The 85,853-nt window shown below is 60.9% G+C and carries 77 protein-coding genes and 1 tRNA gene; 38 read left to right on the top strand and 40 right to left on the bottom strand.

Annotated features, from left to right (window positions below; all coding sequences use genetic code 11):
- Nucleotides 1-157: 157 nt before the first annotated feature.
- From H0Z09_RS23405 to H0Z09_RS23395, 3 genes are all read right to left on the bottom strand, one after another.
- Nucleotides 158-2,056 carry a PhoX family phosphatase gene (locus H0Z09_RS23405; RefSeq protein WP_186693848.1) on the bottom strand — a complete coding sequence of 633 codons (1,899 nt, stop codon included), beginning with the start codon at nt 2,054-2,056 and terminating at the stop codon, nt 158-160.
- Between the two features lie 80 nt (nt 2,057-2,136).
- A complete protein-coding gene (locus H0Z09_RS23400) occupies nt 2,137-2,901 on the bottom strand; it encodes a TOBE domain-containing protein (RefSeq protein WP_186693847.1) in 765 nt (254 codons plus the stop codon).
- Nucleotides 2,902-2,959: 58 nt separating this feature from the next.
- Nucleotides 2,960-3,697 (bottom strand): ComF family protein, encoded by a 738-nt coding sequence (locus H0Z09_RS23395; protein WP_186693846.1) that lies wholly within the window; start codon nt 3,695-3,697, stop codon nt 2,960-2,962.
- Between the two features lie 92 nt (nt 3,698-3,789).
- Between H0Z09_RS23395 and bioB the strand changes: the two genes are divergently transcribed.
- From bioB to H0Z09_RS23345, 10 genes are all read left to right on the top strand, one after another.
- Entirely contained in the window at nt 3,790-4,845 is a 1,056-nt protein-coding gene (bioB, locus tag H0Z09_RS23390; RefSeq protein ID WP_186693844.1) for a biotin synthase BioB, read from the top strand.
- Nucleotides 4,846-4,976: 131 nt separating this feature from the next.
- Nucleotides 4,977-6,146, top strand: coding sequence for an 8-amino-7-oxononanoate synthase (bioF, locus tag H0Z09_RS23385; RefSeq protein WP_186693842.1), 1,170 nt, complete (start codon nt 4,977-4,979; stop codon nt 6,144-6,146).
- Nucleotides 6,139-6,870 (top strand): alpha/beta fold hydrolase, encoded by a 732-nt coding sequence (locus tag H0Z09_RS23380; protein ID WP_186693840.1) that lies wholly within the window; start codon nt 6,139-6,141, stop codon nt 6,868-6,870. Before bioF ends, H0Z09_RS23380 begins: the two co-directional genes overlap by 8 nt.
- The gene (gene bioC / locus H0Z09_RS23375) at nt 6,863-7,675 is read left to right on the top strand and encodes a malonyl-ACP O-methyltransferase BioC (protein ID WP_186693838.1); all 813 of its coding nucleotides are present in this window, start codon (nt 6,863-6,865) and stop codon (nt 7,673-7,675) included. Before H0Z09_RS23380 ends, bioC begins: the two co-directional genes overlap by 8 nt.
- Nucleotides 7,672-8,352 carry a dethiobiotin synthase gene (gene bioD, locus H0Z09_RS23370; protein WP_186693836.1) on the top strand — a complete coding sequence of 227 codons (681 nt, stop codon included), beginning with the start codon at nt 7,672-7,674 and terminating at the stop codon, nt 8,350-8,352. The genes bioC and bioD overlap by 4 nt, the downstream gene beginning before the upstream one ends.
- Before the next feature lie 105 nt (nt 8,353-8,457).
- The gene (locus H0Z09_RS23365; RefSeq protein WP_186693834.1) at nt 8,458-8,739 is read left to right on the top strand and encodes a pyrroloquinoline quinone biosynthesis protein PqqE; all 282 of its coding nucleotides are present in this window, start codon (nt 8,458-8,460) and stop codon (nt 8,737-8,739) included.
- A gap of 341 nt (nt 8,740-9,080) precedes the next feature.
- Nucleotides 9,081-10,886 carry a phenylacyl-CoA dehydrogenase gene (locus H0Z09_RS23360; RefSeq protein WP_186693832.1) on the top strand — a complete coding sequence of 602 codons (1,806 nt, stop codon included), beginning with the start codon at nt 9,081-9,083 and terminating at the stop codon, nt 10,884-10,886.
- A 204-nt stretch (nt 10,887-11,090) separates the two neighbouring features.
- Nucleotides 11,091-12,380 (top strand): GGDEF domain-containing protein, encoded by a 1,290-nt coding sequence (locus H0Z09_RS23355; protein ID WP_186693830.1) that lies wholly within the window; start codon nt 11,091-11,093, stop codon nt 12,378-12,380.
- Nucleotides 12,381-12,470: 90 nt separating this feature from the next.
- The gene (locus tag H0Z09_RS23350; RefSeq protein ID WP_186693828.1) at nt 12,471-14,240 is read left to right on the top strand and encodes an acyl-CoA dehydrogenase C-terminal domain-containing protein; all 1,770 of its coding nucleotides are present in this window, start codon (nt 12,471-12,473) and stop codon (nt 14,238-14,240) included.
- Nucleotides 14,241-14,395: 155 nt separating this feature from the next.
- Entirely contained in the window at nt 14,396-16,174 is a 1,779-nt protein-coding gene (locus tag H0Z09_RS23345) for an acyl-CoA dehydrogenase C-terminal domain-containing protein (protein ID WP_186693827.1), read from the top strand.
- A 226-nt stretch (nt 16,175-16,400) separates the two neighbouring features.
- Here the strand turns inward: H0Z09_RS23345 and H0Z09_RS23340 are convergent, their stop codons facing one another.
- Entirely contained in the window at nt 16,401-17,300 is a 900-nt protein-coding gene (locus H0Z09_RS23340) for a LysR family transcriptional regulator (RefSeq protein ID WP_186693826.1), read from the bottom strand.
- Nucleotides 17,301-17,509: 209 nt separating this feature from the next.
- On the opposite strand from H0Z09_RS23340, the gene H0Z09_RS23335 reads away from it, so the two are divergent.
- From H0Z09_RS23335 to H0Z09_RS23325, 3 genes are all read left to right on the top strand, one after another.
- Nucleotides 17,510-18,778 (top strand): aminotransferase class III-fold pyridoxal phosphate-dependent enzyme, encoded by a 1,269-nt coding sequence (locus H0Z09_RS23335; RefSeq protein ID WP_186693825.1) that lies wholly within the window; start codon nt 17,510-17,512, stop codon nt 18,776-18,778.
- Nucleotides 18,779-19,139: 361 nt separating this feature from the next.
- Complete coding sequence (locus tag H0Z09_RS23330) at nt 19,140-19,460, top strand: DNA-binding transcriptional regulator (protein WP_186693824.1); 321 nt, start codon at nt 19,140-19,142, stop codon at nt 19,458-19,460.
- A gap of 95 nt (nt 19,461-19,555) precedes the next feature.
- Nucleotides 19,556-19,714 carry a YqaE/Pmp3 family membrane protein gene (locus H0Z09_RS23325; RefSeq protein ID WP_003228885.1) on the top strand — a complete coding sequence of 53 codons (159 nt, stop codon included), beginning with the start codon at nt 19,556-19,558 and terminating at the stop codon, nt 19,712-19,714.
- A gap of 5 nt (nt 19,715-19,719) precedes the next feature.
- Here the strand turns inward: H0Z09_RS23325 and pqqE are convergent, their stop codons facing one another.
- From pqqE to H0Z09_RS23280, 9 genes are all read right to left on the bottom strand, one after another.
- Nucleotides 19,720-20,871 (bottom strand): pyrroloquinoline quinone biosynthesis protein PqqE, encoded by a 1,152-nt coding sequence (pqqE, locus tag H0Z09_RS23320; protein ID WP_186693823.1) that lies wholly within the window; start codon nt 20,869-20,871, stop codon nt 19,720-19,722.
- Nucleotides 20,843-21,118 carry a pyrroloquinoline quinone biosynthesis peptide chaperone PqqD gene (pqqD, locus tag H0Z09_RS23315; protein ID WP_003194772.1) on the bottom strand — a complete coding sequence of 92 codons (276 nt, stop codon included), beginning with the start codon at nt 21,116-21,118 and terminating at the stop codon, nt 20,843-20,845. The genes pqqE and pqqD overlap by 29 nt, the downstream gene beginning before the upstream one ends.
- On the bottom strand, nt 21,115-21,867 hold the full coding sequence (gene pqqC, locus H0Z09_RS23310; RefSeq protein ID WP_186693821.1) for a pyrroloquinoline-quinone synthase PqqC: 753 nt from the start codon (nt 21,865-21,867) through the stop codon (nt 21,115-21,117). The genes pqqD and pqqC overlap by 4 nt, the downstream gene beginning before the upstream one ends.
- A gap of 11 nt (nt 21,868-21,878) precedes the next feature.
- Complete coding sequence (pqqB, locus tag H0Z09_RS23305; RefSeq protein WP_186693819.1) at nt 21,879-22,790, bottom strand: pyrroloquinoline quinone biosynthesis protein PqqB; 912 nt, start codon at nt 22,788-22,790, stop codon at nt 21,879-21,881.
- Nucleotides 22,791-22,856: 66 nt separating this feature from the next.
- The gene (gene pqqA, locus H0Z09_RS23300) at nt 22,857-22,931 is read right to left on the bottom strand and encodes a pyrroloquinoline quinone precursor peptide PqqA (protein WP_003194766.1); all 75 of its coding nucleotides are present in this window, start codon (nt 22,929-22,931) and stop codon (nt 22,857-22,859) included.
- Nucleotides 22,932-23,090: 159 nt separating this feature from the next.
- Nucleotides 23,091-25,439: a pyrroloquinoline quinone biosynthesis protein PqqF gene (gene pqqF / locus H0Z09_RS23295; protein ID WP_186693817.1), complete on the bottom strand. Its 2,349-nt coding sequence runs from the start codon at nt 25,437-25,439 to the stop codon at nt 23,091-23,093.
- A 48-nt stretch (nt 25,440-25,487) separates the two neighbouring features.
- Complete coding sequence (locus H0Z09_RS23290) at nt 25,488-26,282, bottom strand: carbon-nitrogen hydrolase family protein (protein WP_186693814.1); 795 nt, start codon at nt 26,280-26,282, stop codon at nt 25,488-25,490.
- Nucleotides 26,283-26,293: 11 nt separating this feature from the next.
- Nucleotides 26,294-28,012: an NAD(P)/FAD-dependent oxidoreductase gene (locus H0Z09_RS23285; protein WP_186693812.1), complete on the bottom strand. Its 1,719-nt coding sequence runs from the start codon at nt 28,010-28,012 to the stop codon at nt 26,294-26,296.
- A gap of 145 nt (nt 28,013-28,157) precedes the next feature.
- Nucleotides 28,158-28,604 (bottom strand): Lrp/AsnC family transcriptional regulator, encoded by a 447-nt coding sequence (locus H0Z09_RS23280; RefSeq protein WP_186693809.1) that lies wholly within the window; start codon nt 28,602-28,604, stop codon nt 28,158-28,160.
- A gap of 270 nt (nt 28,605-28,874) precedes the next feature.
- Here H0Z09_RS23280 and H0Z09_RS23275 point away from each other — a divergent pair, with 270 nt between their 5' ends.
- A complete protein-coding gene (locus H0Z09_RS23275; RefSeq protein ID WP_186693807.1) occupies nt 28,875-29,453 on the top strand; it encodes a hypothetical protein in 579 nt (192 codons plus the stop codon).
- A 159-nt stretch (nt 29,454-29,612) separates the two neighbouring features.
- On the opposite strand, the gene H0Z09_RS23270 is transcribed toward H0Z09_RS23275, so the two are convergent.
- The 5 genes from H0Z09_RS23270 to rpsU form a co-directional block, all read right to left on the bottom strand.
- Nucleotides 29,613-29,689: transfer RNA gene (locus H0Z09_RS23270), tRNA-Ile, on the bottom strand.
- Between the two features lie 15 nt (nt 29,690-29,704).
- On the bottom strand, nt 29,705-33,448 hold the full coding sequence (locus tag H0Z09_RS23265) for an EAL domain-containing protein (RefSeq protein ID WP_186693805.1): 3,744 nt from the start codon (nt 33,446-33,448) through the stop codon (nt 29,705-29,707).
- Between the two features lie 120 nt (nt 33,449-33,568).
- Nucleotides 33,569-35,419 (bottom strand): RNA polymerase sigma factor RpoD, encoded by a 1,851-nt coding sequence (gene rpoD, locus H0Z09_RS23260; protein WP_186693803.1) that lies wholly within the window; start codon nt 35,417-35,419, stop codon nt 33,569-33,571.
- Between the two features lie 67 nt (nt 35,420-35,486).
- Nucleotides 35,487-37,457, bottom strand: a complete 1,971-nt coding sequence (gene dnaG / locus H0Z09_RS23255) for a DNA primase (protein WP_186693801.1) — start codon at nt 37,455-37,457, stop codon at nt 35,487-35,489.
- A 446-nt stretch (nt 37,458-37,903) separates the two neighbouring features.
- The gene (gene rpsU, locus H0Z09_RS23250) at nt 37,904-38,119 is read right to left on the bottom strand and encodes a 30S ribosomal protein S21 (RefSeq protein ID WP_002551877.1); all 216 of its coding nucleotides are present in this window, start codon (nt 38,117-38,119) and stop codon (nt 37,904-37,906) included.
- A 202-nt stretch (nt 38,120-38,321) separates the two neighbouring features.
- Between rpsU and tsaD the strand changes: the two genes are divergently transcribed.
- The gene (tsaD, locus tag H0Z09_RS23245) at nt 38,322-39,347 is read left to right on the top strand and encodes a tRNA (adenosine(37)-N6)-threonylcarbamoyltransferase complex transferase subunit TsaD (RefSeq protein ID WP_017739515.1); all 1,026 of its coding nucleotides are present in this window, start codon (nt 38,322-38,324) and stop codon (nt 39,345-39,347) included.
- A gap of 33 nt (nt 39,348-39,380) precedes the next feature.
- Here tsaD and plsY read toward each other — a convergent pair whose 3' ends face one another.
- Nucleotides 39,381-39,950, bottom strand: a complete 570-nt coding sequence (plsY, locus tag H0Z09_RS23240; RefSeq protein ID WP_076953295.1) for a glycerol-3-phosphate 1-O-acyltransferase PlsY — start codon at nt 39,948-39,950, stop codon at nt 39,381-39,383.
- A gap of 74 nt (nt 39,951-40,024) precedes the next feature.
- Here plsY and folB point away from each other — a divergent pair, with 74 nt between their 5' ends.
- Complete coding sequence (folB, locus tag H0Z09_RS23235; protein WP_076953296.1) at nt 40,025-40,378, top strand: dihydroneopterin aldolase; 354 nt, start codon at nt 40,025-40,027, stop codon at nt 40,376-40,378.
- Entirely contained in the window at nt 40,369-40,887 is a 519-nt protein-coding gene (gene folK / locus H0Z09_RS23230) for a 2-amino-4-hydroxy-6-hydroxymethyldihydropteridine diphosphokinase (protein ID WP_186693799.1), read from the top strand. The genes folB and folK overlap by 10 nt, the downstream gene beginning before the upstream one ends.
- Here folK and H0Z09_RS23225 read toward each other — a convergent pair.
- The 11 genes from H0Z09_RS23225 to H0Z09_RS23175 form a co-directional block, all read right to left on the bottom strand.
- A complete protein-coding gene (locus tag H0Z09_RS23225; RefSeq protein ID WP_186693797.1) occupies nt 40,882-42,111 on the bottom strand; it encodes a multifunctional CCA addition/repair protein in 1,230 nt (409 codons plus the stop codon). The two genes, folK and H0Z09_RS23225, sit on opposite strands and share 6 nt — an antisense overlap.
- A 63-nt stretch (nt 42,112-42,174) precedes the next feature.
- Nucleotides 42,175-43,737, bottom strand: coding sequence for a SpoVR family protein (locus tag H0Z09_RS23220; protein ID WP_076953299.1), 1,563 nt, complete (start codon nt 43,735-43,737; stop codon nt 42,175-42,177).
- Nucleotides 43,734-45,005, bottom strand: a complete 1,272-nt coding sequence (locus H0Z09_RS23215) for a YeaH/YhbH family protein (protein ID WP_186693795.1) — start codon at nt 45,003-45,005, stop codon at nt 43,734-43,736. Before H0Z09_RS23215 ends, H0Z09_RS23220 begins: the two co-directional genes overlap by 4 nt.
- A 113-nt stretch (nt 45,006-45,118) precedes the next feature.
- Nucleotides 45,119-47,041 (bottom strand): PrkA family serine protein kinase, encoded by a 1,923-nt coding sequence (locus tag H0Z09_RS23210; RefSeq protein WP_024077722.1) that lies wholly within the window; start codon nt 47,039-47,041, stop codon nt 45,119-45,121.
- A 284-nt stretch (nt 47,042-47,325) separates the two neighbouring features.
- A complete protein-coding gene (glpE, locus tag H0Z09_RS23205) occupies nt 47,326-47,655 on the bottom strand; it encodes a thiosulfate sulfurtransferase GlpE (protein ID WP_186693793.1) in 330 nt (109 codons plus the stop codon).
- Between the two features lie 9 nt (nt 47,656-47,664).
- Nucleotides 47,665-48,513, bottom strand: a complete 849-nt coding sequence (locus H0Z09_RS23200; protein WP_186693791.1) for a symmetrical bis(5'-nucleosyl)-tetraphosphatase — start codon at nt 48,511-48,513, stop codon at nt 47,665-47,667.
- Entirely contained in the window at nt 48,513-48,893 is a 381-nt protein-coding gene (gene apaG, locus H0Z09_RS23195; RefSeq protein ID WP_186693789.1) for a Co2+/Mg2+ efflux protein ApaG, read from the bottom strand. The genes H0Z09_RS23200 and apaG overlap by 1 nt, the downstream gene beginning before the upstream one ends.
- 507 nt (nt 48,894-49,400) lie before the next feature.
- Nucleotides 49,401-50,213, bottom strand: a complete 813-nt coding sequence (rsmA, locus tag H0Z09_RS23190) for a 16S rRNA (adenine(1518)-N(6)/adenine(1519)-N(6))-dimethyltransferase RsmA (RefSeq protein WP_186693787.1) — start codon at nt 50,211-50,213, stop codon at nt 49,401-49,403.
- On the bottom strand, nt 50,210-51,199 hold the full coding sequence (gene pdxA / locus H0Z09_RS23185; RefSeq protein ID WP_186693785.1) for a 4-hydroxythreonine-4-phosphate dehydrogenase PdxA: 990 nt from the start codon (nt 51,197-51,199) through the stop codon (nt 50,210-50,212). Before pdxA ends, rsmA begins: the two co-directional genes overlap by 4 nt.
- On the bottom strand, nt 51,196-52,536 hold the full coding sequence (locus H0Z09_RS23180; protein WP_186693783.1) for a peptidylprolyl isomerase: 1,341 nt from the start codon (nt 52,534-52,536) through the stop codon (nt 51,196-51,198). Before H0Z09_RS23180 ends, pdxA begins: the two co-directional genes overlap by 4 nt.
- Nucleotides 52,511-55,324 carry an LPS-assembly protein LptD gene (locus tag H0Z09_RS23175; protein ID WP_186693780.1) on the bottom strand — a complete coding sequence of 938 codons (2,814 nt, stop codon included), beginning with the start codon at nt 55,322-55,324 and terminating at the stop codon, nt 52,511-52,513. Before H0Z09_RS23175 ends, H0Z09_RS23180 begins: the two co-directional genes overlap by 26 nt.
- Nucleotides 55,325-55,454: 130 nt before the next feature.
- Between H0Z09_RS23175 and H0Z09_RS23170 the strand changes: the two genes are divergently transcribed.
- Genes H0Z09_RS23170 through H0Z09_RS23160 form a run of 3 tightly spaced genes read left to right on the top strand, consistent with a single transcriptional unit; the run spans nt 55,455 to nt 57,920 of the window.
- A complete protein-coding gene (locus H0Z09_RS23170) occupies nt 55,455-56,480 on the top strand; it encodes a phosphotransferase (RefSeq protein WP_186693778.1) in 1,026 nt (341 codons plus the stop codon).
- A complete protein-coding gene (gene murU, locus H0Z09_RS23165; RefSeq protein WP_186693776.1) occupies nt 56,477-57,151 on the top strand; it encodes an N-acetylmuramate alpha-1-phosphate uridylyltransferase MurU in 675 nt (224 codons plus the stop codon). Before H0Z09_RS23170 ends, murU begins: the two co-directional genes overlap by 4 nt.
- A gap of 1 nt (nt 57,152) precedes the next feature.
- Entirely contained in the window at nt 57,153-57,920 is a 768-nt protein-coding gene (locus H0Z09_RS23160; RefSeq protein ID WP_076953315.1) for a TerB family tellurite resistance protein, read from the top strand.
- Nucleotides 57,921-58,061: 141 nt separating this feature from the next.
- Here H0Z09_RS23160 and H0Z09_RS23155 read toward each other — a convergent pair whose 3' ends face one another.
- Entirely contained in the window at nt 58,062-59,036 is a 975-nt protein-coding gene (locus H0Z09_RS23155; protein WP_186693774.1) for an alpha/beta hydrolase family protein, read from the bottom strand.
- Nucleotides 59,037-59,113: 77 nt separating this feature from the next.
- Here H0Z09_RS23155 and H0Z09_RS23150 point away from each other — a divergent pair, with 77 nt between their 5' ends.
- The 14 genes from H0Z09_RS23150 to H0Z09_RS23085 all read left to right on the top strand — a co-directional run bounded on the left by H0Z09_RS23150 (nt 59,114) and on the right by H0Z09_RS23085 (nt 74,194).
- Entirely contained in the window at nt 59,114-61,108 is a 1,995-nt protein-coding gene (locus H0Z09_RS23150; RefSeq protein WP_186693771.1) for a transporter substrate-binding domain-containing protein, read from the top strand.
- Nucleotides 61,109-61,126: 18 nt separating this feature from the next.
- On the top strand, nt 61,127-61,756 hold the full coding sequence (locus tag H0Z09_RS23145; RefSeq protein WP_076953320.1) for a response regulator transcription factor: 630 nt from the start codon (nt 61,127-61,129) through the stop codon (nt 61,754-61,756).
- A 225-nt stretch (nt 61,757-61,981) separates the two neighbouring features.
- Nucleotides 61,982-63,094, top strand: a complete 1,113-nt coding sequence (locus H0Z09_RS23140) for an ABC transporter ATP-binding protein (protein ID WP_076953322.1) — start codon at nt 61,982-61,984, stop codon at nt 63,092-63,094.
- A 44-nt stretch (nt 63,095-63,138) separates the two neighbouring features.
- Nucleotides 63,139-64,179 carry an ABC transporter substrate-binding protein gene (locus H0Z09_RS23135; protein ID WP_186693769.1) on the top strand — a complete coding sequence of 347 codons (1,041 nt, stop codon included), beginning with the start codon at nt 63,139-63,141 and terminating at the stop codon, nt 64,177-64,179.
- A 196-nt stretch (nt 64,180-64,375) separates the two neighbouring features.
- Nucleotides 64,376-65,602, top strand: a complete 1,227-nt coding sequence (locus H0Z09_RS23130) for an ABC transporter permease (protein WP_186693767.1) — start codon at nt 64,376-64,378, stop codon at nt 65,600-65,602.
- A gap of 12 nt (nt 65,603-65,614) precedes the next feature.
- Nucleotides 65,615-66,439, top strand: coding sequence for an ABC transporter permease (locus H0Z09_RS23125; protein ID WP_076953328.1), 825 nt, complete (start codon nt 65,615-65,617; stop codon nt 66,437-66,439).
- A gap of 130 nt (nt 66,440-66,569) precedes the next feature.
- Entirely contained in the window at nt 66,570-67,718 is a 1,149-nt protein-coding gene (locus H0Z09_RS23120; protein WP_186693765.1) for an iron-containing alcohol dehydrogenase, read from the top strand.
- An 84-nt stretch (nt 67,719-67,802) separates the two neighbouring features.
- Complete coding sequence (gene rpe, locus H0Z09_RS23115) at nt 67,803-68,477, top strand: ribulose-phosphate 3-epimerase (RefSeq protein ID WP_186693763.1); 675 nt, start codon at nt 67,803-67,805, stop codon at nt 68,475-68,477.
- The gene (locus H0Z09_RS23110) at nt 68,474-69,292 is read left to right on the top strand and encodes a phosphoglycolate phosphatase (protein WP_186693761.1); all 819 of its coding nucleotides are present in this window, start codon (nt 68,474-68,476) and stop codon (nt 69,290-69,292) included. Before rpe ends, H0Z09_RS23110 begins: the two co-directional genes overlap by 4 nt.
- A 70-nt stretch (nt 69,293-69,362) precedes the next feature.
- Nucleotides 69,363-70,844 carry an anthranilate synthase component I gene (gene trpE / locus H0Z09_RS23105; RefSeq protein ID WP_186693759.1) on the top strand — a complete coding sequence of 494 codons (1,482 nt, stop codon included), beginning with the start codon at nt 69,363-69,365 and terminating at the stop codon, nt 70,842-70,844.
- Between the two features lie 10 nt (nt 70,845-70,854).
- Nucleotides 70,855-71,448, top strand: a complete 594-nt coding sequence (locus H0Z09_RS23100) for an aminodeoxychorismate/anthranilate synthase component II (RefSeq protein WP_076953335.1) — start codon at nt 70,855-70,857, stop codon at nt 71,446-71,448.
- A gap of 9 nt (nt 71,449-71,457) precedes the next feature.
- A complete protein-coding gene (gene trpD, locus H0Z09_RS23095; protein ID WP_186693756.1) occupies nt 71,458-72,507 on the top strand; it encodes an anthranilate phosphoribosyltransferase in 1,050 nt (349 codons plus the stop codon).
- Entirely contained in the window at nt 72,504-73,340 is an 837-nt protein-coding gene (gene trpC / locus H0Z09_RS23090; RefSeq protein ID WP_186693754.1) for an indole-3-glycerol phosphate synthase TrpC, read from the top strand. The genes trpD and trpC overlap by 4 nt, the downstream gene beginning before the upstream one ends.
- Before the next feature lie 158 nt (nt 73,341-73,498).
- A complete protein-coding gene (locus H0Z09_RS23085) occupies nt 73,499-74,194 on the top strand; it encodes a lipoate--protein ligase family protein (protein WP_186693752.1) in 696 nt (231 codons plus the stop codon).
- Here the strand turns inward: H0Z09_RS23085 and crp are convergent.
- Entirely contained in the window at nt 74,191-74,835 is a 645-nt protein-coding gene (gene crp, locus H0Z09_RS23080; protein ID WP_076953342.1) for a cAMP-activated global transcriptional regulator CRP, read from the bottom strand. The genes H0Z09_RS23085 and crp overlap by 4 nt on opposite strands.
- A 246-nt stretch (nt 74,836-75,081) precedes the next feature.
- On the opposite strand from crp, the gene H0Z09_RS23075 reads away from it, so the two are divergent.
- Nucleotides 75,082-75,504: an OsmC family protein gene (locus tag H0Z09_RS23075; protein ID WP_003210947.1), complete on the top strand. Its 423-nt coding sequence runs from the start codon at nt 75,082-75,084 to the stop codon at nt 75,502-75,504.
- A gap of 85 nt (nt 75,505-75,589) precedes the next feature.
- Here H0Z09_RS23075 and coq7 read toward each other — a convergent pair whose 3' ends face one another.
- From coq7 to hemJ, 6 genes are all read right to left on the bottom strand, one after another.
- Nucleotides 75,590-76,237, bottom strand: a complete 648-nt coding sequence (gene coq7 / locus H0Z09_RS23070; RefSeq protein WP_076953344.1) for a 2-polyprenyl-3-methyl-6-methoxy-1,4-benzoquinone monooxygenase — start codon at nt 76,235-76,237, stop codon at nt 75,590-75,592.
- A 116-nt stretch (nt 76,238-76,353) separates the two neighbouring features.
- The gene (locus tag H0Z09_RS23065; protein ID WP_003194682.1) at nt 76,354-76,692 is read right to left on the bottom strand and encodes a histidine triad nucleotide-binding protein; all 339 of its coding nucleotides are present in this window, start codon (nt 76,690-76,692) and stop codon (nt 76,354-76,356) included.
- A gap of 46 nt (nt 76,693-76,738) precedes the next feature.
- Nucleotides 76,739-77,527 carry an SDR family oxidoreductase gene (locus H0Z09_RS23060; RefSeq protein ID WP_186693750.1) on the bottom strand — a complete coding sequence of 263 codons (789 nt, stop codon included), beginning with the start codon at nt 77,525-77,527 and terminating at the stop codon, nt 76,739-76,741.
- A 63-nt stretch (nt 77,528-77,590) separates the two neighbouring features.
- The gene (locus tag H0Z09_RS23055; protein WP_076953349.1) at nt 77,591-78,553 is read right to left on the bottom strand and encodes a DUF805 domain-containing protein; all 963 of its coding nucleotides are present in this window, start codon (nt 78,551-78,553) and stop codon (nt 77,591-77,593) included.
- Nucleotides 78,554-78,621: 68 nt separating this feature from the next.
- Entirely contained in the window at nt 78,622-79,584 is a 963-nt protein-coding gene (locus H0Z09_RS23050) for a nitronate monooxygenase family protein (protein WP_186693748.1), read from the bottom strand.
- Nucleotides 79,585-79,608: 24 nt separating this feature from the next.
- Nucleotides 79,609-80,037, bottom strand: a complete 429-nt coding sequence (gene hemJ / locus H0Z09_RS23045; protein ID WP_076953353.1) for a protoporphyrinogen oxidase HemJ — start codon at nt 80,035-80,037, stop codon at nt 79,609-79,611.
- Nucleotides 80,038-80,172: 135 nt separating this feature from the next.
- Between hemJ and argC the strand changes: the two genes are divergently transcribed.
- Nucleotides 80,173-81,207: an N-acetyl-gamma-glutamyl-phosphate reductase gene (gene argC, locus H0Z09_RS23040; RefSeq protein WP_003210935.1), complete on the top strand. Its 1,035-nt coding sequence runs from the start codon at nt 80,173-80,175 to the stop codon at nt 81,205-81,207.
- A 165-nt stretch (nt 81,208-81,372) separates the two neighbouring features.
- Nucleotides 81,373-81,723 carry an iron-sulfur cluster insertion protein ErpA gene (gene erpA, locus H0Z09_RS23035; RefSeq protein ID WP_003176443.1) on the top strand — a complete coding sequence of 117 codons (351 nt, stop codon included), beginning with the start codon at nt 81,373-81,375 and terminating at the stop codon, nt 81,721-81,723.
- Nucleotides 81,724-81,804: 81 nt separating this feature from the next.
- Here the strand turns inward: erpA and H0Z09_RS23030 are convergent, their stop codons facing one another.
- Together H0Z09_RS23030 and H0Z09_RS23025 are read right to left on the bottom strand one after the other, a co-directional pair.
- Entirely contained in the window at nt 81,805-82,896 is a 1,092-nt protein-coding gene (locus H0Z09_RS23030) for an anhydro-N-acetylmuramic acid kinase (protein ID WP_186693746.1), read from the bottom strand.
- A 3-nt stretch (nt 82,897-82,899) separates the two neighbouring features.
- Complete coding sequence (locus H0Z09_RS23025) at nt 82,900-84,318, bottom strand: peptidoglycan DD-metalloendopeptidase family protein (RefSeq protein ID WP_076953358.1); 1,419 nt, start codon at nt 84,316-84,318, stop codon at nt 82,900-82,902.
- A 210-nt stretch (nt 84,319-84,528) separates the two neighbouring features.
- On the opposite strand from H0Z09_RS23025, the gene tyrS reads away from it, so the two are divergent.
- The gene (gene tyrS / locus H0Z09_RS23020) at nt 84,529-85,728 is read left to right on the top strand and encodes a tyrosine--tRNA ligase (protein WP_186693743.1); all 1,200 of its coding nucleotides are present in this window, start codon (nt 84,529-84,531) and stop codon (nt 85,726-85,728) included.
- Nucleotides 85,729-85,853: the final 125 nt, after the last annotated feature.

Here is an 85,853-nt window from a genome sequence, read left to right as displayed (position 1 = left end):
CAGTGATCGTTTACGGTACGCGGCCGTAGGATGCTTGCTGCCTTTCAATAACATTCAAATTAAAAGCCTTCAAGACAGTTGCTCCCACATTCGATCGCATTCCTACAGGATATGCGCGGTCAACTGTGGGAGCGGGCTTGCTCGCGAAAGCGGTTTATCAGGCGCCGACGATACCGCCATCATCCCGCCGAATCGCCATCACCGACGAGCGCGGCTTGCCATTGGGCAAATGCTCCGGCCAGGTCGAACCGCCGGTTTCGCCCGGATGCTGAATGCCCACGAACAACGTCTTCTGGTCCGGCGAAAAGCTGATGCCCGTCACTTCACAGGCCACCGGCCCGACCATGAAGCGGCGGATTTCCCCGGTGCTCGGGTCGGCGCAGAGCATCTGGTTATTGCCCATCCCTGCGAAATCGCCCGCGTTGCTGTAGTCGCCGTCGGTAAGGATCCACAACCGCCCGGCCTTGTCGAAACCCAGGCCGTCGGGGCTGTTGAACATGTTCTGCGGGTTGATGTTCGACGAACCGCCCTTGGGCGTTCCGGCGTGCACGCCAGGGTTGCCGGCCACCACGAACAGGTCCCAGGTGAACGACATGGCGCCGTGGTTATCGGCGTCGGCCTTCCAGCGCAGGATCTGGCCGTAGACGTTTTTCTCACGGGGGTTGGGGCCACCGACGGGCTGGCCGTCTTCACCGCGCTTGGCATTGTTGGTGAGGGTGCAATAGACCTGGCCATCGGTGGGGCTGACCACGATCCATTCCGGGCGGTCCATGCGTGTGGCTTTCACCACGCTGGCGGCCAGGCGCGCGTGGATCAGCACTTCGGCCTGGCTGTTGAACCCGGTGCTGGCGTCGATGCCGTTTTTGCCAAAGGTCAACTCGACCCATTGGCCCTTGCCCTTGGGATGGTCGGCATTGCCGTCGCCCGCGTCGAAGATCGCCACGTATAAGGTGCCGTGGTCGAGCAGGTCTTTGTTGGCCTTGGGGTTCTTGTGGTTGATCTTGTCGCGGCTGACGAACTTGTAGATGAACTCGCCGCGCTCATCATCGCCCATGTACACCACGGCGCGCCCATCGCGGGTCTCGGCCAGGGCGGCGTTTTCGTGCTTGAAGCGGCCCAGGGCGGTGCGCTTGGCCGGGGTGGACTGCGGGTCGAACGGATCGATCTCCACCACCCAGCCGTGGCGATTGAGTTCGTTGGGGTTCTTGGCCAGGTCGAAACGCGGGTCGTGCTGATGCCAGTTGATGTCTTTGCTGGCGGCGACCGCGCCGTAGCGTTTCTGCCCGGCATCGAAGGTCTGTTGTGGGTTGCTGCTGCCGAAGCAGTCGGTGAAGTTCTCTTCGCACGTCAGATAAGTGCCCCACGGCGTTTTACCGTTGGCGCAGTTCTGGAAGGTGCCCAGGACTTTCTTGCCGGATTTGTCGGCGCTGGTTTTCAGCCATTCATGGCCGGCAGCGGGGCCGCTGAGGCGAATCGGCGAATTGCCGTGAATGCGCCGGTTGTAGCGCGAGTCCTGGACGAATTGCCAAGTGTCACCCTGGCGCCGCACTTCGATCACGGACACGCCTTCGCTGGCCAGGGCCTTGCGCACGTCTTCGGCCGATTGCGGCGCGCCGCCGTGGGCGTAGAGATAGCGGTAGTTGGTGTATTCGTTGTTGATCGCCATCAGCGCGCGGTTATCGTCGCCGGGGAAGGGGAACAGGCTCATGCCGTCGTTGTTGTCGCCGAACTGCTGTTCCTGGGCCTGCGCCGTGCCGTTGCCGGACGGGTCGAAGGCTGGCGCGCTCTTGCTCAGCGGTTGGCCCCAACTGATCAGCACCGACGCGCTGTAGCCCGGAGGCAGGCTGATGGTGTCGCTGGTGGCGGCGGCGATGCTGGTAAAGCCCAGCAGCGGGCTGGCAGTGGCGGCATTGACGGCCAGGGCGCTGCGGGTCAACAGGTTGCCGCCCAGGAACATCGCGGCACCGCACAAGGCACCGGCACCGATGAAGCGGCGGCGGGTGAGGCCGACCATCTGTTCGAGGTCGGTGGCTTGGTTTTCTTCTAATAGGCTCATCTCAGGCTCCTTGACGGTTTTTGCAGATACCTTAAGGAGCGGGCGTGACGAAATTGTTGCAGTTAAAAGAAGCTGGCTGCTTACACCGGTGTTCCCAGCAGCACATTGCTCGGCGCGAATTGCACCTGGATCGCCTGGCCTTCAGCGGCGCTGATAGCCTTGAGCGCGTCGGGCTGCGCCAGGGCGCATAAAACCTGGCCGTTGGGCAGGGCGATGCGGACTTCGCTGGGGCCGTCGTCGGCGTCGAGAATGGCGTCGACGGTGCCGCTCATGCAATTGTGTCCAGTTGTTACGGAGTCCCCGGCGGCCAGCAGTTCCAGCCAGCCGGCCTTAATCAGCGCGACCACTTCCACGCCGGTTTCCAGCTCCAGCCGCTGTGTGCTGTCGTGGGTAATCTGCGCATCCAGGGTCAGCCCGCCCGCCAGTTGCAGGCGGACCAGATCGTTGCGGCCTTGCTGCTCGATGGCGATGACCTGGCCGTGCAACTGATTGCGCGCGCTGGTACGCAGCATCAAGCGGCCCAGCAGGTTGAAATCGCTGGCCGCTTCGTCGGAACCCAGCACCTGCGCCTGCAGCACTTGCAGGCGCTGGTAAAGACGCAACACCCGCTCACCCTCGGCCGTCAGCTTGGCGCCGCCGCCGCCCTTGCCACCGACGCTGCGTTGCACCAGGGGCTTTTGCGCCAGATTGTTCAGCTCGTCGATGGCGTCCCAGGCCGCCTTGTAGCTCAAGCCTGCGCTTTTCGCGGCGCGTGTGATGGAGCCCTGCTCGGCGATGTGCCCCAGCAAGGCAATGCGCTGGGGGCGGCGGATGATGTGTTGGCTGAGCGGGGTGGGCAGAGACATGTGGATACGCTTGGATGGGATGAGCCGAACGTTGCGGGCAAGCGGGGCTGGCGTCAAGTCAGTGGCCCGGTTTGGGCGTGCGGGCCAGGCAGTACACATCGACCCGTCGCGCGCCGCCATCGGTCAACAATCGCGCCAGGCTGTGGGCGGTGGCGCCCGTGGTGAGTACGTCGTCGACCAGGGCGAAGTGACGCCCCCGCACCTGGGCGTCTGGCGCCAGGGCGAAGGCGCCGAGCAGGTTGCGCTTGCGGGTCTTGGCATCGAGGGCTTGCTGGGCGACGGTTTCCTGGGGGCGTAACAACAGGTGCTCATCGCAGGCGATGTTCAGGTCGCTGCTGAGCCAGCGCGCCAGCATCGCGGCTTGGTTATAGCCGCGTTCGCGCAGGCGTTTGCGGGCCATAGGCACCGGCAGCAGACAATCGGGCCGCGGGAGCTCGGTGTTGTCGAAGCGGTGTTGCAGGTGGTGCGCCAACAGCCGCGCAAGCATCTGCCCGAGGGGCCAGCGGGCCTGGTGTTTGAAGCGACTGATCAGGCTGTCGACAGGGAAGCTGTAGGTCCAAGGCGCGACCGCCTGTTTAAAGGCAGGCGGTTGTTTCTGACATTGGCCGCAGATCAAACCCTCCATGGGCAAGGGCAGGGCGCACATGTCGCAGTGCTCCAGCAACCACGGCAGCTCCGTTTCGCAGACGTTGCACACACAATGAGCGGACTCTGTCGTTTCATCGCAGATTAAACAGGTCTGTATGTTTTTTAACCATATGTAAACCTGGTGTTTGTAGTTGGGTTGACAGTGCATGAATCTTCCTTAAATATGCCGAGCATCCGTGTCGTGCCTGTGGGTATTGCCCTGCCCACAGCGCTTGCCCAAGCATAATCAAGGAATCGCCCATGAGCGCCAGCACCACCGCCACGTTGCGTCACGATTGGTCTCTTGCAGAAGTCAAAGCGCTGTTCGTGCAGCCGTTCAACGACCTGTTGTTCCAGGCGCAGACCGTGCACCGCGCGCATTTCGACGCTAATCGTGTGCAAGTGTCGACGCTGCTCTCGATCAAAACCGGCGCCTGCCCGGAAGATTGCAAATATTGTCCGCAGTCGGGCCACTACAACACCGGCCTGGAAAAAGAAAAGCTGATGGAGGTGCAGAAGGTCCTCGAAGAGGCCGCCCGCGCCAAGGCCATCGGCTCGACCCGCTTCTGCATGGGCGCCGCCTGGAAACACCCGTCGGCCAAAGACATGCCCTACGTGCTGGAAATGGTCAAAGGCGTGAAGGCCATGGGCCTGGAAACCTGCATGACCCTCGGCCGTCTCGATCAGGACCAGACCGAAGCCCTGGCCCAGGCCGGCCTCGACTACTACAACCACAACCTTGATACCTCGCCGGAGTTCTACGGCTCGATCATCACTACCCGCACCTACGGCGAACGCCTGCAAACCCTGGCCTATGTGCGTGATTCCGGGATGAAGATCTGTTCCGGCGGCATCCTCGGCATGGGCGAGTCCCTCGATGATCGCGCCAATTTGTTGATCCAGCTGGCCAACCTGCCCGAGCATCCGGAATCGGTGCCGATCAACATGCTGGTGAAGGTCGCCGGTACGCCGCTGGAAAACGCCGAGGACATCGACCCGTTCGACTTCATTCGCATGCTCGCCGTGGCGCGCATCCTGATGCCGCAGTCCCACGTGCGCCTGTCGGCCGGCCGTGAGGCGATGAACGAGCAGATGCAGGCCCTGGCGTTTTTTGCTGGTGCCAACTCGATCTTCTACGGCGACAAGTTGCTGACCACCGCCAATCCGCAGGCCGACAAGGACATGCAATTGTTCGCGCGCCTGGGGATCCTGCCGGAAGCGCGGGAAGAGCACGCCGATGAAGTGCATCAGGCGGCGATCGAGCAGGCGTTGGTTGAGCAGAAAAGCAGCGAACAGTTCTACAACGCCGCCGTTTGATTGAAATGCAATCCAAATGTGGGAGCTGGCTTGCCTGCGATAGCGGTCTGTCAGGCACATTGCTGTTGAATGTGCCGTCGTCATGGCAGGCAAGGCAGCTCCCACATTTTTGACCGTAAACCGAGGCCAGCATGTCTTTCGATCTCGCCGTGCGCCTCGCTGCCCGCCGTGCCGAACACCTTTATCGCCAACGCCCACTGCTGCAAAGCCCCCAAGGCCCGCAAGTGGTGGTCGACGGCCAGCCGTTGCTGGCGTTCTGCAACAACGATTACCTGGGCCTGGCCAATCACCCGCAGGTGATCGAAGCCTGGCGCGCCGGTGCGTCCCGTTGGGGCGTCGGCGGTGGTGCTTCGCACCTGGTGGTCGGGCATGCCACGCCGCATCATGAACTGGAAGAAGCCCTGGCTGACTTGACCGGTCGCCCGCGCGCGCTGCTGTTTACCACTGGCTACATGGCCAACCTTGGCGCGGTCACGGCGCTGGTGGGGCAGGGCGACACCGTGCTGCAAGACCGTCTTAACCATGCCTCGCTGCTGGATGCGGGCTTGCTGTCCGGCGCGCGCTTCAATCGCTACCTGCATAACGACGCCGAAAGCCTCGCCAAGCGCCTTGAAAAGGCCACCGGCAATACGCTGGTGGTCACCGACGGCGTGTTCAGCATGGACGGAGATTTGGCCGACTTGCCCGCGCTGGCCCGTGAGACCAAGACCAAAGGCGCCTGGTTGATGGTGGATGACGCCCACGGTTTCGGGCCCCTGGGCGCCAATGGTGGCGGCATCGTCGAGCATTTTGGCCTGAGCCAGGCGGACGTGCCGGTACTGGTCGGCACCCTCGGCAAAGCGTTTGGTACGGCCGGGGCCTTTGTGGCGGGCAGTGAAGAGCTGATCGAAAGCCTGATCCAGTTCGCGCGGCCGTATATCTACACCACCAGCCAACCGCCGGCACTGGCCTGCGCCACCCTGAAAAGCCTGGAACTGTTGCGCAGCGAGCATTGGCGGCGCGAACACTTGAACACGCTGATCCGTCAATTTCGCCAAGGCGCCGAGCAGTTGGGCCTGGAGTTGATGGACAGCTTCACGCCGATCCAGCCGATCCTGATCGGCGACAGTGCCAGGGCCATACGCCTGTCCCGGAGGCTGCGCGAGCGCGGCCTGATGGTGACTGCGATCCGCCCGCCCACGGTCCCGGCCGGCAGCGCGCGTCTACGCGTGACATTGACGGCGGCCCACAGCGCGGCGCAGGTACAGCTATTGTTAAGCGCATTGGAAGACTGTTTCCGCCTGGAGCCTGCCCATGCGTGATCGACTGGTATTGCTGCCCGGCTGGGGCCTGGGTGTTTCGCCATTGGAGCCGTTGGCCGCCGCACTGCAGGGGTTGGACGAGCACCTGCAGGTGCAGATCGAACCGTTGCCCGCGCTGGACTCCAGCGACCTTGATGAATGGCTCGACGAGCTCGACGCCACGCTGCCGGACAACGCCTGGCTGGGCGGCTGGTCCCTGGGCGGCATGCTGGCCTCGGAGCTGGCGGCACGGCGTGGCGAACGTTGCTGCGGCCTGCTGACCCTGGCGAGCAACCCGTGTTTTGTCGCCCATGATGGCTGGTCGAATGCGATGCCCGCCGACACCTTCGATGCGTTTCTCGCCGGATGCCATGCCGACTCCCAGGTCACCCTCAAGCGCTTCGGCCTGTTGTGTGCCAAGGGCGCCAAAGACCCGCGCGGGTTGTCGCGCCTGCTGGTCAGCGGCGCCCCGAATACGCCTTCAAGTGTACTGATGCCCGGCCTTGAACTGCTCGCCCAGCTCGACACGCGCGACGCCCTGCTGGCGTATCGCGGTCCGCAATTGCATCTGTTTGCAGGCCTGGACGAACTGGTGCCCGCCGAAGCCGCCGGTGCATTGCTGGCGCTGCTCCCCGATGTTGAAATCGGCCTGATTGAACAGGCCGGCCACGCTTTTCTTCTGGAAGACCCCCACGGTGTCGCGGGGGCCATCCAGGCTTTTTTGCATGAGTGCGTCGATGACTGATTTATCCCAGGCCCCGCTGCCGGGTGCCTTGCCGGACAAGCGCCAGGTGGCGGCGTCCTTTTCCCGTGCCGCCGCCAGTTACGACAGCGTCGCCGAGTTGCAGCGGGCGGTGGGCAACCAGTTACTGGCGCGCTTGCCGGCGGGTCTCGCGCCGCAACGCTGGCTGGATATGGGCTGCGGCACCGGGTATTTCAGCCGCGTGCTGGCCGAACGCTTTTCCGACAGCCAAGGCATCGCACTGGATATCGCCGAAGGCATGCTCAGTCACGCACGACCGTTGGGTGGCGCCGAGCACTTCATCGCAGGTGACGCAGAGCGCTTGCCGCTTAAGGCTGAAAGCTTGCAGCTGCTGTTCTCCAGCCTTGCGGTGCAATGGTGCGCGAACTTCGAGGCGGTGCTCAGCGAGGCCCATCGCGTGTTGCAGCCGGGCGGTGTGCTGGCCTTCGCCAGCCTGTGCGTGGGTACCTTGCACGAGCTGCGTGAAAGCTGGCGCGCCGCGGATGGCCTGGTCCACGTCAATCGCTTTCGCACCTTCGAGGCGTACCAACAACTGTGCGCGGCCAGCGGCCTGCGGGTGGTGAGCCTGGAACGCCGCGCGCATGTATTGCATTACCCCGATGTGCGCAGCCTGACCCATGAATTGAAGGCATTGGGCGCGCATAACCTCAACCCCGGCCGGCCGGGCGGCTTGACGGGGCGTGCGCGGATCGCGGCGCTGGTGCAAGCGTATGAGCAGTTCCGCCAGGCCCAGGGCCTGCCGGCGACTTACCAAGTGGTGTATGCCGTACTGGAGAAACCTCTATGAGCGCCGCTTATTTCATCACCGGTACCGACACCGATGTCGGCAAGACCACCATCGCCGCCGGCTTGCTGCACGCGGCGCGGCACGCCGGCCGCAGCACCGCCGCCGGCAAGCCCGTCGCTTCCGGTTGCGAGGTCACGCCCAAAGGCTTGCGCAACGCCGATGCGCTGGCGTTATTGGCCGAATGTACGTTGCCCCTGAGCTACGCTGATGTGAACCCGGTGGCGTTCGAACCGGCCATCGCACCGCATCTGGCGGCGCGGGAGGCGGGTGTTTCGCTCACCGTGCAATCCCTGTTGAAACCCATGCAGCAGATCCTGGCCTTGAACGCGGATTTCACCTTGATCGAAGGCGCAGGCGGTTGGCGTGTGCCACTGGCCGATCAAGCGAATTTGTCAGACTTGGCCATGGCGCTGAAACTGCCGGTGATCCTGGTGGTAGGTGTGCGCCTGGGTTGCATCAGCCATGCCTTGCTCACCGCCGAAGCCATCGCGCGGGATGGTTTACAGCTGGCGGGGTGGGTGGCCAATATCATCGACCCCAAGACCTCCCGTCTGGAAGAAAACCTCGCCACCCTGGCCGAACGGTTGCCTGCGCCCTGTCTGGGGCGGGTACCAAGACTCAAGCACGCCGGGGCTGAGGCCGTGGCGCACTACCTGCAGTTGGATTTGCTTGACTGATTTTGGCTATTGCCAGGCATTGTGCCATTAGTGTTTTTGTCGGGCGTTTTGCCACTATCTCTGTTTCAATCATCGTTCACGATTCTCTGAAAGCAGGTTCAAGCCATGGATATCTCTGGCAGCAGCGCGTTTTACTCAGGCCTGAATACCATTGCGTCCGGGCAGAGCCGTGTCGACCAGGCCGCCGGCAAGATCGCCAGTGCCGCCACCAGCCAACCCTCGGACGCCCAGAACGATCGCTTGCAGGCGGTCAATCGCGGCCAGCCGACCAATTCCGCGAGCAATATGGTGGAGCTGGCCGAAGGAAAGTTTGAGGTGGCGCTGGGCGTCAAAGTGGCCAAGGCTGCGGATGAAATGCTCGGCACTTTCATCGATACCTACGCTTAGTCCCTCTTCCCCACGCATGCCGGCTCTGCTTTCTGTGGGAACTGGCTTGCCTGCGATCGAATCACCTCGCTATGCCTGATAAACCGCAGCGCTCGCATCGCAGGCAAGCCAGCCCCCACATTTGACTCGCTTCGCCTCCCCGCACCTCTACACTTGCCAAATGACGTGGCGTCTTGCCGCAGGCCTTGCCGTGTCTGATGTTGACCCACATCAGGACAAACGGCACCCGAACGACGCTTGACATCCCCAGGACGTAAACGTATGTTTCAAACACCTGTTTGACCGCCTCCACACATCCACGCGGTTGTCCATCCCAGATACATCAGCAGAGGTTTATCGCTATGCCTGACTACAAGGCCCCCTTGCGTGATATTCGCTTCGTTCGTGACGAACTGCTTGGCTATGAAGCGCACTATCAGAGCCTGCCGGCTTGCCAGGACGCTACGCCGGACATGGTTGACGCCATCCTTGAAGAGGGCGCCAAGTTCTGTGAGCAGGTACTGGCACCGCTGAACCGCGTGGGCGACATCGAAGGGTGCACCTGGAGCGAGTCAGGCGTTAAGACCCCTACAGGTTTCAAGGAAGCCTACAAACAGTTCGTCGAAGGCGGCTGGCCAAGCCTGGCCCACGACGTGGAGCACGGTGGCCAAGGCCTGCCGGAGTCCCTGGGTCTGGCGGTGAGCGAAATGGTCGGCGAAGCCAACTGGTCGTGGGGCATGTACCCAGGCCTGTCGCACGGTGCGATGAATACCATCTCCGAGCACGGCACGCCCGAGCAGCAAGACGCCTACCTGACCAAACTGGTGTCGGGCGAGTGGACCGGCACCATGTGCCTGACCGAGCCGCACTGCGGCACCGACCTGGGCATGCTGCGCACCAAGGCCGAGCCTCAGGCTGATGGTTCCTACACAGTCTCCGGCACCAAGATCTTCATCTCGGCCGGTGAGCACGACATGGCCGATAACATCGTCCACATCGTCCTGGCCCGCCTGCCGGATGCACCGGCAGGCACCAAAGGCATTTCGCTGTTTATCGTGCCCAAGTTCCTGCCGAACGCCGATGGCTCGATCGGCGCGCGCAACGCGGTGACCTGCGGCTCGTTGGAACACAAGATGGGCATCCACGGCAACGCTACGTGCGTGATGAACTTCGACGCGGCCACCGGTTTCCTGATCGGCCCGGCGAACAAAGGCCTGAACTGCATGTTCACCTTTATGAACACCGCTCGCCTGGGCACCGCGCTGCAAGGCCTGGCCCACGCCGAGATCGGCTTCCAGGGCGGCCTGAAGTATGCGCGCGACCGCCTGCAGATGCGCTCCCTGACTGGCCCGAAAGCGCCGGAGAAGGCCGCCGACCCGATCATCGTGCACCCTGACGTGCGCCGCATGCTGCTGACCATGAAAGCCTTCGCCGAAGGCAACCGTGCGATGGTGTACTTCACCGCCAAGCAAGTGGACATCGTCAAGTACGGCACCGACGACGAAGCCAAGAAACAGGCCGACGGCCTGCTGGCCTTCATGACCCCGATCGCCAAGGCGTTCATGACCGAAGTCGGTTTTGAATCGGCCAACCACGGTGTGCAGATCTACGGCGGCCACGGTTTCATCGCCGAGTGGGGCATGGAGCAGAACGTTCGCGACAGCCGCATTTCGATGCTGTACGAAGGCACCACCGGCATCCAGGCCCTGGACCTGCTGGGCCGTAAAGTGCTGATGACCCAAGGCGAAGCGCTCAAGGGCTTTACCAAGATCGTGCACAAGTTCTGCCAGGCCAACGAAGGCGTCGAGGCGGTCCAGGAATTCGTCACACCGCTGGCTGCACTGAACAAAGAGTGGGGTGAGTTGACCATGAAGGTCGGCATGGCCGCGATGAAAGACCGTGAAGAAGTCGGTGCCGCTTCGGTGGATTATCTGATGTACTCCGGTTACGCGTGCCTGGCTTACTTCTGGGCCGACATGGCGCGCCTGGCGGCCGAGAAACTGGCGGCCGGCACCAGCGAAGAGGCGTTCTACACCGCCAAGCTGCAAACCGCGCGCTTCTACTTCCAGCGCATCCTGCCGCGTACCCGCACGCACGTCGCGACCATGCTCTCGGGCGCAGGTAACCTGATGGACATGAAAGAAGAAGACTTCGGCCTGGCTTACTAAGCCTTACGCGTCACGTGAAAACCGCCGCGTCCCTTGGGGCGCGGCGGTTTTTTATGCGCGGTAAAAAACCGCACTACGGCGCTCAGGGATTGCAGGCGGCTGCCGTTACAGTGATGGCAATGTGATACATGCTCGTCAGGTTGTGCTTAACTGTCAGGGTAAAGTCATAGTGCCATCATTTGTTTGCGGGTCGGAGTTTTACCCTTGTCGCGCGTGTCCGCTGTACGGTTCAGTCATTTTCTCCCTTCGTTGCTGCTCTTGCTGGCCGGGCTTTCGGCTGCCTACGTCAAGGACCTCAACGTCTTCTTCACCTCTCTGTTCAATGTGCTGCCGACCCTGGTGCTGTTGCTCGGCGGTTCGTACTGCGCGGTGTACCGTCGTCAGCGTGAGCTGTTCCTGATGATCACGGTGTATATCGCCTACTACCTGCTCGATACCCAGACCGATTTCTACCGCGACCACGGCCGCGTGCGCGAAGACGCGGCGGTGGTGTTCCATCTGTGCTGTCTGCTGCTGCCGTTGCTGTTCAGCATTTACGCGCTGTGGCAGGAGAAAACCCACCTGTTTCGTGACTTCGTCGCCCGTGGCGCGGTGTTGCTGGCAATCGGCAGCGTCGCGCTGGCGCTGGAACAAAGTTATCCCCAGGGCGTGCTGAATTGGCTGGCGGAGATTCGCTGGCCGATGCTGCATGGCGCCTGGATGAGCCTGATCCAGTTGTCGTACCCGATGTTCCTGATTGGTTTCCTGACCCTGGCCGCGCAGTACTGGTACCAGCCGCGCCCGCTGCACGCGGCGCAACTGGTGGGTTTGCTGGGTATGTTCTGGATGTTGCCGCAGACATTCATCCTGCCGTTCACCCTGAACATCATGTGCAGCCAGGTCATGCTGATGATTGCCGCCGGTGTGGCCCACGAGGCTTATCAGATGGCGTTCCGCGATGAACTGACCGGCTTGCCGGGACGTCGCGCATTGAATGAGCGCATGCAGCGGCTGGGGCGCAACTATGTGCTGGCGATGAGCGACGTCGACCACTTCAAGCGCTTCAACGACACCCACGGCCACGATGTAGGCGACCAGGTGTTGCGCCTGGTGGCGAGCAAGTTGTCCAAGGTCAACGGCGGTGGGCGAGCATATCGCTACGGCGGTGAAGAGTTCGCCGTGGTGTTCGCCGGCAAGACGGTGGAAGAATGCATGCCGCACCTGGAGGAGATCCGCGAGATCATCGCCGATTACGACATCAAATTGCGCAACATGGACCGGCCCCAAGACGATCATCAGGGCCGTCAGCGTCGCTCGGGCAGCGGCGCTTCCAGTGTCTCGGTGACCATCAGTATCGGCGTGGCCGAGCGCCAGGCCGAGCAGCGCACGCCCGAGGAAGTGCTCAAATCCGCCGACCAGGCGCTGTACGCCGCCAAGGGCGCCGGGCGTAACTGTGTGGTTGCAGCCGGTCAGACCCGCCGTGGCGCGGTGCGCATGCAAAGCGCTGCCGGTTGAGTAATGGCGCTGTATTCAGCAGCGCTACAGTGATTGTTCGGGCTCGTTGCCAGCAGTAGGTTTACCCCATCTGCTGACGGAGACATTGCCATGCCTGAGTACAAAGCTCCCCTTCGCGACATGCGCTTTCTGATCGACAACGTGTTTGATTTCCACGGCCACTACGCTGCATTGGGCGCAACCGACGCCAGCCCGGACATGGTCAGCGCGATCCTCGAAGAAGGCGCGAAATTCTGCGAGAACGTGCTCGCGCCGCTCAACCGCAGCGGTGATGAAGAAGGCTGCCATTTCGACAATGGCGTGGTGACCACGCCCAAGGGGTTCAAGCAGGCGTTCGCCCAATACGTCGAAGGCGGTTGGCATGGCGTAGCGGCGGACCCCGCCTACGGTGGCCAGGGTCTGCCGCAGTCACTGGGCCTGGTGCTCAGCGAAATGATCGGCTCCAGCAACACCTCCTGGGGCATGTACCCAGGGCTGACCCACGGCGCGATGTCGGCGATCCACGCCCATGGCACCGCCGAGCAGAAAGACACCTACCTGGGCAAACTCACCGCCGGCGAATGGACCGGCACCATGTGCCTCACCGAAGCCCATTGCGGCACCGACCTGGGCCTGATCAAGACCCGCGCCGTGCCTCAGGCGGACGGCAGCTATGCCGTCACCGGCAGCAAGATCTTCATCTCGGCCGGCGAGCACGACATGAGTGCCAATATCATCCACCTGGTGCTGGCCAAACTGCCGGATGCACCGGCGGGCACCAAGGGCATCTCATTATTCATCGTGCCCAAGTTCCATGCGGACTCCGGCGCGCGCAACGCGGTGCACTGTGGTTCCATCGAACACAAGATGGGCATCAAGGGCTCGGCCACCTGCGTGCTGAATTTCGACGGCGCCAGGGGCTTTCTGATTGGCGAGGCGAACAAAGGCCTCAACTGCATGTTCACCATGATGAACCACGCGCGCCTGGGCACTGGCATGCAGGGCCTGTGTAACGGCGAGGCAAGTTTCCAGGGGGCGATCAAATACGCCAACGACCGTCTGCAAATGCGCTCTTTGACCGGCGCCAAGGCCCCGGAGAAAGCCGCCGACCCGATCATCGTGCACGCCGACGTACGGCGCATGCTGCTGACCATGAAAGCCTTCAACGAAGGCAACCGCGCGCTCGCCTACTTCACCGCGCAATTGCTCGACACGGCGCACCTGAGCAGCGACGCCGGCCAACGCCAGGACGCCGAAGACTTGCTGGCGTTCCTGACGCCGATCTGCAAAGCCTTCATGACCGACACCGGGCTGGAGGTGACCAACCATGGCATGCAGGTGTTTGGCGGCCACGGTTACATCCGCGAATGGGGCATGGAACAACTGGCCCGCGATGCGCGGATTGCGCCGATCTATGAGGGCACCAACGGCATCCAGGCCCTCGACCTGCTGGGGCGCAAGGTGCTGGGCAGCCAGGGCAAGCTGCTGCGTGGTTTTACGAAAATCGTACACAAATTCTGTGCCGCGAATGCCGAGCACCCGCAATTCAAGGCTCATGTGGCGCAGCTCGATCAACTGAACCGCGAATGGGGCGAGCTGACCACCCGCGTGGGCATGGCGGCGATGAAAAACCCCGATGAAGTCGGCGCCGCCGCTGTGGATTACTTGATGTACAGCGGCTACGTGGTGCTCGCTTATTTGTGGCTGCGCATGGCGCTGGCGGCCCTTGAGCAACCCGACGCCGACTTCGCCAAGGCCAAGCTGGCGACCTGCGATTTCTACTTCAAGCGCCTGCTGCCGCGTACCGCCACCCACCGCGCGGCGGTGGAAGCGGGCAGCGAATGCCTGATGAGTCTGCCTGCAGAGTTGTTTGGCCTGTAGAGACCGGTTTCTACAAATCCCCAAGTGTATGTGTGACTTATAAATACTTGCTGGTCACGAACGGACCCTATGTGTCTGAAAAGTTGTTCGGGTACACTCTGAGCCTGTAAAACCGATCCTACCGAATCATTTTTCACGTTCTCACGAGGTTTGCCATGGCTGATTACAAAGCGCCGCTGCGTGATATGCGCTTCGTCCTCAACGAAGTCTTTGAGGTCGCCAACACCTGGGCCCAATTGCCGGCATTGGCAGACACCGTTGACGCCGAAACCGTAGAGGCGATCCTCGAAGAAGCCGGCAAAGTCACCGCCAAGTCCATCGCCCCGCTCAGCCGCGGCGGCGATGAACAAGGATGCCGCTGGGACAACACCGCGGTGTTTACCCCGGACGGTTTTCCACAGGCCTACAAGACCTACGCCGAAGGCGGCTGGGTTGGGGTGGGCGGCGATCCTGCCTTTGGTGGCATGGGCATGCCCAAGGCGGTGTCGGCCCAGGTCGAAGAGATGATCAACTCGTCGAGCCTGGCGTTCGGCCTGTACCCGATGTTGACCTCCGGCGCCTGTGTGTCGATCGCGACCCACGCCAGCGATGAACTCAAGGCCGCCTACCTGCCGAAGATGTACTCCGGCGAGTGGGCCGGCTCCATGTGCCTGACCGAGGCCCACGCCGGCACGGACCTGGGGATGATCCGCACCAAGGCCGAGCCACAGGCGGACGGTTCCTACAAAGTCAGCGGCACCAAAATCTTTATCACCGGTGGCGAGCACGACCTTACCGACAACATCATCCACCTGGTGCTGGCCAAGCTGCCGGACGCACCGGCGGGCCCCAAGGGCATCTCGCTGTTCCTGGTGCCCAAGTTCATGGTGAGCGCCGACGGCAGCCTGGGCGCGCGTAACGCGGTGAGCTGCGGGTCCATCGAACACAAGATGGGGATCCAGGCATCGGCGACCTGTGTGATGAACTTCGACGCAGCCGTGGGTTACCTGGTAGGCGAGGCGAACCGTGGTCTGGCGGCAATGTTCACTATGATGAATTACGAGCGCCTGGGTGTCGGCATCCAGGGCCTCGCTTCCGGTGAGCGTTCTTACCAGAACGCGATCGAATACGCGCGCGACCGCTTGCAAAGCCGTTCGCCGACCGGCGCCCAGGCCAAGGACAAAGTAGCCGACCCGATCATCGTGCACCCGGACGTGCGTCGCATGCTGCTGACCATGAAGGCGGCGAATGAAGGGGGGCGTGCGTTCTCCACCTACGTGGCGACGCAACTGGACATCGCCAAGTTCAGCGACGATGCCGTTGCGCGCGAGCGCGCGGACAACCTGGTGGCGCTGTTGACCCCGGTGGCCAAGGCGTTCCTCAGCGACCTGGGCCTGGAAACCACGGTGTTGGGCCAGCAAGTCTTCGGCGGCCATGGCTACATTCGTGAATGGGGCCAGGAGCAACTGGTGCGCGACGTGCGCATTACCCAGATCTACGAAGGCACCAATGGCATCCAGGCGCTGGACCTCATGGGGCGCAAGATCGTTGGCAGCGGCGGTGCGTTCTACACCTTGTTCGCCGACGAAATCCGCGCGTTCATCGCTTCGGCGGGTGTCGAGCTGGCTGAATTCACCCAACCGCTGGGTGCGGCAGTGGACAACCTGGACGAATTGACCGCCTGGGTACTGGATCGCGCCAAGACCAACCCGAATGAAATCGGCGCGGCGTCGGTTGAGTACTTGCACGCCTTTGGCTACATGGCCTATGCCTACATGTGGGCGCGCATGGCCAAGGCGGCGTTGGGCAAGGAAGCAGAAGAAGGCTTCTACGCCAGCAAACTGGGCACCGCACGCTTCTACTTCGCGCGCCTGTTGCCGCGCATCCAATCGCTGAGTGCGTCGGTAAAAGCCGGTAGCGAATCTTTGTTTTTGCTGGATGAAGCCCTGTTCTAAGGCGTTGGAGGGCGTGTAAGCATTCTCTTACATGACGTGCTGCTATTCGTCCTCTATCGCCAGATTGGATCCACGGATAATCTACTTCACATGGACGTCGCGCAGGAAGCGCAAAGCAACAACACGGACACGTAGGATTCTGCCAGGAAGGCGGAGTGAAATGGATGTCAGGGAAACAGTCTGCAAAGCCCCGCTTCGGCGGGGTTTTCTTTTGCCCGCGAAAAAGTCAGGCGGGCCCGTGCGGGGCGTTCATCACGTCTTCCAGCAAGGTGCGCAGCAACGCCACCGTCGCCTGCTGGCGTTGCACATCGCGGCACACCAAGCCCACTTTCAGCGGCACTCTTGGTTCACTCAAGGGTTTCCACAGCAGCGACTGGCTGTTGTGTTCGTCCTGGGAGCGCCCCGGCAACACCGTCGCCAGCTTCGTGTGAGGCAGGCTGTCGAGAATCCCCACCATGGTGTTGAGCTCCGCCTGCACTTGCGGACGACGGCCAAGGTTGGCCAACTGGCCCTGCCAGATCTGCCGCACCTGGAATTCTTCGCCCAACAGCAGCATCGGCAGCTCTGCCGCCTGTTTCAGCGAGACTTTCTTGAATTCGCGCAGAGGATGGTCCTCGGGGATGACGACCTTCAGTTCATCTTCGTACAACAACACGCCGTGCAGCCCTGGCTGGCGTGGTGGCAGGTAGCTGATACCGATGTCCAGCGAACCGTTGAGCAAGCGCCGCTCGATCTCAATCCCGGTCAATTCGTAGATCTGCACCACCAGGTGCGGCTGGGCTTTGCGCACGCGCTCGAGCATCTGCGGCACCAGGCTGGTGTGCACGGTTTGCAGCACGCCGATGGCCAGGGTGCGCATCGCTTGGCCTTTGAAGTTACGCAACGCTTCGACGGCCTGTTGCATCCCGTCGATCAATGGCAGCGCGTGGTTATACAAGGTGTGAGCCGCCAGCGTCGGCAACAGGCGCTTGCTGCTGCGCTCGAACAGGCTCACATCCAGGTTCTGTTCGAGTTGGCGGATCTGTTGGGACAGGGCCGGCTGGGAGATCGACAGACGCTCCGCGGCACGGCCGACGTGGCCTTCCTCGTACACCGCGACGAAATAACGCAGTTGCTTGAAATCCATAAGGCTTACTTATCGAAAAAGCTGGAAAATCGAAATGGCCGCTGGCCCTTGGGACGCCTAGTCTAGCGCCTATTCGCAGGGCTTACAGGGCCGGATCGGGCAATGAACAGCGTGCATGTTGAAAGCGTTTACATAGGCAAGGCAAACAATCTTCACCCCACTTACAGGGCGCATACCGACCAAGGTCCGGTTGCCAACGGCGGTGACTTGTGAACCTGTTCACTAGGCGTCGCCCGGCACCGAGCCTGGACGATCTGATCCTGGATGCCCCAAGCGACAGTCTTTGCAGCGAATCCTTGATGCCCACGGTGGCCCGTCCGCCTCAAGTCTTCGTTCGTGGGCAGGGCTCTTGGCTGTGGGACGGTGACGAGCGCGCCTACCTGGACTTCAGTCAGTGCAGCGCCGCCAACAGCCTTGGCCACAGCCCGCAGGTGCTGATCGAAGCGTTGGCCGACCAGGCCCAGGCGCTGATCAACCCAGGCAACGGTCTGCATAACCGCAGCCAGCTCAACCTCGTCGACCGCCTGTGCCATCGCACCGGCAGCGACCAGGCGTACCTGCTCAACAGTGGCGCGCAGGCCTGCGAAGCGGCGATCAAGCTGGCGCGCAAATGGGGCCAACTGCACCGTGGCGGCGCCTACCGCATCATCAGCGCGAGCGGCGGTTGCCACGGGCGCAGCTTTGCGGCATTGGCCGCCTCGGCGGGCGCTGTGGCCAACCGGTTTGAACCGCAGTTGGCGGGTTTCAGCCATGTACCGTTCAACGACCTGGCAGCCCTGCATGCCGCCGTCGACGCGCAGACCGTCGCCATCATGCTCGAGCCGATCCAGAGCGAAGCCGGGGTGGTTCCTGCGACGGAGCATTATCTGAAAGGCGTCGAGCGGCTGTGCCGGGAATTGGGGATCTTGCTGATCCTCGACGAGGTACAAACGGGGATCGGCCGCTGCGGCAGCCTGCTTGCCGAACAACAGTACGGCGTACGTGCCGACATCATCACCCTCGGCAAAGGCCTGGGCGGCGGCGTCCCCCTCGCGGCGTTGCTGGCACGCGGCAAAGCCTGTTGCTTTGAAGTGGGCGAGTTGGAAGGCACCCATCATGGCAATGCGCTGATGGCGTCGGCCGGGGTGGCCGTGCTTGATACGGTGTTGGAGCACGGCTTTCTGGAGCAGGTGCGTGACGCCGGTTTCTACCTTGGCGAGGGCCTCGCCCGTCTGGCTTATCGCTACGACCACGGCCAATTGCGCGGCCATGGCCTGATGTGGGGGCTGACGCTGTCGGATTATTCTGCGGATGCTGTCGTAAAAGCGGCCTTGCATGAAGGCCTGATCATTAACGCCCCGCAACCGAACTGCCTGCGCTTCACGCCGGCCCTGACGGTAAGCAAAAGCAACATCGATGAAATGCTCCTGCGCCTGGCCCGCGCCTTCGCGCGCGTGCGCACCGCGCAGCTGCAATGCCGCAAGGGCATCGCCGTTTAAACACCGATTTACCGAACCGTCTCGCGACCTACGCGGCGCCTCCAGCCTGATTTTTTCGGCTGGGGGCGTTTTTTTGTCTGTGTCATTTTTGGATTGAAAAGGTTGATTGAGCCTTTGCGAAAACAATGTTTTTTTAACGAGCCTCGGCAAGGACTGCCGACGGGGCGCTGCGCGCGTTACTTCTAATCTATACCACTGGGTGGTATGTTTGTGGGAAGGGATATCCATGAGACTCAGGTTGTTCAAAACGCGGAAGTTTGCCGAAGCGGCCAGCAAGGCCTGGATCTGTGACTCGGAGTTAAGGGAGGCGTTTGGCCAATTCAGCGGATGCTGGAAATCAGAGAGTTTGTGGAGATACATCATGACCAAGAAATATAAAAGTGCGGCGTTTGAGTCCATTCACCACTCCGCCAAAGCGCTTTATGCCATCGGCGCCATCAGCAAAACCACGCTTCGTGAATATGACGAGGCATGCTTATCTGCCGTCCCGGAACAAATTCCGGCCGAACAAATCAAGCAGCTTCGTGAAAACAACCATGTGAGCCAACCGGTGTTCGCCCGTTACCTGAACACCAGCGCTTCCACGGTAAAAAAATGGGAATCTGGCGAGAAACAACCTAGCGGCATGGCGCTCAAGTTATTGAGCATCGTACAAAAACACGGGTTGGAAATTCTGGCCTGAAGATGGCCCAACGCCAGATCCCACTGAACCCTCACGAACGCTCAAGGTCGATTAGCTACACGGCTCGCACGAGCCGATTTTTCTGGAGCTGACCCATGGATTTCATTCGTATCATCATCGCCATTCTGCTGCCGCCACTGGGTGTGTTCCTGCAAGTGGGCTTCGGCGGCGCGTTCTGGCTGAACATCCTGCTGACCCTGTGCGGCTACATTCCAGGCATCGTGCACGCGGTGTACATCATCGCCAAGCGCTGAGGCCGTCAGCCTTTTGCGATGAGTCGTGAGTTGCGCTCGTTGCGAAAGGCCAACTGCTCGATGGTCTGGGTGGCGTGTTCGGCCTCTTCGCGCGCTTGCAGGATGATGCCGTGCTGCTCGGACTTGCTGCACACCGGGTCGGCATTGCTCGCATCGCCCGTGAGCATGAAGGCCTGGCACCGGCAGCCGCCGAAGTCCTTTTCCTTTTCGTCACATGACCGGCACGGCTCGGGCATCCAGTCGTAGCCGCGAAAGCGGTTGAAGCCGAACGAGTCATACCAGATGTGCTGCATGCTGTGGTCGCGCACGTTGGGAAATTGCACTGGCATTTGTCGAGCGCCGTGGCAGGGTAGGGCGGTGCCATCGGGCGTCACGGTCAGGAAAATGCTGCCCCAGCCGTTCATGCAGGCTTTCGGGCGCTCTTCGTAGTAATCTGGCGTGACAAAGATCAGCTTGCACGGGTGGCCTTCGGCTTCCAGCTTGGCGCGGTATTCATTGGTGATGCGTTCTGCGCGCACCAGCTGCTCCCGGGTCGGCAACAGACCTACGCGATTGAGCTGCGCCCAGCCGTAAAACTGGCAGGTGGCGAGTTCGACAAAGTCCGCCTCAAGCGCGATACACAGCTCGATGATGCGGTCGATCTTGTCGATGTTGTGCCGATGGGTGACGAAGTTAAGCACCATCGGGTAGCCGTGCGCCTTCACCGCGCGGGCCATTTCGAGCTTTTGAGCGAAGGCTTTTTTCGAGCCGGCCAGCAGGTTGTTCACCTGTTCGTCGCTGGCCTGGAAGCTGATCTGGATATGGTCCAGGCCGGCCTTCTTGAAGTCGCTGATCTTCTGCTCGGTCAGGCCGATGCCGGAGGTGATCAGGTTGGTGTAGAAGCCCAGCTTGCGCGCTTGCGCGATCAGCTCGGCAAGGTCCTGGCGCACCAACGGTTCACCGCCGGAAAAACCCAATTGCGCCGCACCCATTTCCCGCGCTTCACGAAATACCTTGATCCATTGCTCGGTACTCAACTCCTTGCCCTGCTCGGCAAAATCCAGCGGGTTGGAGCAATACGGGCACTGCAACGGGCAGCGATAAGTCAGCTCGGCCAGCAGCCACAACGGCAGGCCAATCGCTGGTTTGTCAGGCAAGGGTGATCCAGTGCTCAGCACGGGCGACCTCCATGAATTGCTCGATGTCATCACCAAGCTCAGGCACGCCGGGGAATTGTTTATCCAGCTCGGCGATGATCGCCGCCACGTCGCGCTCGCCATCGATCAAGCCACCGATCAGCGCGGCGCTGTCGTTGAGCTTGATCATGCCTTCGGGATAGAGCAACACATGGCCCTTTTGCGCGGGCTCGTACTGGTAGCGATAGCCCTGGCGCCAGGTTGGTTTTTTGCTGCGATCAAAGCTCATAGGGTGATCCCTTTGTGCCATACCCGCTGCTCGGTCACGCTGTGATACGGCGGGCGTTTGAGTTCGTAGGCCATGCTCATGGCATCGAGCATGCTCCACAGGATGTCCAGTTTGAACTGGAGAATCTCCAGCATGCGTTCCTGGCCTTCGCGAGTGGTGTAGTGCTGCAGAGTGATTGCCAAACCATGCTCCACGTCGCGACGGGCCTGGCCCAGGCGGGTGCGGAAGTATTCATAACCGGCCGGGTCGATCCAAGGGTAATGCTGCGGCCAGCTGTCGAGGCGCGACTGGTGGATCTGCGGCGCGAACAGTTCGGTCAGCGAACTGCTGGCCGCTTCCTGCCAACTGGCGCGACGGGCAAAGTTGACGTAGGCATCCACCGCAAATCGCACACCGGGCAACACCAGTTCCTGGGAGCGCAGTTGGTCCGGGTCGAGGCCGACAGCCTGGCCCAGGCGCAGCCAGGCTTCAATGCCGCCGTCTTCACCGGGAGCACCGTCGTGGTCGAGCAGGCGCTGGATCCACTCGCGACGGATCTCACGGTCCGGGCAGTTGGCCAGGATCGCGGCGTCTTTCAGGGGAATATTCACCTGATAGTAAAAGCGGTTGGCGACCCAGCCCTGGATCTGCTCGCGGGTCGCACGGCCTTCATACATCGCCACATGGTACGGGTGACGAATATGGTAGAAGGCGCCCTTGGCCCGCAGGGCGGCTTCGAATTCAGCGGTGGTCAACGGCGTGTCAGTCATTTCGGTCGCTCCTACAATTCAATGCTCATGCCGTCGTAAGCCACTTCGACATTGCGCCGCGCCAGCTCCGCTCGCTCGGGGGAATCTTCATCGAGGATCGGGTTGGTGTTGTTGATGTGGATAAGTACCTTGCGCTGGCGGGGCAATTGCTCAAGCACTTCGAGCATGCCGCCGGGGCCGTTCTGTGCCAGGTGCCCCATTTCGCGGCCGGTACGGGTGCCGACGCCGCGGCGTTGCATTTCATCGTCATCCCACATCGTGCCGTCCACCAGCAGGCAGTCGCTGCCGGCCATGATGTCCAGCAACGGCGCGTCGACCTTGCCCAGGCCTGGGGCATAGAACAATTTGCCGCCGGTGCGCAGGTCTTCGACGATCAGGCCGATGTTATCGCCCGGGTGCGGGTCGAAGCGATGCGGCGAGTAGGGGGGCGCAGCGCTGCGCAATGGCAGTGGGGTAAAACGCAGGTTGGGGCACGCCGGAATGGTGAAGCTGGCGTCCAACTCGATACGGTTCCACGTCAGGCCGCCATTCCAGTGGGTAAGCATGCTGAACAACGGGAAGCCGGTGCTCAGGTCTTCATGGACCATGTCGGTGCACCACACTTGGTGCGGGCAACCTTCGCGCAGGCTCAACAGGCCGGTGGTGTGGTCGATCTGGCTGTCCATCAGAATGATCGCGCTGATGCCGGTGTCACGCAGAGCACGGCCAGGTTGCATCGGGGCGAAACCCTGAAGCTGCGCGCGGATATCCGGCGAGGCATTGCACAGCACCCAGTTCACGCCATCGTCGGAGATCGCGATGGACGATTGGGTACGCGCCTGGGCCCGCAGGCTGCCATCTCGGAAACCCGCGCAGTTCACGCAGTTGCAGTTCCACTGCGGGAAACCACCGCCGGCGGCGGAACCTAGAATCTGGACAAACATGGTCGCTCCATCAAGCTCAAAACAAAAACGCCCCGGGCGAACCGAGGCGTTGTATTACCCAGCGGATTAACGGCTGGCGAAGTACATGGTGACTTCGAAACCGATGCGCAGATCAGTGTAAGCAGGTTTGGACCAGGTCATATTCTTACTCCTACGAAGGGATGGGACGTTTACTACCAAGTAATACATATAGTCCACCTCCAATCGGAGATGTTCAGATGTGTGCGTGGGAATGTTACGCAATTCTTTTCAAGTTAGCGCTGTCTCGGTGGAAAAAGCCTATTGCAGGAGCGGCAATGATCAATCAGCCGCCTGCCAGGCAACCGAGACGCGTGGGCCGTTGGCCACGCAGCGCCAGCCGCCTGCGGCGTCGTTCAATTGCCCGGCGGCAGCCTGCAGCGCTGCCCGTGAACAGGTCTGGATCAGGAAGTGAAGATCAGCCAGATAACCCGACGGATGGCCTGCCAGATGGGCGTGCCACAGCAATTCAGCGGCTTGGGCGTTGGGCAGGGTCTGTGCTGAAAACTGCTGCGCCAGGGCCAGGTTGCCCAGGTCGTCGCTGTCCTCGATCAGCGTCGGCAGTTGTCTCAGGAAATTTTGCAGGTGATCAGCAATTCCTTCCAGGGGCACGCTCGGGGATTGCACGCCGAAGAGCAGGCCGGTCTGGCCGTTTATCTGTCGGATGCCGCTGAATACTGCGTAGCCGATTTGCAGTTCTACCCGCAGGCGCTGGTAGAACGGTGCCTGAAGCAGATGGCCGAGCAATCGCCATGCCGCTTCATCCGCCAGGGACGGGCTTGGCGTTGGGCAAAACAGCAGCAATGCGGCTTCGTCAGAGTCGGTTTTCACCTCATGCCATACGCGTTGGCCGCTGAGGGGGGGCAATGTGTGATCCAGCTTCGCGGGCTGTCCAGGCAAACGGGTCGCGGCTATTTTGATCGCTGCTTCATAGGCGGGCGAAAAACCCACCCCCAAACCTTGCCAGTGGGCGGTGGCCCACGAAGCAGGTTGAGGGTCGATGGCGCTGCAGCAAGTGGGCAGTGCCTTGAGCAATGCTCGGATGGCGATCGTGGTGGGCTCGGCGGATTGAGCCTCTTGTGGTTGGTTCAGGCGTTGCGCCAGCGCGTCCAGCACGGCGGGCATGGGTTCCTGCAGCCCGATCATCTTCACCAGCGAGTCGTTACCCAGGCTTTCGAACGACAATTCGACGCCCGCCTGGCGGGCATTTTCGCGCAGCGACTGCACTGTGGTTTCCAGGCCGGAAGGCGCCGAATGCCATTGCAGGTACAGCGCGGCTTCATCACTGTCGTGGGCCGTTGCCTGGCTGAAAGTCAGCGCTGATACCTCCCTGCGCCCACGGGAGCGATCCTGGGCAAACGTGCGCAAGCCTCGATGGGCGCTGGTCTGGCCACGGATCAGGCCGGCGCGTTCTTCCCTGGCGGGTGGGCGCAGGAACGGGTTGTTCGGCGGCAGTTGCCAGCGGTGCTCGGAGGGCGGCAGGTGCAGCGAAACCAGCAGAGCCTTGAGGGAGACGACACCCTGTTCCGAAAGGTCTTGGCTGTCGTTTCTGGCCAACGCCAGCGCGCCCTGGATCTGTTGTTGGCGAGCGGCCAGCAGCGCGAACTCTTCACGCAGTGACGTCCAATCGCTGTGCGCGAAAAAGCTCAGCCAATCGTGCAGCAACGCCTCGATCTGTGTGGCCGTTTCATCTTGAGCACTGAGCGTAACGTCGATATCGATCACCGCTTGCCCGGCGAAGTGGTAAAGCACTGACGCCTGCAAGGCATTCGCCAGCTGTCGCGCTTTCAATTCAGCCAACAATCCGCCGGGTGCCGAGGCGTTGAGCCAGATGCAGAGGAAATCCAGCGCTTCACGCGGCACATCGCATGTGATGACGTAGTGCAGGTGGTTGTGCTCGATGTGCTGATAGCTGCGCGCGTGCCCCTGCATCAATGCCGCAGGCGCGGATTGTGGGCGTAGAGGCCCCGAGGTCAACTGTTCGCTGAACTGCTGCGCCAGGCTTTGCAGTGCTTGCAGCGACTGCGGACCGGCCAGGCTCAACGTCATCTGCCCGCTCTGGTAGAAATGCGCGTGGAAGTCGCGCAATGCTTGCTGAAATGCCTCACGCTCCACCGGCAGGCTGTCACGGTTGCCGGCATGAAAGCCTCGCAGCGGATGGTCCGCCGCCAGGCCCTGCAGCAACGCGACCTGCTGCTGCGCCTTGGCATCCTGGGACCAGGCGACAAATTCCGCGTGCAACACTTCGCGCTCGCGCAGTTGGTCTTCCAGCGCCAGCCGCGGAAGGGTCAGCATATCCGCCAGACGCTCCAGCCCACCGGTAAACGTTGCAGCCGGCAGCTCGAAGAAGAACTCCGTGGTGCGCTCACGGGTGCTTGCATTGACCTGGCCTCCATGACGTTGCACGTAGGTCATCAACCCTTCATTAGCGGGAAAACGCTCGGTACCGAGAAACAACAAGTGTTCCAGGAAATGCGCCAGTCCCGGCCATGCCAATGGCACGTCATGGCTGCCGGCATCCACCCGCAGAACGGCGGCGCAACGCTTCAAGCGCGGTGCATGACGCAAGGAAACCCGCAAGCCATTGGCCAGGGTCAGATGGAGAGGATGAAGGTGGGCCGGTGCAGGCATGGGCACTTCCGAAGCGTATGAAATGCCTATGCTAACAAACCCTTCGAGTCAGGGTTTGAACAGCGCGCCATACAGCTCGGGGCGCCGGTCTTGCAGGTAGTGGTTGGCGGCGCGCGCATCGAGGATCGATTGTCGCTCCAGCGTGCCGACGATCAGCGCTTCATCCAGGCCGGCCTGAGCGATGCGCTGGCCATTGGGTGCGGCGATGCTGCTTTGCCCGCAATACTGGATCTCGCCTTCGTGCCCGCAGTAATTGGCATAGGCCACATAGCACTGGTTTTCAAAGGCCCGCGCACGCACGGTGACATCGGCGACAAAGTCGAACGGCACCATATTGGCGGTGGGCACCAGGATCAGTTCAGCGCCGGCCAGGGCCAGGCGCCGAGTGTTTTCCGGAAACTCCAAGTCGTAGCAGATCAGCAAACCGAGCGTCCAACCGTTGAGTTGCACCAGCGCGAAATCATCTTCGCCGGCACTGAACATCGAGCGGTCCAAATCCCCGAACAGGTGCGTCTTGCGGTAGTTGCGCAGGCGTTGGCCGTGGGCGTCGATCAACTGCACGGCGTTGTAGATCTGGCCGTCTTCGGCCCGTTCCGGGTAACCGTACAGGATCGCCAGCCCGGCGCTTTTGGCCAGTTCGGCGATCGCCTGTGCCGACGGCCCGTCCTGCGCTTCGGCCAGGGCACCCACGGCCTCGGCGCCGATGTTATAGCCGCTGAGAAACATCTCCGGCAGCACCAGCACATCGGCGCCGGACGCCTCATGCGCCAGCTGATGCAGGCGCTTGAGGTTGGCGGCCACATCCAGCGGCAGGGGCGGGCATTGGTAGAGGGCGACACGCATGGCTTGGCTCCTTACTCAGGCAGGGCAATCGGCCCGATTTCATCGAATACATCGCCCGGCCCCGGGTTCTCGGGGTGAGTGCTGCCGCCGAAGTGATTCATGATCCCCCACACCGCATTCAGCGAGGTTTGCACCGCGCCTTCGACCCATGCAGGCGTCCAGGAGACGTCGTCACCGGCGATAAAAATCCCACGCTGTTCGGCGGGCATGTCCTTCTGCATGAAGTGCGCATACATACGCTGGTTGTAGCGATAGTGACCGGGCAGGGCGCCCTTGAAGGCACCGAGGAAATGCGGGTCGGCTTCCCACGACACCGTGATCGGGTCGCCGATAATGCGCGCCTTGATATCGACTTTCGGGTAGATCTTGTTCAGTGCATCGAGGGCCAGCTTCACGCGTTTATCGATGGGCTGAGGCAGCATTTTCAGCGCGTCGCTCATCCAGGAGTACGACAGGCAGATCACGCCTGGCTTGTCGTCACCGTTGTCGAACTTGCCGTTTTCAAACAGGTAGGTGCCACGGGTGAGGCGATCGGTGAGCGTCATGCTCATCAGGTCGCGCCCGGTTTCCGGGTCTTTGTCTTTCCAGAACGGGCGGTCGACCATCACAAAGGTTTTTGACGATTGCATGTAGCGGGTGCGGTCCAGGGCCATCCACATCTTTTGCGAGAACAGAGTTTCGTCGCATTCGATCTGGGTGGTCAGCAGCCAGCTCTGGCAGGTGGTCAGCACGGCGGCGTATTCGCGGGTGTCACCGTAGTTATCGGTGACGGCGAAGCGGCCATCGGCGGCGTGGGCGATGCGTTTCACCCCGGCCCGTGGCGCACCGCAGTGCAGCGAACTGAGGCTGGTGCCGGCCGGCCAGTGGGCGCAACGCTCCGGTACATGACGCCAGATGCCCATCGGTACCTGGGCGACGCCGCCGACGATCAGGTGCTGGTGGTCGTCGCAGTTGGTCATCACTACGCGAAAGATTTCCAGCATCGAGTTGGGAAAGTCCGAATCCCAGCCGCCGGTACCGAAACCGACCTGGCCGAACACTTCGCGGTGGTGAAACGACAGCTTCGCAAACGCCTTGGAGGTGGCGACGAAGTCATAGAAGGTGCGGTCGTCCCACAATGGCACCAGCGTGTTCCACAGCGCCTTGAGGCGCGGCACGTCACGGTCGCGGATGGCTTGCTGGATATCGGCGAACTGCGAGCCGGCTTCCAGCGCATCGGCCCAGGCGTCAGCCACTTCCTGGAACAGCGCGGGCAAGTCGGAGAGTTTCTGCGCGTAGTGGGTCTGGCCTTCGAGGTCGATCACAGTGCTGCCCGACGCCGGGGTCAGCGGGTTGGGAAAGGGTTTGGTTTCCAGGCCCAGCTTGTCCACGTAGTGATAGAACGCGGTGGACGACACCGGGAAGCGCATGCCGCCCAGTTCGGCGATGATGCCTTCGGCGCCTTCAAACGCCTGGGAGCGCAGGCGGCCGCCCATTTTCGAGGCTTCATACACCACCGGCTTGAGGCCCAGCTTCATCAGCTCGTAAGCGGCCACCAGGCCCGCGATCCCCGCACCGACTATCGCCACTTCCGCGCCATGGTTGGCGGCGGGGATACTGCCCAGGCCGGCCGGGTGCTCGATCCAGTCATCAAAGGCGAACGGGAAATCCGGGCCGAAGATGGTGATGGGCTTCTTACCGTCGACCGGGTGGCGATGGGGCTTGGCGAGGGTGCTGGACGGAATGCTCATGGCTGACCTTACTGGCGACTGGGCGGACGTGACCCGCTGAGTATAGGAAAAGATGGCAGCCAGTTTAGGGAGCGTAGCGTTCGTTATTAAGACGCAATGTGTCGTCGAATTGAGCTAATTTCAGCCATAACGGCGAAGGCGGCGGTCAGATTGGCTGCCCGCGATCCAGTTTGTTGCTAAGGATGATCGAAGTGGTGGTTTTTTCCACACCGTCCACGCTGCCGATCTGGTCGAGCAATTGATCGAGCTGTTCCGGCGAATCCGTGCGTAGCCAGGCGACGTAATCGAACTCGCCACTGACCGCGCACAACTGCTGCACTTGCGCCATGGCGCTGAGCCGGCGCAGCACTTCCTTGCCCGAGCGCGCCTGCACAGTGATGCCGACATACGCCTGCAAACCGCCATCTACCACACGCTTGCCGAGGCGCACGCCATAACCAGTAATGACCTGGGTTTTTTCAAGGCGAGCCAGGCGCGAGGTCACCGTGGTGCGTGCGATGCCTAGCTGCCGAGCGAGCATGGCCACGCTTTCGCGGGCGTTGAGCTGCAGGGCGGCGATGAGTTGGCGGTCGATTTCGTCTAGGGGGGGCAAGGCGGGCTCCGGTGCTGGCGGTGATAGGGAGCATGTTACAGACTTCCAGACACACAAAAGCCGCGCAATGCGCGGCTTTCTCGTTTGGTGGGCTCACACGGACTTGAACCGTGGACCAAAGGCTATGAGTTTGTGCATGATACTAAAAGGCTAGTGGCGTTTGGCGTAGCCTACGTGAAGCTGGGTATCAGAGCGAGAAATTGGCTTCTCCCCCGTGCAGCAATACCTGCCATCGAATACAGTGCAGCCCCCTTTCAGCTGAGTAACGCCATGAACGTACAAATCGGTGGAGGCGCCCTCGCGGTCATTCTGACGGGCATGCTCATAGTTTTCGGCGTCAGCGAGTGCCAGCGTGGCCCGTTGAAACCGGAACTTGCCGACGACGTCAGCGACGCGCAGAAGACCTGGCTGACCATCGAGCACCGCATTAAGCGTTATGATCCGGCCCTCACGCAGGTCACGCGAGACCAGCAGGCGCTGACCGTTTTCTACCGTCCAGCCACGCCCGCGGAGGAGGCCGACGATTGGGCCCCGGACATGCTGCGCATCGTCGGCCACGCACTGGCGGCGCTGAACGGCGCGCCAGGAGGAAAGGCGTACACACAAGTGACCGTCAGAGCGCGAATGCTCGCCGATGATGATGTGGAATTGGTGTACGACATGCCGGGGTTCGATGCCATCAAGACCCAGCAGGATGGTTACTTCAACTTCGCCAGCATGCCGCGCAGCCTGTCATTCAGTCCGGCCGCCCTGGCGCAGATCAACGACGCTTGCCGGGGCATGAATGCTCAGGCGTTCTATCCGCAATTCTGCCGGCGAGTCAAAGAGGCCGCAGCGAGCCATCCCTGAACGCGTGCGCACCGCATGCTTTTAATCCGTTTTTTGACGCAATATTGGCAACTCTTACAGTAAGCAACTGTTCATCCCGATTCTAAGCTGGAATCGTCGAAGGTATCCGCGATGGTTCCGCCAGAAACGCGAAAGCCGCGCAATGCGCGGCTTTGAGTATGGTGGGCCCAGTAGGACTCGAACCTACGACCAAGGGATTATGAGTCCCCTGCTCTAACCAACTGAGCTATAGGCCCTCAGTAGGTCGCGGATTATAACGATGGTTTCCCCACTGTGCCATCCGAAAAATCCTCAACGCTCATACGAAGAAACGTCGCGGCAAAAAGCTCGGGTGGTAGCGGCAGGCTGACGATGTAGCCCTGCATCTGTTCGCAGCCTTCAGCCGCCAGGAAAGCCTGTTGCGCCGTGTTCTCCACGCCTTCGGCAATGATGGTGAATTGCATGCTGTGGCCCAGGGCGATGATGGCGCGCACGATGGCGGCGTCGTGGGGGTCGTCGGGCAGGCCGCGGACGAAGGATTGGTCGATTTTCAGGAAGTCCAGCGGCAGGCGCTTGAGGTAGCTCAAGGACGAATAACCGGTGCCAAAGTCATCAATGGCAAGCTGTACGCCCAGGTCCTTGAGTTGGTGCAGGACCTCCAGCGCCTCTTCGGCCTGGCTCATGATGAAATTTTCGGTGATCTCCAGTTGCAGGCGGCCTGGGGCGAGCCGGTAGTCGTGCAGCAGTTGTTCGATACGGCTCAGCAAGCCGGGATGGCGCAGTTGGGCGCCCGCCAGGTTGACCGACAGCGGGCCGAAGTTGTCGAAGGTGCCCTGCCAGGCATGCAGTTGTCGGCAGGCTTGTTCGAGCACCCAGTCGCCGATCTGCAGGATCATGCCGTTTTCTTCGGCAAGGGCAATGAAGTGTTCGGGCGGCACGTCGCCAAAGGTGGGGTGGCGCCAGCGGATCAGCGCTTCGGCACCGATCAGTTCCTGGGTCGCCAGACTCAGTTTGGGCTGGTAGCACAAGCTCAGTTCGTTGCGCTCGATGGCGCGGCGCAATTCGTGTTCAAGTGCCACTCGTTCGTTGGCTTGCGCGGTGAGATCGCTGGTGTAGCTTTCGACCCGGTTACGCCCCTTGGCCTTGGAGCGATACATCGCGGCATCGGCATTCTTGACCAGCGTGGCGACATCCGTGCCGTCCTGGGGGTACAAGCTGGTGCCGATGCTGGCACTGATAAAGAACTCGTGTTCACCCGCCTGGAAGGGCGGGGCGAAGCAGGCCAGCAGTTTATTGGCCAGGTACTCGGCGTCGCTGGCGTGCTGCAGGCCAGGGAGCAGGATGATGAATTCGTCACCGCCCAGGCGCGCGACGGTGTCGATGTCACGCAGTTGCTCCTTGAGGCGCACGGCGATGCCCTTGAGCAGCAAGTCGCCTATCGGATGGCCGAGGCTGTCGTTGATGTGCTTGAAACGATCCAGGTCCAGAAACAGCACGGCGCCTTGCTTGCCGGTTTCCTGATGCCCGTTGAGGGCGGCCTGCAGCCGGCTTTCGAACAGCGTGCGGTTGGGCAGGCCGGTCAGCGGGTCATGGTGTGCCTGGTAGTCGAGGCGGGCCTGGGCCAGCTTGAGGCTGGAGATGTCGGCAAACACCGCGACGAAGTGGGTGATCACCTGGTCGCGGTTGCGCACGGCGCTGATGGTCAGCCAACTGGGGTACAGCTCGCCGTCCTTGCGCCGGTTGGATATCTCGCCCTGCCAGTGGCCGTGGGCGGCCAGTTGATGCCACATGGCGGCATAGAAGGCGCTGTCATGCAGTCCGGAGGCAAGCAAACGAGGGGTCTGGCCGAGGGCTTCGGCCTCGCTGTAGCCGGTGATCTCGGTGAAGGCGCGGTTGACTGCGCTGATGTTCTGGTGGATATCGGTGATCAACACGCCTTCGGCCGTGCTTTCGAACACCGTGGCGGCCTGTTGCAGTTTTTCCTGCATCAACTGGCGCTCGGTAATGTCCCGCGCGATGGTGAGCATGCAGTCCTCATTGCCAATGCTCATGGGGCGGCTGGACACTTCACACAGGCGAATCTGGCCATCGCTGCGACGGATATGGCAGACGTAGTCACGCACAAAGCCATCGCGCTGTATCATTTCCAGCAGGTGTTTGCGTTCGTTGAGGTCGACCCAGATGCCCAGGTCCAGCGTCGATTGGGCGAGTGATGTCGCGCTGGAAAACCCGGTGATGCGAGTGAAGCCGTCGTTCACTTCAATCAACAGGCCGTCCCGTTGACGGCTCAGCAGCAGGCCATCGGGGGAGGCGTGGAAGGCCTTGGCGAATTTCTCTTCGGAGGTCTGCAGCAACTGCTGGGTTTCCTTGAGTTGGGTGATGTCGCGCACCACCACCACGATGGCTTCCGTGGTATCAAGTTGAAACGGCTCGGCGGAAATCAGCCCCGTGAAGGCTTGGCCGTTACTGCGCAGGAAGGGCATTTCCAGGTTGCGGATGCTGGTGGTCTGCATCCGTTGCAGCAAATCAGGGCCAATCCCTTGAATGTCCCAGATATCCAACTCCGTCACCCTTCTGCCAATCACGTCTTCGGCCCTCAGGCCAATCTGATCCTCGAATGCCTTGTTCACCTCCAGCAGGCAGCCATCGGACAGCCGTGCGATCAACAGCATGTCCGGGCACTGCTGGAACACCGAGGCAAATTTTTGCTCGGACAGTTGCAGGGCTTCCTCGGTGCGCTTGGCCTCGCTGATATCAATCATCAAGCCGCGCAGTACGGGCTCATGGCCGTGCTCGATCAGGCTGACGATGTCCCGCACCCATAAGCAGCGGCCGTCGGCGGTGATGACCCGGTAGTCAACGCTGTGGTCACGGTTGGCACGGGTTTCCCGGTAGCAGTAGGCTTCGGTGCGGATCAGGTCGGCGGGGTGAATGATGTTGCGCCAGAAGCCTGGAATCAGCCAGTGGGCGCGGGGATACCCCAGCAGGTCTTCGGCGTGGGGTGACACGTAGCTGTAGGTGAAATCGCCAATGCTGGCTTCCCAGGCGATGGCGGACAGGCTCTCCACCAGGCCGCGATAGTGATATTCGCTGCTGCGCAGTTCCTGTTCGAGCGCGACGCGGCGGGAAATTTCCGAACTGAGCCGGCGATTGATCCGGATCACGATGGCCAATACGGTGCTCAACAGCAAAACCGCCGGTAGGCCGTACAGCAACAAGTCAGACCAGAAGGTGCGGTGGTCGGTGAAGCTGCCCACCCAACGCTGCTGGATGGCGTTGGTTTCTTCCGGGCTCAGGTCGGCGAGCACCTTGTCCAGAATGCCCACCAGCATGTGGTCGTCGCGGGGTACGCCCATCGCCAGTTGATAGCGGTAGGGCGTTTCGCCACTGACGTACAAGCCGTCAAGCTTGAGCTCGCGCAGGTTCCACACCGTCGAAGCCAAGTCGCTGACCACGGCGTCGACTTCACCGGTGGCCAGTGCCTGCAGGGTCGAGCTGACGTTGGGCAATGCGATCAAGTTGAGATCGGGGTGGTGGGTTCGCAGCAGTTCGTGAGGGGAATAGTTCTCGACCACCGCCACCTTCAGCCCGTAGAGGTCCTTGAGGTTGCGGGGACGAGCACCGCCTTCATGCGCAAGGATGACCATCGGAAAGTCAATGTAGGGTCGCGTGAATGCCAGGTAGTTTTGTCGCTCCGGTGTCGACATGACGCTGGGTATGAGGTCCAGCTGATTGTCTCGCGCCATCTCCAGAACGGCGCCCCAGGTGGGCGGTTCGATAAGCTTGATCCTCACGCCGAGGCGGTCTTGGATCAGGCGCACGTAATCCGCCGCCAAGCCTTGGTAGCGGCCAACTTCATCACGGTATTCAAAGGGTGGCCATGACGCGTCCACCCCCAGGCGCAGTTCCTGGTGGTCCGCCAGCCAGGCACGCTCATCATCAGTGAGCGTCAGCGCGCCAGCCGTTGCGGTCCAGGTCAGCAGCCACAGCAAACACACAGCCGGCAGTCTGGGCATAACGGTCTCGTTATGGCACGGGGAATGTTTCGAGTGTAGACGGGCTTTTGGGGGAGGGATCTGGCGCGAGGTTTTATCTGTAGAAAACAAAACCCCCGGCCTGGGCCGGGAGTTCTGGTATCACTCGTCGAGGAAGGAGCGTAGATGCTCGCTTCGCGTCGGGTGCCGCAACTTGCGCAGCGCCTTGGCTTCGATCTGCCGGATCCGCTCGCGGGTCACGTCAAACTGCTTACCGACTTCTTCAAGGGTGTGGTCGGTATTCATATCGATGCCGAAACGCATGCGCAGTACCTTGGCTTCACGGGCAGTGAGGCCGGACAGTACGTCGCGAGTCGCTTCTTTAAGGCTCTCAACGGTGGCGACATCGATGGGCGACTGCATGGTCGAGTCTTCGATGAAGTCACCCAGGTGGGAGTCTTCGTCATCACCAATCGGGGTTTCCATGGAGATCGGCTCTTTAGCGATCTTCAACACCTTGCGGATTTTATCCTCAGGCATTTCCATGCGTTCGCCCAGCTCTTCCGGGGTCGGTTCGCGACCCATTTCCTGCAACATCTGCCGGGAAATACGGTTGAGCTTGTTGATGGTCTCGATCATGTGCACCGGAATACGAATGGTGCGGGCCTGGTCGGCAATCGAGCGAGTGATCGCCTGACGGATCCACCAGGTGGCATAAGTCGAGAACTTGTAGCCGCGACGGTATTCGAACTTGTCCACAGCCTTCATCAAGCCGATGTTGCCTTCCTGGATCAGATCGAGGAATTGCAGGCCACGGTTGGTGTATTTCTTGGCGATCGAGATCACCAGACGCAAGTTGGCTTCGACCATCTCTTTCTTCGCGCGGCGGGCCTTGGCCTCACCGATCGACATGCGACGGTTGATGTCCTTGATCTCGGCAATCGTCAGGCCGGTTTCGGTCTGCAGCGCGATCAGCTTTTGCTGGCAACGAATGATGTCCGGCTGCAGGCGACCGATGGCTTCGGCGTATTTCGCCTTGCCCTTGGCCAGTGCATCGGTCCAGCTTTCGTCGACTTCGTTGCCCGGGAACTGGCGCAGGAAGTCGGCACGCGGCATGCGCGCATCACGGACACAGAGCTGCATGATCGCACGCTCTTGTGCACGCAGGCGTTCAAGGGCGCTGCGGACACGCTCGACCAGGCCTTCGAATTGCTTCGGCACCAGCTTGATCGGCATGAACAGCTCAGCCAGGGCAACCAGCTCGGCGATTGCCTGCTTGTTGGAACGGCCGTGCTTTTTCAGCGCCTTGCGGGTGATTTCCATCTGATCGGAAACCGCACCAAAACGCTGGGCAGCCACGACCGGATCTGGACCGCTTTCAACTTCATCGTCGTCGTCGCTGCTGGCTTCAGCATCGTCGTCTTCGGTTTCGTCGTCGGCTTTAACGGCTTTCGGGTCGACAGGTGGCGGCACTTCGGCGGCAGGCGGCGCGATGCCGTCGTCCGGGTCGATGTAGCCACTCAGCACGTCGGACAGGCGACCGCCTTCGGTGGTGACTCGGGTGTACTCGGAGAGAATGTGGTCAACCGTGCCAGGGAAGTGCGCAATTGCGCCCATCACTTCACGGATGCCCTCTTCGATACGCTTGGCGATTTCGATTTCGCCTTCGCGTGTCAGCAGCTCGACGGTACCCATTTCACGCATATACATGCGCACAGGGTCGGTGGTACGACCGATATCGGTCTCCACAGCGGCCAGCGCGGCAGCCGCTTCTTCAGCGGCAGCCTCGTCGGTATCGGCGTCCGCCAGCATAAGGGAATCCTTATCTGGCGCAGCTTCGAATACGTTGATCCCCATGTCGTTAATCATGCGGATGATGTCTTCCACCTGCTCTGGATCTGAAATATCCTCAGGCAGGTGGTCGTTGACCTCCGCGTAAGTCAGGTAACCCTGCTCACGACCGAGAACGATCAACTCTTTGATACGAGACTGCTGTTGCGCTTTTCCGGACATAACACCCTATCCACTGAAGGTCTTGGCGGGCAAAAAACAAGCCGAGGATTATACCCGAGCTATGACCTCACACGCCAGCTGAGGTCGGGTTTGATGCGCAAACGTTCTGTTTTAAGAGGTCGCGCATCTGTTTTGCTATCTGAATTTTCTCTTCAGCCGACAAATCCGGCTGTCTTGCTCGCTTGATGAGCTCATCGAGGGTCTGCGTGTGCTGACCCGCGGATAACCTATTAATGGTGTCTAAAAACTGTTGTTCAAGGTTGTCGCCGTCAATTAGCCACTCCTTTTCCGCGAGCGCTTTCAACAGCCGGCCTTGTTCGGTGCCGTGCCAGCGCGCCATCAGCTGAATTGAGTTTAGCTTGGGATTTTTCTGTACCGCTTCGATCAAGGCGATCAGCACCTGGGCATAAGTATTGCTCGCGTTGGCAAAATGATCGGCACTCTCAACCTTGCCCGCCAGCTGCGGGTGATGAATGAGCGTACGCAGCGCAATGAGCGTTGGCGCTTCAACGGCCACGGGCGTTCGCGGGGCGTAGGGCTCGTCGCGATCGCTGCGCTTGCCGTTCTTGCTCCAGGGTTTCTTGTCCCATTTCTTGCCGCCGGCGCCGGGCTTCTTCGGTGTCCACTCCTGCTGGGGCGCATAACCCTCCTGCGATTGGTGGAAGTCGGCATAGTCCGGCATGGCGTCGTAATCCATGCCTGGGTCGTAGGCCGGTGGGGCATCCTGCGGTGCGTTGTGCACCAGTTGGCTGACGGCCTCGCCGCTCAAGCCGGTGATTTCCAGCAGGCGCATGCGCATCAACGATTTCAGGTTGGCGCCGGGGACTTTGTCGATCAGCGGTGCCGCGAGGGTGGCCATGTGGGCCTTGCCTTCTAGGGAGCGCGGGTCAGCTTCTTCGGTCAGTTGCTGGAAGAAATAGTCCGCCAGCGGCTGTGCGTGTTGATTGATGCGCGCGCGGAAGGCGTCGGTGCCTTCGGAGCGTACCAGGGTGTCCGGGTCTTCGCCTTCGGGCAGGAACAGGAAGCGTGCGCGACGCCCGTCCTGCAGGCTCGACAGTGTCGCCTCAAGCGCGCGCCAGGCGGCGTTGCGGCCGGCCTGGTCGCCGTCGAAGCAGAACAGCACGCTGGGCACCACGCGAAACAGGCGCTTCATGTGTTCTTCGCTGGTAGCGGTGCCAAGCGTGGCCACGGCGTTGCGCAGGCCCTGTTGTGCGAGCGCGATCACGTCCATATAGCCTTCAACCACGATGATCTCGTCGAGGTTGCGGTTGTTCTTGCGTGCTTCAAACAGGCCGTAGAGTTCCTGGCCCTTGTGGAATACCGGGGTCTCCGGGGAGTTCAGGTACTTGGGTTTGTCATCACCCAGCACCCGGCCACCAAAGGCGATGATGCGGCCACGGCTGTCGCGGATCGGGAACATCACGCGGTCGCGGAAGCGGTCATAGCGCTTGCCGGTTTCGGCGTTTTCCACCAGCAGGCCGGCGTCGATCATGGCTTTTTGCTGGAGCGTGTCGCTGCTCAAGTGCTTGTACAGGTTGTCCCAGCCGGGCGGGGCGAAACCGAGGCCGAAGTCACGCGCGATTTCCCCGGTGAGGCCGCGGCCCTTGAGATAGTCGACGGCGGCTTTGCGCTGCGGATGGCTTTTAAGCGCCTGACGGTAAAAGTCGGCAGCGGCGGTCAGCAGCGGGTAGAGCGGCGAATCGGTGGGTTGTCGCGGTTTGTGTGGGCGGCCACTTTCTTCGCGGGGGACTTCCATGCCCGCCGCTTTCGCCAGGTCCTCGATAGCCTGGGGGAAGTCCAGGTTGTCGTGGTCCATGAGAAAGCCCAGGGCGTTGCCGCCGGCGCCGCAACCGAAGCAGTAGTAGAACTGCTTGTCGGGGCTGACGCTGAACGAGGGGGTCTTTTCCTTGTGGAACGGGCAGCAGGCGGTGTAATTCTTGCCGGCTTTTTTCAGTTGCACGCGCGAGCTGACAACATCGACGATGTCGGTGCGGTTCAGAAGGTCGTCAATAAAGCTCTGGGGAATCAGCCCGGCCATGGCGTTCTCGTCATCACTGCGTGTAAATGAGGGTCCATCAAGTGTTCAAGCGCACGCATCGTGTGGCTCGATCATCAAATGCCTGCGTGGGCTTTCAGGAAGTGTATCTGCCGCGCATTCACTGACGTTAATTTCAATCAGCTTTTCGGCATGGAAATGTTGCCCCGGCATCCGGTCTTGGCCAATGGCGGGCCTCGGAAGCGCATTGTCGGGCACAGCCGATACAGTTGATCGCCTGCTTGAAGAATGAGTGTGCTCGTCAGTAGCCTTGTTAGGCTCGTCAGAAAAGACGTGCACCGCTGGCAGAAACGCCAGTTCTGACGTGTGAAGCAGGTGTTTCGGTCGCATGTGCGGCGTCAACAGTGAAACATCAAGCGATATCCGCAAATGCCATTAGCCCGGCTGAGGGCCGGGCTTGGCAGAAGCTTGCTACGAACGTCTGTGTATTAGTACAGACGAACGGCGCGGCGCTGTTCGCGCTGAACTTTCTTGGCGTGACGCTTAACAGCGGCTGCTGCTTTACGCTTACGCTCAGAAGTTGGCTTCTCATAAAATTCGCGGCTACGAACTTCAGCCAGTACACCGGCTTTTTCGCAGGAGCGCTTGAAACGACGCAGAGCTACGTCGAAGGGTTCGTTCTCTTTAACTTTGACGGCTGGCATCCAGAGCTACCTTCTTTCATTACCGGGATCAACGTTCTCGTCGCAAAAAATTCGCGGCTGAGGTCGTCGGTTTTTAAGGGTTGCGGATGTTAACCCCTCATTGACCGGAATGCAAAGCCTCTGATCGAAAACCGCTAGTCGGGAGGGGGAGCGGCGACTATTATGCGCGCCTTCGAATCTAGCCTCTACAAGGCGCAAACCCATGCTAGTACTGGGACTTGAAACCTCCTGCGACGAAACCGGCGTCGCACTTTACGACAGTGAACGCGGGCTGTTGGCCGATGCGCTGTTCAGCCAGATCGACCTGCACCGTGCCTATGGCGGCGTGGTGCCGGAGCTGGCCAGCCGTGATCACGTCAAACGCATGCTGCCCCTGATCCGCCAGGTGCTGGATGAGGCCGGCTGCGTGCCGACCGAGATCGACGCCATCGCCTACACCGCGGGCCCTGGATTGGTCGGAGCCCTGCTGGTTGGGGCCTCTTGCGCCCAGGCGCTGGCATTTGCCTGGGGCATTCCGGCCCTGGGCGTGCACCATATGGAAGGCCATTTATTGGCACCGATGCTGGAAAAAACACCCCCTGAGTTCCCGTTCGTCGCTTTGTTGGTTTCAGGCGGCCATACGCAGTTGGTTCAGGTGGATGGTATCGGCCAATACACCCTGTTGGGTGAGTCCCTGGATGACGCCGCCGGCGAGGCATTCGACAAGACCGCGAAGATGATGGGCCTCAATTATCCCGGTGGCCCGGAAATCGCGCGTCTGGCCGAAAAAGGCGTTGCCGGGCGCTACACCTTTCCGCGCCCGATGTGCGATCGCCCTGGCCTGATGTTCAGTTTCAGTGGTTTGAAGACCTCTGCGCTGAATACCTGGCAGCACAGCGTCAGCGCCGGGGACGACAGTGAGCAAGCCCGTTGCGACATCGCACTGGCGTTCCAGCAGGCCGTGGTGGAGACTTTGACCATCAAGTGCAAGCGCGCCCTGAAACAGGCGGGCATGAAGCGCCTGGTGATTGCGGGCGGCGTCAGCGCCAACAAGGCCTTGCGTACTTCACTGGAAAAAATGCTCGGCGACATGAAAGGCGATGTGTTCTACGCCCGGCCCGAGTTCTGCACGGACAACGGTGCGATGATTGCCTATGCCGGTTGCCAACGCTTGCAAGCGGGCCAGCACGAAAGCCTGGCGATCAGTGTGCAGGCACGCTGGCCGATGGAGCAGTTGTCGCCGCTGTAAGGCCGCAACGTGAGTCGGGCTCACCGGACGTATTTAGAAATGCCGTTCGCGCCCGGCAAACAGGTCGCGTAAATTGCCCCGGTGGCGCCACACGATCAGCAGTGTCAGCACGCTCATCGGCAGCAGCGCCGCCGGTTCTTGCCAGGCCAACAACGGCAAGGTGAGCGGGGTCGCGATCAAGGCGGCGAGTGAGCTGGTGCGGGTCAGGTAGAACGTCAGTAGCCAGGCGAGCACGGCCAGCAAGGCCGCTGGGGGGTAGATCCCCAGCAACATGCCGGCTGCCGTGGCGACGCCTTTGCCGCCGCGAAAACGGAAGTACAGTGGGAACAGGTGGCCGAGGACGGCGCACACGCCGATCCAGGCCTGTTGTTGCAGGGTAAGACCAGCGAGGCTGGCGATCATGACGGGCAACAAGCCTTTGCATACGTCGCCCAGCAGCGTGAGTACGGCCAGTTTCCTGCCGGCCAGGCGCAACATATTAGTGGCGCCGGCATTGCCTGAGCCACTCATTCGCGGGTCGGGATTTCCCGTCAGGCGGCTGAGCAAAATGGCGAAGGACAGCGAGCCGAGCAGGTAGGCGAAAGTCGCCAGTGACCAAAACATGCTAACTATTCCGGGCGAGGACGCCCTGATTCTAACGGGGCATCGCGCCCTTGTCGTGCTGCGGAGAAGAGTGCTTGGACAGAGTGTTTATCGAAGGCCTGGAAGTCGACACCGTGATCGGGGCCTACGACTGGGAGCGCGGAATCCGCCAATGCCTGCGCCTGGACCTGAGCTTCGCCTGGGACAACCGCCCTGCGGCCGCGGGTGACGACCTGACCTTGGCGCTGGATTACGCCAGCGTGTCCGCCCGCATCCAGGCTTTTGCCGAGCAGGCCCAGTACCAGTTGGTCGAAACGTTTGCCGAGCGTCTGGCCGAAGTACTGATGAGTGAATTCCGGATTCCCTGGCTGCACCTCAAGTTGACCAAGCCAGGTGCCGTGCCGGCTGCCAAGGGCGTGGGCGTGGAGATCGAGCGCGGATGTCGCTAACTCAGGTTTACCTTGGCCTAGGCAGCAATATCGAGCGCGAGTCGCATCTGCGCGCCGGCCTTGATGCGCTGGCAGGTTTCTTGACCGATGTGCGTTGCTCGCCGGTGTTCGAAAGCCAGCCGGTGGGCATCAAGAGCGGGCCGTTCTTCAACCTGGTGGTGTCGGCTTACACCGACCTGTCCTTGATGGAACTGGATCGCCGGTTGAAATTCATCGAGGCCGATAACGGCCGCTATGCGCCAGACCGCAAGGGCCTGCCGCTGGATATCGATGTGTTGTTGTATGGCGATTTGGTGGGCAACTTCGATGGCTTGATCCTGCCGCGTGCGGAAATCCTCAAGAACGCCTTTGTGCTGTGGCCACTGTCGTTGATGGCGCCTGAGCGTGTGCATCCTGAAGCGGGCAAGACCCTGGCTGAGCTGTGGCGCGATGCGCAGATTGCCCAGGTGCTGGCGCCTGTCGGTTTCGAATGGCAGGGCCACCAACTGACGCCGGATGCGCTCCTATAGGGACTGCCGTTCCTTGTAGGCCTTCAATGCTTTGTGCCGTTCGCGCTTGAGGGCCTCCCCCAATTCGGGGCCTTTGAAGCCTTTCTCCAGCAGCGGCGCAACGGCGACTTCGCGCGCCGCCTTCGCCGCGCCGCGTAAATAATCCGCCTGTGGATAACTTCTTTGTTCCAGGCCCTTGCGGCCTCGGGCATCCATCTCGCACGCGACGACAAACTCTTCAAAGCGCTGCGGCCGGCGGTAAACGTCGAAACTCTGCAGCAGCTCCAGCAACGTCGAAGCTTTCAGCTCCAGAGCACGGTGGCCGTGGGTGTGATACTGGCCCACCAGCAGCGCCAATTCCTGACAGTCCTTGGGTACCTTGAAGCGCTCGCTGACGGCCTTGATCAGCTTCAAGCCCCGATGTTCATGGGCAATGTGCTGCGGCAACTTATCCACAGGTGTCGTGCCTTTGCCCAAGTCGTGAAGCAGGCAGGCCCAGCGCACGGTCAGTGGTTGCTGATGCAAGGCCGCTTGTTCCAGCACGCTCAAGGTGTGTATGCCGGTATCGATTTCAGGGTGATGGGCTTCGGGTTGTGGCACGCCGAACAGCGCATCGACCTCGGGCATCAAGGTTTTCAGCGCAGTGCAGTCGCGCAGCACTTGGATAAAGACCTGGGGCTGGTCTTCCATCAGCGCCCGGGAGATTTCTTTCCAACTGCGCTCCGGCGTCAGCGCTTCCAGTTCGCCGGACGCGCTGAGCTGACGCATCAGTGCGAGTGTTTCCGGCGCGACGGTAAAACCCAGGTGAGCGTACCGCGCGGCAAAGCGCGCAACGCGCAGAACTCGCAAGGGATCCTCGGCGAATGCGGGGGAAACATGCCGCAGAATACGTGCTTCAAGGTCGCGCTGGCCGTGATAGGGATCGGTCAGGTTGCCGTCATCGTCTTCCGCCATGGCATTGATGGTCAGGTCGCGACGAACCAGGTCCTCTTCCAGCGTGACCTCGGGGCTGGCGTGAAACACAAAGCCGCCATAACCCCGGCCGCTCTTGCGTTCCGTGCGGGCAAGTGCGTATTCATCGCCGTTTTTCGGGTCGAGGAACACCGGGAAGTCAGCGCCAACCGGCTTGTAACCCTTGGCCAGCATCTCTTCGGCAGTTGCGCCCACGACAACGCGGTCGATATCGGTGACCGGGATGCCCAAGAGACGGTCCCGTACCGCACCGCCGACTTTGTAGATTTTCATGAAAAAGCCTCCGTTAGCGCCACAGGATACCGTCTGTGCCTGACTAATGGAGGGTTTGCCGTTTCAGAGATGGACGACGGCGAGGTCCAGGCGGCCGTAGTCATCGTTATGATCGTTGCGCGGTGGCACATGGTGGGTCTTCATCACTTGGTCGCCTTGCAGGGTCTCCAGGTGAATGTCGAAGCCCCACAGCCGATGCAGGTGCTTGAGCACTTCCTCGGTGGACTCGCCCAACGGTTTGCGGTCGTGCTGCTGGTGACGCAAGGTCAGCGAGCGATCGCCACGCACATCGATACTGTAGATCTGCACGTTGGGCTCACGGTTGCCCAGGTTGTACTGCGCTGCCAGCGTTTCGCGGATGGTGCGGTAGCCAGGCTCATCGTGAATGGCCGGTACCACCAGATCGTCCTTGAGGTCGTCGTCGAGGATGCTGAACAGCTTGAGGTCCCGAATCACCTGCGGTGACAGGTACTGCAGGATAAAGCTTTCATCCTTGAAGCTGCTCATGGCGAACTTGATGGTGGACAGCCAATCGCTGCCGGCGATTTCGGGGAACCAGCGGCGATCTTCCTCGGTGGGGTGTTCGCACATGCGCCGAATATCGCGGTACATGGCGAAGCCCAGCGCATACGGGTTGATGCCGTTGTAATAAGGGCTGTCGAAGCCGGGCTGGAATACCACGCTGGTGTGGGACGTGAGGAACTCCATCATGAAACCGTCGGTGACCAGGCCTTCGTCGTACAGGTCGTTCATCAGGGTGTAATGCCAGAACGTCGCCCAGCCTTCGTTCATCACCTGGGTCTGGCGCTGTGGGTAAAAGTACTGGGCGATCTTGCGCACGATACGCACGATTTCCCGTTGCCAGGGCTCGAGCAGCGGCGCGTGTTTTTCCAGGAAATAGAGGATGTTTTCCTGAGGTTCGCTGGGGAAGCGCGCATTGTCCTTTTCATTGTTTTTGTCGGCGCGCTTGGGAATGGTGCGCCACAGATCGTTGATCTGCTTCTGCAGGTGCTCCTCGCGCTCCTTCTGGCGCAGGCGCTCTTCTTCGGCGGAAATCGGGTACGGGCGTTTGTAGCGGTCAACGCCGTAATTCATCAGCGCATGGCAGGAATCGAGCAGATCTTCCACCGCATCGATGCCGTGGCGTTCCTCGCATTGCATGATGTACTGCTTGGCGAACACCAGGTAGTCGATGATCGAACTGGCATCGGTCCAGGTGCGGAACAGGTAGTTGCCCTTGAAGAAGCTGTTGTGCCCATAGCAGGCGTGAGCCACTACCAGCGCCTGCATGCAGATGGTGTTTTCTTCCATCAGGTAGGCAATGCATGGGTCGGAGTTGATCACGATCTCGTATGCCAGACCCATCTGGCCACGGGTGTAGGACTTCTCCGTGCTGAGGAAGTGTTTGCCGTAGGACCAGTGGTGATACCCCAGTGGCATGCCGACGGAGGCGTACGCATCCATCATTTGTTCGGCGGTGATCACTTCGATCTGGTTGGGGTAGGTGTCCAGGGCATAACCCGCCGCGATGCGGCTTATTTCCCGGTCATAGGCCTGGATCAGTTCAAAGGTCCACTCGGAACCTGTGGAAATCGGTTGGCGCTTATGCTCTTTTTTGGCGGTCATGTCACTAACCTGCGCTGGAAGAGTTCACGGAAGACCGGGTAGATATCGCCGGCCGAGACCAGTTGCTGTTGGGCGAACGTATCGGTAAAGGCTTCGCCGATGCGCTCGTATTCGAACCACAGGGCCTGGTGCTCACGGGGGGTGATTTCAACGTACGTGTAGTACTGCACGAACGGCATGATCTGGTTGATCAGGATGTCGCGGCAGATGGGCGAGTCGTCATTCCAGTTGTCACCGTCCGAGGCTTGGGCGGCGTAGATGTTCCATTCATTGGCGGGGTAGCGCTCGGCCATGATCTCCTGCATCAGCTTCAGGGCGCTGGAGACGATGGTGCCCCCCGTTTCCCGCGAGTAGAAGAACTCTTCTTCGTCCACTTCCCGGGCGCTGGTGTGATGGCGGATGAACACTACGTCGATCTTGTCGTAGTTCCGCTTCAGGAACAGGTACAGCAGGATAAAGAAGCGCTTGGCGATATCCTTGGTGGCCTGGGTCATGGAGCCGGATACGTCCATCAGGCAGAACATCACCGCCTTGGAGCTGGGGTTGGGTTGCTTGACCAATAAGTTGTACTTCAAGTCGAAGGTATCGAGGAATGGCACGCGGTGAATACGCGCGCTGAGTTTCTCGATTTCAGCCTCGATTTGCTGGATATCGCCGAAATTGTCCGGCTCTTCGCGCTTCAAGCGCGCCAGCTCTTCCTTGGCTTCCTTCAGTTTGGCGCGACTGCTGCCCGACAAGGCAATTCGCCGGGCGTGGGCTGAGCGCAGTGTGCGGATGATATTGATGCGGGACGGGTTGCCTTCGTTGCTGATCCCGGCGCGCACGGTCTTGAATGTGTCGGTGCCGGTCAGGTGGCGCTTGACCAGGTTGGGCAGCTCCAAGTCCTCGAACATGAACTCGAGAAACTCCTCCTGGGTGATCTGGAAGACGAACTCGTCCATGCCTTCGCCGGTGTTGCCCGCCTTGCCCGGACCCTTGCCGCCGCCACCGCCTTGGGGGCGCTGGATGTGCTCACCGGTGGTGAATTCCTTGTTACCCGGATGCACGACGGTCTGCTTGCCGCCCCGGCCGTGGTGCAGCACCGGTTCGTCGATGTCCCGTCCGGGAATGCTGATTTGTTCGCCATGCTCCATGTCAGTGATGGAGCGGCGGCTGACGGCCTCTTCGACGGCCTTTTTGATGTGGCCACGGTAACGCCGCAGGAAACGCTGACGGTTTACCGTGCTTTTGTTCTTGCCATTGAGGCGGCGGTCGATCACATAGCTCATGGGGAGCCCTCCGGGCAGCTTCACGTTACAAGCTTCAAGCCGCGAGCTGGAAGCTTAGGGACAAGCGGTCGGCTGCCAGGCCAATGGCCCGGCAGCGTATGCCTGTCGCTGCCTTACTGCGATTTACGGACCCGCAGATACCATTCGGAGAGCAGCCGAACCTGTTTGTCGGTGTAGCCGCGCTCGACCATTCGTGTGACGAAGTCGTTGTGTTTTTGCTGATCCTCCTTGCTGGCCTTGGCATTGAAGCTGATGACCGGCAGCAGATCCTCGGTGTTGGAGAACATTTTCTTCTCGATGACCACCCGCAGCTTCTCGTAGCTGAGCCAGGTCGGGTTCTTGCCGTTGTTGTTCGCTCGTGCGCGCAGCACGAAATTGACGATTTCGTTGCGGAAATCCTTCGGGTTGCTGATGCCGGCCGGTTTCTCGATTTTCTCGAGTTCCTCGTTGAGGGCCACGCGGTTGAGGATTTCGCCGGTTTCCGGGTCGCGGTATTCCTGATCCTGGATCCAGAAATCGGCGTACAGCACGTAGCGGTCGAAGATGTTCTGGCCGTACTCGCTGTAGGACTCCAGGTACGCGGTCTGGATTTCCTTGCCGATGAACTCGATGTAGCGGGGCGCCAGGTACTCCTTGAGGAAGCGCAGGTAGCGTTCGCGGGTTTCCGCCTGGAATTGCTCCTGTTCGATCTGCTGTTCCAGCACATAGAGCAGGTGCACGGGGTTGGCGGCGATCTCGTGAGGGTCAAAGTTGAAGACCTTGGACAGGATTTTGAAGGCAAAGCGCGTCGACAGGCCGTTCATGCCCTCATCCACGCCGGCGGTGTCGCGGTATTCCTGGATCGACTTGGCCTTGGGGTCGGTGTCCTTGAGGTTTTCGCCGTCGTACACGCGCATCTTCGAATAGATATTCGAGTTCTCCGGCTCCTTGAGGCGCGACAGTACGGTGAACTGGGCAAGCATTTTCAAGGTATCGGGCGCGCAATGGGCCTTGGCCAGGGAGCTGTTGAACAGCAGCTTGTCGTAGATCTTGATTTCATCGCTGACCCGCAGGCAGTAGGGCACCTTGACGATGTAGATGCGGTCGATGAAGGCTTCGTTGTTCTTGTTGTTGCGGAAGGTGTGCCATTCCGATTCGTTGGAGTGCGCCAGCAGGATCCCGGTGAACGGAATCGCGCCCAGGCCTTCGGTACTGTTGTAGTTGCCTTCCTGGGTGGCGGTGAGCAGTGGATGCAGCACCTTGATCGGCGCCTTGAACATCTCCACGAATTCCATCAGGCCCTGGTTGGCCCGGCACAGCGCACCCGAGTAGCTGTAGGCATCGGCGTCGTTCTGCGGGAATTCCTCGAGTTTGCGAATATCGACCTTGCCCACCAGCGCCGAGATGTCCTGGTTGTTCTCGTCGCCCGGTTCGGTCTTGGCCACGCCGATCTGGTTGAGGATGGATGGGTAGAGTTTCACCACGCGGAACTGGCTGATGTCACCGCCGAATTCGGCCAGGCGCTTGGTGGCCCAGGGCGACATGATGGTGTTGAGGTAGCGCCGCGGAATGCCGAAGTCTTCTTCGAGGATTGCGCCATCTTCCGTGGCGTTGAACAGACCCAGGGGCGACTCGAACACCGGCGAGCCCTTGATCGCGTAGAAGGGCACCTTTTCGATCAATTGCTTGAGTTTTTCGGCCAGGGACGACTTTCCGCCGCCGACGGGGCCGAGCAGGTAAAGGATCTGTTTCTTCTCTTCCAGGCCTTGGGCGGCATGGCGGAAGTAGGAGACGATCTGGTCAATGCATTCCTCCATCCCATGGAAGTCTTCAAAGGCCGGATAGCGACGGATCACTTTGTTGGAAAATATCCGCGACAGCCGCGAATTGTTCGAGGTGTCTACCAGCTCCGGCTCGCCAATCGCCAATAGCAGGCGTTCGGCGGCAGACGCGTAGGTGCTGCGGTCCTGCTTGCACAGCTCAAGGTACTCCTGAAGCGTGAGTTCCTCCTGCTGTGTGGACGCGAAGCGTTGTTGGAAGTGGCTAAAGATACTCATGACGTCGTCACCTCGCTCGATACGTGGAGCCGACGCCGGGTCAATCAGTCGATGCTGGCAGACATTGGCGCACGCCAATGGCTGTTTTCCCCCCAAACACCCTGAAACGCTACCGATGACCCGCGCGCCGGTGTACCGGCTCTCCCCTGATTCGGATGGCCTGCGCTTAAGGATAGTTCGGAATCGGAGAGGTCAAGGCGCGATGCGCAATTAGTTTGGCCGCGCCGTTCGTCAGAATCGGCGCGAGCCCAAGCGTCACGCGGGGTAGCGGGGTGTGAAAAAAATTATTGCGAATTGTCGGAAGAAATTTCCGCAGGATAGGTCGTACGCCACAGCTCAAAGCCGCCGTCCAGGCTATAGACATCCGAGAAGCCTTGGCTGATCAGGTAGGCCGCAGCGCTTTGGCTGGAATTACCGTGGTAGCACGCCACGATCACTGGCGCATCGAGGTCGGCGGCGCGGATGAAGTCGGCAATGTTGACGTTGTCCAGGTGCCGGGCGCCGGCGATGTGAGCCGCTGCGTACGTCGGCTGGTCACGGATGTCGACCACCACGGCGCCTTGCTCGCGCAGTGCCTGGGCTTGTTCTGGGGGGATACGTTTGAATTCGCTCATGGCGGGCTCCTAGGGCTTGGCGGCCGGCAGTGTCAAAGAAAGGGGAGATTCGCACCGGCAGCTCAGGCGCTCGCCGGTGTCGACGTTCATCAGGGTCATGGCGCCGCCCCACACGCAGCCGGTGTCGAGGGCGAACACACCGGGCTCATCGCATTTGCCTTCCAGGGCCGCCCAATGGCCGAAGATGATCTTCGTGTCACGGGCCTTGCGCTCCTTGTGGGCAAACCACGGTTTGTAGCCGGGCAGCGCAGTGTCGGTGCCTTCCTTGCTCTTGAGGTCCAGCTTGCCCTCGGCGGTGCAGAAGCGCATGCGCGTGAAATAATTGGTGATTAGCCGCAGGCGCGTGACGCCGGTGAGGTCGTTGTCCCACTTCACCGGCTCGTTGCCGTACATGCCGTCGAGGTAGGCGGTGTACAGGTTGTCATCGGCCAATACGCTTTCGACTTCGGCGGCGCACTTGAGGGCTTTCTTCAGGGTCCACTGGGGCGGGATGCCAGCATGGACCAGGGCCATATTGCGGCCTTCGTCGTAATGCATGATTTTTTGCCGGCGCAGCCAGTCGAGCAGTTCGGCGCGATCCGGTGCTTCAAGGATTTCGCGCAGGGTATCGCCCTTCTTCAGACGCTCGATGTTATTGCCGGCCGCCAGCAGATGCAGGTCGTGGTTACCCAGGACGCATACCAGGGCGTCACGCATGCCATATAGATAGCGCAGGGTCTGCAGGGATTCGGGGCCGCGATTGACCAGGTCACCGACCAACCACAAGCGATCGTTCGCCGGGTCGAAGGCGACCTGCTCAAGCAGGCACTTGAGCGGCGCCAGGCAACCCTGCAGGTCACCGACCGCGTACGTCGCCATCAGTGCAAGGCTCCGGGTACCGCGAGGCGGAAAGGCTTGATCGTGGCGTCGAACAAATGGCCATCGGTGGCTTTCATCTGATACGAGCCCTGCATGGTGCCGACCTTGGAAGTCATCACCGTACCGCTGCTGTAAGTATGGCTTGCGCCGCTGTCGATCAGCGGTTGTTGGCCTACCACGCCTGCACCGCGCACCTCTTCGACCTGACCGTCGCCGTCAGTGATGACCCAGTGGCGTGACAATAGCTTGGCCGGCACCAGCCCGTTGTTTTTCACCGTGACGGTGTAGGCAAAGGCAAAGCGGTTCAATTCAGGTTGCGATTGGTCCGCCAGGAAGCGGGTGACGACGCTGACGTCGATCTGGTAGCGAGGATCGGACATGCAAGAGGCCTTAAAAGCAAAAGCGGAGGACAGCAGATGCGGATCAGTCTAGGCCAAGAGGAGGGCACTAGGCCAGACATGTGTCTAGGTGACGGCCTGCGAGATGACCGGTGCAACGCCGTTCAAAATGTGGGAGGCCCCGCCAAATCATCAACTTGGCGCTGTCGCGCATCAAACTGGGGCTTCTGTGGCGAGCGGGCTTGCCCCGCGTTGGGGTGCGAAGCGCCCCCAATGAAGACGAATGCGGTGTATCAGACATTCCTCTGCGGTTGGTTTTGGGGCTGCTTCGCAGCCCAACGCGGGGCAAGCCCGCTCGCCACAAGAATGCAGTTGTCTGAAATACTTATGCAAGATTCAAGATTTCAGAATGAAATTTTAACCCTTGAAAAATCAATAGGTTATTTTGAGTTTGATAAGAGCGGGCTTGCCCGCGATGGCGGCGTGTCAGTTTGCATAATATGTCGACTGATACACCGCTATCGCGGGCAAGCCCGCTCCCACATGTGTTTATTCCGCTGCTGTGACGGGCTGGATGGCGAGCTGGTTGGCCAGGCGCACGAATGCGGCCAGGTCCAGTTGCTCGGGGCGCAGGCTGCCGTCGACGCCGGCGGCTTCGATCTCGGCGTTGCTCAGCAGCGCCTTGAGCGTGTTGCGCAAGGTTTTGCGGCGTTGGTTGAAGGCTTCACGCACCACACGTTCGAGCAGTTTGTGATCCTTGGCCGGGTGAGGCAGCACGGCGTGAGGCACCAGGCGCACGATAGCCGAGTCGACCTTCGGCGGCGGGTTGAACGCGCCCGGCCCGACGTTGAACAGGTGTTCGACGCGGCAGTGGTACTGGACCATGATCGACAGACGGCCCCAATCACCGCCACCTGGGCCGGCAGCCAGGCGTTCCACCACTTCCTTTTGCAGCATGAAGTGCATATCGCGGATGATCCCGGCGTTGTTCAGCAGGTGGAAAATCAGCGGGGTGGAAATGTTGTACGGCAGGTTACCCACCACCCGCAGGCTGCTAGGCGCTGCGTTGAGGCTGTTGAAGTCGAACTTCAGTGCATCGCCCTGGTGCAGGTTGAAGTTGGGCTTGTCAGCGAATTGCTGGTTGAGGATCGGGATCAGGTCCTTGTCCAGCTCCACCACGTCCAACTGGCCGCCACTGGCCAGCAGGCCTTGGGTCAGGGCGCCCTGGCCCGGGCCGATTTCCAGCAGGCGGTCGGAAGATTTGGCATGGATGGAGCGCAGGATGCGGTCGATTACGCCAGCGTCGTGCAGGAAGTTTTGCCCGAAGCGCTTGCGCGCCCGGTGTTGGTAATGCTCGGTCATATACGGGTCTCGGCCATCTGATAGGCGGTTTCCAGGGCCACGTGCAGGCTGCCGGTGTCGATCTTGCCGCTGCCCGCCAGGTCCAGGGCGGTGCCATGGTCGACGGAGGTACGGATGATCGGCAGGCCCAGTGTCACGTTGACTGCGGCGCCGAAGCCTTTGTATTTAAGCACCGGCAGCCCCTGGTCATGGTACATCGCCAGCACTGCGTCGCAGTGCTCCAGATATTTGGGGGTAAACAGAGTGTCGGCAGGCAATGGGCCGCGCAGGTCCATGCCTTCTTGGCGCAGACGCTCCAGAGTTGGTTCGATGATGTCGATTTCTTCACGGCCCAGGTGTCCGCCTTCACCGGCATGGGGGTTGAGTCCACAGACCAGGATGCGCGGTTGGGCGATGCCGAATTTGTGTTGCAGGTCGGCGTAGAGGATGCGTGTCACGCGCTCTACACGTTCAGCGGTAATGGCCTCGGCAACGTCGCGCAGTGGCAGGTGCGTGGTCACCAATGCAACCCGCAGGCCGCGCGTGGCCAGCATCATGACAACTTGAGCGGTGTTGGTCAGCTCGGCGAGGAATTCGGTATGGCCGGAAAAGGCGATGCCGGATTCATTGATCACGCCCTTGTGCACGGGAGCGGTGATCATGCCGGCGAAGTCGCCGTTGATGCAGCCTTGCCCCGCGCGAGTCAGGGTACGCAGCACGAACGACGCGTTGGCTTTATCCAGTTGCCCGGCAACCACCTTGGCCTGCAGCGGGGTGTCCCACACATACAGGCTGCCGACGGGGGCGGGCAGGTCGGGCCAGCTGCCTGGCGCCACGTTCAGCAGATTGACCGCCACACCCAGCTGCGCGGCCCGCTCAAGGAGCAGGTCGCGGCTGGTAATGGCGATCAGGGGGTGTGGCTGGGCTTGCGAGGCGAGCAGCAGGCACAGGTCTGGACCAATGCCGGCCGGCTCGCCGGGTGTCACCGCGAAACGCTGTGGTTTCACTGAACTGCCTGGTCGGTGCCTGTTTGCTCGGCGCCTGGCAGCTTGTTCTCAACGTAGGCTTCGTCGCGGATCTGACGCAGCCAGGTCTGCAACTCTTCATCGTATTTGCGGTTACGCAGGACGTTCAGCGCTTGTTGCTCGCGGGCCTGGTTGGTGTTGTCGGTGGCACGACGGCCAAGGACTTCCAGCACATGCCAGCCATATTGAGTCTTGAATGGCTTGGACAATACACCTTGCGGGGTCTCGGCCATCACCTGCTGGAATTCCGGCACCAGCGCTTTCGGATCGATCCAGTTCAGGTCGCCGCCGTTGAGGGCCGAACCCGGGTCTTCCGAGAAGCTCTTGGCCAGGGTGGCGAAGTCTTCACCGCTTTCGATGCGGTCATAGATCTTCTGGGCCAATTCCTTGGTTTGGGCTTCGGTGCGGATTTCGCTTGGTTTGACCAGGATGTGACGAACATGCACTTCGTCTTTCAGCGAGGTCTCGCCACCACGACGTTCCAGCAGCTTCAGGATGATGAAACCACCTGGCGTACGTGCTGGTTGGGTGATGCCACCGACTTCCATGGCGCTCAGTTCGCGGTCGAACGGCGGCGGCAATTGAGCGGCTTTACGCCAGCCCATGTCACCGCCTTCGAGGGCGTTGTCGCTGCCGGACTGGGCAATGGCCATCTGGGCGAAGTCGGCACCGGCCTTCAGGCGTTCATAGATAGCCTGGGTCTTGGCCGCGGCGGCATTGAGCTGCTCGGAGTTGGCGCTGTCCGGTGTCGGGATCAGGATGTTGGCCAGGTGCAGCTCTTCGGAAAGCTGCATCTTGCCCAGGTCCGACGCCAGGAAGTTCTTTACTTCCTGCTCGGACACCTGCACCCGCTCGGCCACACGGCGCTGGCGCACACGGCTGATGATCATCTCGCGGCGGATCTGGTCACGGGCGTCCTCATAGGACAACCCATCGTGAGCCAGGGCGGCGCGGAACTGGTCAATGCTCATGTTGTTGCGCTGGGCAATGGTGCCGACAGCCTGGTTCAGTTCTTCGTCCGAAATACGGATGCCGGAGCGATCACCGATCTGCAGTTGCAGGTTCTCGACGATCAGGCGTTCCAGTACCTGTTGGTCCAGGACGCTGGTCGGTGGCACGCCACCGCCACGCTTGGCGATGGTTTGCTGGACTTCCTTGACACGTTGGTCCAGTTGGCTCTGCATGATCACGTCGTTGTCGACGATGGCCACGACCTTATCCAGCTGTTGAACCGCGGCGTGCGCCGATGCGGTGCCCAGGAACAGCGCGCCCAGTACGAGCGGGCGCAGACAATCAGAAAGCTTGGTTTTCACGTTCACGATAACCTTCAATGCCTTTGTCTAGGAAGCTCTCTACCTTGGCGCCGGTCAGGCCGCCGAGTCCTTTGAGGACGATCTGCAGGAAGAGCCCGTGGTCACCCTTTTCGTTAAGCGGGGCGATCTGGCTGTATTCGTCGTTGGAAACCCAGTAACGGTTGATGACGCGCAGTTTCCAGCAGCAGTTGTCGTACTCGAAACCACCGAAGGCTTCCAGGGTACGGTTGCGAGCGTAGTCATACTGCCAGCGGGTGATCAGGTTCCACTGAGGAATGATCGGCCACATCATCGAGAAGTCGTGTTGTTGGATTTTGTAGTAATCCTTCACGTAGTTCGCGTCGCCGGGCTGGCCGTAATCACCACCGAACTGCCATTTGCCGGTCAGCTGGTTGTAGACGACCTGGTCGTTACGATAGCGATAACCGACGTTGATGATCTTGTTCGGGTTGTCTTCCGGCTGGTAGTGAAGCATCGCGCTGCCGGAACGAGGGCTGTGTTCCTCGGTGTCCCAGTTGTAGTCGGCAGTGGCGCGCCAGTCACGGTTGAAGCGGAACTCGTAGTCCAGGGCGACGGGCGAAACGTCGGACTGTGCGTCGGCACGGTCGGCGGCCAGGATGCCCGGCAGTTGAACTTCACGATCCTTGAAATACAGCGCCTGGCCGATCGCCACGCGTTGACGCTCGAAGCCGTTTTCTTCGATCCAGCGGCTGGTCAAGCCCAGGGACAGCTTGTTCTCGTCACCGATCCGGTCGGCACCGCTGAAGCGGTTGTCACGGAACAACGAGGAGTAACTGAACGAATACTCGCTGGTGTCAAAGACCGGGATATCCGCCTGGTCCTTGTTCGGCACGTACAGGTAGAACGCACGCGGCTCAAGGGTCTGGCGATAGTCTTTGCCGAACCAGTTGGTATTGCGATCGAAGTACAGGCCGCTGTCGACGCTGGCCACCGGAACCGCACGGTCCTGGGAGCTTTTGAACGTGCCGCCGGCATACTGGGTCCCCGCTGCCACCGATGCAGCCTGATCAGCAACGATCTGATTCTTGCCGATGTTGTCCAGGTCCAGGTCGTACTTGGTGTACACGTACTTGAGCTTCGGCGTGATGAAGCCGTAGGTCCAGTTCATCGGGTACTCGACGGCTGGGGCTACGTTCAGACGCGTGCCGTTTGCACGGGTCAGGCCACGGACGTAGGTGTCCAGGCGGGCCTCGGTTTCACCGTTTTCATTGGTGAAGTTGCCGTTTTCCAGGTCACGATCAAAGCGCACGGCTTCGGTCTCGTAGCTGAAGTTCAAGCCACCCGGATGGTACGGCAGCTGCCCATTGAAAGTGATCTGCGGCAGACGATCATACGGCGTGATCTGGGAAATCGTCGCCAGCTGGTAAGCCTGCAGGTTCAAGCGAGCCTGGAAAGTATCGCCGCGATACGTCACGGAACCTTGCTGGTTGATGTAGTCGCGGCTCTCGACGCCTTCCTGGTTGGACTTGAGGTCCTGGAAGAAGTAAGGATCGCTGATCGTGGTGTAGTCGACCTGGGTCATTACACGCGAATCGAGCCCGCCTTTGTGTTGCCAATTGAGCATGTAGCGGGTTTTTTCGTAATCGGTCTGCTTCTTCCGCTCGTCGTTGTCATCGTTCAGGTACGCGCCGCCGAACTGGCCTTCGCTGGACTTGGTGAGGTAGCGGAACTCGCCTTCCATCATCATGCCGCGCTTGGTCATGTATTGCGGGTACAACGTGGCGTCATAGTTCGGCGCCAGGTTGAAGTAGTACGGCGTAACCAGGGTGAAGCCGGTTTCGCTGCCGCTGCTGAAGCTCGGTGGCAGGAAGCCGGACTGACGACGGTCGTCGATCGGGAAATAGATGTAAGGGGTGTACAGGATCGGGATGTTCTTGATCCGCAACGTCGCGTTGGTGGCCGTACCGAAACCGGTGGCCGGGTTCAACGTGATGTTGTTGCCCTTGAGCTGCCAGGCGTTGCTGTCTGGCTCGCAGGTGGTGTACGTACCGTCCTTGAGACGGATGATGGCGTTTTCGGCACGCTTGGCGTACAGCGCGTTACCGCGGATACGCGACTTGTGCATGACGTATTCAGCGTTGTCGATCTGCGCGGCGCCGGTATCGAGCTGGACTTCGGCGTGATCGCCCACGATCAGTGCGCCGTTGTCGCGCAAACGGACCTTGCCGTTCAGCTCGCCACGGTTCTCGGCCTGATACAGGCTGGCTTCTTCGGATTCGAGCTGCATGCTGCCCTGGCGCATGACCACGTCACCGGCCAGGGTCGCGACTTGCGATTCCTGCTCGTAACGCGAAGCCTTGGCGCCGATGAAGGTGGGCGCATCGCTCTTGTTCGTCTTGTCGTTCATGCCAGGACGAATCGGCTCGATGTACGCACCACCGCAGTACGGGCCGGTTTCGGCCAACTGCGCGGCGGTCAGCTTGTCGCGCGGTACCCAGTCCAGGTGGCTGTAGTCGGCGCTGCGCGAGCGCAGGCCACGGCCCTTGGAGTCGGTAACCAATGCGGTCTGCGGCACGGCCTCGGCTTTGCCGCCCGCATCGGCTTGCGCCGTGCTGTTGGCGGAGCTGATGGCTGCGCCATCATGCACCGGGCGTGGCGGCAACGGGGCTGCGGCGGTTTTCGGCGCGCAATCCCAGGCACCCGAAGCAGAGACTGAGCAGTCATACTGTTCCGCGGCGACCACGAATGAGGTGGCGAAGGGTTGCAAGGCCAGCAGACTGCCGGTTACCAGCAACGGAAATTTTCTACGAAACGCGGGGGATTTCAATGCCATCTTATTAGTCCGGGCTTCCTGCGTGCCATCTGCCCGCGGTTTGGGCCGCACGCCTCTCGATGGTCTGAAAAAGATGCGTGATAATAAAGCATGCCCCGCTTGACGGCTAGCGCCGTCGGAGACCCTTGTAATGCCCGAGCAAGATCTACGTTTACAACAGCTGGAAGTCTGGCTGGATGAGCAGTTGCCGATTCTTTTCAACGCTCAGGATTGGGGCTCCGTACCCCCGGCTACATTGACCGCGGCCAGCAGCGACGCGAGTTTCAGGCGCTATTTCCGTTGGGAAGGCGGTGGCCGGACACTCGTCGTGATGGACGCTCCACCCCCCCAGGAAAACTGCAAACCTTTCGTCGATATCGCCCATTTGCTGGCGAGGTCAGGCATAAATGTGCCAAAAATTTATGCAGAAGATTTGCCACGAGGCTTTCTTTTGCTCAATGACCTGGGCAGAAAAACCTACCTGGACGTGATTGACGAGCAAAACGCCGATCAATTGTTTGCCGATGCCATCGACGCCTTGCTGGCTTTTCAGCAGCTCCCGATGGACACGCCATTGCCCAGCTATGACGTCGCCTTGCTGCGTCGCGAGCTCGAATTGTTTCCGGAGTGGTACGTTCGCCGGCACTTGGGTGTCGAGCTGGATGCGCAGCAACAAGCGCTTTGGCAGCGTGTCAGCGATCTTTTGATCGACAGCGCCCTGGCGCAGCCCAAAGTGCTGGTGCACCGCGACTACATGCCGCGCAACCTGATGATCAGCGAGCGCAACCCAGGTGTGCTGGATTTCCAGGACGCGGTCTACGGGCCCGTGACCTATGACATCACGTGCCTGTTCAAGGACGCCTTCCTCAGTTGGCCCAAGGCGCGTGTGCGCGAATGGCAGCGCGGGTATTGGGAGCGTGCGGTTCAAGCCGGCATCCCGGTGCAGGCGGACTTCGACGACTTCCTGCGCGCCAGCGACCTGATGGGCGTGCAGCGTCACCTCAAGGTGATCGGTATCTTCGCGCGAATTTGTCACCGCGACGGCAAGCCACGCTACCTGGCTGACGTGCCGCGCTTCTTTGCCTATATAGAAGCGGTGCTGGCCGACCGTGCGGAGTTGCGCGAGCTGGGCGAACTGCTGGCCAGCCTGCGTCAACCCGTCGAGGCAAGTGTATGAAGGCGATGATCCTGGCGGCCGGCAAAGGCGAGCGCATGCGCCCGCTCACCCTGCACACGCCCAAGCCGCTGGTGCAGGCCGGCGGCAAGCGGCTGATCGAGTATCACCTGGAGGCGCTGGCCAAGGCCGGTTTCACCGATATCGTGATCAACCATGCCTGGCTCGGCCAGCAGATCGAAGGCTACCTGGGCGATGGCGCGCAGTTTGGCGTGCGCATCCGCTACTCCCCCGAAGGTGAACCGCTGGAAACCGGTGGGGGGATTTTCCAGGCGCTGGCGTTGCTGGGCGATGAACCCTTTCTGGTCGTCAATGGGGATATCTGGACCGACTACGATTTCACCCGGCTCAAGCAACCACTCAAGGGCCTGGCTCATCTGGTGATGGTCGATAACCCGGCGCATCACCCCACGGGGGGCGACTTCTACCTGGATCACGGTTTGCTTCATGATGCGGCGGCCGGTGCCGATAACCTGACCTTCAGTGGCATTTCAGTGCTCGACCCCAAGCTGTTTGCGGGTTGCAGTGCCGGTGCCTTCAAGCTGGCGCCGCTGTTGCGGGCGGCCATGGCCAAAGGTCTGGTAACGGGGGAACACATGGCGGGACGCTGGATCGATGTCGGCACACTGGAGCGCCTGGCGCAAGTCGAAACCCTGCTGGCAGCGGGGCAGTAAAGTGCTGTGGCCAGGGACGCTGATCGGCGCCGGGGCTGGCTTTGCCATTGCCAGTATTCCGGGGGCTTTGTTGGGTGCATTGCTGGGGCAGGCACTGGACCGTCGCCTGCAACTGCAGAGTTGGGCGCAGTTGCGCGAGCGCCTCGGCGGGCGCCCGGCGTTGCGCAATGACGAACTGCTGTTTGTGCTGCTGGGGCGCCTGGCCAAGAGCAATGGGCGAGTGGTCGATGGACATATCCAGCAGGCGCGCCAGGAAATGCGCTCGCTGGACATGACCGACTCGGCCCAGCGCCGCGCGATTGCCGCCTTCAATCGCGGCAAGTCCGGCTCCGATCGGGTGCGCAGCTACCTGCGTGTGCTCAAGGCTCAGCCCCACGCGGCGGAAGGCGTGTTGCGCGCATGCTGGCGCATGGTCTGGGCGGACGGCAGGGCCGATGACGCCGAGCGTGACCTCATCGACTTATGGGGTAAATGGCTGGGGTGGACGCCGCAACAACTGCAGGCGTTGGCTGCCGACTACACGCCGGAGCGCAAGCCGCTGGTCAATCGCAGCGTTACCTATCAGGACGCGTTGCGCTTGCTGGGCGTGACGGCAACCACCGAGCCGGCGGCTATCAAGCGCGCCTATCGTCGCCTGCTCAGCCGGCATCATCCGGACAAGATCGCCGGCACCGGCGCCAGCCCCGCGCAAGTACGGGATGCCACCGAGCGCACGCGCGAATTGCATAATGCCTATACGTTGATTCGCGAACGGCGGGATTTTCGCTAGCCAGTACTCTTTTGATATGACAACCCATTCAAATGTGGGAGCGGGCTTGCTCGCGAATGCGGTATATCAGTCACAGATGCATCGACTGACCCAGCGCTTTCGCGAGCAAGCCCGCTCCCACAGGGGATTTGCGGTGTTGCTTTAGTCCGAGTTCGCCTGCGGGCTCAACCACCCGCGGACCCTGCGATACAACTGCTCCTGCTCCGCAGCGCTATCGCCGGGCAAGGCTTTCAACGACACTTGCTTGTAACCGTCATTCTTCAAGCGCTTGGCCGCCTGAGCGCGGGCCAGGGCGCTTTTGCGTGTTTGAGCGTCGTCCTGATAGTAGACATCAGCGGTCGGCACCTTCAGGCCCGGTGCCAGTTGCTGTACGTCCGGTTGGCGCGCGGCGGGCGTCTTTGCCGCGACCATGACGAACTTCTGCACTTGGGACGGTTGCTTCTCGCTCAAATAGCGCGCCGCCCACCAGGCGCCAGTGCCGTGCCCGAGCAGCACCACACTGCGCGCGCTCTGGGTCTGGGCGAACGCGACCGCAGCGTCGATGCGGGCAAAGATGCGCGACGCGTCGGTCTTGTCCTGCTCGTCGGCGCCAGGCACCACCGCCGGGTCAGTTCCTTCGGCCTCGGCGCTGGCGGCCTGCTCGATGGGTTTATCGGCGGTGCTGGCTTCCTTGCTGCTGGTGTCGACCGTGGCCTTGGGCGCTTCCATCACGCGCGGCGGCAGGGTATCCACGCTTACATCCGGCAAGGACAGGCTGAGGCTGCCCCAGTTGGCATCCGGCAATTTATGCCGCAACGGGCTGATTGCTTGCGGCCAGTCAGCCGTCTCGCCAGCGCCCGGTACGATAATCACCACGCCTTCGGGCTCGGCGCTGTTGGCTGGCTTCCAGAGGGCGAGGAATGAATCGCTGCCGGCCTGCAATTGTTGCTGTTCCTGTTGCGGGATTTTGCGTTCCAAGGCACTGGCTTCTTCCTGGCTGCGCTCGGGCAAGGGTTGGCGCTCGACAGGTTTTTCGGCTTCAGGTGCGGGTGCGTCAGCAGCCTGTACAGAAAAGGCACTGGTAAAAAGCAGCGACAGGCACAATGCTGGCAGTGCTGAACGGTGGAGAAAGGGCATCGTTAATTCCCGGCCAGAAATGATTCCAGCAGCCTAATGGGTTGGTCAGTATTTGTCAGTGATGTGAGACGTGGATCATGGGTTTTCGCTGTCTGCTGGTTATCGGCTGTTTGTGCCTTGCCTTGATGGCAAATGCCGCCCCCGCGCCCGCCGCGCCCCAGGCGCAGCTCAATGCGCAGCAACGCGATTGGCTGGCCCGGCACCCCGAGCTTCGGGTGGGCCTGGTATTGCAGGCGCCCTACGCGCAGTACGATCGGCGTTTGCAGCGCCTGTCCGGGGCCAATGTCGAGTTGATGCAAGGGTTGGCCAAGGCGCTGAGCATCGAGCTGATCTGGCGCAACTTCCCCAATCAGGAACAACTGGAAGCTGCCGTGCGCGAGGGCGAGGTGGATATCGCCCCCGGCCTGCAACAGACCCCGGCTAGCCTGCGCCTGTGGTCGTTCACCGACCCTTACATGCGCGTGCCGCAGCTTATCGTCGGTACCCGCGAGGGCGGCGGCGCCGTGGAGCTGGATAAGCTCGATGAGCAATCGCGCGTCGCTGTGCGCATGCCCAGCGCCGTGGCCGATTACCTGCGCAGCACCTATCCCGGTCTCAACCTGCAAGGTGTGCCGATAGAGCGTCAGGCCCTGCAATTGCTGGTGAGCCAGCAGGCGCGGTACGCCGTGGTGGATGAAGCGCAATTGAGCCGCTTGTCTGGCGAAGCTGAATTTGCCGGGCTGGCGGTGGTGGGTGATGTCGGCCTGCCGCAATTGCTTCGGGTGGCGACGCGGCGCGAATGGCCGGAACTGGCCAGCATCATGGAAAGTGCCTTGCGCGCCATCCCGGCCCGCGATCTGGACCAACTGCACAACCGCTGGTTGCAACCCAAATACCCGCACCTGACGCAGTCCCCTGGCCTGTGGCAAAACCTCAGCCTGTTGCTGGGCCTGTTGCTGCTGGCCAGCCTGGCCGTCGTGTTCTGGCAGCGCCGCCAGCAGCGGGTGCTGGAGCACGGCCTGCTGGCCGCGCGTGAAGAAAGCGCGGCCCGCGCCGCCGGGGCCGAAGCGCTGCGGTTGACGCAGTTTTCCATCGACCAAAGCACTGTCGGCATCCTCTGGGTCAACTGGGACAGCCATGTGCGCTACGCCAATCGTGCGGCTGAAAGCATGCTTGGCTACGCGCCCGGTGCGCTGATCGAACGGCCCTTGGTCGACCTTGACCCAAGCCTGGACATGGACCGTTGGCTCAACCTGTGGAAACGCGCGCGAGCCAGCGAAGACGGCCCGCAGAACTTCGCCACCGATTGTCGGCGTGCCGATGGCAGCATCCTGCCGACCAATGTGTCCTTGAGCTTCCTGCGCTTTGCCGAGGCCGAATACCTGGTGGTCTACCTCAATGACGTAACGGAGTTGCGCCGCACCCTGGCGGCCTTGCTGCAAAGTGAGGCGCAACTGCGCGAATTGTCCGCCCACCTGGAAACTGTGCGCGAAGAAGAAACGGCGCGCATCGCCCGTGAGGTGCACGACGAACTGGGGCAGATGCTCACGGTGCTCAAGCTTGAGACCTCGATGTGCGAGCTGGCCTATGCGCAACTCGACCCCGGTCTGCATGAACGCTTGAACAGCATGAAGCGCTTGATCGCCCAGCTTTTCCAATTGGTGCGGGACGTGGCGACAGCGCTGCGCCCGCCAATTCTTGACGCCGGAATCGCCTCGGCCATCGAGTGGCAGGCCCGGCGCTTCGAAGCGCGCACGCACATTCCGTGCCTGGTGCAGGTTCCGGATAACCTGCCGGCCTTGAGCGATGCCAAGGCCATTGGCCTGTTCCGGATTCTGCAGGAGGCGCTGACCAATGTGATGCGTCATGCCCAGGCGCATACTGTGGAACTGACCCTTGCCGTGGAGGGCACGAACCTGCGGCTGACCATCAGCGACGATGGCGCAGGGTTTGTGCCGGCCCAGGGCCGTCCGGTGTCGTTCGGCCTGGTGGGCATGCGCGAGCGGGTGTTGATCATGGGCGGGCAGTTGAGCCTGGACAGCGAGTTGGGGGAGGGCACCACCCTGAGTGTCACGGTGCCATTGGATGCATAACACCAAGAGGAAGTCCCTGTGATCCGCGTACTGGTAGCCGAAGACCACACCATCGTTCGTGAAGGCATCAAGCAATTGATCGGCCTGGCCAAAGACCTGTTGGTGGTCGGCGAAGCGAGCAATGGCGAGCAACTGTTGGAGACCCTGCGCCACGTGCCCTGCGAAGTGGTGTTGCTGGATATCTCGATGCCCGGCGTCAACGGCCTTGAAGCCATCGCGCGGATCCGTGCACTGAGCCACCCGCCGGCGATCCTGGTGCTGTCCATGCACGACGAAGCGCAAATGGCGGCCCGCGCCTTAAAGGTCGGCGCCGCCGGTTACGCCACCAAGGACAGCGATCCGGCGCTGTTGCTGACGGCGATTCGCAAGGTCGCGGCGGGCGGGCGCTATATCGACCCTGACCTGGCCGACCGGATGGTCTTCGAAGTCGGCCTCACCGATGCCCGGCCGTTGCATTCATTGCTCTCGGAGCGCGAGTTCTCGGTGTTCGAGCGCCTGGCCCAAGGCGCCAATGTCAACGACATCGCCCAGCAACTGGCGTTGAGCAGCAAGACCATCAGCACCCACAAGGCGCGGCTGATGCAAAAGCTGCATATCACTTCCCTGGCTGAACTGGTGAAGTACGCCATGGAGCACAAACTTCTCTAGCGACATACCTGATAACGACACACCAGAATCACTGCCGCGCTCATTCCTGCCGCTTGCAGCTCGCTGCTTGTGGCTGCCCTGTTCCATCCCCGCCATCCGTGTAGGGCGATCCCTACCCCGAACCTTCCATCCGGCTGATGCCATTCTCTCCTGGCCCCCGATTTCCGGGGGCTCCGGCGTGGATTACGCTTGTGCCACAGCAGTCCAAAACACAAAGGTGCGGGTATGAGCGAGGTGGATTCAAATGATGTGCTGGTCAGCTTTCGTGGCGTGCAAAAGAGCTACGACGGCGAGAACCTGATCGTCAAAGACCTCAACCTGGAGATTCGCAAGGGCGAGTTCCTGACCCTGCTCGGGCCTTCCGGTTCGGGCAAGACCACCAGCCTGATGATGCTCGCCGGCTTCGAGACGCCGACCGCCGGGGAAATCCAGCTGGCCGGGCGCTCGATCAACAACGTGCCGCCGCATAAACGCGACATCGGCATGGTGTTCCAGAACTACGCCTTGTTTCCGCACATGACCGTCGCCGAGAACCTGGCGTTCCCGCTCTCGGTACGCGGTTTGAGCAAGACCGATATCAGCGAGCGGGTCAAACGCGTGCTGAGCATGGTGCAGCTCGACGCCTTCGCCCAGCGCTACCCGGCGCAACTCTCCGGCGGCCAGCAACAGCGCGTGGCCCTGGCACGGGCGTTGGTGTTCGAACCGCAGCTGGTACTGATGGACGAGCCCCTTGGCGCCCTCGACAAGCAACTGCGCGAGCACATGCAGATGGAGATCAAGCACCTGCACCAGCGCCTCGGCGTGACGGTGGTGTACGTGACCCACGACCAGGGCGAAGCGCTGACCATGTCCGACCGCGTGGCGGTGTTCCACCAGGGCGAGATTCAGCAGATCGCCGCACCGCGCACTTTGTACGAAGAGCCGAAAAACACCTTTGTCGCCAACTTTATCGGCGAGAACAACCGTCTCAATGGCCGCCTGCACAGCCACACCGGCGAGCGCTGCGTGGTGGAGTTGGCGCGCGGCGAGAAGGTCGAGGCGCTGGCGGTGAACGTCGGCCAGGTCGGCGGCCCGGTGACCCTGTCGGTGCGCCCGGAACGCGTCAGCCTGAATGGTTCGAGCGAAGCGTGCGTCAACCGGTTTTCGGGGCGTGTGGCGGAGTTCATCTACCTGGGCGACCACGTGCGCGTACGCCTGGAAGTCTGCGGCAAGGCCGATTTTTTTGTGAAACAACCGATTGCCGAGCTGGATCCAGCCCTGGCGGTCGGCGACGTGGTACCGATTGGCTGGCAAGTCGAGCACGTTCGCGCACTCGACCCACTTCTAGAGGCGAATTGATCGCCCCCCTGGCTTCACCAACCCTGCACGTGGAGAGCACAACAATGTTGAGATCCCTTAAGTATTCGGCGCTGGCTATCGGTTTGATCGGCGCGGCCCAGGCCATGGCCGGCCCGGACCTGACGGTCGTGTCCTTTGGCGGCGCGAACAAGGCAGCCCAGGTCAAAGCTTTCTATGCACCCTGGGAAAGCTCGGGTAACGGCAAGATCGTCGCCGGCGAGTACAACGGTGAAATGGCCAAGGTGAAAGCCATGGTCGACACCAAGAGCGTGTCCTGGGACCTGGTGGAAGTGGAATCGCCGGAATTGTCCCGTGGCTGTGACGAAGACATGTTCGAGCCGCTGGACCCGAAACTGTTCGGCAACAGCGCCGACTATGTGAAGGGCGCGATCCAGCCATGCGGCGTGGGCTTCTTTGTGTGGTCGACGGTGCTGGCCTACAACGCCGACAAACTCACCAGTGCGCCGACCAGTTGGGCGGATTTCTGGGACACCAAGAAATTTCCGGGCAAGCGTGGCCTGCGTAAAGGCGCCAAGTACACCCTGGAATTCGCTTTGATGGCCGACGGCGTAGCGCCGAAGGACGTCTACAAAGTGCTGGCCGGCAAGGATGGCCAGGACCGTGCGTTCAAGAAACTCGACGAACTCAAACCGTCGATCCAGTGGTGGGAAGCCGGTGCACAGCCGCCGCAGTACCTCGCCTCGGGTGACGTGGTGATGAGCTCGGCCTACAACGGCCGGATCGCCGCCGTGCAGAAAGAAAGCAACCTGAAAGTGGTGTGGAACGGCGGTATCTACGATTTTGACGCCTGGGCCATTCCCAAGGGCCTGGCCAAGGACCGTGCTGAAGCGGCGAAGAAGTTCATTGCCTTCTCGGTGCAGCCGCAGCAGCAGAAGACCTACTCGGAAAACATCGCCTACGGCCCGGCCAACACCCAAGCCGTGCCGCTGCTGGCCAAGGACATCCTCAAGGACATGCCGACCACCCCGGAAAACATCGCCAACCAGGTGCAGATCGACGTGAGCTTCTGGGCGGACAACGGTGAGCAGTTGGAGCAGCGCTTCAACTCTTGGGCTGCCAAGTAACCGGGAGCGCCGCTAAACATCTGTGGGAACCGGTAACTGTGGGAGCGGGCTTGCTCGCGAAAGCGGTGGACCAGTCTGCTTAAGTATTGACTGTCATACCGCATTCGCGAGCAAGCCCGCTCCCACAAAAAGCCCGCCTCACATGAGATCTGCTGTGTCGAGCAAATTGCATTTATTTTTATATCCGGAGCTTGCCATGGCCATCGCCATTCCCACCCTCAAACAGCGCCTGGCGCGTGCCGAACGGCTTAATCGCTGGAAGGCCCAGGCCTTGATCGCGCCGCTGGTGCTGTTTTTGCTGCTGGTGTTCCTGGTGCCGATCGTTGCGCTGCTGTTCAAGAGTGTCGGCAACCCGGAGGTGGCGGCCGGTTTGCCGCGTACCGTCGTGGCCGTAACGGCCTGGGATGGTCGCGGCTTGCCGGGCGAGCCGGTGTACCAGGCACTCACCGAAGACTTGGGCGAAGCGCGCAAAAACCAGACGCTGGGTGATCTGTCCAAGCGCTTGAACATGGAACTGGCCGGCTATCGCAGCCTGTTGACCAAAACCGCGCGGGCGCTGCCATTCAGTGAAGTGCCCGCCTCATATAAAGAAGCGCTGGAAAACCTCGACGAACGCTGGGGCGATCCGGCGTACTGGCAGGCGATCCGGCGCAACACCAGCAGCGTGACACCGTTCTACCTGCTTGCGGCCGTCGATCACCGCATCGACGACCTCGGCGAGGTCGCACCGGCCACGCCGGATCAGGCGATTTACCTGGACATCTTCGCCCGCACCTTTTGGATGGGCCTGGTGATCACGGCGATCTGCCTGCTGCTGGCCTATCCCCTAGCGTACCTGCTGGCCAACCTGCCGGCGCGTAAAAGCAACTTGCTGATGATCCTGGTGTTGTTGCCGTTCTGGACGTCGATCCTGGTACGGGTGGCGGCGTGGATCGTGTTGCTGCAGTCCGGTGGGCTGATCAACAGCGCGCTGATGGGCTTAGGGCTGATCGATACACCGCTGGAACTGGTGTTCAACCGCACCGGGGTCTACATCTCCATGGTGCACATCCTGTTGCCGTTCATGATTCTGCCGATCTACAGCGTGATGAAGGGCATCTCGCCCACTTACATGCGCGCTGCGATTTCCCTGGGCTGTCATCCGTTCGTCAGTTTCTGGCGCGTGTACTTCCCGCAGACCTACGCCGGCGTGGGCGCCGGTTGCCTGTTGGTGTTCATCCTGGCGATTGGTTACTACATCACCCCGGCATTGCTGGGCAGCCCGAACGACCAGATGGTCAGTTACTTCGTGGCGTTCTACACCAACACCAGCATCAACTGGGGCATGGCAACGGCGTTGGGCGGCTTGCTGCTGCTGGCGACCGTGGTGCTGTACCTGATCTACAACCGGCTGGTAGGCGCCAGTCGCCTGCGCCTGAGCTAAGGAGACCTAGCGATGCTGAGCCCTTATATGTCGCCCGTCGAGCGGGTGTGGTTCTACAGCTTGCGGATCCTCTGCGGCTTGATCCTGCTGTTTTTGATTCTGCCGGTGCTGGTGATCATCCCGCTGTCGTTCAACAGCGGCAGTTTCCTGGTGTACCCGCTGCAAGGCTTCTCGCTGCACTGGTACCAGGATTTCTTCGCCTCCGCCGAATGGATGCGTGCACTCAAGAACAGTATCATCGTCGCGCCGGCCGCTACGCTGCTGGCCATGGTGTTCGGCACGCTGGCGGCTATCGGCCTGACACGCGGCGATTTCCCCGGCAAGGCGTTGGTAATGGCGCTGGTGATTTCGCCGATGGTGGTGCCGGTGGTGATCATCGGCGTGGCCAGTTACCTGTTCTTTGCGCCGCTGGGCCTGGGCAACAGCTTCTTCTCGCTGATCGTGGTGCATGCGGTGCTGGGTGTGCCATTTGTGATCATCACCGTGTCGGCGACCTTGCAGGGGTTCAACCACAACCTGGTGCGGGCGGCGGCCAGTCTCGGTGCTTCGCCGCTGACCGCGTTTCGCCGGGTAACCCTGCCGTTGATCGCGCCGGGGGTAATCTCCGGGGCGCTGTTTGCCTTTGCCACCTCGTTCGATGAAGTGGTGGTGACGCTGTTCCTCGCCGGGCCTGAGCAAGCCACCTTGCCGCGCCAGATGTTCAGCGGCATCCGCGAAAACCTCAGCCCAACGATTGCCGCGGCGGCGACTTTGCTGATTGCCTTCTCGGTACTGCTGTTGCTGACCCTGGAATGGTTGCGCGGGCGTAGCGAGAAACTGCGTACTGCGCAGGTCTGAAGCCAAACGGAGATCAAAATGTGGGGAACTGTGTTGAACCCGAAATAACCATTCAGCCGCTGAATGGCAGACAACCCATCTGCATCAGCTACTCTTGTGCCAGCCCATCTATCAATAAGAGGCCGCGCACATGAGTACTTCCTCATTCAAGATCGCCCACAAACTGCTGACGGGGGCCGGTGCCATCGAGCAACTGGCCTTTGAGCTCACGCGCCTGGATGTGGATAACCCGCTGATCGTCACCGACGCAGCGCTGGTCAAGTCCGGCACGGTGGCGCTGGCGCTTGAACACCTGGGCGAACGCCCCTATGAAATCTTCGACCGCGTGCTGCCCGACCCGGAGATCGCCATCGTCGAAGACTGCATGCGCGTTTACCGCGAGGGCGGGCACGACGGCCTGATCGGCCTGGGCGGCGGCAGTGCCATCGACATCGCCAAAAGCGTGGCCGCCTATGCCGGCTACCACGGCGCCCTGGCGGACTTGTTCGGCGTCGACCAGGTGCCGCGCAAGGGCCCGCCGCTGATCGCCATCCCCACCACAGCCGGCACCGGTTCGGAAGTGACCAACGTGGCGATTCTCTCCGACAAGGCCGCGCAGCTGAAAAAAGGCATCGTCAGCGATTTCCTGCTACCGGATGTGGCGCTGATCAGCCCGCAAATGACCCTGACCTGCCCGCGTAGCGTCACCGCCGCCAGTGGCGTGGATGCGCTGGTGCATGCCATCGAGTCGTACCTGTCGCTGAACGCTTCGCCGATCACCGACGCCTTGGCCATCGGCGCGATCAAGCTGATCGCCAAGGCATTGCCCAAGGCCTACGCCAACCCGGCCAACCTGCAAGCCCGCGACGATATGGCCACCGCCAGCCTGATGGCGGGCATGGCCTTCGGTAACGCTGGGGTCGGCGCGGTGCATGCGTTGGCGTACCCGCTGGGTGGACGGTTCAACATCGCCCATGGCGTAAGTAACGCGCTGTTGCTGCCCTATGTGATGCACTGGAACAAGTTGGCCTGTGTGGAGCGCATGCAGGACATTGCGCAGGCCATGGGTGTGAATGTCAGCGGCTTGAGCCTGAACGATGCCGCCGACCAGGCTGTGGAGGCGATGACGCGGCTGTGTGCGGCCGTCGAAATCCCGGCGGGCCTGCGCAGTTTCGGCGTTCCCGAGGACGCCATTCCCGCCATGGCCATCGAAGCGGCGGGTATCGAGCGGCTGATGCGCAACAACCCGCGCAAGCTTAGCGCCGCCGACATCGAGAAAATCTATCGGGCAGCCTACTAGCCATTGAGCCAGGTCACGGTGCGCGCGGCAAAGCATGAGGTATACAATGCGCGCCATCGTGATTTAGCTCAAAAAAGGTGCGTCATGCAGCCCTTCGTCATTGCTCCATCGATTCTCTCCGCCGATTTTGCCCGCCTGGGTGAGGAAGTGGACAAGGTGTTGGCCGCCGGTGCCGACTTTGTGCACTTCGATGTCATGGACAACCACTACGTGCCCAACCTGACCATCGGCCCGATGGTCTGCGCGGCGCTGCGCAAGTACGGCATTACCGCGCCGATCGACGCGCACCTGATGGTCAGCCCGGTGGACCGCATCATCGGTGACTTCGTTGACGCCGGCGCGACCTACATTACCTTTCACCCGGAAGCCTCGCTGCACGTCGACCGCACCCTGCAACTGATCCGCCAAGGCGGCTGCAAGGCGGGCCTGGTGTTCAACCCGGCCACGCCGCTGGACGTGCTCAAGTACGTGATGGACAAGGTCGACATGGTCCTGCTGATGAGCGTCAACCCAGGTTTCGGCGGGCAGAAGTTCATCCCCGGCACCCTCGACAAGCTGCGCGAAGCGCGTGCGCTGATCGACGCCTCGGGCCGTGATATCCGCCTGGAAATCGACGGCGGGGTCAACGTCAACAATATCCGCGAAATCGCAGCCGCCGGCGCCGACACCTTCGTAGCCGGCTCGGCGATCTTCAACGCGCCGGACTACCAGGAAGTCATCGCGAAGATGCGCGCCGAATTGGCGCTGGCGCGTCCATGAGCGGCTTTGAGCAGCTGTTCCCCGGCAAGTTGCCACGGCTGGTGATGTTCGATCTGGACGGTACCTTGATCGACTCGGTCCCTGACCTGGCGGCCGCGGTGGACGAGATGCTGCTCAAGCTGGGGCGCAAGCCGGCCGGGATCGAGTCGGTGCGTGAATGGGTCGGCAACGGCGCGCAGATGCTGGTGCGCCGGGCCTTGGCCAATCATATCGATGCCGAGGGTGTCGATGAGGTCGAAGCCGAGCACGCCCTGGAGTTGTTCAACGCCGCCTATGAAAACAGCCACGAATTGACCGTGGTTTACCCCGGCGTGCGCGACACCCTCAAATGGCTGCACAAGCAGGGCGTGGAAATGGCCCTGATCACCAACAAGCCGGAGCGCTTCGTCGCGCCGCTGTTGGACCAGATGAAAATCGGCCGTTATTTCCGCTGGATCATCGGCGGCGATACCCTGCCGCAGAAAAAACCCGACCCGGCGGCGCTGTTTTTCGTAATGAAAATGGCCAATATCCCGGCCTCGCAGTCGTTGTTCGTCGGCGATTCGCGCAGTGATGTGCAAGCGGCGAAGGCCGCGGGCGTGCAGTGCGTGGCGCTCAGCTACGGCTACAACCATGGGCGGCCGATCGCCGAAGAATCGCCTTCCCTGGTCATTGATGACCTGCGGCTGCTAATCCCCGGTTGCTTGGGAGCTGGCGCTGAGATAACGTTGCCTGATATCGATCCGTCCCCTTCTGGAAATCCCATCGTGGTGGTCACTCGCAAACTCTGGATGAAAGTCATCAAGGCCCTGGCCCGCTGGCGTTGGCGCGCCTGACTGATCCTGGCCGCGCTGCGCGGCGCGTTTGCATACCTGACTGTTAGACCCTCAAGCCACGAGGCATATCATGACCCGCGAAGAATTCCTGCGTTTGGCCGCTGCCGGCTATAACCGCATCCCCTTGGCCTGCGAAACCCTGGCCGACTTCGACACGCCGCTGTCGATCTACCTGAAGCTGGCCGATGAACCCAATTCCTACCTGCTCGAATCGGTGCAGGGCGGCGAGAAGTGGGGCCGTTACTCGATCATCGGCCTGCCATGCCGCACGGTGATGCGCGTTCACGATCATCATGTGAGCATCACCCATGATGGCGTCGAGATCGAAAGCCATGAGGTTGAAGACCCGTTGGCGTTCGTCGAGGCGTTCAAGGCGCGCTACAACGTACCGACCATTGCTGGCCTGCCACGTTTCAACGGCGGGCTGGTGGGTTACTTCGGTTACGACTGCGTGCGCTACGTGGAAAAACGCCTGGGCAAATGCCCGAACCCGGATCCATTGGGTGTGCCGGACATTCTGCTGATGGTCTCCGACGCTGTCGTCGTGTTCGACAACCTCGCCGGCAAGATGCACGCGATTGTGCTCGCCGACCCGTCCCAGGCCGACGCGTTCGACAACGGCCTGGCCAGCCTCGAAGCCCTGCTGGACAAACTGCGCCAGCCGATCACCCCGCGTCGCGGCCTGGACCTCAGCCGTCCACCGGCGGCCGACCCGGTGTTCCGTTCCAGCTTTACCCAGGATGACTACGAGCGCGCCGTCGACACCATCAAGGAATATATCCTCGCCGGTGACTGCATGCAGGTGGTGCCGTCGCAACGCATGTCCATCGACTTCAAGGCCGCGCCGATCGACCTGTACCGGGCGCTGCGCTGCTTCAACCCGACGCCGTACATGTATTTCTTCAACTTTGGTGACTTCCACGTGGTGGGCAGCTCGCCGGAAGTGCTGGTGCGCGTCGAAGACAACCTGATCACGGTTCGCCCGATCGCCGGTACCCGCCCGCGTGGCGCGACTGAAGAGGCTGACCTGGCGCTGGAAGAAGACCTGCTGAGCGACGACAAGGAAATCGCCGAGCACTTGATGCTTATCGATCTGGGCCGTAACGATACCGGGCGTGTCTCGGAAATCGGTTCGGTGAAGCTCACCGAGAAAATGGTGATCGAGCGCTATTCCAACGTGATGCACATTGTGTCCAACGTCACCGGCGAGCTGAAAGCCGGCTTGACCGCCATGGACGCCCTGCGCGCCATCTTGCCGGCGGGCACTTTGTCGGGCGCGCCGAAGATCCGCGCGATGGAAATCATCGACGAGCTGGAGCCGGTCAAGCGCGGTGTCTACGGCGGCGCCGTGGGGTATTTCGCCTGGAACGGCAACATGGACACGGCCATTGCGATCCGCACGGCCGTGATCAAGGACGGGGAGCTGCATGTGCAGGCCGGTGGCGGGATTGTCGCTGACTCGGTGCCGGCCCTCGAATGGGAAGAAACCCTGAACAAGCGCCGCGCGATGTTCCGCGCCGTTGCGCTGGCTGAACAGACCCCCAATTCCTGAGGTTTCCCCCATGTTGCTGATGATTGATAACTACGACTCCTTTACCTACAACGTGGTGCAGTACCTGGGCGAACTGGGTGCCGAGGTCAAGGTGGTGCGCAATGACGAACTGACCGTGGCCGAGATCGCTGCGCTGAATCCCGAGCGCATCGTGGTTTCGCCGGGCCCGTGCACGCCGACCGAGGCGGGTATTTCCCTGGAAGCCATCCAGTATTTCGCCGGCAAGTTGCCGATCCTGGGCGTTTGCCTGGGCCACCAGTCCATCGGCCAGGCCTTTGGCGGTGACGTGGTGCGCGCGCGCCAGGTGATGCATGGCAAGACCAGCCCCGTGTTCCACAAGGACATGGGCGTGTTTCACGGCCTTAACCTGCCGGTGACGGTGACTCGCTACCATTCGCTGGTCGTCAAGCGCGAAACCCTGCCGCAATGCCTGGAACTGACGGCCTGGACCCAGCTGGAAGACGGCTCCGTCGACGAGATCATGGGCCTGCGCCACAAGACACTGAATATCGAAGGGGTGCAATTTCACCCCGAGTCGATCCTGACCGAGCAGGGCTACGAGCTGTTCGCCAACTTTCTCAAGCAGAGCGGCGGCACGCGCTAAGGACTTTTCATGGATATCAAGACTGCCCTGAGCCGTATCGTCGGCCACCTGGACCTGAGCACCGCTGAAATGAGCGATGTGATGCGCGAGATCATGACCGGTCAATGTACCGACGCGCAGATCGGCGCGTTCATGATGGCCATGCGCATGAAGAGCGAGAGCATCGACGAGATCGTCGGCGCCGTGTCGGTGATGCGTGAGCTGGCGGACAAGGTCGAACTCAAGACCCTCGACGGCGTGGTGGATGTGGTGGGCACCGGCGGCGACGGTGCCAATATTTTCAACGTGTCGACCGCGGCTTCGTTTGTCGTGGCGGCGGCGGGTTGCACCGTGGCCAAGCACGGTAACCGCGCGGTATCGGGCAAGAGCGGCAGCGCCGATCTGCTGGAAGCGGCCGGGATCTACCTGAACCTGACGCCGGTGCAAGTGGCGCGCTGCATCGATAACGTCGGTATCGGCTTTATGTTTGCCCAATCCCACCACGGTGCGATGAAGCACGCCGCCGGCCCGCGCAAGGACCTCGGCCTGCGCACCCTGTTCAACATGCTCGGCCCGCTTACGAATCCGGCCGGTGTGAAGCATCAGGTGGTCGGCGTGTTCAGCCAGGCGCTGTGCCGGCCGTTGGCCGAAGTGCTGCAGCGCATGGGTAGCAAGCATGTGCTGGTGGTGCATTCCAAAGACGGGCTGGACGAATTCAGCCTGGCGGCACCGACGTTCGTGGCGGAGCTTAAGGATGACCAGATCACGGAGTATTGGGTCGAGCCGGAAGATTTGGGCATGAAGAGCCAGAGCCTGCACGGCCTGGCGGTGGAAAGCCCGGCGGCGTCCCTGGAATTGATTCGCGATGCCCTGGGACGTCGCAAGACCGAGAATGGTCAAAAAGCTGCTGAGATGATTGTTTTAAATGCCGGCGCCGCACTTTATGCGGCCGACCATGCCTATAGTCTTAAGGAAGGTGTCGCCTTGGCCCACGATGCACTGCACACCGGTCTGGCTCGCGAAAAGCTCGAAGAGCTGGGAGCATTCACCGCGGTATTCAAGATGGAGAATGAAGGATGAGTGTGCCGACCGTTCTGGAAAAAATCCTGGCCCGCAAGGCTGAGGAAGTGGCCGAGCGCCGCGCCCGTGTGAGCCTGGCCGAGCTGGAAAGCCAGGCCAAGCTGGCTGACGCGCCGCGTGGTTTTGCCAATGCGTTGATCGCCCAGGCCAAGCTCAAGCAGCCGGCTGTCATCGCTGAGATCAAAAAGGCTTCGCCCAGCAAAGGCGTGATTCGCGAGCACTTTGTGCCGCACGAAATTGCCGTCAGCTACGAAAAGGGCGGGGCGACCTGCCTGTCGGTACTGACCGATGTCGATTACTTCCAGGGCAGCGACCTGTTCCTGCAGCAAGCCCGCGCCGCGTGCAAGTTGCCGGTGATCCGCAAGGATTTCATGGTTGACCCGTACCAGATCATCGAAGCCCGCGCCCTTGGCGCCGACTGCGTGCTGCTGATCGTCTCGGCACTGGATGATGTGAAGATGGCTGAGCTGGCCGCCGTGGCCAAGGGCGTCGGCCTGGACGTACTGGTGGAAGTGCACGACGGCGATGAGCTGGAGCGCGCGTTGAAAACCCTCGACACACCGTTGGTGGGGGTCAACAACCGTAACCTGCACACCTTCGAAGTCAGCCTGGAAACCACCCTCGACCTGCTGCCGCGCATACCGCGCGACCGGTTGGTGATTACCGAGAGTGGCATTCTCAATCGCGCCGATGTGGAACTGATGGAAATCAGCGACGTGTATTCATTCCTGGTGGGCGAGGCCTTCATGCGCGCTGAAAACCCCGGGACGGAACTGCAGCGCCTGTTTTTTCCTGAGCGTGGTGTTGCGGTCAGTGGTTCGACACTGGATTAATTCGGAGGCACGGCCTGGCTGCCAGAAGCAGGCTTCTGTGGGAGCTGGCTTGCCTGCGATTGCATCACCTCGGTGTTACTGAAAAATCGAGGTGCCTGCATCGCAGGCAAGCCAGCTTCCACATTTGATTTTGTGTGATTCAGATAGGCAGGTATTTGATGACTAAGCCGGTGTCGATGACTGTTGAAGCCGGGCTTGCCGCCGAGCAAGCCTTACTGACAGCCGTTTGCGCCGGCGAGCAGGAATATGGCCTGCTGTTCTGGCAACCCAACGACCAAGCCTTGGTAATGCCGCGTCGTTTGAGTCGCCTGCCGGCGTTCCAAACCGCCAGCCAGGTCTCGGCCGACGCCGGTTGGCCGGTGTTGCTGCGGGAAACCGGCGGTGAACCGGTGCCGCAGTCGAACGCCACGGTCAATATCGCCCTGGTCTACGCGCCGCCGCGCAGTGAAGGCGACCAGAATCGTATCGAAACCGGTTATTTGCGTTTATGCCAGCCGATCTGCGACCTGCTGATCGAGTTGGGTGGCGATGCTTCCGTTGGCGAAATCGACGGGGCGTTTTGTGACGGTCGCTACAACGTCAACCTCAACGGCCGCAAGATGGTCGGCACCGCCCAGCGTTGGCGACAAAGTGGCGGCCGCCCGGTAGGCCTGGTGCACGGTGCGCTGCTGCTGGATAACGATCGCGAAGAACTGATCGCTGCGGTCAATCGCTTCAACGAGGTCTGTGGCCTGCAGCAGCGCGTTCGCGCCGACAGCCATATCGCCCTGCACGAAGCCTTTGCCGCGCCAGATGCGATCAGCCGCCTGGACACTCGGTATCGGCAAATGTTGGCCAGCTTCCTGCCGGTTTAACGAGTGCCGAACACCACCATCGTCTTGCCTTTGACGTGCACCAGGCTGCGCTCTTCCAGATCCTTGAGCACGCGGCCGACCATCTCCCGTGAACAGCCGACAATGCGCCCGATTTCCTGGCGTGTGACTTTGATCTGCATACCATCGGGGTGAGTCATGGCGTCTGGCTGTTTACACAATTCCAACAGGCAACGGGCTACCCGGCCGGTGACATCAAAGAAGGCCAGGTCGCCGACTTTGCGCGTGGTGTCCCGCAGGCGCTGGGCAATCTGCCCGCTGAGCGCGTAGAGAATGTCGGGATCGTGCTGGGCCAGTTCGCGGAACTTGGTGTAGCTGATCTCCGCCACTTCGCATTCGACCTTGGCCCGCACCCAGGCGCTGCGCTCCTGTTCCTTGCCGGCTTGCTCGAACAGCCCCAGCTCGCCAAAGAAATCCCCGGTGTTCAGGTAGGCGATGATCATTTCGCGGCCGTCCTCATCCTCGATCAGGATGGTGACCGAGCCTTTGATAATGAAGAACAGCGTTTCGGAGCGTTCCCCGGCGCAGATGATGTTGTGTTTGGCCGGGTAGCGACGGCGCTGGCAATGCATCAACAGTTTGTCGAGATTCTTGATCTTGGGTAGGGGAGTAAGGGCAACCATGGTTGTGTCCCGAAAAGACTGCGCGAAGTAGTTAGAGTTGTTGTGTTCACCGGTATCGGCACTGATACAGGTTGTATGAACGGTGGCAATACGCCATCGATTTGGCGCCAGCTTAACAGACACATTCTGTCTCGATTAGCCAATTTTCCCGGTAAACCCTGTTATTGATCGCTTTTGTGCCAAACGCTGACGCAGGCGGGCCCTGTGCTAAGCTGGCGACCCTTTTTTAGCAGTGGAGTCTGGGCGATGAAGGCACGCATCCAATGGGCGGGCGAAGCCATGTTCCTCGGTGAGTCGGGCAGTGGCCATGTGGTAGTCATGGACGGACCGCCTGAAGCCGGTGGCCGCAACCTGGGCGTACGTCCGATGGAAATGCTCCTGCTGGGTGTAGGCGGTTGCAGCAATTTCGACGTGGTCAGCATCCTGAAAAAGTCCCGCCAGGCCGTGGAAAGTTGCGAAGCCTTCCTGGAAGCGGAGCGCGCCACTGAAGACCCCAAGGTATTCACCAGGATCCACATGCATTTCGTGGTGAAGGGCCGGGCGTTGAAGGAAGCGCAGGTCAAGCGTGCTATCGAGCTGTCGGCCGAGAAGTACTGCTCGGCGTCGATCATGCTCGGCGCGGCGGGTGTGGCCATCACCCATGATTACGAGATTATCGAGTTGGGCTGATCGCTCAATCGATGGGCAAAAGAAAGGGCGCTTTGATAGCGCCCTTTTTTGCGTCTGGGATCTGATGCACCTAGATACGATGCACCTAGATACGATAGGTGCTTTTGGTCATGACCTTGGCCAGTACACTCATACCAAACCGCACCGGTGCCGGAAAGCGGAAGCCGCCCGCACCCAATGCGCTTTCTGCGTGATGTGCTTCGTCGATGCGCATTTGCTCCAGAATCGCCCGGGACTTTTCGTCCTCGACCGGCAGTTGCTCCAGATGCTCGTCCAGGTGCTTGCACACCTGATGCTCGGTGGCGGCGACAAAACCCAGGCTGACCTTGTCGCTGATCAGGCCGGCAGCGGCGCCGATGCCAAACGATAAGCCATAAAACAGCGGATTCAGCACGCTGGTATGGCTGCCGAGTTGGTGAATACGCTGCTCGCACCAGGCCAGATGGTCGACTTCTTCCTCGGCGGCATGCTCCATGGCTGCACGCACCTGCGGCAGCTTGGCGGTCAGTGCCTGGCCTTGATACAGCGCCTGGGCACAGACTTCGCCGGTGTGGTTGATGCGCATCAGCCCCGCGACGTGGCGGGTCTCGGTCTCGCTCATCTGAGCGTCGGGTTGCACGATGGCGGGTGAGGGGCGGTAGGGCTGGCCACTGAATGGCAGCAGTGTGCGCATGGCCATGTCGGCTTGCAGCAACAGACGGTCAATCGGCGAGTAGTGACGTTGGGTAGTCATGCTGACCTCCGGAAAGAATCTCGGCGGCCAGTTTACCGCAAGAGAAGGACAAGCGTTTGCGCTGAGTCAGGGCATGCGCTCGCAGCGCTGGGCCGCGACCTTTGCCCGAGGGCTTATCAGCCCGGCGGCCAATTCATCTGACGCTGACCCAGCACATGCATATGAATGTGATAAACGGTCTGCCCCCCGTCTTCGTTGCAGTTCATCACCACACGAAAACCCTTTTCGCAGCCCTGCTCGACGGCGAGGCGCTGGGCGGTGAACAGGATATGGCCGGCCAGGGCTTTATCGTCTTCCGTCAGATCGTTCAGGGTGCGGATAGGTTTCTTCGGAATGACCAGAAAATGCACAGGGGCTTGGGGAGCGATATCGTGGAAGGCCAGCACTTGGTCGTCTTCGTAGATAATCTTCGCGGGTATTTCTCTGTTGATGATCTTGGTGAACAGAGTATCCACAGCTGTTTCTCCATTATGAGTAGGCAGGTTGAGTGTACTGAGCCCGTCAGCGCGGGCAATAGGCTTTGTTGATGGCGCCGGCGATCTTGCGGGTCAGCCAGCGCGGGCTGAACCGCGGGCTGAAGGCGATCCAGCGATTGCGCCGGCCGGGAATAATGATGGCTTTGTTCTTTTCCAGGGCGCGCACAGTAAAGAGCGCCACTTCTTCGGGGCTCATCAGCTGTTGGCTGCGATCGAGCTTGGCGGTGTCCATTTGTGCGGTGCCGAAGAATGCCGTATGGGTTGGGCCGGGGCAGAGGACCGAGACCTTGATGCCGCAACTCTTCAGTTCTTCGCGCAGGCCTTCGGAGAAGTGCAGTACATAGGCTTTGCTGGCGTAGTAGGTGCTCATCCACGGGCCCGGCTGGAACGCCGCGATGGAGGCTACATTAAGAATTTGCCCGCCGCCCTGCAAAGCCATGGTATTGCCAAGCGCATGGCACATACGGGTCAGGGCAAGGATATTGAGCTCAATCAGGTCTTGTTCGGTCATCCAGTCCTGGGCCAGGAACGGCCCGCTGGTGCCGATGCCGGCGCAGTTCACCAGCAGATCGATCTGCCGTTCGCCTTCTTCAAGCTCCAGCAGAAACCCGGACAAGCGCAGCGGCTCGCCCAGGTCGCACGCCCGGAACAGCACCTCGACGCCAAAGCGTTGGGTCAATTCGATGGCAATGCTTTCCAACTGATCACGCTGACGGGCCACCAGAATCAAGCTGCGGCCGCGACGGGCCAGCGCTTCGGCCAAGGCCAGGCCGATACCGCTTGTGGCGCCGGTGATCAGAGCGTAACGGGTCATGCCTTTCTCCATCGCAACACCGCCGCGCCTGTGACAAAGGCATCACAGGCCGGGGGCGTTTCTTCACTGTTCTGGAGAGTCTACAGGTTCGCCCGCGTCCTCAGCACTTTGCGCTTCGTCTTCTTCGGTGGTCGCGCTCTGGTCAAGGTCTTCGTCGGAGGTGGTGGCGCTGCTCTCGTAGCTGCTGTCCATGTTGGCTTCGAGTTGGTTCAGGTAACCGTTCATGCCCAGGGTCAGCCCGATGATGAGCATCAATGGGATAAACGCCAACCACAGCGAGGCCAGGACCTTCACGGCAGTGGAGTTTCGCGGTGGTGGCGCGCCGTATTGGTTGGCGCCCGAGTTGCCTGGCAAGACCAGCAGCAACAGCGGGAAGATACTGTTCACCAGCGGTACCAGGTTCAGCAGGTACAGCCAGCCCGACCAGCCCAGGTCGTGCAGGCGCTGCACACCGATTTGTACGCTCACGACGACAAGCGCGACGAACAATGCGAAGCCCAGTAACGAGCCAAGAATAATGGCGATCGTGGGTGAGGCGGTCGCAATGGCGAAGCACACGGTACTGATGATGCCTGCCGCCACAAGCATTGCAAGGGTCAGCACCAGCGTCCATGCCAGGTACCGCAGACGCCCGATGCGCCCGTTGATCGTGAAGACTTTGAGCGTGGCGTACTCCGGCAGGTTTTCACCCACGGCCGCGCGCGGCGGTGCGTACGGCGAAGCGTCCGGGCGAGAGAAATCAGAAGCGCCGGCATCTGTTTCGTGGGTTTCGGCGAGGCTGAAGGCTACGGGTTGTTCGGCTTCGATGCGCGCGTCGACACCGGCGTTCTTCAACGCGGTGAGGTAGGTTTCCGCGTCCGGCCGGGACAGGTCGCGTTTGAGCGCGACCGGGCGGCCGGTGAAGAGCTTCTCGATGGCTTCGACTTCGCTCTTGAACAGCTCGGCCAGGTTCAGCTTGGCCGTGGTGCTTTCGACACCCGGGAGCAAGGCTCCATCAAACACAATCTTGAAACGGTTGTCGCTCATGCGGGCATCCTTGTCAGTTATCAGGGAGGTTGTGCAGGCCTGCACAATCGGCAGGCCTTACGGTTGGGTCAGCGTGGCCAGCGTAGCTGAGTCGCCTGTTCGCGCGCCTTGCGGTATTCGGCATCCAGGCGGGCAACCAGTTCATCGACGCTGGGTAAATCATCAATGTCACCGACGCCTTGGCCGGCAGACCATACAGTCTTCCACGCCTTGGCCTCGTCGCTCAACGGCTTGAGCTTGGAGCCGCCGCTGACTTCGCCTTTGCCTTGCAGGGCGGCGAGGTCGAAACCGGCATTTTCCAGGCTCTGGCGCATAAAGCTGGCGGGCACGCCGGAGACAGCGGGAGTGTGCACTATGTCGGCGGCGCGCGCTGTGAGCAGCATCTCTTTATACGCATCCGGTGCGTGGCTTTCGGTGGTGCCGATAAAGCGCGTGCCGAAATAGGCCAGGTCTGCACCGAGCAGTTGTGCGGCGAGAATCTCGTGGCCGTGGTTCAGGCAACCGGCCAACAGTAAGGTTTTATCGAAGAACTGGCGAATTTCGGCGATCAGCGCGAATGGGCTCCAGGTGCCAGCATGGCCACCGGCGCCTGCAGCCACAGCGATCAAGCCATCCACGCCGGCTTCGGCGGCCTTCTCGGCATGACGCCGGGTGGTGACGTCATGAAACACCAGGCCGCCGTAGCTGTGTACGGCGTCTACCAACTCCTTCACGGCGCCCAGGCTGGTAATGACGATCGGCACCTTGTGCTTGACGCAGATCGCGAGGTCGGCCTCCAGGCGCGGATTGCTGCTGTGCACGATCAGGTTGACGGCGTAGGGCGCGGGGTTGTCCAACGGCGCCAGGCCCGCTTCGATTTCCTCCAGCCAGGCCTTGAAGCCGCTGCTTTCGCGTTGGTTAAGGGCAGGGAAACTGCCAACCACCCCATTGCGGCAGCACGCCAGGACCAGTTGCGGATTGGAAATCAGAAACATCGGCGCAACCACGACGGGCAGGCGCAGACGTTGTTCAAGCAGAGCGGGCAGCGACATTGGATGGACCCCGAGTAATTGACGTTAGAACGGTTTGACCACGACCAGAATTACGATTGCCAGCAATAGCAGAACGGGCACTTCATTGAACCAGCGATAAAAGACATGGCTGCGGGTGTTTTCGCCACGGGCAAAACGTTTTACCTGCGCGCCGCACATATGGTGGTAGCCGATCAGCAACACCACCAGTGTCAGCTTGGCGTGGATCCAGCCTCCGGATTGAAAGATCGCGGGATTGAGGTAGATCAGCCAGCCGCCGAATATCAAGCTGGCGATCATCGCCGGGCCCATGATGCCGCGGTACAGCTTGCGCTCCATGACGCTGAAGCGTTCCTGGCTGACGGTGTCCTCGCTTTGGGCGTGGTAGACGAACAGTCGCGGCAGGTAGAACAGCGCGGCAAACCAGCAGACGATGGCGACGATATGGAAGGCTTTGACCCATAGATAGAGCATTTTTAGTTATTCCCAGGTTCACGGTAACGAAGATAGTAGTGGCTCGGGTGTCCACGCGTCACCTTGATGGTTGTCGCAGGACGATGCGGCCCCTATTATCGACCGCTTTCCAGTGGGTTCGTTGAGGGCAGGTTTATGGTCAAGGTCGGTATCGTCGGCGGCACGGGTTACACCGGTGTCGAATTGCTGCGTCTGTTGGCTCAGCATCCGCAGGCTGAGGTGGTGGTCATCACCTCTCGATCCGAGGCCGGGCTGGCCGTGGCCGATATGTACCCGAACCTGCGAGGCCATTACGACGGCCTGGCGTTCAGTGTTCCTGACATCAAGACCTTGGGCGCTTGCGACGTGGTGTTCTTCGCCACCCCTCACGGTGTTGCCCATGCTCTGGCCGGCGAGTTGCTGGCGGCGGGCACCAAAGTGATCGATCTGTCGGCGGACTTCCGGTTGCAGGACGCCGATGAGTGGGCCAAGTGGTACGGCCAGCCCCACGGCGCGCCGCAGTTGCTGGAAGAGGCGGTGTACGGCCTGCCGGAAGTTAACCGTGAGCAGATCAAACAGGCTCGCCTGATTGCGGTGCCGGGTTGCTATCCGACGGCTACTCAGTTGGGTTTCCTGCCACTGCTGGAGGCTGGGCTGGCGGATGCTTCGCGTTTGATCGCCGATTGCAAGTCGGGCGTCAGCGGCGCCGGTCGTGGTGCGGCGGTGGGTTCGCTGTACTCCGAGACGTCGGAAAGCATGAAGGCCTATGCGGTAAAAGGGCACCGTCACTTGCCGGAAATCCGCCAGGGGCTGCGTCGCGCGGCCGGTAAAGACGTGGGCCTGACCTTTGTGCCGCACCTGACTCCGATGATCCGCGGCATTCATTCCACGCTCTACGCAACCGTGGTTGACCGTTCCGTAGACCTGCAAGCGCTGTTCGAAAAGCGTTATGCCAACGAACCGTTCGTCGACGTCATGCCTGCGGGCAGCCACCCGGAAACCCGTAGCGTGCGTGGCGCTAACGTATGCCGGATCGCCGTGCACCGTCCGCAGGATGGTGACCTCGTCGTGGTGTTGTCGGTGATCGATAACCTGGTCAAGGGCGCGTCGGGCCAGGCGGTACAAAACATGAACATTCTGTTTGGCCTGGACGAGAAACTGGGTCTGTCCCACGCAGGCATGCTGCCTTAAGACGCTGCAGCTATTGCACAAAGGGCCCGTTGACCGGGCCTTTTGTGTTTTTAATGACGGCTGCGCAGATTGATATACCGTAACAATAGTTGACCGATTTTCTAGGAGAAGCGGATAATACCCGCCATTACGCATATGGCGGCGCTACGCCGGGAGATTATCAGCATGAGCGTTGAATCCTTCACCCCCACGGCTTTGCAATTCACCCACGGTGCTGCGCACAAGGTGAAGAGCCTGGTCGATGAAGAGGGTAATGATCGCTTGAAGCTGCGCGTATTCGTTACGGGCGGCGGTTGTTCAGGGTTTCAGTACGGTTTTACCTTCGATGAAGATGTAGCCGACGATGACACCATCGTTGAGCGCGAGGGCGTTAGCCTGGTCGTGGACCCGATGAGCTTCCAGTACCTGGCAGGTGCCGAGGTGGATTACCAGGAAGGTCTGGAAGGGTCGCGTTTCGTGATCAAGAATCCTAACGCCACCACTACGTGTGGTTGCGGGTCTTCGTTTTCGATCTGACCGGTAGTTTGATCCGGGACGAATGAAAAACGCCGCTTGGCTTTGATAGGCCAAGCGGCGTTTTGCTGTCTGCTGATTCAGTCAGGCCGGGTAGATAGCGCCCAGTACCCGAAGCCCGCGTGCGCCAGTGACGCTGGGGCGGTTGGCGGCGATGCCTTCGAGGCAGCAATGGGCGAGCCAGGCGAACGCCATCGCTTCAACCCAGTCGGGATCGACGCCGTAGGTGGCGGTGCTGCTGACTTGGGTTGATGGTAGCAGGGCGGCCAGTCGGCTCATCAGCGTGGCATTGTGAGCGCCGCCGCCGCAAACCAGCAGGGTTTCTGTCTGAGGCTGGGCGGACTGCAGCGACTCGACGATAGTCAGGGCGGTCAGCTCCAGCAGCGTCGCCTGTACATCCTGAGGCTCGAACGCAGGTAAACCGCCAAGATGGCGGTGCAGCCATTGCAGGTTAAACACCTCGCGGCCGGTGCTCTTGGGGCCCTTGGTTACGAAGAATGGGTCGCTGAGCAATGCGTTGAGTAGCTGCGGCTCGACCTTGCCGCTGGCAGCCCACTGGCCATTGCGATCAAAGTTTTCGCTGCGTTGTTGATGAATCCAGGCATCCAGCAGGACATTACCTGGGCCACAGTCGAAGCCGGCTACCGGTTTGCCGGTCTCGATCAGGCTGAGGTTGCTGAAACCGCCCACATTCAATACGGCACGGTTGCCGGTGTGCTCACCAAATAACGCTTCGTGAAATGCGGGTACCAGCGGGGCGCCTTGGCCACCTGCAGCCACATCGCGGCTGCGGAAATCGCTGACCACGGTGATGCCGGTCAGCTCGGTAAGCAAGGCCGGGTTGCCGATCTGTACGGTAAAGCCCCGAGCGGGTTCATGGCGGATGGTCTGGCCGTGGCTGCCAATCGCGCGAATGTCCTGGGGCTTGAGCTGTTGTTGATTGAGCAGAGCGTGAATGCCTTGTGCGGCAAGCTTCACCCAGTTCTGTTGGGCAATGGCTGAACGGGCGATTTCATCCGGTCCGCTGGCGCACAGGCCGAGCAGCTCGCCGCGCAGCGCATCCGGCATGAGGATGTAGTGCGTGGCGATCAGTTTGACCTCCTTGTGCTGTTCGATCAGGGCGATATCCAGGCCGTCGAGGCTGGTCCCGGACATCACACCTATGTAGAGCGGCATACCTTAACGCTTCGCCGAAGCCAGCAGGGTGGAGCGCTCCTGGTCCATGCGGGCCATCAACGGCTGGCTCTGTTGCATGAAGCGCGCGCGTTCGGCCTTGGCGATCGGGTCGGCCATCGGCAGTTTCTGGCCAAGCGGGTCGACGTGCACACCGTTGACCTGGAATTCATAGTGCAAGTGCGGGCCGGTGGACAGGCCGGTAGTGCCGATATAACCGATCACTTGGCCTTGCTTCACAGTACCGCCGGTTTGCACGCCCTTGGCGAAGCCTTGCATATGGCCATACAGCGTACGGTAGGTATTGCCGTGCTGGATGATTACAGTGTTGCCGTAACCACCGCGACGCCCGGCCAGCAGCACCTTGCCGTCGCCGGCGGCTTTGATCGGCGTACCACGTGGAGCGGCGTAGTCGACGCCTTTGTGGGCGCGGATTTTGTTCAGAATTGGATGCTTGCGACCCATGGAAAAACGCGAGCTAATACGGGCGAAGTCCACTGGCGTACGGATGAAGGCCTTGCGCATGCTATTGCCATCAGCTGTGTAGTAGCTGCTGTTGCCTTGCTTGTTGGTATAGCGCACTGCGGTGTAGGTCTTGCCGCGGTTGGTGAAGCGAGCGGAGAGGATGTTGCCGGTGCCGACCACCTTGCCATTGGCGACTTTCTGCTCGTAGATCACGTCGAATTCGTCACCTTGGCGGATGTCCTGGGCGAAGTCGATGTCGTAGCCAAATACGCTGGCCATGTCCATGGTCATGCTGTGGGACAAGCCCGCGCGCGCGGCGGATTGCGACAGGGAGCTGTTGATCACGCCGTGTACGTAGGCGGAGCGCATCACTGGCTTGGTGGTAATGCGGTTGAAGGCGAAGCCTTTGGCGCCCTTGGTCAGGGTGATGCTTTCAAGATCGCTGACATTGCTGTGCAGGTTGTTGAGCTGGCCGTCGGGCGTCAGCTCAAACTCAAGCTTTTGGCCGCGTTTGAGCTGGGTGAATTGCCTGGCTTGTTTGTCGCTGGCGAGGACTTCATTGACGGTGGCCGCCGGCAGGCCGACTTTCTCGAACAGGGTCGAAAGCGTATCGCCCTTGCCAACGATCACTTCGCGGTGCTGGGGATTCCTGGCCATGTCAACAGCGGGTGCAGGCTGGGCCTGGGCGGCTTGCTGCGTATCTTCCGGGCTACTTTCTATCTGGGCGAACGGTGATTCGGCTGGAGCGTTTGTGGCTTCTTGCGCGTCAGAAGCGTCTTGATCTTGTGTCAGTTGCTCAACTGGACTTTCCAGGTCAAGGCTCAGGGATGTTCGTTTGGCTTCTACGTCACTGGAAGGGAATACCAGGAGTGCCAGGCTGAGAAGGGCGGCGATACCACTTGCGGCGAGCAGGTGGGTCTTCGGGTAAAGCGGTGGCGCTTTAGACGGTTCAGTGGTCATAGGTAATTTTTGACTTTGAAGATGAAATGGAAAAGATGAATGACATGATGAAGATGAAATAACTGTATAAAATATAACCAAATCATCTGTGGCGCAAGCTCGCGAACGCTGGGCTTGCTGAACGGTGTCCGTTCGCAGGGCAAAACTTGTAATTAGTCCCTGATCTTGTATGGTTGGTTCCCTTTTGAATCTGAGCCTTGCGGGTCTGTTATGAAGTCGGTTGAAGAGCAGCTAGCGCTGATAAAACGTGGTGCGGAAGAACTGTTGGTCGAGGCCGAGCTGATCGAAAAGCTCAAGCGTGGCCAACCCCTGCGTATTAAAGCCGGCTTTGATCCGACGGCGCCGGATCTGCACCTGGGTCATACCGTGCTTATTAATAAGCTGCGCCAGTTCCAGGAGCTGGGGCATCAGGTCATCTTCCTTATAGGTGACTTCACCGGGATGATCGGTGACCCGAGTGGCAAGAGCGCCACGCGTCCGCCGCTGACCCGAGAGCAGGTTCTCGATAATGCCGAGACCTACAAGACGCAGGTATTCAAGATTCTCGATCCGGCCAAGACCGAAGTGGCGTTCAACTCCACGTGGATGGATCAGATGGGGCCGGCAGACTTCATCCGCCTGACCTCTCAGTACACCGTCGCGCGCATGCTCGAGCGTGATGATTTCGATAAGCGCTACTCTACCAACCAGCCGATCGCGATTCATGAGTTTCTCTATCCGCTGGTTCAGGGCTATGACTCGGTTGCGTTGCGTGCCGACGTTGAGTTGGGCGGTACGGACCAGAAGTTCAACCTGCTGATGGGGCGTGAGCTGCAGCGCGCGTATGGCCAGGAAGCCCAGTGCATTCTGACCATGCCGTTGCTGGAAGGGTTGGACGGCGTCAAGAAGATGTCCAAGTCCTTGGGTAACTATGTAGGTATCCAGGAAGCTCCGGGTGTGATGTACGGCAAATTGGTTTCGATTCCTGATGCGTTGATGTGGCGTTACTTTGAGCTGTTGAGCTTCCGCTCGATGGATGAGATCAATGCGCTGCGTGCTGATGTGGAGGCGGGCACCAATCCGCGTGACGTAAAAATCAAGCTGGCGGAAGAGATTGTTGCGCGCTTCCACGGTGAAGAGGCTGCGGCCAACGCCCATCGCGCGGCGGGCAACCGCATGAAGGATGGCGAGCTGCCGGATGATCTGCCGGAGATTGAGTTATCGGCTGCTGAAGCAATGCCGATCGCTGCCGTCCTTAATAAGGCTGGCCTGGTTAAGAATTCCGCAGTCGCGCGTGACCTTCTGGGTTCTGGCGGTGTACGTGTAGATGGTGAGGTTGTAGACCGCTCCTTTATATACGAGCTGGGTGCTACCCACGTTTGTCAGGCTGGAAAGAAGGCATTTGCGCGTATTACGCTCAAATTCGAATAAACCTGAAATTAGGTGTTGACGGCGAATTATATCTGTCTATAATTCGCCCCACTTCCGGCGCAGTCGAAACGGAAAACTCCTTGGTAAACAAAGAGTTATGCGAGATTCGACAGCGACCTGCTTCA

The organism is Pseudomonas sp. SWRI18 (assembly GCF_014268345.1).
Classification (GTDB): Bacteria; Pseudomonadota; Gammaproteobacteria; order Pseudomonadales; family Pseudomonadaceae; genus Aquipseudomonas; species Aquipseudomonas cedrina.
Note: the sequence above shows the minus strand (reverse complement) of the source record. Positions and strands in the feature narration are given on the sequence as shown.

Excerpts from the sequence above, each read along its gene's own strand:
- H0Z09_RS23075 (WP_003210947.1), top strand. The coding sequence starts at position 75,082 with ATGAAGGCACGCATCCAATGGGCGGGCGAAGCCATGTTCCTCGGTGAG.
- H0Z09_RS23125 (WP_076953328.1), top strand. The coding sequence starts at position 65,615 with ATGCTGAGCCCTTATATGTCGCCCGTCGAGCGGGTGTGGTTCTACAGC.
- H0Z09_RS23395 (WP_186693846.1), bottom strand. The coding sequence starts at position 3,697 with ATGCACTGTCAACCCAACTACAAACACCAGGTTTACATATGGTTAAAA.
- bioF (WP_186693842.1), top strand. The coding sequence starts at position 4,977 with ATGTCTTTCGATCTCGCCGTGCGCCTCGCTGCCCGCCGTGCCGAACAC.
- pqqB (WP_186693819.1), bottom strand. The coding sequence starts at position 22,790 with ATGTTTGTCCAGATTCTAGGTTCCGCCGCCGGCGGTGGTTTCCCGCAG.
- rpsU (WP_002551877.1), bottom strand. The coding sequence starts at position 38,119 with ATGCCAGCCGTCAAAGTTAAAGAGAACGAACCCTTCGACGTAGCTCTG.
- H0Z09_RS23200 (WP_186693791.1), bottom strand. The coding sequence starts at position 48,513 with ATGGCGACGTACGCGGTCGGTGACCTGCAGGGTTGCCTGGCGCCGCTC.
- trpD (WP_186693756.1), top strand. The coding sequence starts at position 71,458 with ATGGATATCAAGACTGCCCTGAGCCGTATCGTCGGCCACCTGGACCTG.
- apaG (WP_186693789.1), bottom strand. The coding sequence starts at position 48,893 with ATGTCCGATCCTCGCTACCAGATCGACGTCAGCGTCGTCACCCGCTTC.
- H0Z09_RS23170 (WP_186693778.1), top strand. The coding sequence starts at position 55,455 with ATGCCCGAGCAAGATCTACGTTTACAACAGCTGGAAGTCTGGCTGGAT.
- glpE (WP_186693793.1), bottom strand. The coding sequence starts at position 47,655 with ATGAGCGAATTCAAACGTATCCCCCCAGAACAAGCCCAGGCACTGCGC.
- bioD (WP_186693836.1), top strand. The coding sequence starts at position 7,672 with ATGAGCGCCGCTTATTTCATCACCGGTACCGACACCGATGTCGGCAAG.
- H0Z09_RS23225 (WP_186693797.1), bottom strand. The coding sequence starts at position 42,111 with ATGAAAATCTACAAAGTCGGCGGTGCGGTACGGGACCGTCTCTTGGGC.
- H0Z09_RS23325 (WP_003228885.1), top strand. The coding sequence starts at position 19,556 with ATGGATTTCATTCGTATCATCATCGCCATTCTGCTGCCGCCACTGGGT.
- pqqD (WP_003194772.1), bottom strand. The coding sequence starts at position 21,118 with ATGAGCTTTGATCGCAGCAAAAAACCAACCTGGCGCCAGGGCTATCGC.
- H0Z09_RS23030 (WP_186693746.1), bottom strand. The coding sequence starts at position 82,896 with ATGCCGCTCTACATAGGTGTGATGTCCGGGACCAGCCTCGACGGCCTG.
- H0Z09_RS23340 (WP_186693826.1), bottom strand. The coding sequence starts at position 17,300 with ATGGATTTCAAGCAACTGCGTTATTTCGTCGCGGTGTACGAGGAAGGC.
- H0Z09_RS23215 (WP_186693795.1), bottom strand. The coding sequence starts at position 45,005 with ATGAGCTATGTGATCGACCGCCGCCTCAATGGCAAGAACAAAAGCACG.
- H0Z09_RS23265 (WP_186693805.1), bottom strand. The coding sequence starts at position 33,448 with ATGCCCAGACTGCCGGCTGTGTGTTTGCTGTGGCTGCTGACCTGGACC.
- H0Z09_RS23220 (WP_076953299.1), bottom strand. The coding sequence starts at position 43,737 with ATGACCGCCAAAAAAGAGCATAAGCGCCAACCGATTTCCACAGGTTCC.
- H0Z09_RS23350 (WP_186693828.1), top strand. The coding sequence starts at position 12,471 with ATGCCTGAGTACAAAGCTCCCCTTCGCGACATGCGCTTTCTGATCGAC.
- H0Z09_RS23360 (WP_186693832.1), top strand. The coding sequence starts at position 9,081 with ATGCCTGACTACAAGGCCCCCTTGCGTGATATTCGCTTCGTTCGTGAC.
- trpC (WP_186693754.1), top strand. The coding sequence starts at position 72,504 with ATGAGTGTGCCGACCGTTCTGGAAAAAATCCTGGCCCGCAAGGCTGAG.
- rpe (WP_186693763.1), top strand. The coding sequence starts at position 67,803 with ATGCAGCCCTTCGTCATTGCTCCATCGATTCTCTCCGCCGATTTTGCC.
- H0Z09_RS23135 (WP_186693769.1), top strand. The coding sequence starts at position 63,139 with ATGTTGAGATCCCTTAAGTATTCGGCGCTGGCTATCGGTTTGATCGGC.
- H0Z09_RS23365 (WP_186693834.1), top strand. The coding sequence starts at position 8,458 with ATGGATATCTCTGGCAGCAGCGCGTTTTACTCAGGCCTGAATACCATT.
- H0Z09_RS23210 (WP_024077722.1), bottom strand. The coding sequence starts at position 47,041 with ATGAGTATCTTTAGCCACTTCCAACAACGCTTCGCGTCCACACAGCAG.
- H0Z09_RS23100 (WP_076953335.1), top strand. The coding sequence starts at position 70,855 with ATGTTGCTGATGATTGATAACTACGACTCCTTTACCTACAACGTGGTG.
- argC (WP_003210935.1), top strand. The coding sequence starts at position 80,173 with ATGGTCAAGGTCGGTATCGTCGGCGGCACGGGTTACACCGGTGTCGAA.
- bioC (WP_186693838.1), top strand. The coding sequence starts at position 6,863 with ATGACTGATTTATCCCAGGCCCCGCTGCCGGGTGCCTTGCCGGACAAG.
- plsY (WP_076953295.1), bottom strand. The coding sequence starts at position 39,950 with ATGTTTTGGTCACTGGCGACTTTCGCCTACCTGCTCGGCTCGCTGTCC.
- rsmA (WP_186693787.1), bottom strand. The coding sequence starts at position 50,213 with ATGACCGAGCATTACCAACACCGGGCGCGCAAGCGCTTCGGGCAAAAC.
- erpA (WP_003176443.1), top strand. The coding sequence starts at position 81,373 with ATGAGCGTTGAATCCTTCACCCCCACGGCTTTGCAATTCACCCACGGT.
- rpoD (WP_186693803.1), bottom strand. The coding sequence starts at position 35,419 with ATGTCCGGAAAAGCGCAACAGCAGTCTCGTATCAAAGAGTTGATCGTT.
- bioB (WP_186693844.1), top strand. The coding sequence starts at position 3,790 with ATGAGCGCCAGCACCACCGCCACGTTGCGTCACGATTGGTCTCTTGCA.
- H0Z09_RS23140 (WP_076953322.1), top strand. The coding sequence starts at position 61,982 with ATGAGCGAGGTGGATTCAAATGATGTGCTGGTCAGCTTTCGTGGCGTG.
- H0Z09_RS23285 (WP_186693812.1), bottom strand. The coding sequence starts at position 28,012 with ATGAGCATTCCGTCCAGCACCCTCGCCAAGCCCCATCGCCACCCGGTC.
- H0Z09_RS23085 (WP_186693752.1), top strand. The coding sequence starts at position 73,499 with ATGACTAAGCCGGTGTCGATGACTGTTGAAGCCGGGCTTGCCGCCGAG.
- H0Z09_RS23130 (WP_186693767.1), top strand. The coding sequence starts at position 64,376 with ATGGCCATCGCCATTCCCACCCTCAAACAGCGCCTGGCGCGTGCCGAA.
- H0Z09_RS23380 (WP_186693840.1), top strand. The coding sequence starts at position 6,139 with ATGCGTGATCGACTGGTATTGCTGCCCGGCTGGGGCCTGGGTGTTTCG.
- tsaD (WP_017739515.1), top strand. The coding sequence starts at position 38,322 with ATGCTAGTACTGGGACTTGAAACCTCCTGCGACGAAACCGGCGTCGCA.
- H0Z09_RS23110 (WP_186693761.1), top strand. The coding sequence starts at position 68,474 with ATGAGCGGCTTTGAGCAGCTGTTCCCCGGCAAGTTGCCACGGCTGGTG.
- trpE (WP_186693759.1), top strand. The coding sequence starts at position 69,363 with ATGACCCGCGAAGAATTCCTGCGTTTGGCCGCTGCCGGCTATAACCGC.
- H0Z09_RS23155 (WP_186693774.1), bottom strand. The coding sequence starts at position 59,036 with ATGCCCTTTCTCCACCGTTCAGCACTGCCAGCATTGTGCCTGTCGCTG.
- murU (WP_186693776.1), top strand. The coding sequence starts at position 56,477 with ATGAAGGCGATGATCCTGGCGGCCGGCAAAGGCGAGCGCATGCGCCCG.
- H0Z09_RS23275 (WP_186693807.1), top strand. The coding sequence starts at position 28,875 with ATGAACGTACAAATCGGTGGAGGCGCCCTCGCGGTCATTCTGACGGGC.
- H0Z09_RS23055 (WP_076953349.1), bottom strand. The coding sequence starts at position 78,553 with ATGAGCGACAACCGTTTCAAGATTGTGTTTGATGGAGCCTTGCTCCCG.
- coq7 (WP_076953344.1), bottom strand. The coding sequence starts at position 76,237 with ATGACTACCCAACGTCACTACTCGCCGATTGACCGTCTGTTGCTGCAA.
- H0Z09_RS23175 (WP_186693780.1), bottom strand. The coding sequence starts at position 55,324 with ATGGCATTGAAATCCCCCGCGTTTCGTAGAAAATTTCCGTTGCTGGTA.
- H0Z09_RS23060 (WP_186693750.1), bottom strand. The coding sequence starts at position 77,527 with ATGACCCGTTACGCTCTGATCACCGGCGCCACAAGCGGTATCGGCCTG.
- dnaG (WP_186693801.1), bottom strand. The coding sequence starts at position 37,457 with ATGGCCGGGCTGATTCCCCAGAGCTTTATTGACGACCTTCTGAACCGC.
- pqqC (WP_186693821.1), bottom strand. The coding sequence starts at position 21,867 with ATGACTGACACGCCGTTGACCACCGCTGAATTCGAAGCCGCCCTGCGG.
- H0Z09_RS23050 (WP_186693748.1), bottom strand. The coding sequence starts at position 79,584 with ATGTCGCTGCCCGCTCTGCTTGAACAACGTCTGCGCCTGCCCGTCGTG.
- crp (WP_076953342.1), bottom strand. The coding sequence starts at position 74,835 with ATGGTTGCCCTTACTCCCCTACCCAAGATCAAGAATCTCGACAAACTG.
- folK (WP_186693799.1), top strand. The coding sequence starts at position 40,369 with ATGTCGCTAACTCAGGTTTACCTTGGCCTAGGCAGCAATATCGAGCGC.
- H0Z09_RS23345 (WP_186693827.1), top strand. The coding sequence starts at position 14,396 with ATGGCTGATTACAAAGCGCCGCTGCGTGATATGCGCTTCGTCCTCAAC.
- H0Z09_RS23290 (WP_186693814.1), bottom strand. The coding sequence starts at position 26,282 with ATGCGTGTCGCCCTCTACCAATGCCCGCCCCTGCCGCTGGATGTGGCC.
- hemJ (WP_076953353.1), bottom strand. The coding sequence starts at position 80,037 with ATGCTCTATCTATGGGTCAAAGCCTTCCATATCGTCGCCATCGTCTGC.
- H0Z09_RS23120 (WP_186693765.1), top strand. The coding sequence starts at position 66,570 with ATGAGTACTTCCTCATTCAAGATCGCCCACAAACTGCTGACGGGGGCC.
- pqqF (WP_186693817.1), bottom strand. The coding sequence starts at position 25,439 with ATGCCTGCACCGGCCCACCTTCATCCTCTCCATCTGACCCTGGCCAAT.
- H0Z09_RS23025 (WP_076953358.1), bottom strand. The coding sequence starts at position 84,318 with ATGACCACTGAACCGTCTAAAGCGCCACCGCTTTACCCGAAGACCCAC.
- H0Z09_RS23150 (WP_186693771.1), top strand. The coding sequence starts at position 59,114 with ATGGGTTTTCGCTGTCTGCTGGTTATCGGCTGTTTGTGCCTTGCCTTG.
- H0Z09_RS23400 (WP_186693847.1), bottom strand. The coding sequence starts at position 2,901 with ATGTCTCTGCCCACCCCGCTCAGCCAACACATCATCCGCCGCCCCCAG.
- tyrS (WP_186693743.1), top strand. The coding sequence starts at position 84,529 with ATGAAGTCGGTTGAAGAGCAGCTAGCGCTGATAAAACGTGGTGCGGAA.
- H0Z09_RS23405 (WP_186693848.1), bottom strand. The coding sequence starts at position 2,056 with ATGAGCCTATTAGAAGAAAACCAAGCCACCGACCTCGAACAGATGGTC.
- H0Z09_RS23330 (WP_186693824.1), top strand. The coding sequence starts at position 19,140 with ATGACCAAGAAATATAAAAGTGCGGCGTTTGAGTCCATTCACCACTCC.